This is a genomic window from Actinocrispum sp. NPDC049592 (assembly GCF_040675465.1).
Classification (GTDB): Bacteria; Actinomycetota; Actinomycetes; order Mycobacteriales; family Pseudonocardiaceae; genus Kibdelosporangium.
Window position 1 is genome coordinate 54,903 of record NZ_JBFAPA010000005.1, and the last position, 113,983, is coordinate 168,885.

Genomic DNA, 113,983 nt, shown 5'->3' on the forward strand with positions numbered 1-113,983 from the left:
CCCAGCGCAGGACGACCGTGGTCCCGGTGTCGTCGTGGTGGACGTCGAGCACGTCGGCCAGTCCGTCCATCATCCGCAGCCCCCGGCCGTGCCTGACGGAGTCGTCCGTCGGGGTTCGCCAGGGACCGCCGTCCTTGACGATCACATGCACTGCGCGGGCCAGGTTGTCGCGGGCGGCGAACAACGCCACCGCGCCGGGTTCGGCGTGCTTGATGGTGTTGCTGACGGCTTCCTCGACCGCCATCACGAGGTCCTCGCGCTCCTCGGGAGGCACACCGAGGTCATCGGCCCACCGGGACAGCAATGACCGCACCGTGGCCAACCGGGATGGCTCCGCCCTGACCGCGACGTACAGGTGGGGCGCGGTCAGATCCGCGTCCGTGACCACATCGGCGGCGAACGTGGGCAAGGCACCGGCCCACTCCGGCAGCGGCGGGAGACTCTCCTCGTCTTCTTCGGTTTCCATGGCGCACACCCCGACAGTCGTGAACCTACTGTTAAGTCGGTTACCCCGAACGCGCCGACGCGATTCGGCCGGGGTGCGCGGTGTCCGGTTGATCGATCAGGAAGGTTTCAACGGATCGTGGCCGAGTGACATCAGCCGGTGGCGCCAGTTCTGCTGTCCGCTGGTGGGTTCGAGGTCGTCCCGGCGCTGGGCGTGGACCCGGTTCACGACCGACTGCATGACCTGCGCGTCGCGCTCGTCCAGGTCGGTCCGGCGTTTGCGGAGGATGCCCAGGACCTGTTGGCCGGTGGGTGTTCCGGCCTCGTCGGGCAGCGCTTCGGTGTCCTGGTGGGCGGAGCGGGTGCGCAGCCAGTCGCTCAGCTCGCGTGAGGTCATGTTCACCACTCGGTGGAACTCGTTCCACAGGTCGTCGTCGACGCGCGTCTCGGCCAACGTCGTCACCTCCTTGGCGTTGGGTAAGCGAGTACCCACCTGGACGTGAACAAACCGACGGGCGGGTTTCGCCGCGGCGGCTGGTGGTAGCCGGTGAAGCAGACCCGTCCTCGCGCTGGGAGATGGTGCGATGCCCGCTGTCCGGCGGCCCGATCCGCTGCACTGGTTGTGGTTCGCTTTCGGCGGCAGACTGCCCGACCGGTACCGGGACTGGGTCATGCACGACGCCACCGCCCGGCACTGGCGGCTGAGGTATGCGATCCGCCTGGTGGTTCGCACGCTGCCGTTCCTCATCGCCGGTTATGTGGTGCTGGACCTGCTGCCGGTGGGCCAATGGCCGATCTTCGTGGCGTTGGGCGGGGCGCTGCTGTTCGTGCTGTTCACCCTGGTCGGCTCGGCCGAGGAGATGACCGAGGCCCGGCTGGCGCAGCACGGTTTTTCGACCGAGAGCCTCGAGCGGGTCGTCCGCAAGCACCGACGGCAGTGACGGCTACCGGCTCGGTTCCAGCAGCACGGCCTGTTCTGCGCCGAGACGGCCGGTGAACGGCTCGCCTTCCCCGTCGGGCTCACTGGCGATGGTCACCTGCCACCGTCCGTCCACTTCGAACTGTTGCGGGTGGTCGGCGAAGTTGATCGCCACGATCCTGGTGTCGTCGCCCGCTCGCCGCCGGTAGGCCAGTACTTCCGGTGGTGAGGGCAGTTCGGTCCAGTCGCCGACCCGCAACGCTTCGCTGCGGCGGCGCTCGCTGATCAACCGGCGGTACAGCTGGAGAATGGACCCTGGTTCGTCGTTGGCGCGTTGCGCCGAAAGGGTTTCCGCGTCCGGCGGGAACGGCAGCCAGGGCGTTTTCCCATCCCAGCCGTGCGGTGGTGCCGCCAGCCACGGCAACGGTGCCCGTGCCCCGTCCCGTCCGCCGGGGTCCACTTGGGACTCCGGGGTGATTACCGCGTTCGCGAGCCCGAGTTCCTCGCCCTGGTACAGAAACGGGGTTCCGCGCAGCGTCAGCAGCATGACCGCGGCCGCCCGTGTCCGGCGCATCGACCCGCCGTAACGGGTCCGGTGACGTTCGTTGTCGTGGTTGGACAGCACCCAGGTCGGCCAGGCCGCCACCGTGCCGAGCTCCTTCTCCACCTCACGAACGCACATCCGGAACACCACCGGGTCCCAAGGCGCGTCCAACGGCGGGAAGTTGAACGACATGTGCAGCTCGTCGTTCGCGCCGTAGTACTTCGCGACCCGCCGGGTCGACCGGATGTTGACCTCGCCGACCAGAACCCGGTCCCCCGGATAGGAGTCCACCAGCTTGCGGATCCCGCGGAGCACTTCGTGGCTGTAGGGCTGGTCGTTGAAGTCCGACAGCGGCTCCCCCGCGGCGCACCGCTGGTCGTCGGCGAACTCCGGGTCCTTGCCCACGCAGTGCGCCACGTCGATGCGGAAGCCGTCCACGCCCCGGTCCAGCCAGAACCTCAGCACGTCGTGCATGGCCTCGACGACGTCCGGGTTGCGCCAGTTCAGGTCCGGCTGCTGCGGCAGGAACAGGTGCAGGTAGTACTGCTCGGTCTGCTCGTCCCAGGTCCAGGCGCTGCCCGCGTTGAGCGCGGCACGCCAGTTGTTGGGTTCGTCGCGCCAGATGTACCAGTCCCGCTTCGGGTTGTCCCGGGACGACCGCGACTCGCGGAACCAGGCGTGCTGGTCGGAGGTGTGGTTGGGCACGAAGTCCATCAGCACGCGCAGGCCCAGCCGATGCGCCTCGGCCAGCAACGCGTCCATGTCCTCCAGACTGCCGAAGGTCGGGTCGATGTCCTGGTAGTCGCTGATGTCGTAGCCGGCGTCCGCCATGGGCGAGCGGTACACCGGCGACAACCACACAGCGTCCACGCCCAGATCCCGGATGTGACCGAGATGCTGCCTGACGCCTGTCAGGTCACCTACGCCGTCCCCGTCGGAGTCGGCGAACGAACGCGGATACACCTGGTAGACGACCGCTTGACGCCACCACGGGTGCTCGGTCACCAGCACAGCTCCTCTCCCAGGGGGAACCCGGCCTTCGGGGAAGAGTGACCACACACGTCCGCCGGTAAACCGATCCGGGTCAGACACCGAATCCGTTCACGTCCAGGGACTTCAGGTCGACGGCCAGTTCCAGCCGCCTGCGGTCGCCGCCGAGCATGGTGAGCAGCCGCCGGCGGATCCCCGGTGGTAGATCTGCATGTCCGGCTCCGGCCCCAACTCGCGGAACACGTCCTCGCGCTCCTCGGGCGTGAGGTCACCCAGGTCGACCTCGTCGTGGTTGCGCACGAACGTCGCCCACTGCGCGTCCCGCGGCAGGTCCGGCAGCTCGGCCAGGGCCTGGCGCACCGGTCCGGCGTCGTGGCGGGCCAGCGCGAGCATCAGGGCCTGGTCGAGCATGATCCGGATGCCGGACTCGTCGGCCTGGTTCAGCAGTTCCGCGAAGTCGCCGGGCCAGGTGGCTCAGCCTGCTGGCCAGTCCCAGGAAATCGCCCACACCGTCGCCATTGGAGTCCTGGAACATGCAGACCTCGGCGGAGTAGATCACTCCATTGCGGTGCCAGCGTTCGGCCATGGATTCGAAGTTCCCCGAAAACCCGCTGGTTACCCGCATTTCGTGCGGTGGCCGGGCCGATACCCGAAGTGAGCGCACCTCCTCGCCGCCGCGGATTCCCGCAAAACCCGTCCGCGGACGGGTTCGGCCCGGCGGTTGCCGGGTACATGTAGGACCGTGTGGATCGCGCTGCTCACCCCGCCGCTGATCATCATCTTCGCGCTGGCGATGGAACGCCTCGAAGCCACCGCCACGCGCCCGGAACCGCGCACCGCCGGACCGTCACCGGCCGCGCGCCGGCTTCGCATCCGTGCGCCACGCTGGGTGCTGCGCCTGCGGATCAAACGCCCGGCACCCGCCCCCGCCGCCGCCCAGGTACTCCGGGTGCCTGCCGCGTAGCTGCGTTCTGCACGCTCCGCCCCGGGCTTTCGGCACTGGTCCGCGGCCGGACGATCTGGTTGCGTTGGCGGATGGCCGAGGGTGGGATCGGCGCGACGATACCGGCGCCGGAGTCGTGGATGGTCGTGACGAGCGGCGTGTTCGCCGTGCTGGTCACGGCGTCGTCGGTCGTTGTGCTGTCCGACCGGTCCAGACCCGCGCTGTTGTGGGGGTTCACCGCCCTCAGCACGATCGTCCACGAGGCCGGCCACGCGTTGACGGCCATCGCGACCGGCGCGGGCGTCAAACGGTTCAAGATCACCGGTCCCGGTGAGGGCGCCGTGCTCCCGGGCACGTTCTGGCCCTCCAACGTGCTCGCCGCGGCCGCCGGGTACGCGATGCCGCCGCTCGCCGGAGTCGGCGCGGCCTGGCTGGTCAACCGGGGGCACGCACCCGCGGTCCTGGCCATCACCACCGGCCTGATGGTGGTCCTCCTGCTGCTCGGCAGCGACATCGCCACCACGTTGTTCGTGCTGACGGTCGGCCTGCTTCCGTTCGTGGCGCTGGTCTGGGGCTCGCCGGCGATGCAGAACTACATCGCCTGCACCGAAACCTGGCTGCTGCTGACCAACGAGGCCGGCGGCCTGCTGCACCTGATCGCCATCCGCAAGGACAAGCCCGAGCACAACGACGCCGACCTGTTGGCGCGCAAGACCTTGGTCCCTGGTTCGGTGTGGATCCTCGGCTGGTCGGTCGTGATCATCTGGGCCCTGCTGACCGGCGTCCCGTTGCTGTTCAACGCGCGGTGAAAACCTGCCCTCTGCAATAGTCCACTGTGGATGGTGTTGTCCTTGAACCCGGCTCGGGAATACCTGCCGCGCTGAATGTGTTCAGGGTGGACATGTCTGATGAGACCATTGAGCTCAGCCCGACCGACTGGGTGCAGAACCAGACCAAGAAGATCTTGGAAACTGGGACCACCGAGGGGATCCTGGTTCTCGGCAAGCCGATCGTGCTGCTCACCCTGCGTGGCGCGAAGTCCGGCAAGCTGCGCTACATCCCGGTCATGCGGGTGGAGCACGAGGGCAGGTACGCGATCGTCGCGTCCAAGGGTGGCGCCCCCGAGCACCCGACCTGGTATCACAACATCAAGGCACACCCCGAGTTCCCGTTGCAGGACGGGACCGTGACCAAGCAGTACGTCGCGCGGGAGGCCGAGGGCGCCGAGCGCGCCGAGTGGTGGGAGCGCGCGGTGGCGGCCTACCCGGCCTACGCCGAGTACCAGACCAAGACCGACCGGCAGATCCCGGTGTTCGTGCTCGAGCCCAAGTAACCGCAGCTCAGCCTCGTGGGTGGTGGTGCGGGCACGGCCACCCACGAGGGTCCGAACAGGACGGGCGCCCCTCGGTTGCCCTGGACCGTGACGCGTCATAGAGTCGCTGTTCTGGCTGAACGGGCAGCGAAGGGAACGGGCGCGTGTTCTTCGATCTGAGTGTCCGGGACTTCCTCGACCGCGCGGAGACCGTGTACCCCGACCGTGTCGGGGTGGTCGACGAGCCGGACCAGCCCGCGCCGAGCTGGGGTTCGCTCACCTACCGCGAGATCGCGCGCCGGGCCCGCGCGCAGGCCGCGAATCTCGACGCCCTCGGTGTACCGGCCGGTGGCCGTGTCGCGATCGTGTCGCACAACGCCGCCCGCCTGCTCGTGTCGTTCTTCGGCGTCTCCGGCTGGGGCCGGGTGCTGGTGCCGGTGAACTTCCGCCTCGCCGCGCCCGAGGTTCGTTACATCGTCGAGCATTCCGGCGCCGAGGTGTTGTTGCTCGACCCCGAACTGGAACACCTGCGCGACACCGTCACCGCGAAGCACGTGTTCGTCCTCGGCCGCGACGACGAGGCGATCTGGGGCGGGGACGGCGAACCGCAGCCGTGGGCGGGCGACGAGTCGGCCACCGCGACCATCAACTACACCTCGGGCACCACCGCCCGGCCCAAGGGCGTGCAGCTCACCCACCGCAACATCTGGCTCAACGCCGCGGTCTTCGGCCTGCACACGACGTTGAACGACAACGACGTCCTGCTGCACACGTTGCCGATGTTCCACTGCAACGGCTGGGGCATGCCCTACGCGGTCACCGGTCTCGGCGGCCGGCACATCGTGCTGCGCAAGGTCGACGGCACCGAGATCCTGCGCCGCATCGAGCAGCACGGCGTCACCATTCTCTGCGCCGCGCCCGCGGTCGTCACCGCCGCCCTCGACGGCGCCGCCACCTGGGACGGCGAGATCCCCGGCCGCGACCGCGTCCGGATCGTCGTGGCCGGTGCGCCGCCGCCCACGCGCACGATCGAACGCGTCCGGGCCGAGCTGGGCTGGGAGTTCATCCAGATCTACGGCCTCACCGAGACCGCGCCGCTGCTGACGGTCAACCGGATGCGCACCGAATGGGCCGAGCTCGATCCGCACGAGCAGGCCAAACTGCTCGGCCGCGCCGGTACGCCCGCGCTGGGCGTGCGGATCTCCGTGGACACCGACGGCGAGGTGCTCGCCCAGTCCAACCACAACCTCGACGGCTACTGGGAGAACCCCGGCGAGACCGCCCGCGTGCAGGAAGGCAACTGGTTCCACACCGGCGACGGCGGTTCGTTCGAGGACGGCTACCTCACCATCGCCGACCGCAAGAAGGACGTCATCATCTCCGGCGGCGAGAACGTCTCGTCGATCGAGGTCGAGGACGCGCTGAACTCGCACCCCGCCGTGCGCGAGGCCGCGGTGATCGGCATCCCCGACGAGAAGTGGGGCGAGCTGGTGACCGCGCTGGTGGTCACCGACGGCACCGAGGTGACCGGCGAGGAGCTGATCAAGCACTGCCGCGAGTTCCTCGCCGGCTACAAATGCCCCAAGCGCGTGGAGTTCCTCGACGAGCTGCCACGCACCGCCACCGGCAAGATCCAGAAGTTCAAGCTGCGCGAACCGTTCTGGAAAGGCCATTCCCGCCAGGTGCACTGAATGTCACTGGGTCCGTTCTGTGGCGATTGCGGCCGAACCCCGCAGCAGGTCGGCCAGGTCGTGGGGTCGCGCACGCTCGGTGGTGGGCGCCGCCGCGGTGATCCGGTCCAGCCGGAAGCCGCGACCGGCCTGCCGGGTGCGGCACCAGGCGATGAGGTACCACCGGCCCTCGGCGGTGAGCAGCCCGGCCGGCTCGACCACCCGGTCGCTTTCCCGCCCAGATGCGTCCACATAGGACAGTCGCAGCACCAGGTTGCCGGTAAGGGCCCGTTCCACCGCTGCCCGGACAGCCGCGTCGGTCCGCGACGGGAGCGCGACGATCCGCCCGACGAGTTGCGGCCCGGTCATCGAGGCGGCGATCTTCAGGGAGGCGGTGCGGACCGCACTGGCGTACGGGCCGGAAGCTTCAGCCGCCGCCAGCGCAGCCGACAACGCCTCGGCTTCCTCGGCGGTGAACCGGATCGGCGGCAGGGTCATCGCCGGGTCGATCGACCAGCCACCGCCGCGACCCGCGGTGGAGCGGACCGGGGAACCGGCCGCCATCAACGCCTGCAGGTCGCGCTGCACGGTGCGCTCGCTGACTTCGAACCGCGCCGCGAGCGCCGAGACCGTTCGCGGCCGCGGCGCCGCACGCAACTCCTCCACCAACGCGTACAGCCGGGCGGTGCGGTTCATCAGGCCGACGCCAGGAAGTCCTGTTGCCGCTGTAACTCCCGTTCGGTGATGGTCAGCGGGAACAAGGTGAAGCCATGCATCGCACCGGCGACGATGCCGAACCGGACCGGTGCCGGCCACCGTTGGGCCAGGAACCGGGAGTCGTCCAGCAGCGGATCCTCGGTCCCGACCACCATCCGAGCAGGCGGTAACCCGGAAAGGTCGGCGAACAGCGGCGAGACCTCCGAGTCGCGGCGCTGCTCAGCGGTCATCCCGGGGGTGAACATCTCGTAGCTGCCGCGCAGCGAGTCGGTGTTGCTCAGCAACGGCCGCGAGCCGAACAACCGCTGGCTGGGCGTCATCGACAGGTCGTACGCGCCGAACAGCAGGTGAGCCGCCCGGAACGCGCCCGCGATACCGTGCCGGTCGCGCAGCCGCAGCAACGTCACGACGCACAGGTGCGCGCCCGCCGATTCGCCGCCGATCAGCAGCCGGTCGGTGCCGAACTCCGCCGCCGCGTGGTCCACCAGCCACCGTGCGGCCACTTCGCAGTCGTCCGGCCCGGCTGGGAACGGGTGCTCCGGCGCCAGCCGGTACTCGACGCTCACCACAGCCAGCCGCGCCGCCACGGCGAGCCGCCACAACCGTTCGTCCTGCCCGTCCGCCGAGCCGAATGCCCAACCACCGCCGTGGATGTGCAGGTACACACCCTCGACGTGCTCCGGCACGAACACCCTGACCCGCACCCCATGGCCGACCGCGCGATCCTGTCCCTGCGGCAGCATCACCGGTGGTGAGTCGCCGCCGAGCCGGTTCCGCCGCAGAAACGCCAGCAGGCTCGCGTCCGGCTTCTCCGGACGTTTCGCGGCAGTGGCCATGAACTGGTCGTTGAACGCCAGGGTCTCGTCGAGGCAGTCCTCGTCGGTGATCGTCATGCCGTTAAGGTTCCCCGCCGCACGCGACAACACCCTGTCACCGTTTGCCAGTGACCTGCGTCATAGCGAGACGACCGCTATACGATCAGCTCTCATCCGGACACCATCCTGCTCGGCCCCCACTCACCCCGCTGTCCGGGGACTTCAGCGGTTTCGGTGACGCCACAGACGTGGGGACTGCACGAGGCGGGGATGACCTGGTGGATGGAGTCGCTGATCCACTTCGATCCGCTCGAGCTGTCCATGCACGTGGTCGACGCGGGCCCGCCGCGGATCTGACCGTTCCGTCCGGCGGTGACGCGCGTTCGCCGGTAGTGTCCGGTTCGTGGCAGGAAAACCGGGACAGCGTCCGAAGTGGTTGCCTGGCCTGGTCTGGCTGCTCGTCCTCGCCGTACCGGTGGCGACGTGGGGCCTGCTGCCCGCCGACGGTTCACTGCCGAGGATCCTGCTGGGAATCGCGTGTGCGGCGGTGGCCCTCGCGGTGCTGGTGGCCACGATCTCGGCGATCAGCAAGGACCGAGCCGACCGACGGTGGGGCTGGGGTGTGGCCCTGCCGCTGGTGATCGCGGGAGTCCTGGCCGCCGTGACCTACTGGATCTTCACCGCCCCGGCCATCGGCGCGAACATCGGCGCCGGGCTGGCGATGTTCTTCCTACTCCCGCCCGCGGCGGCCGCGTTCATCGTGGCCCTCTGCTACACGGTCACCCTCGAAGCGAAGAACTCCGCCTGAGCCGGTTGCTGTCAATGGACTGTCCACCGTGGCAGCATGTCGCCGCTTCCGGCGGACACATCTGCTGACGCGGGCACCACCCTTATGGTACATAACTCGCACAGTTCAGTTCTCGAACTGTATGGTCCAAGTCATGAACAGTTCAGCGCTCGACCGGATCGCCAGGAGCAGCAACGTCAGCCTGACCACGTTCCGCAAGGACGGCACCAAGGTCGCCACACCGGTGGGCGGGGTGGTCAGCGACGGCACGCTGTACGTGCTGAGCTACGCCAACACCGGGAAACTCAAGCGGCTGCGCAACAACTCGCGGGTGATCGTCGCGCCGTGCGACTCGGCGGGCACCATCCCGCCCGACGCGCAGGGCATCGAAGGCACCGGGCGGATTCTGGACACCGAGGAGACCCATCACGCCTACAAACTGATGGCCCGCAAGACACCGCTGGCCCGGCTGGCGCGGGCGTGGTACGTGATCCGCCGCAAGCCCGACCCGTGGGTGGGTATCGAAGTCACGTTCCAGCGATGACGCATACCCAGAATCGCCCGAATCTCGCCTGCGCGCACAGGGAATGCCCAGCCCGCACCCCGATCAAGATCGAAGCGATCCCACGGCCATCGCGGCGGAGAACGGCCAACTGCGGACTTCCGGTGAATGGAAGAGGTGTTTCCCAGGTGTCGTCGGGGTGTTGTGATCCTCTGCACCCGGTGCGAGCTGGAAACCGAGTGGCCGCAACGGGTACAGAGTCACAGAGGAGTGCCGATGTCCGGTGGTTTCAGTCCGCTGCTGTTCGTTCACGGTTTCTGGCATGGGTCGTGGTGCTGGAGCGAGGTGATGATGCACACGGCCACTGCCGGACGCCCTTCGGTGGCGGTGGACATGGCCGGGCATGGGCTGCGGTCCCGTTTGCCTGAGCACCCGTTGCGTGGTGACGCGGTGGCCGCCGAACCCTCGCGGGTGGCCGATGTGAACCTCGATCAGGCCGGGGAGCTGCTGGTCTCGCAGATCAAGGAGGTCGGGCGCGGCGGGCCCGTCACGGTGGTCGCGCACAGCATGGGCGGCACCGTGCTGACGCGCGCGGCCCAGCTCGCGCCGGATCTGGTGGCGCACGCGGTGTACCTGGCCGCGTTCATGCCGGCCTCGGACATCCCGGCCGCCGCGTACATCGCCATGCCCGAGAACGAAGGCGAACTGGTCGTACCCTCGCTGCGGGCCGACCCGGCGGTGATCGGCGCCCTGCGGCTCGACGTCACCTCGGAAGACCCGGTCTACCACCAGCAACTCCGTGACGCCTTCCTCGGGGATGTGGACCCCGCGGTCGCCGACGCGGCGATCCGGCTGATGACGCCGGACGCGCCGGCCGGCATCGCGGGCGGCGCCACCACGTTGACCAGCGACGGATGGGGTTCGGTGCCACGCACGTACGTCATCTGCACCCAGGACATGGCGATCCGGCCGCCCACGCAACGGAGGTTCATCGCCGACGCGGACGCCGCCTTCCCCGAGAACCCGACCTCGGTGGTAACGCTGGACAGCTCGCACTCGCCGTTCCTGTCGATGCCTCGCCAGGTGGCCGACATCGTCCTCACCCTGGGCTGATGGCCACCCACGGCGGCCCGATGGCCGGCCCCGACGACCGCCTGATCGGTTCGGCTCGCCGATGACTCAGGCGCGGACCCGGCCCAGGGCCTGCTGTATCGTTCACGTCAGCGGTGGTGGGGCTCGCCGCTCCGGACGGTCCGGACAACCGCAGCACGGCTGCCAACAGTCCCTACTCGAAAGCGGCAACGCCTGCTGAGTAGGAGTACGTCTGTGAGTGAAGCCCGGCCCTCGGTCGAAGTGCCCGTCGATCCGGATGTCGATCTCCGGATGCCCCGGCAACGCCGAGAACTGGTCCGCCGGCACGGTCCCGTCCTGGGGGTGATCGCCCTCGGCGGCGGGCTCGGCGCGCTGGCCCGCTACGGCCTGGCGCAACTCTGGCCCACAGCGCCCGGCCACTTCCCGTGGGCGACGTTCATCACCAACGTCGCCGGCTGCTTGCTCATCGGTGTGCTCATGGCCCTGATCACCGAGGTGTGGACCGCGCACCGGTTGGTCCGCCCGCTGCTCGGCACCGGTGTCCTCGGCGGGTTCACCACGTTCTCCACCTATGCCGTGGAGTTCCACAACCTGTTGCGGCCCAACACCATCGGCCTTGCCTTCGGCTACCTCGCGGGCACGCTCGTGGCTGCGCTGCCGGCCACCATGGCGGGCATCTGGATCGTCCGGAAGGTGGCCGTGTGACCGCCCTGCTGGTGTTCCTCGGCGCCACGGTCGGCGCGCCCCTGCGGTACCTCACCGATCGACTCGTGCAGGCCCGTCACGACAGTCTGTTCCCGTGGGGAACCTTCAGCGTCAACATCCTCGGCTGCCTCGTGCTGGGCGCCCTCGCGGGTGCGGGCACCGCCCTGCCGGACCCGGTCCTGGCCCTGGTGGGCACCGGTTTCTGCGGAGCCCTCACCACCTACAGCACGTTCAGCTACGAGACCGTGCGCCTGCTGCAGGAGAAGGCCCGCTTCTACGCGGCGATGAACGTGATCATCAGCCTCGTCGCGGGCCTCGGCGTGGCCGCCATCGCATACACCACCACCGCCGCACTCGTCGGCTGACCTGCGCCCTTTCGGGTGCCAACAAGCGGACCAGGCTTCGGTGCGCGGTCAGGGGAGGTGGCGCCACCAGGTGATGCCTTCGCCGATCTGGGTGAAGCCGCGGGTGCGGTAGAGGTGTTTTCCGTCTGGGGTTGCGTTGAGGACGGCGTGGTGGGCACCGGCTTTGTGGGCAGCGGCGCAGATCGCGGACAGGAGGGCAGTGCCGAGGCCGCGGCGCTGGAAGGGCGGCCAGACGTTCATGTCGAACACGCCGGCCAGGTCGCCGTCCAGAAAGGACCATGCGCGGCCCGCGAAAGCACCGTCGGGTAGGTGCGCGGCGGCGTACCAGGCGCGTGTGGGTTGCTCGCGGGCCAAGGCGAGTTGGTCGCGGTAGTCGGCGAACTCGCCTGTGTAGTCAGTGGTATCGGTCTCCAGGCGGACCCGGGGGTCGTGGGTCTCGGGGATGTCGGCGAGGTCGGCGGTCATCCACCACGGCGACCAACCGCGCTCGAACCCGGCCGCGGCCAACGGTCCGGGGTCGACCGCCAGCCCCAGCCAGGCGCCGACGGGACTGCGCCCGAGATCCTGGGCGCGCTGCACGCCACGGTGCAACGCCTGCAGGTCGAGCCGGGACGGGAACAGGACGTTCACACCGTCCGGCCCGTCGGTCCACAGCATCCCGCCGTCCGTCCACACCGAACCACCACACGCCCGGGCCCGCGCGACGAACCAGTTCGCCTGCACGCGCTCACACTCCGCCACACCGACCATCGGGCTAGTGTCCCGCGCCGGAGGTCCGCCACCGCCGCGACGGCCCGGCTTCGCAGTCACCTCTGAACAGCAGGACCGCACCGCCGGAAGGCCTGGGCGACCACCACGATTGACCGACGCTGAACTGCTCACTCTGGCCGTGGCCCAAGCCCTGCTCGGCATTCCATCCGAAACCCGCTGGCTGCGCTTCGTACCCGCCACCTGCCCGGCGCCTTTCCCTACCTGCCCGGCCAATCCGGCGACAACAAACGCCTGCGCGCCGCGGTACCACTGCTTAAACGGGTGATCCGCATGCTGGCCATGGACACCGACCTATGGAGCGACACCACCTGGATCACCGCCCCCACCCCGGTGGAATGTGCTCGATCCCCCGCGACACCGTCCGACGCTCCGAGCTAGCCGGATGGGTCGGATACGGCTACTGCGCCAGTCATTCCCGGTTCCTCTGGGGCCTGCGCCTGCATCTGATCTGCACCCCGGCGGGGCTGCCGATCACCTGGGCACTGGCCAGCCCGAAGATCGACGAACGCCAGATCCTCAGGGCGACGCTGGAGCACGACCCATCGATTCTGCCCGACCGGCCAGGGTCTGCTGGTCACCGCCGACAAGGGGCTACACCTCCGCAGAACTCGACCAGGTCCTCGCCGAACGCGCAGTCCGGCTGCTGCGTCCGTCCTACCGCAACCGCACTCCGCATCCGGCCCAACACCTGCTCAAGCCCGTCCGGCAGTTGATCGAGTCAGTCAACGACACGCTCAAAGGCCAGCTCGACCTCGAACGCCACGGCGGCCGCACCATCGACGGTGTCACTGCCCGCGTCGCTCAACGTATCCTCGCGCTGACCGCAGCCATCTGGCACAACCGGGCCACCGGCCAGTCCCTCACTCGGTCCTTGATCGCCTACGACTCTCAATAGGATTGTCAAGAGGGGAGGTCGTGTCAGGCCGCTTTGGCTTGGGGTGGCTCAGGTTCGTAGCAGCGTTCTTCGCGCAGCAGGGTCCATAAGACGTTCACCCGACGTCGTGCGAGGGCGAGCACGGCTTGGGTATGGCGTTTGCCTTCGGCGCGCTTGCGGTCGTAGAACTGGCGGGACTGCGGGCTGCACCGGATGCTGATCAGCGCTGACGTGTAGAAGACACGTTGCAAGCCACGGTGGTATCTCTTCGGCCGGTGCAGGTTGCCAGACAGCCGACCGGAGTCGCGCGGCACCGGACAGACGCCCGCGAGGCTGGCCAGGCGACCTGCTGACCCGAAGGTCGTCATGTCTCCGCCGGTGGCGGCCAGGAACTCGGCGCCCAGCAGCACGCCCACGCCAGGCATGCTGGCGATCACTTCAGCGGACCGGTCGCGGTGAAACCGGTCTTCGATGAGCTGGTCGACGTCCTTTATCTGGGCATCAAGGGCCATCACCGCCCCGGCGAGCCTGGCGATCAGCTGGCCGGCCAGCTGTTCACCGGGCAAGCTCGTACTCTGCTGATACGCAGCGTCCACAGCTGCTGCGGCCAGCGCCGCAGCCGAGCGGACCTTGCGACCGTGTAGCCACGCGGCCACTTGCCCGACGCCGGCCGTCCGCAACCCCGCCAGGGTCTGGAAGCCGGTCAGCAAGACCAGCGGTCCCTGGTTGCGAAGGTCCAGTGCGCGCTCGAGCGCTGGGCTGACGGCCGGCAGCTGGCCATGCAGCCGGTTGGCCGCGCGTGTGCGGTCAGAGACCAGATCTTGACGGTGGGCGGTGAGCATGCGCAGCTCGACGACCAACTCCTCGTCCACCCGCACTTCAGTCAGGCCACGGCGCATGCGAGCTTGGTCGGCGATAACGTAGGCGTCCTTGGCATCGGTCTTGCCCGCGCCCCGGTAGGTTCTCGTGGCCTGATTCACTGCCATGCCGGGCAGATAGACGACCCGATGACCCATGGGCCAGCAGCAAAGCGGACTCGCTGCTATGCAGGTCAATGGCCCATACCAGCTCCCTGGTCAGGGAGCTGACTTCTCCGATGAGCTCCAGCAGCGCGGGCTCGTCGTTGGCCACACGCCGCGAGAACGTCTTGTCGCCGTGGGCGTTCACCACCACCGCGTGGTGACGCTGCTCGCCGATGTCCACTCCAGCCCATGCCCGGCCCAACCAGATCTCTCATGCCGGTGTCCAGTCCCGAGACGATCTCGCTGGCAGGTCCCTATTCAGCCACAGCAGTGCTGCTCTCAATCAGCAGCCGAGTCGTCGGAAGGGAAGGGCCAGGCGGCCAGTCACAGGGAGCCACTCGCGCAGACCACTGAAAGCCACACCTGGCCCTCCTGGGACGTCCAGGTCGCTCACCGACCGGACAACAGGACCACTGACCGAGTTAGGACTTACTCGTCTAGGCGATCCCGGCCGCGATCAGCTGCTGCCAGATCTCGCCCTGGTCGACGACCTGGACGCCGAGCTTCTCGGCCTTGGTGAGCTTGCTGGCCCCGACCTCTGCGCCGGTGATCAGCATGTCGGTGTTCGCCGAGACGGAGGAGGCGGCGGTGGCGCCCGCCTTTTCGCACAGCCGCTGGAATGTCGGCCGGGGAACCTTCTCACCGGACCGCGGATCGCTGATCGCGCCGGTGATCACCACGGTCTTGCCCGCCAAAGGCGCATCCGACGCGACGACCGGGGGCAGGTCCTCGTCGCGCACGTCCAGCGAGACACCGACCGCACGCAGCTGCTCGATCTCCGGCCGCAGCCGGGCCAGGTGCGTGGTCAGCGACGCCGCGACCTTCGCCCCGATGTCCTCCACGGCGACGAGCCGCTCCTCGCCCGCGTCGGCGACCTCTTCCAGGGAGCCGAACCCCGCGCGGCACAGCCGGGCGGCGGTGCCCTCGGAGGCCATCGGGATCGCCAGCCCGATCAGCGCCCGGCGCAGGCCGACCTGGCGGCTGGCGTCGATCGACTCGATCATGCGCGCGGCCGAGACCTCGCCGATCCGGTCGAACTCCAGCAGCCGCTCCTCGGTCAGCCGGTAGAAGTCCGACGGGTTCTCCAGGATCCCGGCCTCGGCCAGGCGCTCGATCCACACCTTGCCGACGGCCTCGATGTCGGCCGCGTCCCGCGAGGCCCAGTGCACCAGCCGCCGCACGGTCTGCCCGGGACAGGACACGTTGGTGCAGAACAGTTCCCGGCTGTTGCCCTGCTCGGTCAGCGGCTGCTCGCAGGACGGGCAGGTCGCGGGCGGCACGATCTCCCGCTCCGCGCCGGTCCGCTTCGACGCGTCGAGCACACCCGCGACGAACGGGATCACGTCGCCCGCGCGGCGCACCAGGACCGTGTCGCCGATCTTGATGTCGCGGGCGCGGATCACCTCCTGGTTGGCCAGGGTCGCGCGGACGACCGTGGTCCCGCCGACGAACACCGGTTCCAGCCGGGCCACCGGGGCGATCTTGCCGGTCTTGCCGACATCCCAGACCACGTCCACCAGTACCGTGGTCTTCTCCTCGGCGGCGAACTTGTACGCCAGCGCGCCCCGCGGCGAGCTCGACCGGGTCCCAGCGGCCGCGAACGCGTCCCGGTTGGCCAGCCGGAGCACCGCTCCGTCCAGGTCGTAGTCGAGCTCGTTGCGCTGCTGCTCGATCCGCTCGATCACCACCTGCGCGGCCTCGGCGTCCGCGCAGTGCTGCATCTCGGCCGCGTCGAACCCGAGCGCACGCAGCCCGTCGTGCAGGTCGGCCCCGGCGTCGCCCGGGTCGGTCTCGGTGTCCAGGTCGAACGCGAAGAACCGCAACCGTCTCCCGGCCACCGTGGCCGGGTCCTTGGCCCGCAGGGTGCCCGCCGCGGCCCCGCGCGGGTTGATCAACGGCCGGTCCGGATGGTCCGCGTTGTAGGCGGCGAACGTGGAGCGCAGCATCACCGCCTCGCCGCGCACCTCGACCCGGCCGGGAGCGGGGATCCGGTCGGGGATGCCGTCGGTCAGCGCCTTGACCAGGAAGGTCACGTCCTCACCAGTGGTGCCGTCGCCCCGGGTGACCGCCCGCGCCAGCCGCCCATCCTGGTACACGAGCGACAGCGACAGCCCGTCCAGCTTGGGCATGACCACCACCGGCTGGCCGGGGAAACGGCCGAAGAACGCGACGACCTGCTCGGGCCGGTTCGCCTTCTCCAGCGACAGCATCGGCCGCGCATGCCGGACCGGAGCGTGCAGCACCGCGGGCGCGCCCACCTGCTCCAGCGGGTTCGGGTCCGGAGCCAGCTCCGGGTGCGCCCCGATCAGCGTCCGCAGCTCGTCCTCGACGGCGTCGTACTCGGCATCCGCCACCAGCGGCTCGCCCTGGTAGTACGCGTCGCGCAGCCGCACCACCTGGCCGGCCAGTTCCCGGATCCGTTCCCCAGCATTCATGTCGCACAAGCTACCGGTGCCCACCGACAATTCCAGGTTTCCGCAGGTCAGTCATGGGACATGACCGGCTCGGTGAGCTTCGAGCCGTCCGCCTTGCCGACGAAGCAGTAGGTCAGCCGGTCGGACCTGCGGTACCCGTTGACGGTCTTGATCCGCCAGGCCTCCGCGGTCGGCACGAACACCCAGTACCTCAGGATGTCCTCCTTGTTCGGCGGCGTGACCTTGGGCGACAGGAAGATGCCCGTGCAGAACGCCGCGGTCTCGGCGGCGAGCTGGTCGAACGGCGGGTAGGGCACGTCCTTCTCCAGCTCCCGGTTCGCCCAGCTCTGTTCCAGGACCTCCACGTCGTGCGGGCCGTAGCAGCCGACGGTCGGGAAGGTGTCCGGCGGCGGCCCGCCCTTCTTGGGCATCCAGGTCATGCAGTCGCCCGCGATCATCGGACCGTCCAGGCCGACGACGTCGCCGCCGGGGCCGTACGTCATGACCGGCACCATCGCCTTGGACGTCGTGCGGGCTTTGGTGGTCGTCGTGGCCGGGATCGAGTACCGCAGCGAGGTTCCCGGTGTCGTGCGGCTGGTGGCCGGCGTGTTGGCGGACGCGTTGTTGTTGGGAGTCTGGGAGTTCACCACGACGATGACCACGACCGCGACAAGCGCGACGACGACCGCCGAGATCGCGGCGGCGTAGATGTGCTTGCGGGGCTTCGCCGGGTAGGGCCCCGGAACCTGCACCGGAACCTGCACCGGCATCGCGACCGGAGCCGACCTGATCGTCGGCACGTCCGGCGCCTGGGCGTGGCCGAGCGCGTGCTCGATCAGCCGCCGGGCCCCCTGCGCGCCGAGCCGCCGGTTCGGGTCGGGTTCGAGCAGGCCGTTGATCAGCTGCGCCAGCGGTCCCTGGCACAACCGGGGTTCCGGCCGCTCGGTCATCACCGCGAGCATGGTCGCCGACGTGGTCTGCCGTTGATAGGCCGAATAGCCCTCGACGGCGAAGAACAGCGTGGCGCCCAACGCCCACAGGTCCCAGGCCGGGGACACCTCGCCGCCTTCGAGCCGTTCCGGCGACATGTACGCGGGTGACCCGATCAGCGACCCGGTCGAGGTGAGCCGCGGGTCCTCGAAGGACTGCGCGATGCCGAAGTCGGTCAGCTTGGCCGACCCGGCCGGCGGCACCATCACGTTGCCCGGCTTGACGTCCCGGTGCACGATCCCCGCCGCGTGCGCGGCCTCCAACGCGGACAACAGCTCCGCGGCCAGCCGCGCCGCCCGGACCGGATGCATCGGGCCGTCGCGCTCGACCAGCTCGGTCAGCGTCGGCGCCTGGACGAACTCCATGACGATGAACGTCTCGTCGTTGTCCTTGATCAGGTCATAGACGGTGACCACGCCCGGGTTGGCCAGGCGGCCGGCGATGCGCGCCTCCCGGATGACCCGTTCCTGGAAGATGCTCCGCTCCTCGGCGGGCACCCCGGGCGGCATGATCAGTTCCTTGACGGCGGCCTGCCGGTCCAGCACGGTGTCCTGCGCCAGCCACACCACACCCATCCCACCGCGCCCGAGCTCGCGGACAAGCGAGTACCGCCCATTGCCGACCTGCCGCATGACGGCCGAGTGTTCCATCGCGGTCCCCCTGCCGGGGGTGTCCGATGGGGCAGCCAGACGGACATCCCTTTGGGGCCGTGCAGGGCTCCCCGGCCGCAACGCGGACGTGGCACTATGGGCGGCCACGAACGAAAGGCCTGGGGCACAATGAATCCAGCGTTACAGCAGGTGTTGACCATGGTCGGCGTGCTGCTCGGGTCGGGGGCGACCTTCCTGGCCACCAGCCTGGTCGAACGCTCCCGCTGGCGGCGAACCCAGACCTCCCGCTGGGACGACCGCCGCCTGACTGCTTACGCCGACTACGCGAACTCGGTCAAGGCCGCCGCCCGGATGTGCCAGCGGATCATGGTCGGCAAGGGCATCCTCACCGGCGGCCAGGGCATCCCGCTGGCGGAAGGCCTGGAGGCGCTGACCGAGATCGGCAACGAACGGGCGGTCAACTGGGAACCGGTGCTGCTGCTCGGCGAACCGGAGACGGTGCGGACCGCCCAGGGGTGGGCCGCCTCGGTCTGGGAGCTGGAACGCCTGGTGCACGACACCGACATCGACCAGACCGGGTTCATCACCGCCTACAAGGAGTCCGTCCGGCTGCGCAACCTGTTCTACACCTGCGCCCGGCGCGACCTCGGAGTCCACCTCGGCGAGCTGCCGCAGCCCGAATTCCCGCAGTTCACCCGGCAGCAGATTGCGGGCCAAAATAATTCGGTGAACGGTTCATCCGACAAATAACCGCGCGGATATTCGCCCAGATGATCCACTCGATTCGGCTACCTAGCGCAACCGAACGACGAACAGAAACAGTGGTTACGCTGCAGGTCCCTGTTGATCAAGTGACATAGGTCACGCACGGTGAGTTGTTTTGGCGCGCCGCCAATGGTCATTCGAAGGAGGTAAGAATTCCCCGGAAGGAGCGCAGAGTGAGATTTTCCGCTATTCGCAGACCGGCCATCATCGGTCTGCTGGTCACCGCACTGATCGCCCTTTTCGCCGGTACCGGCGCGGCCGCCCCGGCGGCTCCGGCCGCGGCCCCGGTCAGCACGCCGATCGCGGGCACGTTCACCGACGCCCTTGGCGGCACGGGCACCGCGACCGGCACGTTCACCCCGACGCAGTTCATCGCCCAGGGCGACCAGATCCTGTCCCAGGGCGTGGCCGACCTGACCCTGGTCGACTCGGCGGGTCAGCCGGTGGGCACCGCCTCCCCCACCGTCACGCTGCCCACGGCGATCGCGCCCGGCGCCGGCACGCAGGCCACCTGCCAGATCCTCGACCTGGTCCTCGGGCCGCTCGACCTGAACCTGCTCGGCCTGGTCGTGCACCTCAACCAGGTGCACCTCAACATCACCGCCGAGTCCGGCCCGGGCAACCTGCTCGGCAACCTGCTGTGCGCGATCGCGGGACTGCTCAACCCCGGCCCGCCCGCCGATCTGCAGGCCCTGGTCAACCTGCTCAACGCCATCCTCGCCATCCTGAACGCCTGACCCACCCGCGACACCCGGTCCCGCAACGGCTTTGTCGTTGCGGGACCTTTCGTCACGTCTCCAGGCACGCGCGCAGCCGGTCGAGGTCCCCGGCGATGCTCCGGCGGACCTGTCGCGTCATCAACGGGGTGGCCCAGCGGAAGAACCTGCCGGGGTTCCCGCGCGCGTGGATCGCGACGACCGTGCCTGCGGCGCGTCCTTCATCTCCACGAGTGAACCCGGCTGGTGCTCGGTGACGACGTAGCCGTAGGCGAAGGTCCGGCCAAGCAACCTCGCCCCGCGCACCAGCGGGCCGGGCTGCGCGGGCTTGCTAGCGGTGATCCCGCCGGTCCACTTCAGGTCGTTGGCCGGGTCGAACATGAACGCGGCGACCTCGGCGCGTGGCCGCCGGACCAGTACCGAGGGCCGGACGTCGACAGCCATGCCTGGAAGTATGGCCGAGGAGTGCCCGAGGCGACGTACTCCGCCAGGCGATCACCCGGGTGCCGCTGCGGCACCGAAGTTCTGACCGTCCCGTTCGGACAGCGCTACAGCCAGCCTGCCTCGGTGGCGATCCGGATCGCGTCCACGCGGTTGCGGGCGTCGAGTTTCACCATCGCCGAGGCGAGGTAGTTGCGGACCGTCCCGTAGGACAGGAACAGCTCCGCGGCGATGTCGCGGGGGTCGGTGCCGGTCGCGTAGTGGCGCAGGACATCGGTTTCCCGCGGCGACAACGGCGATTTGGGTTGCTGCAAGGCGTTCGCGGCCATCGTGGCGTCGATGACCCGTTCACCCGCGGCGACCCGGCGGATGGCGGTCACGAGGTCGGCCGCGCTGGTGTCCTTGAGCAGAAAGCCGGTGGCGCCCGCGGCCAGGGCGGCGGGCAGGTTCCCGGGGCGGGCCAGGCCGGTCAGGATCAGTACCCGGCAGCCGGGCACGTTCTTCCGCAGCTCGGCGGTCGCCGTGATGCCGTCGACCTGGGGCAGGTCGATGTCCACGACGGCGACGTCGGGCTGGTGCCGCAGCGCGAACGGGACGATGGCGTCGCCGGCGGCGATCTCCGCGACGACGTCCAGATCGTCTTGCAGGGCAAGCAAAGCCGACAGGGTCTCGCGGAGGATGCCGGTGTCCTCCGCGATCATCACGCGCACCGCGGCGTCAGGCATGGGGAACCTCCGCGACCACAACGAAAGTGCCACGGTCGTGTCGAGTGGTGAGGGTGCCGCCGAGGGCTTCGACGCGGGCACGCATGTTGTCCAGGCCGCGTCCGCGCGTGTCGGCCGGTGGCGAAGCGGCGCCGTCGTTGGTGATCCGGAGCGTCACGGTGTCCCGCCCGTCGGCGAGGGTGACCGCGCACCGCTGGGCCGCGCTGTGCCGCAGGATGTTGGTGACCGCCTCGCGCAGGACGATCGCCAGCACGGTGTCCAGTTCGCCGGTCAGCTGCACGGGTTCGTGTTCGGTGAACACGTCGATCCCGGACGACTCGAGGACATCCGTGGCCGTCGACACCTCGGACACCAGCGACAGCTCCGGGCGTTCGCCCACGATCCGGCCCGCGTCCGCGCCCACGGTCGCGCACAGGCTGACCACCTCGCCCAGCTCACGGGCGGCCCGTTGGTCGTCACGGCCGATCAGCGCCGCCACAAGGTCGGTTTTGAGCGCCAACGTGGACATGCCCAGGCCGAGCAGGTCGTGGGTGTCACGCGCCAGCCGGAGGCGTTCGGAGATGGTGGCCAGCTGCGCGAACTGGTCCCGGCGGGCCGCGAGCCGGCCGGCCAGGCCGGTCAACCGGGACAGCCCATAGGTCATCAACCCGAAAGCCGCCATGGTCGCCGTCAGGTAGCCGGCCCAGAACGCCCAGGCCATGATGGCCGTCGTGGTGGGGTCGGCCTGCCATGCGAGGGCCGGCGCGCTCAGCACCGCCGCGGCGAACAGGACCCACCGCCACGGTCCGGTGACCAGCAGCAGCAGTGACCCGCCCAGGAACGACACGAAGATCAGCCCCAGCGACCCCACCATCACGAACTGCAGGTAACACAGCACCGCCAGGACAGTGAGACTGAGGGGCCAGAGCCGTGGCCGGACGGGCCCGGAGTGCCGCCAGTGCAGCACTGGGATGAGCACGGACGCCAGCACCACGACGACGAAGGTCAACGTCCGGTCGTACCCGCGGGGCGCGACGTCGGTCGGCGCCGCGAAGTTGAGCAGGTTCTGGACCGAGAACAACGCCAGCACGATCGCGAGAACCGCTCGCGCCACCCTGGGTGTCGGCATCGGGCGCTCCGGCAGCGCGGGCTCGTCGAACCGGTCCTCCTCCGCGTAGATCCGCCGGCCCTCGCTGATGGCCTCCCGGGCGATCCGGCCCGCCGCCGCGACCTCGGCGCGGGCGTCCTCCGGCGTACTCGACAACCAGCGAAGCGCCGCCCTGGCGTGCCGCGCCACCAGCCGCACCCGTTCCTCCACCGCGCCGACCAGGCGCTCCCCCACGGCCAGCCGCTCCCGCAGGACCGCCGCCGTGGCCAGGTCGTGCTGGGCGCCCCGCAGCTCACCGACCACCTGGGCCAGGCGGATCAGCCCGAACAGTCCCAACGCGCCGTCCGCGGCGGCCACCAGCACCCAGATACCCGAGTTGACCTGCGGCAGGTAGGGCACCCCGACGACCACGTTCCACAGCACACCCTCGACGGCCATCAGCAGCGCGGCGAGCGGCCACGGCCGGGGCACGAGCAGCAGGACGAGGCCGACGAGCAGGCCGGACACGCCGCCCACCCAGTGACTGCCGAACAGCGCGAACGGCAGGTAGGTCAGCACGGCCTGGACCGCGAGCAGAGCCCATGGAGCCGTCTGCCACGGCCGTCGCGCGAACCCGCTCGCGTACCACAGCGGCAGCACGAACACGGCGAGGATGAACGGCAGGTGGCCGTACTCCTGGCGAGCGAGCCCGTCCGAGCACCTGGCCAGCAGCAGCGCCCCGAGGAACGCGACCGGCAGCACCCGGGCGGCCACATACGGACCACGAGCTCGCACGAGCGCACGCGGCTGCGCGGACGTCGAGGGTTGCGTGGCCACCACGATCATCGACTCTATGCGGTGCCGTGGCCCGCACCAGTGCGGATTGCACCTTCTCCCGTGCGTGGCGCATCTCGAAGAAATTCCGGGCGCACTGTCGAGAACGGCCTGCCGGCTTCGACGCTTGGGCAAACGAGAAGGGAACGCTCAGCATGACCACATCTCCGACGGCCAGGCGTCAGCTCGTCCGCGTGCACAACTTCGGAGTCTCGCTCGACGGTTTCGCGACCGGCCACGGCCAGGCACTGGACACCCCGTTCGGGCACGCCCGGTTCCGTCTGGTCGACTGGTTCTTCGACACGGCGATGGGCCGTGAGCTGCAGGGGCGGGGTCCCGGGGGCAGCCGGGGCATCGACAACGCGCTGACCGAGTCGGGCTTCCGCGGGATCGGCGCGGAGATCATGGGCCGCAACAAGTTCGGGCCGCAGCGTGGCCCGTGGCCGGACGAGTCGTGGCAGGGCTGGTGGGGCGAGGAACCGCCGTTCCACACGCCGGTGTACGTGCTCACCCACCACCCGCGGCCGTCGCTGAAGATGGCGGGCGGAACGGTGTTCCACTTCCGCGACGCGTCGCCCGCGGACGTGCTCGCGGAGGCGAAGCAGGCCGCGGACGGCCTGGACGTGCGCATCGGCGGCGGGCCGACCGTGGTCCGCGAGTTCCTCGCCGCCGACCTCGTCGACCACCTGCACATCGTCGTCGTGCCGATCGTGCTCGGCCGCGGCGTGTGGCTGTGGGACGGGCTCGAAGGCCTCGAACAGCGCTTCGAGGTGGAGACCATCGCCTCACCCAAGGGCGTCGTGCACCTGACCTACACCCGGAGGACGTCATGACCCTCATCTCGGACGCCCCGTCCGTCATCCGCAATCCTCGGCTGGCGCTGGCCCTGCTCGCGTTGCCGTCGCTGCTCATCGCCATCGACATCAGCGTGCTGAACGTGGCCCTGCCCAGGATGACCGCGGACCTGCACCCGACACCGACAGAGCTGTTGTGGATGAACGACATCTACGGGTTCATGGTCGGCGGGACGATGGTCACCATGGGCACGGTCGGCGACCGGATCGGCCGACGCAGGCTCATCGTGCTGTGTGCCGCGGTGTTCGCGTTGGCCTCGGCCGTCGCCGCGTTCGCCACCGCGCCGTGGATGATCATCGTGACCCGCGCGGTGATGGGGGTCGCCGGGGCGGCGATCATGCCCGCGTCGATGGCCCTGATCGGCGTGATCTACCCGGATCCGCGCAAGTCCGTGTCCGCGATGGGCGCGTACATGACGTGCTTCCTGGCCGGGATGGCGGTGGCGCCGCTGATCGGCGGCGTGCTGGTGGAGCACTGGTGGTGGGGTTCGGTGTTCCTGATGGGCGTGCCGGTGATGCTGCTGACCGTGCTCACCGGGCCGCGCGTGCTGCCGGAGTTCCGCGCCGAGCACCCCGGCCGGCCGGATCTGCGCAGCGCCGTGCTGTGCCTCGCGTCGATCCTGCTGGTGGTCTACGCGCTCAAGTCGATCGTCAACAACGGCTGGACTTGGACGCCGATCGCCGCGGCGGTGGCCGGGATCGCGTTGGCGGTTGTGTTCGTCGGTCGGCAGAACAGGCTCGATCACCCGCTGGTCGACCTCGGCCTGCTGCGCCGGCCTGGGGTGGCGCGGACGATGTGGGTGCTGTTGCTGACCGCGTTGGTGATGGGCGGGACGTCGTTGTTCGTCTCGTTCTACCTGCAGTCGGTGCTGGGCCTGTCGCCGCTCGGTTCGGCGATGTGGTTGCTGCCGCAGATGATCGCGATGATCGTGGCGGCCAACCTCGGCCCGTGGCTGGGCCGCACAGTGCCACCGGCCAGGATCGTCGCCACGTGCATGGCCCTGATGATGGCCGGGTTCACGTTGTTCGCGTTGACCCCCGAAGGCCCCGCCGGTCTGTACGTCCTGGCCGCGGGCAGCGTGCTGACCACCGGCGGCGTCGGCGCGGCATTCCCGTTCCTGATGAACGACATCATCTCGCACGCACCACAGGAGCGGGCCGGCTCGGCCGCCTCGTTCGCCCAGACCGCCAACGAGATCGGCATCGCGCTGGGCCTGGTCGTGATGGGCAGCATCGGGACAGTGGTCTACCGCTCCCAGCTGACCTCCGACGTCGGCCACGCGGACGGCTCCTGGGTCGATGGCCTCAACCAAGCCGCCGCCAACCACGACAACGCACTACTCGACCACGTCCGCCACGCCTTCACCTCGGGCTTCCACACCGCCGCACTCACCGCGGTGGCCGTGATGGCCCTCGTCACCGCGCTGACCGTCAGAACTCTCAGGCGCGCCAAGGGGTGACCCGATCCTGGCGGGGCGGTCCTACTGGGGGTCCGCCCCGCCAGACCCGTCGCGCATACTTCTCGGCGACGATGGCGCCGGGCGGACGCAGGGGGCACGGGTGGACGGGGAGATCCGGATCAGCGGCGGCGCACGGGTTGCTGGAGCCGATCCTGCGGGCAGGCGATGACGAGTCCTGACTCCCGGGCGATCATCATCGGGGTCTCCAGCTACCAGGATTCCGCGTTCCCGCAGATTCCCGCGGCCGCCAACAGCCTCGCCGGCATGCGGGACATCCTGACCGACCCCCAGTTGTGCGGCTGGCCTGAGGACCGCGTCGAGGTCATCGCCAACCCGGTGAACCCCGGCCGGCTGGCCCAGCGGCTGCGCCGCATCGCCCGCGACACCCGCGGCGTCCTGCTGCTGTACTTCGTCGGGCACGGAACCCTCACGCCGGACGGCGAGCTGTGCCTGGCCCTGTCCGACACCGACGCCGGCGACGCCGACCTCACCGGCCTGGAGTACGCGAAGATCAAAGGCGTGTTCCGGGACAGCCCGGCCGGCACGAAGATGGCCATCCTGGACTGCTGCTACTCCGGCCGGGCGATCGAGGCCCTCGCCGCGACCGACGACGCCCAGCTCGCCGACAGCACCGCCGTCCAAGGCGTGTACACGCTCACCGCGGCCGACCGCACCGCCCACGTGGTCCCGATCGAGCGCCAGGCCACCGCCTGCACGTCGTTCACCGCCGAGCTGCTCGACCTGGTCCGCACCGGTATCCCCGGCGGCGCCGAGAGACTCACCTTGCGAGACCTCTACGGGCACCTCGTCACCCGCCTGCGGGCCCGCGACCTGCCCCGGCCCAACCAGCGCGGCACCGACACCGCCGACCGGTACCCCTTCACCCGCAACGCCGCGCCGGTGGAGGGCGGACTGACGTTCGCGGTGGACGTCGAGGTGTCCCAGAACAAGTACCAAGGACCGAACGACACCGACGTCCACGCGATCGTGACCGTCACCGCCAACGAGGTCACCGCACCCGTGATGCGAGCGATCGTGTTCCTGATCGGGGTGTCCGACCCGGAGGTGCCGGCACCGGCGATCGCCGAGACGATCAACGCCCTGCCCGACGGCACCTGGTTCGCCCTCGTCGAGGGCGGCCGGTACACGCGCATGCTCTACCCCACAACGATCACACTGGCCCAAGCCGGCCCGGGCACAAAGGCAGCGGCCACCGCTGCGCTCGGCGGCCTCCAGCCGACGGCGAGCCCCGCCTTCGGGCGCTGGCTGCGGCGCGCGGACCAGCTGTTCACCGGGCGCGACCTCAACATCCGGCACGCGGTGCTGATCACCGACACCGCCGGCAGCGGCGAGACACCCGCCGAACTCGCCCACGCACTCGAACGGCACACCGGCCGTTTCACCTGTGACACCCGCGGGATCGGAACGGACTGGCAGGTCGCCGAGCTGCGGTCCATCGCGGAGGCGTTGAGCGGAACGGTCGACATCGTGCCGGCACCCGACGGCCTCACCAACGCCCTGAACGACATCGTGGCCGAGTCGCTGGGCCAGACGGTCAGCGGCCCGGTCCTGCAGGTACAGACGACCGGCGATGCGTCCGTGCTGTTCGTCAAGCAGATCGCGCCGACGATCGTGGACCTCACCGCAAGAGGACACGAGGCCGCGCCCCAGGTCACCGAATACCCTTGCGGTGTATGGCGTGCAGGTACTCGTGACTTCCATGTCGCGCTCCGCACGCCGCCCCAGCCCGAGAACCGGCAACTGGACATCGCGTACGTCCGGATCGTCGCGATGCCCCCGGCCGGCGCCGGGGAAACCTTGGCCAGCGGCCAGATCCACGCCATCTGGACCGCGGACCTCTGACCCCGCAACGCCTTAGTGGCCGACGTCCTGCCAGATGGCTCGGGAGGCGGCGAGGGGGTCGGTGGCGACCGACGGTTCGGTGTCCCAGATGCGGGTTTGGTGGTGGTCGGTGAACTGAGGCCAGCCGGGGTCGCCGGTGGTGGCGAAGGTGGTCCAGGCGCGACGGATTTCCTCGGACAACGGCCCGAACGACACGGGTGGGGGTGTGCCGAGGAAGCGGGTTGCGAAGCGGGTGGTGGGGTTGCCGAAGGTGAAGGGGATGTCGATGCCGTGGGCGGCGCCCACTGTGGGGCCGCGCCAGGTGAAGTCGTACAGCCAGGTGCGGCCGCCCGCGTGGGCTTCGGCGACCCAGGTGGTGGGCATGCGGATGAGGGCGTCGGACAGCATCGCGACGATGGGGTCACCGGTGAAGGCCCGGTAGGCGGTGGCGGCGTCGGGTGGGAGGCCGATGGCCGCGGCGACGGCGGACAGGTCGGCGTTCGGGACGGGCCCGTGGCCGAGGTATTCGTCGTGGGTGAACCCGCAGATCAAGTCGACATCCGGGTCGAGCCGCGCCGACCACGGCGGGCCGGTGACCAGGTCGCCGTCGATGACCGGGCTGAACGAGCTGACACCCTCGGTCACGTCCTGCACGGCGAGGATGGCCTCGGGCGCCAGCGCGGCAAAACCGTCGCGAGTGGCCGGAACCCCCGCAGCCGCAGCGATTGCGGCGGTGACAGCCTCGGCTTCGGCGGTGCTGCGGTAACCGGACGGGATGCTCTGCGCGATCGCCCGGCGGAACAAGCCCTTCGCGGCGGCGGTGCCCAGCAGCAGAGCGATCGAAGCCGCGCCCGCGGACTGACCGAACACGGTCACGTTGCCCGGCGCGCCACCGAACGCGGCGATGTTGCGCTGTACCCATTCCAGCGCGGCGATCTGGTCACGCACGCCCCGGTTGTCCGCGACGCCGGGGAGATGCCCGAATCCCTCGAAGCCGACCCGGTAGTTGACGGTGACCACGACGACACCGGACGCCGCGAGGGTCGCCGCGTCGTACTGAGGCATCCGGGTCGCGCCGTACTTCCATTGCCCGCCATAGATCCACACCATCACCGGCAAACCCGCCGCGCCGAGATCCGGCGTCCACACGTTCAACGTCAAGCAGTCCAAGCCATCGCCGGGTCGCCACGCCGGAGGAGCGCCGGGCGCCGGTGCCAATTGTGGTGGTGCGGAGCCAAAAGAGGTGCAGTCGCGCACCCCGTCCCAGCTCTCCGGCGGCGCGGGCGGCGCGAACCGCAACGGCCCTTCCGGCGGCGCCGCGAACGGAATGCCGCGGAAAACGCCTTCGGAGTCGCCCCGAACCTGCCCTGAGTCAGTCCGCACCAGCACGGCGCGATCCTAACGGCGAACATCCAGGGCGGCGCGGATGATGCTGTCGGTGTCGAGGTTGTGGTGCCGGTAGACGTCCTCCAGCGAACCGGACTGGCCGAAGTTGGTCACGCCCAACGCGGTCGTCGCGACCCGGTTGATCGTGGCCAGGAACGTCAGGGTGTGCGGGTGCCCGTCGAGGACCGTGACCAGCGGCGCGGCGCGATCGGCCGGGAACAGCTGCTCGAGGATCCACGACGGGTCCGAAGAGTGCCCCTGGCGGGCGCGGACCGCGCGGTACAGCAGGTCAGGGCTGGTCACGCAGATGACGTCCGCGGGGATGCCGACCTGATGCAGCCGGGCGGCAGCGGCCAACGCCTCGGTCACAACGGCGCCCATCGCGGCGATCGTCACCGCTGGCGTATCAACGCGACGCAGCACGTAACCGCCCGCGACGACCTGGCGGCGACGGCGTTCCCGCGCCGCCGGGTCGGTGGGCACGGCGGCGAGCGTCTGGTCGACCGGACGGGTGGACAGCCGCAGGTAGGCGGACGTGCCGCCGGGCTTGCCGAGCCGGCCCAGCGACGCCAGCAGGGTCCACTCGGTGTCGATGGCGAACGCGGGCTCGTAGCTGACGCAACCGGGCTGTTCCAGGCCGATGGACGGCGTCTTGATCGACTGGTGCGCGCCGCCCTCGGGCGCCAGCGACACCCCGGACGGCGTGCCGGCGAGGATCGACTGGCCACCCGCGTAGATCCCGTACGACCAGGGTTCGAGGGCGCGTTCGACGAACGGGTCGTAGAGCACCCCGATCGGCAGCAGCGGCTGGCCCCAGCGGCTCCAGGTCGCGCCCAGCTCGCCGAGCAGGCTGACCAGGTTGACCTCGGCGATGCCCAGCTCGATGTGCTGCCCGGTGGGTTTCTCCCGCCAGTGCAGGATGGTCTCGGCGTCGTCGGCGAACCAGTCCGGCCGCTCCCCCGCCGACCACACGCCGACCTTGTTCACCCAGCCGCCCAGGTTCGTCGACGACGACACGTCCGGGCTGACGGTCACCACCCGCCGCGCCGCCGCAGGCGCAGCGCGGGTCAGGTCCAGCAACGCCCGGCCGAGCGCGGCTTGCGTTGTGGCGACACCGGTTGGTGTGCGACCGAAGTCCGATGGCACCTCTGGCGGAGATTGCCGCGCGATGGTGGGACGCCGCAACCGAAGCGCGGTGTCCGCGCACAACGCGTGGGCGGTACTGCCCTCGGGAAAAGGCTGCCAGGGATCGTCCACATCGGCACCGACCCGCAACGCTAGATCCCGCAGTTGTTCCGCCGACAGCAGCGCGGAGTGGTTCTGCGGATGTCCTTTGGTGGCAAGGCCATAGCCCTTGATCGTGTACGCGAAGATCACCGTGGGGCGAGTGTCGCCGATCGACGTGAACGCTTGGTCCAGCGCATCGAGATCGTGCCCGCCGAGGTTCGCGATCGCGTCCACCAGAACGGAGTCCTCGACCCCGGCGATCAGCGCCGCGATCTCCCCGGAGTCGCCGGGAAGCCTGTGCCGGAGCTCCTCGGCCGAGCAGCGCAGCAGGCGCTGGTACTCGGGGTTGGGCATCTCGTCGATCCGCTGCCGCAGGGCCACACCACCGGGCCGGGTGAACAGTTCCGACAGCAAGTGCCCGTATTTCAACGTGATCACCTGCCAGCCCGCGGCGGCGAACATGCCCTGCAGCTTGCCCGCGGCGATGTTCGGCACCACCCGGTCGAGCGACTGCCGGTTCAGGTCGACGATCCACACGACCTCACCGAGCTCGCCCACGGCCGAGTCGAGGACCGCCTCCCAGACCGCGCCCTCGTCCAGTTCCGCGTCCCCGACCAGCGAGTACTGGCGTCCCCGCGACGAGCCGGAGTCGAGGCTCTCGATGTACCGGCGGGACAGCGCGCCCCAGATGGGCGCGGTCGCCCCGATGCCCACCGATCCGGTCGAATAGTCCACCGGATCGGGGTCCTTGGCCCGGCTCGGATAACTCTGCAAGCCGCCGAACTCACGCAACCGGGTGAGATAGGACGCGTCCAGCTCACCCAACAGGTAGTTGATCGCGTGCAACACCGGCGAAGCGTGCGGCTTGACCGACACGCGGTCCTCGGGCCGCAGGTGCCGGAACCACAGCGCGGTCATGATCGACACCAGCGACGCCGACGACGCCTGGTGCCCGCCGACCTTCAGCCCGGCCGGGTTGGGCCGGACCCGGTTGGCGTGGTCGATGATCGCCGCAGACAGCCACAGAACCCGGTTCTCGACCTCGCGCAGCGACTGCCCGGTAACGACACTCATGGCCACCATGAAGCAACGCACTGGTCGTCTGCACAAGACAGCGCCAAGAAATTGAACAGAATGCGCTATTCTGACCGCCCGACCACGACGAAGGGTGGGCACCGTGCCCAACCGCGCCCGCATCGACGGGACCGACGCGAAAATCATCCTCGAGCTGGCCAAGCACCCCCGCGCCACCACGATCGCGGTGGCCGAGGAGGTCGGGATCGCCCGCAACACCGCGCACACCCGGCTGACCAGGCTGGAGGACAGCGGCGCGCTGGGCTCGGTCGAGCTGCGGGTCGATCCGGCCGCGCTGGGCTACCCGCTGACCGCGTTCGTCACCGCCCAGGTCACCCAGCGCATGCTCGACGACGTCGCCGCCGCGCTGGCCGCCGTCCCGGAGGTGCTCCAGGTGCAGGGCATCTCCGGCGACACCGACCTGTTCATCCACGTCGTGGCGACCGACGCCGACGACCTCTACCGGATCGCCGGGCAGATCCTCGCCATCCCGGGCATCGAACGCACCAGCACGGCTCTGGTCATGCGTCAGCTCGTCGGCTACCGCGTCACGCCGCTGCTGCGCCGGGCGGTCCCCGACTAGACGCCCACGGTGGCGCGCTTGCGGTTCATCACGATCAGCGCGATGCCGCCGATGATGCACACCGCCTCAGTGATCACGCCCCAGTACTCGGGCTGGCTGTTGAACCCGTCGTGCACGCCCATGAACCCGACCGTCGCCGACAGGGTGTACGCGCCCAGGGTCAGCACGCCGAACCCGAACGCGGCCAGCCCGGGCAGCCAGTGCCGCCAGGCCAGCACCGCGATCGCGATCACCAGGCCACCGATCGCGTTCAGCAGGAACAGCGCGCCCAGGGTGCCCGCGGTGCCGTTCCACAGCCACAAGTGGATCCCGGCCGAGCCCAGCAGCGCGGCCGCGACCACGATCCGCAGCAGCCATCCGCCCATGACGGTCCTCCTATCCAGACTCTTGCCGTGCCCAGTACAACGCGGCTCATGTCCAGACGGTTCACCTAGTGGCGGATTCAAGCAAGTCGGGCTCGAGAACGTAGGTCGCGTACGCCTTCTTGATGACCGGCTGGGCCACGTTCCGTACTCGCACGCCACCCGGAGTAACCCCTTGCTCGGAACCGAAATGCGCGTGGCCGTGCAGCGCCAGGCTGGTGCCGGTCGCGTCGATCGCCTCACCGAGCAGATAGGACCCGAGGAACGGGTAGATCTCCGGCGGTTCACCGTGCAAAGTGTCCTTGACCGGCGCATAATGCGTCAGGGCGACGACGACATCGGTGTCCAAACCGGACAAGGCCGTGCGCAGAGCGTCGGCGGCCGCCATGGTGTGCTCGACGAAGCTCTTCATCTCCCGCTCGCCGAACCGGCTGGCGCACTTGCCCGCGAAGCCGCCGCCGAACCCCTTCACCCCGGCCACGCCGAGCGTGCCGCCGGGCAGCTCCAGCGTCACGGACGAACCTTCGAGCACGGTGATCCCGGTGTCCTGCAACAACTTCGTGATGCCGTCGCCGCAATCGCTGTGGTGGTCGTGGTTGCCCAGCACGGCGACGACCGGGACAGGCAGGTTCGCGAACTCCTCGGCCATGACAGTGGCTTCGGCCATCGTGCCGTGCCGAGTAAGATCACCCGCCAGCAACAGCACGTCTGCGTGGTCCGCCAAGTGCTCAAGGGCGGGGCGCAGCAGGCCGCCGGAGTCCTCGCCCACATGGACATCGCCGACCGCGGCGATCCTCATCAGCTGATCTCCTCCGCTCGAACGGGTTCCCGCAGGTCCGCGACCAGGACGTCGTTGTGCACGAGCTCACGGGCGACGTGCTCGCAGACGACCTGCTCGAGTTCGGCTTTCCTCGCCTCGCAAGTGACTTCACCGGTCAGGTGGACGTGGTCGCCACGGATCGTGACGTGCACGCCCTGTTCGGCGGTTCTCGGGTCCTCGGCCAGCGCGCGGCTCAGGCGCGCCGCGAGATACTGTGGTGTGTCAGGCATTGCCGCCTCCACGAGTTGAATATCGGCAGTGTCGATAATGGACAGTCCCGCCAGCAGGCCGAGGAACGCCCGCGCGTACGGCGAGGCGCACGTGTTCACGGTGACCTGCGCCCAGTCGACCTGTTCCCGCAGGTCGCGGGCGATCTGCAGGAGCGGCGCGAAGTCGCAGCGATGCGGGTCCAGCACGAGCAGCTTGTCGGTCAGCAGGTCCGTGCCGGACAGCACCAGTGCCGTCGTCGGCCCGACCCGCATCAGCTCCGCGCGGTCGAGCATCTCGTCGGTGACCGGCCGGTAGTTGGGCTGGAAGATCAGGTCCACCAGGCAGTCGCCGTCGTAGACCTTGGTGAGCCAGTCCTCCGGCGGCTCCACCGCCCGCATCCCGGCGGCCGTCAGCGCGTCCACCGCCTTCCGGACAGATGACGACGGCAGGAAGATGTCGACATCATGGTCCGACGGCGGGCCGCCGCGCGCGTACACCGCGAGTCCGCCGCCCACCGCGAACCGGACCCCGGCCGCGTCCAGCGTGGTCACCACACGGGTCACGCTCTGTAACAATGCGTCAATGTCCACGTCTGTCGTGTACCCCCTTTAGACGCTCTTGAAAGACCCGGTTCGAGGCCGCCCTCAGCCACCCAGACCCGTCGTGGCCTTGACCACGAAGCGCAGGGCGTCACCGACCTTCTCCTTGGGAACGTCGCGACGCAGCCAGCGCCGGGCCCGGAGGTAGGGATTTTCTTCTGCGGTATGCCACTCCATCGCGCTCGGCGATGGCCAGGATCTGATCTTGGTGCTGGTCGGGATCGAGCGTGAACAAGATCCGTTCCGGTTCCTGTGCCATGACACCTCGCACTTTCTTAGGACCACTTATAACACCAGTGCACCCCGGCCGGATGGGGCCGGGGTGCACTGGTGTCGGGGGTCAGCCGAAGTAGGTCAGGACCCGGTGCATCAGGTCCGCCTTCTGGGCCGCCGATCCATAGGCCTCGAACGGGAAGGCCAGGAAGACGACCTTGTAGCTGCCGGCGGTGACGGTCTGGCCGTCGATGGCGCCGGTGTCATCGGTGAACGCGGACTGTGCCGGGGCGATGGGGGTGACCTGGTCCTCGAAGGTCGCGCCCAGCACGCTGTGGTCGATCGGGACAGCGCCGATGCCGTCGCTGACGGCGCTGCCCGCCACGCCATGCACCGCGGCGGTCGGCTTGTCGTTCTGGCGTTCCGTGCCGTCCCAGGAGATGTGCAGGTAGTCACGCACGAACGCGGTCGTGCCCGCCGCCTGGTCCAGGATGTCCTGGCCCGACATGAACAGTCGTCCGCCGCCGTCGAGGAACGCCTTGAGCACGCCCTCGTACGGGGTGATCGGTCCCGGATAGGTGTTACCCGTCAACCAGACCACGTTGCGGTGCGCTGTCACGTACGACCGCGGCAACACCGGATCGGCGGACAGGTCCCAGTAGCCGGTCGCGGTTCCGTTGGCAGCCAAAGCATCCAGGTAGAACTGCTGGACGTTCGGTGCGCCGAGATCCTCATCGACCACCAAGGTGTCCGTCGACACCGCGATGGTGGTCAGCGTGACCGACCCGGTGACCGTGTTGTCCCCGTTGGACTTCGCGGTCAACGTGGTGTCACTGGTCGAATCGTTCGCCGCGTTGGCGGGCACACTGACCTTCACACAGACGTCAACGCTGCTCCCCGGCGCCACAGTCGGTGTCGTGGGGCTGGGTGTGGTGCAGGTGGCGTCGAAGGTGTTGGCCGTCCAGGCTCCCGTGGTGGACAACGCGTAGCTGTCCGGCTGGAAGCCCTTGTTGGTGACGTGCACGGTGAAGCTCGCGTCAGAGCCGACCCGAGCGCCGCCCTTCTGCTCATCCGCCGACACGACCACGCTGTGCGCGGGCGCGATCGGCACGGTGTGCGGGCTGCTGGAGGCGTCGACACCCTGGTCGGACTTCACCGTGATGCCGTCGTTGACGATCGAGGTGACCGTCGAGGGCAGCCGGTTGCTGATCCGCACGGTGAAGGACACCGAAGTGCTGCCACCGGCCGGAACCGACAGGCCCCGCCACCTGATCGTGTTGTCCCGGAACGTGCCACCGTTGGCCGCGGACACGAAACTGGTCCGGTCGGGCAACGGCACGTCCAGCCGGACCCCGGTGGCCGCCGCGTTCCCGATGTTCGACACGGTGACCTTGTAGTTGACCAGACTCCCCGGGCCGACCGGCAGGCCACTGTCCGAAGTGGACACAACCAGGGCCGGAGTGGACACTCCGGTGTCCAATGTGTACGCGGCACGGCCGTGCGTGCCCGCGGCCAGGACGGCGTGGCTCGGGTCGTAGTCGAGCTGCCAGGTGGACACCTTCGGCATCCCGTTGCCCAGCCGCTTCCACGTCTGGCCACCGTTGCGGGTGCTGAACGGGCCGACGTCCGTTCCAATGTAGAGCGTGTTGTCGTCGGATGGGTCCAGGATGATCGAGTTCACCGGGACGTCCGGCAGCCGGCCGCTGATGTCCTGCCAATGCCGCCCGCCGTCGGTGGTCTTGAACACGTGACCGCGGTTGCGCGGGGTGGCGGCACCGAAACCGGCGTAGGAGGCATACGCGACCCGCCAGTTCGAGCGGTCCACGGCGAACTGGGTGATCGGCCGGTTCGGCAGCACGTTCTGCCCGACCCGCGTCCAGCTCGGGGTGTTCGACGTGACCGCGTTCGGGCTGACCGACACGACACCGTCATCGGTGCCGACGTACACACCGTCGCCGCCCTCGGCGAGCCCGATGGCGCTGATGAAGCAGCCACGGGCACCGTTGGGCGCCGCGCCCGGGCAGCCGGTGGACAGGTCCGGGCTGATGGTGTCGAAGTGCACGTCACCCGCGGACGGCGCCTCGGCGTTGTTGGTGCGGTACAACCGGTAGGTGCCCAGGAAGATCTGGTTGGGGTTGCTGCGGTTCTGCACCCACGGCACGTAGAACTCGGCACGGTCCTGCAGGTTGATGCCGCCGTCGATCGGCTCGTTGCCGAAGAACGTGCCCACCTCGGACGGGTCGTACCGGTACGGCGAGATGCCGAAGAACGTGCCGAACACGTACGCGGGCAGGTTCGGGTTGAGCGGGTTGGTGGTGGTCTGGTCCACCAGCACCTGGCCGCCGTCGCCGCCCGCCTGGTCGAACCACCGGGTGTTGGCCAGCGACTTGCGCAAGGTCCCGTTGTCCTGCGTGCCGCCCCAGTACTGGCCGGGCACCTGCGGAACCGTTGCCATGCTGGTGAACTGGGTGATCCGCAGGCCGCTCGAGTGCACCAGCGCGCCGGTGGCCGCGTCGACCGTGCCGTTCAGGTTCTCCCACTGGGCGGCGGAAAGCGGGTCGGCGGCGCCCTTTCGCCCGCCGCCGGTGGCCGACTGCCAGATACCGCCGTCGTTGCCGATCGCGATGTGCTGGGTGTTGTTGGGCTGGAACGCGAACGCGTGGAAGTCCGGGTGCAGGTCGTAGCCCAGGCTCTTCCAGGTCGCCCCGCCGTCGGTGCTGCGGTAGACGCCGCCGGACTGCGGGGAGTTGTTGTAGCCGTAGCTGCCGCCGACGTACACGGTGTTCGGGTCGGTCGGGTCCGGCCTGACGAAGTTGTCGTAGAAGCATTGCGTGCCACAGGAACCGGCTACCGCATCGGCTCCGGTGCCCGCACCGGTGAGAGTCCACGTGGTGCCGCCGTCGGTGGTTTTCCACACACGCGAGGCGTGGTACGCGTCGGTCAGGTCGAAGTAGTCGTAGTTGGTGTAGATGGTCGGGCTCGCCGCACCGTTCGGATGCGACAGTCCTAACGCGAACCTCGTGCCGCCCTCGAGGAAGTTGCCGGGTGGCAGGTTGCCCAGGGCGTTGGTCCACGTCGCACCACCGTCGGTGGACCGGTAAATGGCGTCACCCCAGAAGGATGCCCACAGGTTGCGCGGGTTGCGCGGGTCCATCACCAGGTCGGTGGCGCCGTGCAGCTCGTCGGTCGTGCCCTTGTCCAGCTTCCAGTTCCGGCCGCCGTCACGGGACTCCCACACACCGAACTGGGCCGTCGCCGGATGGGTCGTGCGCCGCGCGCCACCTCGCCCACGCACCGTGGCGAGGTAGACGTGGTCGGGGTTGGCCGGGTCGACCTCGATGGCCGCACTGGCCTGCCCGTTGAACAGGTCACCGGAGACGCGCGCCCAGGTCACGCCGCCGTCGGTGGACTTGTAGACGCCGTCGCCGTAGTAGCTGTCGCCGGACAACGCGCCCTCGCCGGACCCGGCGTAGATGATCTTGTCGTTGCTCGGGGCGATGGCCAGCGCGCCGACGGACTGCGTCGAAGTGTCGGCGGTACGGGACGTCCACGTTCCGCTCGCGCTGTCATAGGTCCAGATGCCGCCCTGCGCCGCGCCGAGCACGATCGTGCCGTCGTTGCGGATGGCCAGTGCGCCGATGCGGCCGGAGACCGCCTGGAAGGTGTTGCTGGTCCGGCCGACCTGAACGATCGGGTCCGGCCCGGTGTTGACCCAGGTCCCGCCCCGGGCCACGCCGCGCTGGGTCTCGGCCTCCAGGGTGTTGGCGTCGCCCGACGCCTTGGATCTCAGGCCCGCGGCCTGTTCCAGGGTCAGTTCGTCGTCACCCGCGAGCAGGCGGCTCCAGTAGTACGCGTCGCGCAGCTTGTCGAAGCTGCCGTTCTCGTCGGAACCGTCCTCGCGCTCCCCCTTCGGGTGGAGCAGAACCGGTGTGTCATCTCCAACCGGCGCGGCCACGACCGGCGGCGCCACGGAAAACGCGGGTAGCACAAGGACAGTTGCCGCTATCGCCGATAAACGCGCACGGGAAAATAAGCGCACCATGAGGACTCCCATGTCGCCGGAGGGGACCGCGCGAGAGTCTCTCTCCGTGACCGGGATCACACAAGGGCCATTCGTGGCAAAACTCGGTGCCGGTACACAGTGTCACCGGACGGGCGCCGTGAGCATCCACAATGGACACGCCCGATATGCGAACTTCTTCTCAGTTCAAGCCGTTCGCCACCACGGTGACTCGCAGCTCCCACTTGAACGAGGCTTCTTTGGTGGCACTGACCGTGACCGTTCCCGGTACATGCGGCGAGCAGAGCACATCCTTGCCCGCATCCGCGGCGCAGCTGAGGATCTTGGCATCCGAGCTGGCCAGCGGCACGGACTCGTCCATGGTCAGCCGCAGCGACCCATTCACCGGCAGGCACAAGGGCTGCGGGGCGACGCCCTCACTCACCCGCCGCGACACGATGGCCGCACAGTTGCCGTTCAGCCCGGCGTCGCTGGTCGGCGGCGCGGCCGGCTGGACGGGCACCAGCGGCGCACCACCCGGCGACCCGGAGCCCTCCGTTCGCGCCCCGCACCCCGCGAGGCATAACGACAGAACGACCATCGCCCAGTACTGACGGCTCATCACCGGTCCCTCCAGGCGGCAAGGCACCGGCGCCCACCGTCCACCCCGGAATTCTCCTCATCGGACGGCGCCTTTCAAGGAGGCACGACGATCAAGGTGTAACCGACGTCACCAGTGCCACCGAAATACCTGACATGTCAGATTCTGTTCAGTCAGACATGAGCACTCTTGACTACCACGTGCTGGACCTCGACTTCCCGGCCGGCAGCAAGAACAAGACGGCCACCCTGATCACCGGTGAGCACGACGCACTGCTGGTGGATGCCGGTTTCACCCGCGCCGACGGGCACCGGCTGGTCGCCCGGATCCTCGACTCCGGCAAGCGGCTGACCACCGTCCTGATCAGCCACGGCGATCCGGACTTCTACTTCGGGGCGGAGGTCGTGGCCGACGCGTTTGCCGATGCGGTGTTCCTCGCGACGCCGCAAGTCATCGAGCACATAAAGCACTCCTACGAGGGCAAGTTGACGGCGTGGGCACACCTCGGGGCGAACCTGCCGGCCCGGTTGGTGGAGATCACCCCGCTCTCGGGGGACATCGCGTTGGAAGGCAACAGTTTCCAGCTGCGCGGCGGTTCGCCCGAACTGCCGGACCGGCACTACCTGTGGCAGCCGGAGGACCGCGCGATCGTCGGCGGCGTCCTGGTGTTCCAGCAGGAGCATGTGTGGGTCGCCGACACGCCTCAACCGGAGCAGCGTTCCGCCTGGATCCGGCTGCTGGACGAGATGGCCGCGCTCGACCCGGTGCTGGTCGTGCCCGGGCACCGCCTTCCTGGCACACCAGCGGACAGCACGGCCATCGCCGCCACGCGCGAGTACCTGGTCACGTTCGAGAAGGAACTCGCCGCGGCCGCGGACGGCGCCGCCCTCACCGAGACCCTGACCTCCCGTTACCCCGGCCACGGCATGCTGATCGCGGCACAGATCGGCGCCAAGGTGGCCAAGGGCGAACTGACTTGGGGCTGATCACCATGGCAGACAACGACTTCACCCCCGCGGCCGTCGTGCGCCGCCAGTACCTCGCGTCCGCCGCGGGCGACCTCGAAGCACTCCGCGACACGCTCGCGCCCGACGTCGAGTGGACCGAGATGGCCGGTTTCCCGTTGGCCGGCACATATCGCACGCCGACCGGTGTCACGAGCAACGTGATGGAAAAGCTGGCCGCCGATTGGGACGGCTGGACCGCCCACGACGACACCTACGTCGTCGACGGCGAGAACGTGGTGGTCCTCGCGCGGTACACGGCGACGAACAAGGCCACCGGCAAGGACATCGCCGTCCGCGTCGCCCATCACTTCGTGGTGCGCGGTGGCAGGATCGTCCGGTTCGAACAGTTCGTGGACACCGCTAAGGTCCGCGAAGCGATGGTCTGAGCACGAGGAGCGGTGAGGCGTGGGCAAGCGGGCGGAGATCTCCACGGCCAACGAGGCCGCCGGCCACGAGCTGGTCGTCGCGTTCGGACGGTTGCAGGGCGCGGCCAACCGGCTGGAGTACATTCTCGGCCGGGCCATCGAGGAGGAGTTCGGAATCACCCACCTGATGTACGAGGTCCTGCTCATCCTCGGCCGCGCCGGCGAGCCCGGCCTGCCAATGGGCAGCATCGCCCAGGCGCAGGTGCTGACCACCGGCGGCGTCACCCGCCTGATCGACCGGATGGTGGCGGCCGGGCTCGTCGAACGCACCGGCGACCCGGCCGACCGCCGGGCCCGCCTGGTCCGCCTCACCGCCAAGGGCGAGCAGACCACCGTCGCCGCTTCCCGTGTGCACCTGGAGAACATCAAGCGGTACTTCCTGGAGCCGCTGCCCGCCGACCATCGCGAGCGGTTCATGGCCGACCTCCGCACGCTGAGCCACGCCGCCCAGGAGGCCCTGCCCCGCCTGAAGTGACCGTCAGGTCATCCGTAGTCAGGGACGAAGTCCTGGTCGCCGGGAATCCGGTCGAGATTGGGCCGCATAGGCCAGTCTGGCACGGCGGCAGGCCGGTGGTTGCGGAGGCGTCCGCCGGGTACCCGGCGGGTGGGAGGTGCGCCGTGATCGAAGAGGTGAACAAGCAGCCGGCGTCGGAACGGTCGGTGGGGCAGCTGGTGGGTGATCTCGCCGATGAGCTCAAGCGCCTGGTGCGCGACGAGATCAAGCTGGCCGTCCTGGAGATGCGGACCAAGGGCAAGAAGATGGGTATCGGTGCCGGGGCGCTCGGCGTGGCCGGTGTGCTCGGTCTGCTCGGCGGCGGGACGCTGGTGGCCGCGGCGGTGCTGGCCATCGCGCTGGTGATGCCCGCGTGGCTGGCGGCGTTGCTGGTGGGCGGCGCACTGGTGATCCTCGCCGGTCTCACCGGGCTGGTCGGCAAGTCGCAGATCACCAAGGCGGTGCCGCCGGTGCCCGAGGAGGCGGTCGCCGGGGTGCGCGAGGACATTCAGGCGATCCAGCGCGGAGTGCGGAAGTGACCGACTTCCCTTCGACGCACGATCAGGTGCGGACCGACCGGCACGCCACCCGTGCGGAGATCACCGAGACCGTGGACGCGTTGGTCCACAAGGCCGCCGCGCGCGGGAAGGTCCTCCTGGCGGTGCTGGCGTCCCTGATTCTGCTCCGGCTACTGCTGAACATGCGGCGGCGGCACAAGAGTTAACCCGGTGGCACTGTCCAACTCGGCCAGTACGTGGTCGAGCGGCAGTGTGCCCGGCGCGGGACTTCCGACCTTGGGCAGGCGACGGAGTTCCGCGCCATAGCGGGTCAGCGCGGCGAAGTCCGCTGGGTACCTGTGAACGTCCACACCCAAGAAGTCCACGCCCGGCAACGCCTTCTGCCACAACGACGGCATGGCGATCCCTTTCGACTCGACGCCGTGCGGGAACAGGCCGACGTGGACCGAGCGGTACCGGCCGGGTGCCGACTGGACATGGTCGACGGTGGCCCGTACCGCGGACTCGACCGGGAACATCGTCCACAGTGCAACCAGCCCGGCCTCGAGGGTCCGGGTTGGGTCGATCAGCAGGAACGACTCGACCAGCAGCCGTGGATGCTCGGTGCCGAGCCAGGAGTGGTACAGGTTCGCGACCGGACCGGACAACGCGTGCGGCTCGGGGTAGCGAACAACATGCACCGGATGGCCCGTCTCAGCGGCGATCCGATGGACGTCATCGAGCAAGGCGCTGTCGAAGCCCCATTCGGCCTCGGGAGACTCGTCATCCGGGACGATGCCGTGCCGGTCGTAGTCCTCCGGCCCGATGCCACCCTGAGCGCCGACCTGGAAGACGTGCCGCTCGGCCACGTTGCTGACCGGCCAGGTCGATTCGTCGGCCAGGACGATGATCGGCGCGTCGGCGGCGAGGCGGTCACGGATGAACCGTTCGTAGGCGTCGCCGAGCCGTTGGCGTTTGACCCGGAAGTACGCCATCTGCCCGATCATCAGCCGGTCCTGGTTGGCGTCGTGCATGTGGTGCAGCGCGATGTCGTTGTTGCGCCGCAACAAAGCCGGTGCCACAGTCGCGCCGAAGTCCAGTGCCCGGTCGGGCCGGCCGGGGTCGTTGCCCCGCCAGCGGACCGGGATCAGCAGGGTCTGCGGCAGCCAGGGCATGCCCAGCGCGGTCGCGAGATGAACCGCGGCGCCGTTGGACGATCCCAGCAGCAGCCCGGGGTACCTGGCGGCCGGGTAGTGGCCGGTGACCCATTCGGCGACCGCGCCCATGTCGATCTCGCCCAGCTGTTCGGGCGTGACGCCTTCGGCGCCACCGGCGAAGGCGTACAGGCGTTGCCGGATCGGTCTGGGCAGCAGGTTGGCGGCCCGGAGGGTGGCTCCGAACAGTGGTCCCTTGCCGGCACGGTCGAACGGCTGCCCGGTGAGCCCGCGGCTGGTGGCCGCCAGCATCGCGCTCGCCGAGTCGAACGCGGCGATCGCCTTGTCAGGTTCGACAGTCACCGCGAACTCCCTTCACCCAGACATCCGGTGTCTCGTAGGGAAAGGCGTGCGGCCCGGGAACCTCGACGAAGTCGTCGGCCAGGTCACGCGCCCATTGCCTGGTGCACAACGGATCCTGGTCGCCCCGCAGGACGGTGACCGGGCAGGACACCTGCGCCAGCGTGGTCTCCAGGTCGTTGGTCATCATTGACCGGGCCAGCCGCATGAGCCGGAGCACCCCGGCCCGGCGCCATTCCGGCCGCTGGGTCCGCACCAGCGACGCTGGTTCCAGCCGCCCGTCACGCCGCCACCGGATCACCGCGCGCGGCCAGGACCGGTAGCGCGGATCGACCGTGGGGCTGCCCAGCACCAGCCGATCGACCAGATCGGGCGCCAGTACGGCCATCTGCGCGGCGACCTGGGTCCCGCAGGAGTGTCCGATCAGGACGACCGAGCGCAGCTCCCGCAACCGCAGCCAGTGTACGAGCGCGGCGGCGATGTCCGGAATCGTCAACGGGCGCGGCGGGTTCCCGCTGCCGCCGAACCCAGGCGGGTCCGGCAGCCACGCCCGGTACCCGGCGTTGGCGGCGCAGACCACGCTTTCCCGCAAGTACGCCGAGACACCGAGTCCCGGCACCACGACCAGCTCCCCCACGTCCGGCGAACCGGCGGTCAACGCGTGTACGCGACCCCACGCCGTCTCCGTCCACGTCGGACACAACTGGACATCGCCCATCAATGTCTCCGGATCGCGACCGCGGCGACCGCCGCCGCTGCCACCGCGCTGCCCGCGACTATGCCGCGGTGCTTGCTCATCCACTGCTGCGGGCTGTGGTCGTGCGCCACCTCGTCGAAATCGCCGTGGGCGCCTTGGTCGGTGCCGGAACGCTCGTCCGCCGGCTCCCACAGGTTCGCGGGCTGGTGCGGATCGCGCGGTTTGTCGGTCTGCTGCGACGAGAAACCGGTGCGGGCCAGGTAGTGGTCCAGCAGACCGGGAGCGACCTTGTCGCCGATCAAGGTGGCCACAGTGGACATTCCCACCCAGTACTCGCGCCGCCGTGGCCGGTCCGCGGCTCGCACGATCGCGCGCGCGGCCACCTCGGGCTGGTAGATCGGCGGCACCGGCTGGGCCCGCTTCGGCAGCCGCGACTTCACCCAGCCGAACTGGGGCGTGTTCACCGCCGGCAGCTGCACCATCGTCGCCCGCACCTTCGTCTTGGCGTGCAGCAACTCGCAGCGCAGCGAGTCGTGGAACCCCTGGATCGCGTGCTTGGCGCCGCAGTAGGCCGACTGCAACGGGATCCCGCGATAGGCCAGCGCCGAACCGACCTGCACGATCACCCCGGAGTTCCTGGGCAGCATCCGTTTGAGCGCGGCCTTGGTCCCGTAGACGTAACCGAGGTAGCTGACCTCGGTCACCCGCTGGAACTCCTCCGGCGCGATCTCGGTGACCGGGGCGAACACCCCGGTGAACGCGTCGTTCACCCACACGTCGATCGGCCCCAGCTCGTCCTCGACCCGTTGGGCCGCGGCCTCCACCGCGCGGTGGTCGGCCATGTCGACCGGCACCACGATCGGCTCGCCGCCCTCGGCCCGCACATCGGCGGCCGCACTGTCCAGACCGGACTGCCCACGCGCGAGCAACGCGACCTTGTCGCCCCGGCGCGCGAACTCGCGGGCCGTCGCCCGCCCGACTCCCCCACTCGCCCCTGTGATCACCACAACCCTGGACACAGCCGTCCCTTCCTCCGCACAGACTCCTGCTCTGGAGTACCCCGGCGCAGTCCCCGGAAACTAGTCGGCGAGCAGCTTCAGCACGGCTCGTTCGATGTCCTCGCGGCCGTCGACCTCGGTCAGGTCGATCGTCCTGCCCTCACCGAACGCGTCGACCACCCGCGGATCCACATAGGACCGCTTGGCCACCGCCCTGGTGTTGCCGAGCTGTTCGGCGACCCGGTCGAACGCGGCGACCTCGGCTCTTTTGCGAGCGGTCTTGGACTTCGGCAGGCCGGCCTCGGCGAACGACACGGCGGCCAGCACGGTGGCGTTCCAGGTGCGCAGGTCCTTGGCGGTGAACTGCTCGCCGGTCAGCTCCTTGAACCGGGTGTTGATCGTGTCCGCGTGCACTTCCCGCCAGGTGCGGCCGGCCCGGTAGACCAGCAGCCGGTCGGTGTCCGCCGCGGCCCGCCGCAGCGACCGCACGAGCTTGACCAGCAAGGGGTCCCTCATCCGCAGCCGCCGCTCCAGCCCGCCCTTGGCGATGAACCCGAACCGCAGCTCGCCTCGCACGATCGTGACGTCGTCCTTGACCAGGGTCGCGACCCCGCGGCTGTCGTCGGCGTACTCCTCGCCGCCGGTCCGGAACACCCCGCGATCCAGCATCCGCAGCGCCCCGCCGTGCACCCGTTCACAGGTCAGGCCCCGCCCGTTGAGATCGTCCTCGATCGCCTTGCGGAACTGGGGCAGGTGTTCGGCCAGCTCGAGCACGCGCTCGTGTTTCTGCTCGTCGCGCTGCCTGCGCCATTCCTCGTGGTAGATGTACTGCCGGCGGCCGGCGTCATCGGTGCCCACCGCCTGGATGTGACCGTTCGGGTACGGGCAGATCCACACGTCCCGCCACGCCGGTGGGATCACCAGCGAGCTGGCGCGCCCGCGCGCGTCCTCATCGGCGGGTTCGCCGGTGTGGGTCAGGTAGACCCATCCGCGTCCACGCCGCCGTCTGGTCAGTCCCGGCCCAGCCGGATCACTACGCCGCAACCGCATGCCGCAGGGCTACCCGGTCCACGTCAGATCGAACCTGCGTATCGGGCGTCCCGCGAGCCATTCTGTTTACCCCCGTACCGGGGCATCAAACATTGAGTTTACTTGCGTCTCGCAAGTTTCAGCTTGTCGTGGATTTGTTCGCCGCTCGTGCGAAATGACCGAATGCGGCCACGACCGATGCGCGCACCTCGGGCGGCAACCGGTCCAGGATGGCGGTCAGCGCGGCGCGCCGGTCCTGGTCGACACGATTCACCGTCTGCCGCCCCGCGGCGGTCGGCGCGAGCAGGATCTCCCGCCTGTTCAGCGGGTTGGGTGCTTTCTGCAGCAAACCGGCGGTGACCAGGCGTTCACACGCCCGGGTGACCGAGGACGGCGTGATGTCCAGTTCCTGGGCCACCCGGGTCATCGTGACCGGGGTGAGCGTCACAGTTGTCCGTAACGCCCGGAACTGGGTCAACGTCAGCTGCCCGGTCGCTTTTTCCACGGTCGAATCGGCGATTGCGACCATGGCCCGGAGGGTAGCCAAGGCGGTGGAGGCGTCATCTTCGGTCGTCGACGTTTGCGTCACGCAATTATGGTAGACACGGAGTGGAACTCAGATGGCAATGACCGACCTGCCGGACCCGGTGGTCCGGCCCGATCAGCGCCCGGCGGTCGACACCGCCCGGCTGGAGGCGGCACTGCGCGGTCGTGTGGACGGCGAGGTGCGGTTCGACGTGGGCAGCCGGGCCGCCTACTCGACTGACGCGTCGAACTTCCGCCAGGTGCCGATCGGGGTCGTCGTGCCGCGTTCACCGGAGGCCGCGGCGGAAGCGGTCGCCGTCGCACGCGAGTACGACGCCCCGTTGCTGTCGCGGGGCGGGGGGACCAGCCTCGCGGGCCAGTGCGCCAACGCGGCCGTGGTGATCGACTGGTCGAAGTACTGCAACCGCGTCGAGTCGGTCGACGAGGACGAGCGAACCTGTGTGGTGCAGCCGGGGATCGTGCTCGACGAGCTCAACCGGCAGCTCAAGGACACCGGGCTGCGGTTCGGCCCGGAACCGGCCACGCACATGAACTGCACGCTCGGCGGGATGATCGGCAACAACTCCTGCGGCGCCACGGCCCAGCGCACCGGCAAGGTGGTCGACAACATCGCCGCGCTGGAGGTGGTCTGCTACGACGGGACCCGGTTCTGGTGCGGGCCGACCAGCGACGACGAGTACGCCGAGATCGAACGCCACGGCAACAAGCGGTCCACGCTCTACCGCCGCCTGCGCGAGCTGCGCGATACCTATGCCGAGGAGATCCGGCGGCGTTTCCCGGACATCCCCCGCCGGGTGTCCGGCTACAACCTCGACTCCCTGCTGCCGGAGCACGGGTTCGACATCGCCGGCCTGCTGGTGGGCAGCGAGTCCACATTGGTCACCGTGCTGCGGGCGAAGCTGAAGCTGGTCCCGGTGGTCAAGAAGCGGACCCTGGTCGTGCTGGGGTACCCCAGCGTGGACAAGGCGGGCGACGCGGTGCCGAAGATCCTGCCGCACGAACCGATCGCGCTGGAAGGCCTGGACGCCAAGCTGATCCGGGACGAACGGATCAAGCACCTCAACCCGGGCGCCCTCGACCACATGCCCCGCGGCCGGGCGTTCCTGATGATCCAGTTCGGTGGCGAGACCACCGACGAGGCCGACAGCCGTGCCCAGAAGCTGCTCGACGACCTGAAGGACAGCGACCACCAGGCCGATGTGGCGGTGCTCGACGACCCCCGGCAGGAGCACGAGCTGTGGCAGGTGCGTGAGGCCGGGCTCGGCGCCACCGCGCACATCCCCGGCCGCCCGGACACCTTCGAGGGCTGGGAGGACTCGGCGGTGCCGCCCGAGCGGCTGGGCGACTACCTGCGCCGGCTTTCCGCGCTGTACGAGGAGTTCGGCTACGCCAGCGACACCGGGCCCAGCCTGTACGGGCACTTCGGGCAGGGCTGCGTGCACACCCGCATCCCGTTCGACCTGTACAGCGCCGACGGAGTGGCCACCTACCGGCATTTCCTGGACCGGGCGGCGGACATGGTCGTGGAGTTCGGTGGCTCGCTGTCCGGTGAACACGGCGACGGCCAGACGCGGGGGGCGCTGCTGCCCAAGATGTTCGGCGAGCAGATCACCGAGGCGTTCGGCCGGCTCAAGGCGATCTTCGACCCCCGCGACCGGATGAACCCCGGCAAGGTCGTCGCCCCCTACGACCCGGCGGAGAACCTGCGGCTCGGCCCCGCCTGGGCGCCCGCGACCCCACAGGACACGTACTTCCGGTACCCGCACGACGGCGGTTCGTTCGCCGAGGCGGCCAACCGGTGCGTCGGTGTCGGGCGCTGCCGCCAGCACACCAACTCCGGCCATGAGGTGATGTGCCCGTCCTACCAGGTCACTGGCGAGGAGGAGCACTCCACCCGCGGCCGGGCCCGGCTGTTGTTCGAGATGCTCAACGGCCACAGCGACGGTCCGGTCACCAATGGCTGGCGGTCTGAGGAGGTCCGCGATGCTCTCGATCTGTGCCTGGCGTGCAAGGGATGCAAGACCGACTGCCCCGCCAACGTGGACATGGCGACCTACAAGGCGGAGTTCCTGGCCCACCACTACCGGCACCGGCAGTGGCGCAGGCCGAGGGCGCACCTGTCCATGGGCTGGTTGCCGGCGGTGGCACGGCTGGTATCGAAGACGCGGCTAGCCTCCGTGGTGAACGCGGTCACCCACGCGCCGCTGCTGTCGCGCCTCGCCGTGGCGGCCGCGGGTGTGGAGGACCGCGAGATCCCGTTGTTCGCCGGGGAGACGTTCCAGCAGTGGTTCCAGCGCCATGAGCCGCGCGGGACCGGTTCGCGGGGCACGGTGCTGTTGTGGCCGGACACGTTCACCAACCACTTCCATCCCGGCATCGCGCGGGCGGCCGTGCAGCTGGTCGAGGACGCCGGGTGGCGGGTGGTCGTTCCGGAGCAACCGGTCTGTTGTGGACTGACCTGGATCTCCACCGGGCAGCTGGCCACCGGCAAGAAGATCCTGACCCGCACGGTCGAGACCCTGGCCCCGCACCTGCGGGCCGGCGGGCTGGTCCTGGGGCTGGAACCCAGCTGTACCGCGGTGTTCCGGTCCGATGCCATGGAGCTGTTCCCGGAGAACCTGGACGTGCGGCGGCTCCAGCGGCAGACGGTGACCCTGGCCGAGCTGCTCACCGAGCACTCCAACGGCTACGAGCCGAAGCCGCTGCCGGACGGCACCCGAGCGATCGCGCAGGTGCACTGCCACCAGCACGCGGTCCTCGGCTGGGACGCCGACGAGAAACTGTTGCAGCAGGCGGGTGTCCGGGTGGAGCACCTGGAGTCCGGCTGCTGCGGGCTGGCCGGCAACTTCGGCTTCGAGCCGGGTCACCGCGAGGTGAGCGAGGCCTGCGCGGAACGGGTTCTGCTCCCCCGGGTCCGGGATACCGAGGCGGACACGGTGATCCTGGCCGACGGGTTCAGTTGCCGCACCCAGATCCACGAGCTGAACAGCGGCGGGCGCGAAGGCGTCCACCTGGCCGAGCTGCTCGCCGCGCCCGAGCACATCGACGAACCGGTCGACACACCAGAGCACATCTACGCGCAGCGACCCCGTACGCCCGGACGCGCCGCCACCACTGCCGCGCTGGCCGGCGCCGCGGCCATCGCGGGCACCGGCCTGGCGGGTCTGCTGCGGTGGCTGCGCAAACGATGAGGAGGATTTCCCAATGACGCAGACAGTCGGCGACTACGTGGTCCAGCGACTGCGCGACTGGCAGGTGGAGCAGGTCTTCGCCTACCCCGGCGACGGGATCAACGGCATCGTCGCCGCCTTCGGCCGGTCGGACAACCAGCCGCGGTTCGTGCAGGCGCGGCACGAGGAGATGGCCGCGTTCTCCGCTGTGGGCTACGCGAAGTTCAGCGGCCGGGTCGGGATCTGCATGGCCACCTCGGGTCCTGGCGCGATCCACCTGCTGAACGGGCTGTACGACGCCAAACTCGACCACGTGCCGGTCGTGGCGATCGTCGGGCAGACCGCGCGCAGCGCCATGGGCGGCAGCTACCAGCAGGAGGTCGACCTGCAGTCGCTGTTCAAGGACGTCGCCTCGGAGTACCTCGTCGAGGTCAACGTGGCCGAGCAGCTGCCGAACGCGCTCGACCGGGCGATCCGGACCGCCGAGACGCAGCACGCGCCCACCGCTGTGATCATCCCGACCGACCTGCAGGAGGAGCCGTACACCCCGCCGCAGCACGCGTTCAAGCACGTCCCGTCCAGCCGGCCGAGCCACGCCCATCCGACGTTGTGGCCCAACGAGAACGACATCCAGGCCGCTGCGGAGGTGATCAACTCCGGCTCGAAGCTCGCGATCCTGGTCGGTCAGGGCGCTCGCGGTGCCGCGGCCGAGGTCCGGGAGCTGGCCGAGCTGACCGGCGCCGGGGTGGCCAAGGCGTTGCTGGGCAAGGACGTTCTGCCCGATGATCTGTCCTTTGTGACCGGTTCGATCGGGCTGCTGGGTACGCGGCCGAGCTACGAGCTGATGCGGGAGTGCGACACGCTGCTGATCGTGGGCTCGAACTTCCCGTACAGCCAGTTCCTGCCCGACTTCGGCCAGGCCCGCGCGGTGCAGATCGACATCGACGCGCGGATGATCGGCATGCGGTACCCCACCGAGGTCAACCTCGTCGCGGACGCCAGTGCCACGCTGAAGGCGTTGCTGCCGCACATCGAGCGCAAGCCGGACCGCTCCTGGCGGGAGAAGATCGAGAAGAACGTGGCGTCCTGGTGGGAGACCATGGACCGGCAGGCCGAGATCGACGCCAAACCGGTGAACCCCATGCGGATCGTCAGCGAGCTGTCCACCCGGGCCCCGGCGAACGCCATCTTCACCTCGGACTCCGGGTCGGCCGCGAACTGGTACGCGCGCAACCTCCGGATCAAGGAAGGCATGCGCGGGTCGCTGTCGGGCACGCTGGCCACGATGGGACCTGGTGTGCCGTATGCCATCGGCGCCAAGTTCGCGCATCCGGACCGGCCAGTCATCGCGTTGGTCGGCGATGGCGCCATGCAGATGAACGGCATGGCCGAGCTGATCACCATCGCGCGCTACTACGAGCTGTGGTCCGACCCGCGGTGCGTGGTGTGCGTGTTCCACAACAACGACCTCAACCAGGTCACCTGGGAGCTGCGGGCGATGGGCGGCGCGCCGAAGTTCGAGGAGTCCCAGTCACTGCCCGATGTGGACTATGCGGGATTCGCCCGCAGCCTCGGTCTCGACGCGGCCATTGTGGACAGTCCCGACCAGCTGGGCCCGGCCTGGGACCAGGCGTTGACCGCGTCCCGGCCGTTCGTGCTGGACGTGCACTGTGACCCCGAGGTGCCGCCGATTCCGCCGCACGCCACCGTCGAGCAGGTCAAGTCGGTGACCGAGGCGGTGCTCAAGGGCGACCCGGAGGCGTTCCACATGATCGTGCAGGGCATCAAGACCAAGGCCCAGGAAATGCTGCCCGGCAGGAAGTCATGACCGCGAGCGTGCCGGCGATCACCGCGGTGGAGGCCCGCGCCTACCTCGTGCCGACCCGCACGCCCGAAGCCGACGGCACGCTGGAGTGGGACAGTACAACGATTGTCGTCGTCCACGTCCAGGCCGGGCCGGTGACCGGCCTGGGCTGGACGTACGCCGATGTCAGCTGCGTCCCGCTGATCACCGGCACGCTCGGCCCGGTCATCCAGGGCAAGCCGCTGGACGTGCCCGCGCGCTGGTCGGACATGCAGCGGCGGATCCGCAACCTCGGGCGGCCGGGCATCGTCTCCTGTGCACTGTCCGCTGTGGACACCGCGTTGTGGGACGCCGCCGCCCGGTTGCTGGATCTGCCGTTGTGCCGGTTGCTGGGCAAAGCACGTGACGAGGTGGCGCTCTACGGCAGCGGGGGGTTCACCAACCTGACCATCCCGGAGCTGGAGAACCAGCTGGACGGGTGGGTGCACAAGTCCGGCATCCCCCGGGTGAAGATCAAGATCGGCCGGGACCTCGCCCTGGACGTACAGCGCGTGCAGGCAGCGCGAGCGGTGGTGGGCGACGACGTGGAGCTGTACGTCGACGCGAACGGCGCCTACTCCCCCGGCGAGGCCCGCCGGGTCGCCCGCGAACTGGAGGACTACCAGGTGCTGTGGTTCGAGGAACCGGTGACCAGCGACGACCTCGCCGGTCTCGCCGAGCTGCGCCGGACGACCACAGTGGACGTCGCCGCGGGCGAATACGGTTACGACCTAGTCTATTTCGCGCGCATGGTCGGCGCGCGGGCGGTGGACTGCCTGCAGATCGACGTCACCCGCTGCGGCGGGTACACCGAATGGGCCCGGGCCGCCGCGGTCGCGGCCGCAGCGGGCTTGGACGTCTCGGCGCACTGCGCACCGAACCTGTCCGCCCACGCCGGCGCGTCGACGCCGAACTTCCGGCACATCGAATGGTTCGCCGACCACGACCGCATCGAGACGCTGTTGTTCGACGGCGCACTGGATCCCACCGGAGGCCGGGTCCGGCCCGGGGACACGGCCGGCCACGGCCTGACCCTCAAGGACGCCGACGCGGCCGAGTACCTGATCGAGGCATGACCATGAAACCGGACCCGAACTATCACGACAACGCCGCGTTGCGCCTCTACGTGGAGGAAGTGGCCACCCAGCTCGGCGTCGAGGCGGCCGCCACCTGGTCGGAGTACGGTCCGCCGTCGATGGCCTACATCGCACTCGCCGACCGGTCACCGCGGTTCCCGGGCCGGTTCCTGATGCTCCAGTGGACCGACACCGAGGGCTGGAACCTCGCGCTGGAGCCGGCGGGCGGCGAGGATCCGGTCGTGCTGGCGGCCTGGCCGGACCGGGTCTACCCGATGCCGCTGTGGCTCGCCGAACAGGTCCGGCTGGCGATGGCCGAGGACCAGGCCCCGCACTGTGCACTGTGAGATCGGCACTGTGAGATCGGCACTGTGAAGATCGGGCGAGGCTGGATGACACCGAGGATCGAGGACTACGCACTCCTGGGCGACCTGCAGACGGCCGCCCTGCTCTCCCGCGACGGCCGGATCGACTGGCTCTGCCTGCCCCGGTTCGACTCGCCCGCGTGTTTCGCCGCGCTGCTGCACGACCCGCAGGCGGGCATGTGGGAACTGTCCTCTGTGGACGGACACGTGACTCGCCGGGCCTACGCGGGCGAGACGCTGGTCGTCGAGACCGAATGGGCGGCGTCCGGCGGCACCGTCCGGGTCATCGACTTCATGCCGCCGCGCGGGGAGTCGGCCGATGTCGTCCGGATCGTGGAGGGCGTGTCGGGCCGGGTGCCGATGCGGATGAGCCTGCGGATCCGGTTCGGCTACGGCCGCGTGACGCCCTGGGTGCACCACCAGGACGATCAGGTCGCCGCGGTGGCTGGGCCGGACGCGTTGTGGTTGCGGACACCCGTCCGCGTCGAGGGCGGCGATTCCGAGAGCCACGCGGAGTTCACCGTCGGGCCCGGCGACCGCGTGCCGTTCACCCTCACCTACACGCCATCCCACGCGCCCGAGCCGGAACCGGTCAACGCCGACACGGCTCTGGCCGAGACGCAGAAGTTCTGGAACGACTGGATCGCGCAGTGCCAGTACACCGGTCCGTGGCCGGACACGGTCCGGCGTGCGCTGGTGACGTTGAAGGCGTTGACCTACCAGCCGACCGGCGGAATCCTCGCCGCCGCAACGACATCGCTGCCCGAACAGCTCGGCGGCTCGCGCAACTGGGACTACCGCTACTGCTGGCTGCGGGACGCGACGTTCACGCTGCAAGCCTTGCTGGGCACCGGGTTCACCGAGGAAGCGCATGCCTGGCGGGAGTGGCTGGTGCGCGCGATCGCGGGTGACCCGGCCGAGCTCCAGACGATGTACGCGCTCGACGGCGGCCGGTACATCCCGGAGACCTCGCTGGACTGGTTGTCCGGGTACGAAGGTTCGACGCCGGTCCGCGCCGGGAACGACGCCGCCGGTCAGTTCCAGCTGGACGTGTGGGGTGAGGTGCTCAACGGCCTGCATCTGGCGCGCACGGCCGGGTTGCCCGCCTCACAGGCCGCCTGGGAACGGCAACGGGCGCTGCTGGACTTCCTGGAGGGCCACTGGGACCGGCCGGACAACGGGCTGTGGGAGGTCCGTGGCGACCGGCGCCATTTCGTTCATTCCAAGGTGATGGCGTGGACCGGGGTGGACCGCGCGATCCGGATGGCGTCCCGGTACCACCTCGACGCTCCGCTCTCGCAGTGGCGTGACCTGCGCGACCGTATCCACAAGGACGTGTGCGACCGTGGCTACGACACTGAACGTGGCACTTTCACGCAGTTCTACGGCTCTCGGGGCGTCGATGCCGCGCTGCTGCTCATTCCGCGCACTGGGTTCCTGCCGTGGACCGATCCCCGGTTCACCGGGACCCTCAAGGCCGTCCGGACTCACCTCGAGGAGGACGGTTTCGTGCGCCGCTACGACCCGGACGCCGACAAGGACGTGGACGGTTTGGCGGGCAGGCAGGGCAGCTTCATCGCATGCAGCTTCTGGCTCGCCGACGCCCTGCACAACACCGGCCAGACCGCCGAAGCCCGGGCGCTGTTCGAGAAGCTGCTCGACCTGCGCAACGACGTCGGCCTGCTCAGCGAGGAGTACGACACCCACCACAAACGTCAGATCGGCAACACCCCTCAGGGGTTCAGCATGGTCGGCCTGATCAACACCGCCCGGACCCTCACCGGCCAACCCGACGTCGGCACACCCCCACCCGAACACTGATCCCGCTCACCGCCGGATGGTCAGGTATCTCCGGACGGGCTGGTCAGGAGGATCCTTCCGGCTTGTGTGGGCTGTTGGCGGCCGCGTCGGGGTAGTGCATGTCGAAGGCGGGGCGTTCGGAGCGGATGCGTGGGAGTTCCAGGAAGTTGTGCCGCGGGGGTGGGCTGGTGGTGGCCCATTCCAGGGAGTTGCCGAAGCCCCACGGGTCGTCGACCTCCGCGGTGCGGCCGTAGCGGTAGCTCTTGAGCACGTTCCAGATGAACGGCAGCACCGAGGCGCCCAGCAGGAACGCGCCGATCGTGGAGATCAGCTGCAGGGTCGTGAACCCGTCGGTCGGCAGGTAGTCCGCGTACCGGCGGGGCATCCCCTCGTTGCCCAGCCAGTGCTGGACCAGGAAGGTGATGTGGAAGCCGAGGAACGTCGTCCAGAAGTGCAGCTTGCCCAGGCGTTCGTCGAGGAACCGGCCGGTGATCTTGGGGAACCAGAAGTAGATCCCGCCGAAGGTGGCGAACACGATCGTGCCGAACAGCACATAGTGGAAGTGCGCCACCACGAAGTAGGTGTCGTGCACGTGGAAGTCGATCGGTGGTGACGCCAGCAGCACGCCGGTCAGCCCGCCGAGCAGGAACGTGATCATGAACCCGAGGCTCCACAGCATCGGGGTGCTCATGGTGATCTTCCCGTGCCACATGGTCAGGATCCAGTTGAAGAACTTCACCCCGGTCGGCACCGCGATCAGGAAGGTCATGATCGAGAAGAACGGCAGCAGCACCGCGCCGGTGGCGAACATGTGGTGCGCCCACACCACGACGGACAGCGTGGTGATCGCCACCGTCGCCCAGATCAACGCTTTGTAGCCGAACAGGGGTTTCCGGCTGAACACCGGGATGATCTCGGTGACGATCCCGAAGTAGGGCAAGGCGACGATGTAGACCTCGGGATGTCCGAAGAACCAGAACATGTGCTGCCACAGGATCGCGCCGCCGTTGGCCGAGTCGAACACGTGCGCGCCGATGTGCCGGTCGGCCATCAGCCCGAACAGGGCGGCGGTGAGCACGGGGAAGGCGAGCAGCACGAGGATGCTGGTGAAGAAGATGTTCCAGGTGAAGATGGGCATCCGGAACATGGTCATGCCGGGCCCGCGCAGGCACACCACGGTCGTGATCATGTTGACCGCACCCAGGATCGTGGACAGACCGCTGATGATCAGCCCGGCGTTCCACAGGTCCCCGCCGATCCCCGGCGAGTAGAGGTCGTTGGACAGCGGGGTGTAGGCGGTCCAGCCGAACGCGGCCGCGCCCCCGGGCGACAGGAATCCGGACAGCACAATCAATCCGCCGAAAAGGTACAACCAGTAGGACATCGCGTTCAGCCGGGGGAACGCCACGTCCGGCGAGCCGATCTGCAGCGGCAGCACGAAGTTCGCGAACCCGAACACGTTCGGTGTGGCGTACAGCAGCAGCATGATGGTGCCGTGCATGGTGAACAGCTGGTTGTACTGCTCCGGCGACAGGAACTGCAGCCCCGGCACGGCCAGCTCGGCGCGCATCAGCAGCGCCATCACCCCGCCCGCCATGAAGAACGCGAACGAGGTGACCAGGTACATGACCCCGATCTGTTTGTGGTCCGTGGTGCGGAACAAGCGCAGCAGCGCATTGCCTTTGGCGACAGGTGCGCCAATTGTCCTGATCGTCACCGGCTCGGACGTCACCGCCATGCCCCTGGCTACCCGGGGCGGCATGGTTGAAACGTGTCCACTTGGGACTCGTGTGCACCGGCCGCGTACCGGGTACCCGCCCGGCATGACCAGTCCACCTGACCCGGACTTCACCACAACCGAACAACTGGACGAGGACGAGCTGGACACCGACCCGCTGGAGGGCGGCGCGGACCCGCCCGAGCGGTGGTCGGCCGCCGGCCAGTACGGCACGACCCCGCGGGAACAGCGGGAAGGCGAGTCCCTTGACGAGCGGCTCCGTGAGGAGGAACCGGAAATGCCACAGCCACTGCGTGGCCGCAAGATCGCGATCCTGGCCACCGACGGCGTTGAGCAGGTCGAACTGGAGGAACCACGCTCGGCCGTCACCGAAGCGGGCGGCGAGGCCGTGCTGGTGTCCCTGTCCGATGAACCGATCCAGGCGATGAACGCCGACGTCAACAAGGCGGACACGTTCGCGGTCGACCTCACCGTGGAGTCGGCCTCGGCCGAGGACTACGACGCGCTCATCCTGCCGGGCGGCACCACCAACCCGGACCGGCTCCGCCAGGACACCCAGGCGGTCAGCTTCGTGATGGACTTCTTCCAGTCCGGTAAGCCCATCGCGGCCATCTGCCACGGCCCATGGCTGCTGGTGGAGGCCGATGTCGTCCGCGGCCGCACGCTGACCTCGTACCCGAGCGTGCGCACCGACATCCGCAACGCCGGTGGCACGGTGGTCGACAAGGAGGTCGTCATCGACGGCGGCCTGATCACCAGCCGCAACCCGGACGACCTGCCCGCGTTCTGTGAGGCACTGGTTCGTGAGTTCGCCGCCGCGCAGTCGTAGCCGGGAGAACGGCCTGCTGCTGGTCGTCATGTGCGTGGGCATGTTCCTGGTGCAGCTGGACGTCACCGTGGTGAACGTTGCCCTGCCACAGATCGCCGACGACCTGCACACCGGTTTGCAGGGACAGCAGTGGGTGGTCGACGGGTACGCCGTCGTCCTCGCGAGCCTGCTGCTGGCCGGGGGCACGATCGGTGACCGGTACGGCCACAAACGGGTCGTGCTGACCGGTTTGGCCCTGTTCGGCGCCGCGTCGCTGGTCTGCGGCGTGGCGCCGAACGTCGGCCTGCTCATCGCCGGACGGGCCCTGCAGGGGCTGGGTGCTGCCCTGTTGCTGCCCGGCACGCTGGCCGTGATCACGCGGGCGTTCCCGGACGAGAAGGAGCAGGCGCACGCGGTCGGCATCTGGGCCGGCGTGTCCGCACTGGCGCTGCCCGCCGGGCCGCTGCTCGGCGGCGCGCTGGTGTCCGGGGTGAGCTGGCGGGCGGTGTTCCTGATCAACCTGCCGGTCATCGCGGTCGCGTTCCCCGCGGCGATCCGGCTGGTCCGCGAAACCGTCGACAAACACCCACGCCGCCTGGACATCCCCGGCATGGCCCTGGCGACGCTGACCTTGGCCGCAGTGGTCTACGCGGTCATCACCAGCGGACCCAACACCGCTGTGTGGGTCGCCGCCGCGGCCTCGCTGGCCGGGTTCCTGCTGTGGGAACGGCATACGCCAGATCCGTTGCTGCCGTTGCCTTTGCTGCGTCACCCGGCCTTCGCCGGACCGAACCTCGTGGCCGGGGCGATGAACCTCGTCGGGATCGGCACGATCTTCGTGGCGACGCTGTACCTGCAGACCGTTCAGCACCACAGCGCGATCGTCGCGGGCGCGATGCTGCTGCCGTTGTTCGTGCCGCTGGCCGCGCTGGCCCCAGTCACCGGACGGCTGACCGGCCGCTACGGTCCCCGGCTGCCGATGACCGGCGGGCTGGTCCTCGGCATCCTCGGGTCCCTGGCCCTGCTCGGGCTGTCCCCCACCAGTTCGTACGGCCGGCTACTCCCGGTGCTGCTCGGCCTCGGCGTCGGGATGGGCCTGCTCACCGCCGCCGTGGTCGCCGCCGCCGTCCGCTCGGTGCCTCCCGACCGGTCGGGTTTGGCCAGCGGCGTGAACAACACCGCCCGCCAGACCGCCGGAGCCATCGCCGTGGCCGCATACGGCGCCATCGCCGGGTCGCCCACCGACGGCGCCGGGTTCACCTCGGGTCTGCACACGATCGGCGTGATCGGCGCGGTCGCCTGGGCCGCGGCGCTGGCGTTGACCTGGTTGACGGTTCCCAGCAAGTAACTGGCCGTGTGTCACATCCCGCGGCGACACGCTGTCCTAGCTGCTGACGACTCGCGTTCCTAAGGAGGCAAAGTGTCTTTGGCAGCACAGGTACTCGAGACCCATCCAACCGCCCAGGGTGGACCGAACCGGGACGCGCTCGCCAAGTGCGTCGAAGAATGCTTCACCTGCGCCCAGGTTTGCACGTCGTGCGCGGACGCGTGCCTGAGCGAGCCGAACATCGCCGAGATGACCAAATGCGTCCGCTCGGCCCTCGACTGCGCTGATATCTGTGACACCACCGGCCGTGTGCTGTCCCGGCAGACCAGCACCGACACCAACGTCGTTCGCTCGGTCCTGGAAGCGTGCGCCGCGGCCTGCAAGGCATGCGGCGACGAGTGCGAGCGTCACGCGACCATGCATGAGCACTGCCGCATCTGCGCCGAGGCCTGCAGGCGGTGTGAGCAGGCTTGCCGCGACCTGCTCGCGTCGCTGGCCTGACCGGCCACTGTGGTTCCCCTCGGTTTGCGGGAACCACAGCTACACGTCGTGATCAAGACGAGTGCAGGGTGGGACGGGTGCCGACGGGCTGACTGCGCACCATTCTTCGCCCGCAGTGCGAGCACTGAAACCTCAGGTCGACCGATATGGCCGAGAGCTTATCCAGGCTCAGCGATGTCGTTGAGCGGGCCGGTACACGCGCTGGTGCGGGAGGATGCGTGTGTCGAGATTGGACAGTCGCGCCGCTTACGCCCGGCCCCGCTAGGACGCCGCGCGCACCACCGCTGTTTGTGGCACGATCGGATCAAGGCGGGCCTGTTCCTGACATGAGGGGATGCTCATGGACGACAAGACCACTGAAGTTCCACCCCGGTTCTGGGTCGGCAACCTGCACTCGTTGCTCTGCGCCTTCTACGCGGTCATCCTCGTGCTGCTGGCCTTCACCTGGAGCGACCAGACCAAGACCGACATGAACATCAGCAGCCCGTTCCTCCTCGTCGTCGCCGCCATCCTGCTGATCCTCAGCTTCGTGTTCGCCCAGCTGGCCGGTGCCGACCGCCGGGCCGCCGAGGAGCAGGCCGCTCAGCAGGCCGCCAGGTCCAACAACCGCTCCATCTGAGCCACCGGCAGATACCCGGACCCGGCCGCGGGGGCCTTCACCACCGGTTCCGCCTCGTCGTCCAGTAGCCGGACGAGAGCGGGCACCGGCAGGTTGCGATGCCCCGCCACCGCGATCCGCACCCGGCTGTCCGTGTCACCGGCCAGCGGCACGGCGAGCCCTGCAGGCAGGTCCGGATCACGCGGCGCGAGGCACCGCATCCTGGGGTCCGGGTCCCCGGCGAACCGCTGCAGGGTCTCCGCCGGGAAGACGAAGTCGTCCGCAGGCCGCCACCTGGTGCGCTTCACCGGCCGGTACTCCCGGTCCGATCCACCCGGCGGTGGCGAGATCCACCAGGTGCGGTGCGCTGCGGGCCATCGCCGTGCGCACCGTGCTGTCCTCATCCCGAAGCAGCCGCTGCACAACATCCGGCGGCAGGTCCCGGGACAACGCTGCCGACGCCCGGATACACGGGAACGGCGAGTCCACATGAGACAGTGGCTGATCGGCGGTCCACTTCACCCGAAGCATCTGTAACTCGATCCACCCCGCGAGGCCCCAAGGGTCGTCATCCCGCGCCGACGCGCCCTCCAGACTGGCGTAGATCGCCGCCCGCAACCCGTCGGGAGTGTCCGCCCGCGCGAAGACACCGGCCCGCACCAGGCCATTCGGGTCCGCGCCAAGCTCGTCCCGCAGGTCGGCGGGCCGCTGAGGATGCCTGGCGACCTCCGCCCGCACCTGCTCATCCGGATCCCGGGCCAGCCGCTCGGCGGTGGACGCGTTGCGCCAGCCATCCGCGAAGCACGCAACCACTGGCACGACTGGACCGACCTCGTCCACCCCGGCCAGACCACCTAGCCGGCCAGCGAAATCACGGGCACCCCAGGGAAAAGCTCATCTCCGGCTGAGGCCTCCGTCCACGAAGTACTGGCTGGCGGTCACATAGGAGGCTTCGTCGGAGAGCAGGAACAACGCGACCGCGGCTGCCTCGTTCGCCGTGCCGACGCGGCCGAGTGGGGTGCGGCCGGACACGTCGGCCTCGAAGTCCGCCCGGAACTCGTCGGGCATGAAGCCGCGGAAGTCGGTGTCGATGGCGCCGGGCACCAGGGTGTTGACCCGGATGCCACGGCCGGCGAACTCGGCGGCCCAGCCGCGGGCCACCGCGACCAGCGCACCCTTCGTCGCCGCGTAGACGGTCGCCATCGGACTGCCCTCGTAGGTCGACGTCGATGAGGTGACCACCACCGACGCGCCGTCGGCGAGGTGCCCGCCCAGCCGCGCGAGCTGGAGCACCGGGCCGCGGACGTTGGTGCGCATCATCCGGTCGAAGAACTCGGCGGTGATCTCGTCCACCGCGGCCACGTCCGCGTACCCGGCGTTCAACCACAGACCGTGCAGCGGCCCCACCTGGGCGACAGCGCTGGCCAGCTCGTCGGCCGCCTCCGGGTCACTCGCGTCGTTGCGCAGCACCGTCACACCGGGTAGCGCCTCCTGCACGGCTTTGAGCCGGTCCGGCCTGGTCCCGGTGAGAATCACCTCACCACCCTCCCGGACGATCCGTTCGGCACCCGCGAGCCCAATGCCGCTGGTACCCCCAGTGATCAGAACCCGTTTCCCAGTGAACCTCGACATACCACCTGTTTACCCATCTACCAAGAACCCAATCAAAGTCCACAGTAGACGCGAAATGTGACGGCGGTCTCCCCCGCATCCATTCTGTAGCACGCAAAGTAGCCGAATGCCAGTTCGCCGGGTTCCACGACCGGATGGTGGAACGATTTGGATCGGGGTTCTGGTGGCCGGATGGTGGCGGTCAGGATTCTTCAGGGGAAAGGCAGTCATGGCTGAGCAGAACATCTCCGGCGGCGCCACCGCGCTTCCGGAGCGGCCGAAGCGCAACCGCGGGCTTCTGATCGGAATCGCGGTGGTTGTTGTCGTCGCTGTGGCGGCGGTCATTGTGTTCGCGACTCGGGGGCAGGACGCGGCGGCCGGGAGGACGACGGTGCGGATCGGGACCACGGAGGCGGGTGCGGCGTACTGGGGTACGTTCCGGGATCTGGCCGCGCAGCAGGGGATCGACCTGGAGGTGGTCAGTTTCAGTGACTACACGCAGGCCAACCCGGCGCTGTCGCAGGGCCGGATCGATCTGAACCTCTTCCAGCACTTGCTGTTCCTGGCCAACTACAATGTGGCCAACAACGACACGCTCACGCCGATCGCGTCTACCTATGTGGTCCCGTTGTCGTTGTACTCGCGCAAACACAGTGCTGTCGCGGAGGTTCCGGCTGGTGGCACGGTCGCCATCCCGAACGACCCGACCAACCAGGCCCGCGCGCTGCTGGTGTTGCAGAAGGCCGGTTTGGTCACGCTCAAGGGCGGCGGCAACGTGCTGTCCACACCGGCCGAGATCGACAAGGAACGGTCCAAGATCGTTGTCACGCCGGTGGATGCCGCGCAGACCGTGGCCGCACTGCCCTCCGTGGACGGTGCCATCGTGAACAACAACTTCGCCCTCAACGGTGGTCTGGACCCCTCCAAGGCGTTGTTCGCCGACAACCCGGCGGACCCGGCCGCCGAGCCGTACATCAACGCGATCGTCGCCAGGGCCGCGGACAAGGACAACCCGGTGTACGCCGAGGTCGCCAAGATCTACAAGAACCCGCAGGTGGCCGACAAGGTCCGCGCCGAGGCCAAGAACACGTCGGTGCTCGTCGACCGCGCCCCGGCCGACCTGGCCGCGATCCTCGGCCGGTTGTCCACCACGATCCGCTCGACCCGGTCGTGACCGCGCCGCTGATCGAGTTCCGGGGTGTCGGCAAGACCTTCGGCGGCGTGACGGCGCTGGACCGCGTCGACCTGACCATCGACGCGGGCGAGATCTACGCGGTCATCGGTCACTCCGGCGCGGGCAAAAGCACGCTGGTGCGGCTGGTCAACGCCCTGGAACGGCCCACCTCCGGGACCGTCCTGGTGGACGGCGTGGACATCACCGATCTGCCGGAGCGGCGGCTGCGGCAGGTCCGGCTGGGTATCGGCATGGTGTTCCAGCAGTTCAACCTGCTGCGCTCGCGCACGGTGTTCGGCAACGTGGCCTACCCGCTCAAGGTCGCGGGCTGGAACAAGGCCGACCGGGAGAAGCGGGTGGCCGAGCTGCTGAACTTCGTCGGGATCGCCGACCGCGCCTGGCACTACCCCGACCAGCTGTCCGGCGGGCAGAAGCAGCGCGTCGGGATCGCCCGCGCGCTGGCCACGAACCCGAGGATCCTGCTGGCCGACGAGTCGACCAGCGCGCTCGACCCGGAGACCACCGGCGAGGTGCTTCGCCTGCTGCGCCGGGTGAACCGCGAGTTCGGCGTGACGATCGTGGTGATCACGCACGAGATGGAGGTCGTCCGGGAGATCGCCGACCGGGTGGCGGTGCTGCAGGACGGACGCGTGATCGAGCAGGGTCCTGTTAGGACAGTGTTCGCCGAGCCCCGCGAGCCGACCACGAAGAAGTTCGTCGAGACCGTGCTGCGCGCGCGGCCCGATCCCGGTGACCTGGAACGGATCCGGGAACGCCATCCGGGCCGGCTGGTGGTCGCGCGGGTCAGCGACGACCGCCGGGTGGGTGGCGTGCTGTCGGATGCCTTGGGGCGCTACGACGTGCGGTTCGAGATCGTGCACGGCGGTGTCAAGGAACTGGGCAGCACCTCGTTCGGCAGCCTCACGCTCGAACTGACCGGCGCCGACGTGGACAAGCTCATCGCCGACCTCCGCGCGGCCACCGATGTGGAGGAACTGACCTGATGGGCACCAACTGGGACACCCTGCGGCCGCTGCTGTTCGACTCCATTGGACAGACACTGTGGATGGTCGCCGCAACCCTTGTGGTGGGCGGGTTTCTGGGCCTGCTGCTGGGTATCGCGCTCTACAGCACGCGCCCGGGCGGAATCCTGGCCAACCGCCCGGTGCACACCGTGCTGAACGTGGCGGTGAACATCATCCGGCCGATCCCGTTCATCATCTTCATCACCGCCATCGGCCCGGTGACCATCGCCGTGGTGGGCACCCAGCTGGGCACCGCCGCGGCCACGTTCGCCCTGATCGCGGCCGCCACGTTCGGCATCTCCCGGATCGTCGAGCAGAACCTCGTCACCATCGACCCCGGCGTCATCGAGGCCGCCCGCGCGATGGGCGCGAGCCCGCTGAGGATCATCACCTCGCTGCTCGTTCCGGAGGCCCTCGGGCCGCTGATCCTGGGCTATACCTTCGTCTTCGTCGCGGTGGTGGACATGTCCGCGGTGGCGGGCGCGATCGGCGGCGGCGGGCTGGGCGACTTCGCCATCGTCTACGGCTACCAGCGGTTCAACTGGGCGGTCACCGGCGTGGCGGTCGCGATCATCATCGTCCTGGTGCAGCTGGCCCAGTTCACCGGAAACCGGCTGGCCCGCCGCGTCATGCGCCGCTGACCGGCGCCGGTTGTGGCAGCATCAGGACCACAGCCGGGCAGGAAGGAAGCGGCATGGCGCTGGGGCGAGTACTGGTGATCGGGCTGGATCCGGCCAAACTCGACGGCTGGGATCCCGAGCCGGTCCAGGCGGCGATCGCACGTGGTCACGCGCGGTTCGGTGAGTTGGGGATCGAGGCCGACATGTGCCTGGTGGACCCCGCGGACAACGCCGAGGCGGCGATCGTGGAAGCGTTGACCCGCAAGGACTACGCGTGCGTGGTGATCGGCGGCGGGATCCGCAAGCACGAGCCGCTGCTCGACCTGTTCGAGAAGGTCGTGAACCTGGTCCGCCTGCACGCACCCAACGCGGCGATCGCCTTCAACAACACCCCGGAGGACACCCCCGACGCCGCCCTCCGCTGGCTTGGCAGGTAACCGCCGAGCCACTTTCCGCTGGCAGCCCACTACCGAGGGACCTTCCTTCCGGGCCGCCACTCCACAGTGGCGAACGATCATTCGCCTGGGCCGCAGTCAACCCATGCCCCCGATCTGAACGGACCGGAGCGTGGGCTCCCATTGACAGGGGGGAGTCTCAGAATCCGTACCCGGCGAAGCGCGACCGGATGAAGCGCGACGAAAGGCTCATCGACCGTGCGAATCCCAAGGACATGGCGGAGATCGCCCGGGCGCTGACCCTCCGTGGCAGCTCGGGCTGTTGCGCCGCGAGCAAGTTCCGCCTGGCGCCGCCACCGGTGATGGACCGGATCACGGTTCATAGGCCCCGACGTTCACAACATGCAGGCCTGGGCCACTTTGGACCGGGTTTGAAGCGCCCGGAGACCATAGGATCGGGCGATGTCAGGCGAACTGCCGCCGGCCGGGACCGCTACCGGCCGGAAACCGCGTTATCGCACCTGGATCCGCAGGTCCCGGCTGGTGGTGTTCGCCGGGTTGAGCGTGGTCTGCCTGGTCGGGGCGGTGTTGGCGTTTCTGTCGCCGTGGTTCCTGTTGTTCCTGCTTCCGCTGGGCCTTTTCGGTTACATAACAACGATTCTGGCGCTCACCGTGTACCGGTTCGCGCCGTGGGGCGGGGATCTGCAGCGCCGGGTCCACGAGCTGATCGTGGCCAAGGCCGCGCTTCCGCCCGGCAGCAAGGCACTGGATGTGGGTTGTGGGAGTGGGAGCCTGGCCATCAAGCTCGCGAAGGCGGGCAGCGTCGTGACCGGCGTCGACTCGTGGGGCCAGGACTGGGAGTACTCCAAGGATCTCTGCGAGGACAACGCGCGGATCGAGCAGGTGGCCGACCGCACCGCCTTCGACAACCAGAGCGGCGCGGCGCTCCGGTTCGACGACGGCAGCTTCGACGCGGTCGTCAGTTGCCTGACGTTCCACGAGATCGCAGATGTGGAACGCAAGACCGACGGTGTGGCCGAGGCTTTGCGGGTGCTACGGCCGGGTGGGCGGTTCGTGTTCGTCGACCTGTTCGGCGATCCGGCGTTCTACCCCGACGGTGTGCTGGCGGCGATCGACCGGGCCGGGGCGTCGGTCGTGGAGTCCGGCAGCCTGGCCGAGTCCCTGCCGTTGCCGTTCCCGTTGCGGCACCCCAAAGTGCTCGGCCACGCGATGCTGGTCGCCGGCACGAAGGACTCATGACGTCCACGGTCGGAGTTTGTGCGGGTTGCGGACCGCCCAGATGCGCTTGATCCGGTCGCCCTCGATCTGGAACGCGTACACCGTCACGGTGACGCCGTCGAGCTGGGCGATCAGGCCCGGCTGCCCGTTGACGGTGGTCTCGTGCAGCGTCAGGCCGGGTGCGACGTTGGCGATGTGGACATACAGACCGGCCACTTGTTCACTGCCGTGGATCGGTTCGAGATGGGCGATGACCAGGCCGTCGCTGTCCGCCACCGTCGTGGCGCCGGGGTCGAGCAGGCCGACCAGGGCCTTGATGTCCTTGGCCTCCCAGGCGGCCTTGAAGTCCCGCACGAGCGCGGCCTGCCGGGCCTCCGGAACAGGCCGAACGGCCCGGACCCGGCGGCGGGCCGACGACGCCAGCTGACGGCAGGCCGCCTGCGACCGGCCCAGCACCCCGGCGACGTCGGCGAACGAGTACCGGAACACGTCGTGCAGGACGAACGCGACCCGCTCGGCCGGGGTCATCGAGTCGAGCACGACCAGGAACGCCATGGTGATCGACTCGTCCAGGGTGACCCGGTCGGCCGGATCGGCGTCCGGCCGGCCGCTGAACCACTCGGTGTGCCCCGGCAGCGGCTCGGGGACCCACTCCCCCACGTACGTCTCGCGCCGGGCCCGCGCCGAGCCGAGCTGCGTGAGGCAGATGCGGCTGGCGACCGTGGTCAGCCAGGCACCCGGCGACTCGATGGCCTCCTGCTGGTCGGCTGACATGGCGTACCAGCGGGCATAGGTCTCCTGGACGACGTCCTCGGCGTCGGCGATCGACCCCAGCAGCCGGTACGCCAGGCCGATCAGCTGACGCCGTTCGCTCATGATCGCGGTCATCGGGCTCCCCTTCTCATCGCGGCTCACCACTCCGACACCTGAGCGCCCGGAAACGTGACCTCACATTCGCGCGCGCCACCTGGTCGGACTCCTGGAGACCACACAGGAGGAACCATGACCACGCTTTTCACCGCTCCCGCGTCCGCCCGGAGCCTGGACCGGGCGGCCACCGCGCTGAAGGAACACGGCTTCGCGGCCGAGATCCTCCAAAACGCCGAAGCAGCCCGTGACCGTGTGAAAGAGCTGATCCCGGAGGGTGCGAGCGTGTTCACCGGGGCCAGCGAGACCCTGCGGCTGTCGGGCATCGAGCAGGACATCGCCACCAGCGGCCGCTATGAGGCCATCCGGCCCCGCGTGCTCGCCATGGACCGCGCCACCCAGTCCGACGAGATCCGGCGGCTGGTCTCCGCCCCGGACGTCTCGCTGGGCAGCGTCGCCGCGGTGACCGAAACCGGCTCGCTGCTGATCGCCTCGGCCAGCGGCAGCCAGGTCCCGGCGTTCTCCGGCGGCGCGGGCCACCGGATCTACCTCGCCGGGGCGCAGAAGGTCGTCCCCGACCTGCCCACCGCGCTGCGCCGCCTGGAGGAACACTCCCTCCCGCTGGAAAGCGAACGCGCGATGGCCGCCTACGGTGTGCCCAGTGTCGTCAACCGCCTGCTCGTCCTCAACGGCGAACCGTTCCCCGGACAGGCCACCGTGCTGCTGCTCCGCGAGGCCATCGGGTTCTGAACCGGTCAGCGGTGGTCCCGCACCCGTGCGCGGCAGGCGCGGGACCACCAGGCCGATCAGGGCGGATCAGCCGGCCTTGCCGGCACCTGCCCCGTTCTGCACGGCCGCCTTGACGCCACTGGCGGTGTCGAGCGTGTACGAGTACGGGATCGCCTTGACGCTCCCGCCCTGCTGCCCGCTGCCCGAGCCGGTGAGGAAGTTGTTCCGCGCCACCAGCGCACCGGCGGGCGAGCTGCCCTCACCGAGGTGGAACGGGTCCTTGACGTTCTCGAAGTAGTTGCCCTCGACCAGAACGCCGGCCTCCATTGTGGACGCCACGCCGTAGCTGGTCACACCGGCGTAGTAGTTGTTGTAGACGTGCACGGGATTGCCGAACCGGACTCGTGGGTGCCGTTGGGTCGTGGCGTCGAACCAGTTGTGGTGGTAGGACACCCGCAGGTGGCCGCGGTCCTGGCTGCCGTTGTCGTCGCTGTGCCCGAGCAGCATCGTCTTGTCGTGGTTGAGGAACTTGTTCCACGACACGGTGATGAAGTCGGATGCGCGCTTGATGTCGATCAGGCCGTCGTGCGCGTGGGACAACGTGTTGTGGTCGATCCAGACCTTCGTCGAGCCCTCCTGGACGTTGATGGCGTCGTCCGAGGAGTCCTTGAAGTTCAGGTTCTGGATGATCACGTTGGTGACGCCGGACAGGTTGAGCCCGCCACCGCTGATGCCGGACCCCGAGCCGACCCCCACGAGGGTCTTGTTGGACGCCACCTTCTGCATACCGCTCACCGTGATCATCCCGCTGACCCGGATGACCGCGGCCGGGCCGGCCTTCATCGCGGTGATCAGTGCGGACGCGGTGGTGACCGTCACCGGTGTGGCGCTGCCACCGCCGGTGGTTCCCGCGCCGAACCCGGTCGGCGATCCGGCCGCGGACGCCTGCCCCGCGGTGACGACGGTCAACGCCGCGGCCATGGTGGCCACGACACCGCCGGTGAACGCTCGGCGTGAAATGGACATGTCTCGTTCCCTTCCTTCCCTTGGTCGTCCGCCGAGCCGTTAGCGGTAGGTGACGTCAGAGGTCTTGTACAGGCAGTTCGTGCTGTCCGGACCGGACCCGATCTCGGTCGGCTCGCCGCTGGTGACGCCCTTGTACTTGTCGCACACCTTGATCTTCTTCTTGCTGTCGTTGACGATCGTGATGCGCGTCAGTTTGGCGGTGTCGCCGTAGTTGGTGTTGATGCCGACGATGGCTTTGCCGGGGGCGGTCGCGGTGATGTTGTCGACCACGACGTTGCGGCGGTACTGGGTCTTGCAGTTGCCGCAGGACCGGTAGAGCTTGCCGAAGTCGTCCACCTGGAAGTTGCGGATGATCATCGTGCCCGGACCGTTGTGCTGGAACACCTTGTCGGACGCCTTGCGGGCGCCGCCGCCGTCGATGGTCATGGTCTGCGACGATGAGGTGCCCTTGAGCGTGGCCGCGTCCTCGCCGACGTCCTCCCACCAGACGTTCAGCAGCGTGCACGTGCCGGCGCAGTGCACACCGTCGGCGGCCGGGCTGCCCAGGATGACGTTCTTCAGCGTGGAGCCCGCGGCCAGGTCGAAGATCGGGTCCTGATCCTCGTTCTGGCCGCCGCTGCCGAGCGCGCCGGTGCCGTAGAAGCGTTTCATGCCACCGTCGTAGACGCCGCTGACGGGAATGGTGGCGCTGACCGGTTGGGACGATGTCGGGGTGGGCCAGCTGGCAGCGGTTGCACCGGCCGGTACGGCGACCAAGGCAGCACCGACCATCATTACCACTGTGGACAGTTTCTTGAGTGCAGGGAACACCAAGAACCTCCCTTTCACAGAGTTAGTTTCGGCCGACCCCCGCTCTGTCGCGCACCAGGCGCGGCACCGCGATGGTGGGGTCGACATGGGTGACGAGCGTGGGCTGCCAGCCCACGTCCGTCGCGAGATCGGGGTCGAAGTCCCGGTTGTACGCGGCGACCAGGTCCACCGGCCGGCGGTTGACGATCGTGCCGGTCGCGTGGATGGCCGTTCCCTTCCAGTAGTGGACGATCGTGCTTGGGTTCACGTTCGCCGTCTCGAAGAAGTTGTTCTCCGCGTAGATCCTTGACTCGACCCCGACCCCCAGCGAGTACGAGTACTGCGCTGAGTCCGGGATGACATACAGGTTGTTGTAGACGTGCACCTGGCCGTAACGCACTCGCGGTGCCCGCTGGCCCAGGTTCTCGAACATGTTGTGGTGCAGGGTGATGCGCAGCTTGCCGACGTCATAGGTGGGCTTGTCGGTGTTGCCGAGCAGCATGGACTTGTCGTGGTCGTGCAGGTAGTTGTAGGTCGCGGTCACCAGGTCCGTGCCGTTGACCATGTCGAACAGTCCATCGTGGACCTCCCAGCGGTGCCCGAAGTACGTGGGCAGCTCGGTGGTGGCGCCGTCGCTGAACTCGCAGTGGTCCACCCACACGTGGGTCGCACCCATCAGGGTCAGGTTGTCGTACTCGGAGTTCCAGTTGCCGGTGGCACCATCGTTCGGATCCCATTGCGGGAAGCAGTCGTACGCGTCCTCGAACCGCAGGTTGCGGATGATCACGTTGTCCGAGCGCACCATCAGGTTGACGCCACGGAGGGTGGCGTCGTCGCCTAAGCCCACGATCGTCGTGTTCGCCCCGACCGGAATCACCACCCGCGCCTGTTGGTTGGCTTGCGACCGGGCACGCGCTTCCTCCAGCGGCCCGGTCACCGGCGCGGTTCCCCAGGTGGCCGGGTCGTACTGCTTGAGGTACGCGGCGAGGCTGTAGCCGGGGTCGGCGTACTGGTCACAGGTCATCGGCGAGTTGCCGTCGACCGTCCCGGCGACATACACGATCTTCGGGGTGTCGCCGGTCAACGCGGTCACCAGCTGGGATCTATTGTGGACGGTGTAAACGTGGTCCCTGGTGGCGGTCGAGCCGCCGGTCGTGCCCGCGCCCCACCCGTCCCTGGGGCCCAGCACCTGGCGGCCCAGGTTCTCGAAGTCGGCACTTGCCGGGACCGCCGTCGCGACAAGCAAGATCGCTGCCAGGAATAACTTCATAGCTTCTCCGCGAGGTAGTTCTCGATCCTTTCGGTGTCCCAGGCCCCGTCGGCGATCACGGCGTGGTGCGTGAAGGTGACCGGCTCTCCGGGTTCGAGCAGGAGCGGTTCGTGGAACGTGACGGCGAAGCTGACCACCGGGAAGGGCGCCGACCGGACGTACCACGGCGTGGGATATCGGACGTTCGACGGCCGGTCCACGAAGACCACAGTGGACTGTCGCAGCGTGATGTCGTGCCGCCCGACGAAAGCCAGCCAGGATGCCCGGTGCCCCATGGCGTCGTCCCCGCTGACGCCGTCCGAGGTGATCACCTGGCCGCCGACGAAGGATCGTGGCCCGCGCCAGAACAACCCGCCGTAGCCCGCGGTCGGCCTGCCCTCGGTGACCGGGCTGCCCCACCGCAGTTGCCGGTCGCTGGTGTTGCACAGGCGGCTGGTCCAGGTCAGCAGCCACGACCCGGCGGAGAAGTCCACATCGGACACCTCGATGAACCGGTCCTCCAGCAGCCACGGTTCGCCGGACCTCGTCTGCCAGATCAGCCGGTGGCCGAGTTCGGCGCGACCGTCGGCCGACCGGGTGTGGTGCCAGTGCACGTGCCTGATGGATCCGTTGTTGTCCAAGGGCGTGTACCCCTGGTCGCGGACGAAGGTGCGCCCGCCCCAGAAGTTCTCGCCGGAAAGGTTGGCGGCGGTGAACTGCAGGCCGTTGTGCCAGGTGTGGTCGTGCGGGCGGACCGCGCTGACCACCTCCCCAGCGGTGGTGCGCAAGGGATGCAGGTACGGCTTGGGCGAGTCGGACTGCGGCGCGCCTGGCATGACCACGTACTCGGCCAGCTCGACGTCACCCGCCTGGACCCGGATGCCGCCCTCGGTGGTGACCACCTGGAGCGTGTCGGTCAGCTCGCCCATGCCACCCCCAGTTCGGAGAACAACGCCATTTCCTCGGCCGCCGCCTCGACCAGCCGGTCCACGCCGTGCACCACGTACCGGCGCTCCAGGCCGTCGTCGATCGACTGCACCCACTGCGCCGGAATCCGGGTCGGCCCGGCCGAGTCCCGGACCGCCTGGACGAACGCCGTGAAAGCGCGCGTGTGACTCAACGGCGCCACCAGCGGGGTACGGTCGCGCACATGGCCGGCCAGGTTGCGCAGCAGGTCGATCGGCGGCCCCACCGGGATGCGGGTGTCGTTGATCTCCAGCCAGTCCGAGCGGTACCACCAGCGGGCCTTGCCGCGGGTGGTGTGCAGGACGACGTACGGCTCCTGTTGTCCTTCCGCGCACAGGGTTGCGGCGGCCACGACTTGGATGCCGTTGGGGAAGGTCAGCCTTGCACTGGCGGTGTCGTCGGCCTCGATCCGGCGGGCGTGGTGCAGCTCGACCTCGATCCGTGAGGGCAGCATGTCCGCCTGACCGGCTACGAGGATCGCCGAGGCGACCGCGTGCGCGAACGGGTTCGTCAAGGCCCCGTCGACCACGAACGCCTCCCCCAGCCTGCGCCTGCCTGCCCACGGGTTGCGGCCGTAGTACCGATCGCGCCGCACCCACGCCCCCGCAGCACCGACACCGGTCAGCTTTCCCAGCACCCCGGCGGCCAACGCAGCTCGCAACGCGGGCAACGCCATCGACCCGAAGCTCTGGAACCCCACCTGGACAGCGGTGCCCCGGGCGGCCGACGCCAGCTGTTCGAACTCGGCGAGCGACAGCACCGGCGGTTTCTCGACCAGGACATGGCATCCCGCGCCCACAGCGGCCAACGCGACCGACAGGTGGGTGTGCGGTGGCGTGGCGACCACGGCGATCTGTGGACGTGCGCCATCGAACACCTCGTCGGCATCGGCGCTGATCACGCCGCCGACGGGCAGCAACGCGGCCGCCTCGGGCGACACCGGCCGCACATCGCAGATCCCGGCGAACACGATCTCCCCGGCGTCGTGCAACTCCCGCGCCCGGCGCAGATGCGTCACGGCGTACCCGGACGACCCGAAGACGACAACCCTGGGAGCGCTCACCGAGTCGCTCCCACAGCCGCCAGCGCCAACGGACCGGCCACCAGGAACAGCATCAACGGCTGCATCCACACCAGTACGCCCGCGGTGACAACGGCCGCGACCAATAGCGCCGACGACCGCATACGCAGCCGCACCGCCGACCGCACCGCCGCGACCCACCCATCGCAAGTGGACACAACAGCGCACGTCCGGACCACCACGACGGCCAGGAAAGCGGCGATGAAAGCCAGGAACACCGGCATCACAGCACCTCCCGGCGCGCCCGCCCGCATGGCCGCGAAGTCCAGGACCACCACCAGACCGGCGACGAGAGCCAGCAGCGTGAACGGGACACCGCCACGCAGCTGACGCCGGAACTCGGCCCGGAACAAGGCAACCAACGGCGGGTAGTCCCCATCCCGCCACCGGCTCACCACCGCGCATCCGGCCGCGAACGCCGGGGCCGCGGTGACCACCGGCAGGGACGCCACGCAGACCAGCATCCCGACCTGCAGGCAGTCGCCGAACTCGGTCAGCCGTTCCCGCCACACCGCCATCACCCCTTCAGCCCGCTCGTGGTCACGCCCTGCACGAGCCGGCGCTGGAACACGAGGAAGAACAGCACGATCGGCACCAGCGCCAGCGCGGACATGGCGAACATCGCGCCGAAGTTGGACTGGCTGCTGGTGTCCACGAACAACCGCAGTCCCAAGGGGACGGTGAACTTGTCGGTGTCGTTGAGGTACACCATCTGCGTGAAGAAGTCGTTCCACGTCCAGATGAACGTGAAGATCGACGTGGTGACCAGCGCCGGTTTGGTCAGCGGCAGCACGACGTACCAGAACGTCCGGTACACCCCGCAGCCGTCGATGGTGGCCGCCTCGTCCAGCTCGCGCGGGATGCCCCGGATGAACTGGATGATCAGGAACACGAAGAACGCCTCGGTGGCCAGCAGTTTCGGCAGGATCAGCGGCAGGAAGGTGTTCACCAGCCCGGCCTGCTGGAAGATGATGTACTGCGGGATCAGCGTCACGTGGTGCGGCAGCATCAGGGTGGCGATCATGAACACGAACAGCGGGCCGGACAGTCGGAACCGCAGGCGCGCGAACGCATACGCGGCCAGCGTGCACGACATCACGTTGGCCAGCACCGATCCGCCCGCGACGATGAACGAGTTGAGGAAGAACCGGCCGAACCCGATGCCCGCCGCGCCCTCCCAGCCCTGCCGGTAGCCGTCGAGCACGAACCGGCTCGGCAGCAGGCGCAGGCTGGACAGGATCTCCGCAGGCGGCTTGACCGACGCGAACGCCAGCCACACCAACGGGTACAGCACGACCGCGACCCCGGCCAGACACAGGACGTGCCAGAGCACCCGGCGCGCGGTCATCGGTTGTCCCCGTAGAACACCCACAGCCGGGCGGTGCGGAAGATGACCGCGGTGACGATCCCGATCACGACCAGCAGCACCCACGCCATGGCCGACGCGTACCCCATCCGGAAGTCCTCGAAGCCGCGCTGGAACAGGTACAGCGTGTAGAACAGCGCCGAGTCCGCGGGCCCGCCCCGGCCACCGCCGATCACGAACGCCGGGGTGAACGCCTGGAACGCGTGGATGGCCTCGAGCACCAGGTTGAAGAAGATCACCGGGGACAGCATCGGCAACGTGATGTGCCAGAACCGGTGCAGCGGCCCGGCACCGTCCACTTCGGCAGCTTCGTACAGCTCACGCGGGATCTGCTTGAGCCCGGCCAGGAAGATCACCATCGGCGCGCCGAACTGCCACACCGCCAGCAAAACGATCGACCACAGGCTGTACGAGGGGTCGTCCACCCAGCTCGGGGTGTGCAGGCCGACCGAGTCGAGCAGCTCGTTCACCGGCCCGCCCTCGGTGAACATCGCCCGCCACACCAGGGCGGCAGCGACGCTCGCGCCGAGCAGCGACGGCGCGTAGAAAGCCGCGCGGTAGAAGCCGTTCGAGGCGGCCCGCGTGTTGAGCAGCATGGCCACCAGCAGCGACGCGATCAGCTTCAGCGGCACCGAGGCCAGCACGTAGATCAGCGTGACCTTGACCGACTGGAGGTAGCGGGCGTCGTCGGTGAACATCCGCACGAAGTTGTCGAAGCCGACCCAGTGCGGCTCGGTGAACAGGTCGTAGTCGGTGAACGACAGGTACAGCGACACGATCATCGGCCCGACCGTCAGCAGGACCGCACCGGCGATCCAGGGCGCGAGGAACACGTACGCCTGCGGCTGGTTTCCGGTTCGCCGCTTCGGTTTGGGCCCCGGTGCGACCGGGGCCGGGACCGAAGGGCTGGAGGTGTGCAGGAGGGTCATGGTCTACTGCAGGTCCTTCTTGGCCTCGGACATGAACCGCGCCACCGCGTCGTCCACGCTCAGCCGTTCGAACGCGACCTCTTCGTAGGTGCGCTGCAACAGTTTCTGGATCGCCCCCGCGCCCTTGGGCGGGACCGGCGGGGCCGCGCCGAGCTTGGGTTCGATGGCCGCCTCGTAGTCGAAGATCACCTTGTCGGTACCGGTGGCCGCGGCGGCGAGCTGCTGGCGGACCTTGAGGTTGGGCGGCAGGCCACGGTCGGCGCCGAGGATCTTGCCCGCGTCCGGGTCGTTGACCAGGAAGTCGACCAGCTTGGCGGCGGTGTCCTGCGCCTTGCCGCGAGCCGAGACGGACAGGAACATCGTCGGCCGCCGGTACTGGCCAGTGGTGCTGGGATCGTCGCTCGGGTAGGGCGCAACGCCCATGGTTCCGCCATTCGCCTTCTGGAAACTCGGGAACACGCTGTCGTAGGCGAACTCCGCCGCGGTCAGCTTCTTGCCCAGCGGCGACTGCTCGGGCGCGGTGTTGTAGGACGCGGAAACCTCAGCCGTAGTCCCGGCTTTGCTCGTGCGGAAGCCGGATGCCAGCTGCCAGAACGCTTTCAGGTCGGCGTCGGTGAACCCGAGACCGCCGTCCGGGGCGTAGAGCTGCTTGCCGCGCTGCCGCAGCCAGATCTCCAAGGCGCTGTCGAGCATGCCGAAGTCGGTGACACCGCGCTTGGTGAACCCACCGGCGGCGCTGACCTTCTCAGCGGCGGCGCGGAACTGCTCCCACGTCATCGGCTTCGACAGGTCGATTCCCTCGTAGGCCTTGGTGTCGTAGACGAGCGAGGACGCGTTCTGCGCCCACGGCACGGCGTAGCGCTTGTCGGCCAGCATGCCGGTCTTGGCCAGCTCGGGGCTGATGTCGGCCAGCGACACCTGTTTACCTGCACCCTCATTGAGGTCCAGCAAGACCTTACGGGAGCCGTACTCGGACAGGTACCGGGTGTCCATGGTGATCACGTCGGGCGCGTTGCCGCCCGCGGTCTGCGTGGCCAGCTTCTCCCAATAGGCCGCATAGGCGGAGAACGTGGTCTGCACCTTGACGCCGGGATTGCGCTGCTCGAAGAGGTCCACGGCCTTGCGCGTGATCGTCGCGCGGCTGTCACTACCCCACCAGGCGAAGGTAATGGTGACGTCCCCGCCGCCGCTGCTTCCCGTTCCCGTCGCGCACCCGGCCAGCAGGGCCGGCACCAGTAAAGCGGCGAACACGCGCCTGATCATCCGTCGCTCCGTCCGTTTGCAGAATTTCATGCAAAGCCGGACAGTAGGAGCGCTTCCGGAACCGTGTCAACGCCGGATTTCGTTGCGGTTATTGAGATCTGTGCGTTCGATGAGGTGGCGGACCGTTTTCAGAAAACTCACTGCCGGACGATCACCCGATGGACGCCGCGCCACCACCGGTTCGGCCCGGCCCACGGCACGCCGATCTCCGAGAACAACGCGAGCCGCTCGGCCGCCACCGCGACCTCCTCACCGATGCCGCGCACCACCGGATGACGTTCCGGGCCATGGCCGACGGTACGGATCCAGCCCTCCGGGATGGGCGCGGGCCCGGGCGCGTCCCGGACCGCTTGCACCACTGAGGCGAACGCCCGCGTCTTGCTCAACGGCGCCAGCAGCGGCACGCCGTGGGAACGGTGGTCCAGCAGGTTGCGCAGCAGATCCGTCGGCGGCCCAACGGGAACGTGCTCGTCGTTGATCTCCAGCCGGTGGGTCTTGTACCAGAACTTCGCCCGGCCCTCGGTGCCATGCACGAGCACGAACGGCTCGTGGTCCTGCTCCGCGCACAACGACGCAGCCACAACGATTTCCGGCCCCGCGTCGAACCGGAGCCGCAAACAAGCCGTGTCGTCGGCCTCCAAGTCACGCGTTCCGAACAGTTCGAGCGTGATGTCCGACGGATCGTTGCCCGCCATACCCGCGACCAGCAGCGCAGTCGCCACGGCGTGCGAGAACGGGTTTGTCAGCGCACCGTCCACGACGGCCTGACCGTCCAGCCAGCGGCGGCCCGCCCACGGGTTGCGCGCGTAGTAGGCGTCGGTGCGCACCCACGCTCCGGCCGCGCCGATCCCGGTGACCTCGCCGAGCCGTCCCTCGCCGATGGCCTGCAGCAACGGCGGCAGCGCGGCCGAGCCGAAGCTCTGGAACCCGGTCTGGCAGATCCGGCCGTGGGCGGCCAACTCGTTGTACCCGGCCAGATCCAGCACGGGCGGGGTCTCGATCAGCACGTCCGCGCCGGCGCGCAGGACCTCGCTGGCGATCGGGACGTGGGAGTGCGGCGGGGTGGCGACGACGACCACGTCCGGCGCGATGTCGTTCAGCATTCCGGTGAGGTCGTTGTGGATTCCCGCACCGGTCGGCATCAGGGCGAGCGCTCGTGGGGCGGGCGGCCGGATGTCGCAGGCACCGGCGAAGATCGCGCGGCCCTCGTCGTGCAGGGCCCGGGCCCGTCGCAGGTACGTGAACGCGTACCCGGACGTGCCCACCACGGCCAGACGAGCGGCACCCGCCATTGGGTCTCCGATCCTGTGAACACACGCGTTTCCGCAAATCACGCTATGGCCGGGCCGCACCCGTGTCAAGCCGCGAACATCCTGGTGCAGAAGGGTTTCCGGCGCGGCGAATTGACAAGCACCCCGCGGGCTTCACATGATGTTTGTGCAAGCCTGCGCGAGGGAGCCTGCGTGACCGTCACCATCCACGACGTGGCCCGCCGGGCCAAGGTGTCCATCTCGACGGTGTCCCGCGCCTTCACCGCCCCCGGCCTGGTGAAGCCGGACACCCGCAACCGGGTCCTCAGCGCGGCCAACGACCTCGGCTACCACCCCACCGGTGGCCCGCGCAAACCGGTACACCGCACCGGCCACATCGGCATCATCGTCTCCGACCTCGGCAACCCGTTCTTCACCGGCATTCTCAACGGAGTACAGGCTCGCGCCCGCCAGGACGACGTGGCCGTGTTGTTCGCCAACAGCGACGGCGACCCGGTGACCGAGGAGAACCTCGCGCGCGACATGGGCAAGCAGGTCGACGGATTGGTGTTGTGCAGCCCGTGCATGAGCGACGCCCAGCTGCGCGATCTCGCCCGCCAGACCAGCCTGGTGCTGCTGGACCGGCAGATCGACGATGTTCCGTCCGTGGTGATGGACAGCGCGGGCGGCATGCGCCAGGCCATCCAGCACCTGGCGGCGTTGGGGCACAAGCGATGCGCGTTCGTCGGCGGTCCGAGGGACGCGTGGGCCGACACGGCCAGGCGGGCCGGCCTGCATCCGGCGGCCGAGGAACACGGCGTGCAGGTCGTCGAGTTCGGGCCGTTCCCGCCGAGGTTCGAGGGCGGCCTGCAGGGCGCGGACCTGGCCCTCGCGGCCGGGGTGACCGCGATCATCGCGTTCAACGACCTGGTGGCGTTCGGGATCCTGGCGCGGCTCAACGCCCGCGGTGTGCCGGTGCCCGACGAGGTGAGCCTGGTCGGCTTCGACGACCTGGCCTTCGCGGCCATCTCGGCGCCACCGCTGACCACGGTCGCGATGCCCACCGAGGCGGCCGGGCGCGCCGCGGTGAACGTGCTGCTGGCGTTGCTGGACGACGACCACCGCACGGCGACGAACCGGTTGCTGGACACGTATCTCATCGTGCGTGCCACCACCGCCCCACCGCGATCATGACGCTGTCATGACACTGCGCGCTTCTTCGTCCAGATGTCGTAGGCCACCGCAGCGAGCAGCACCAGTCCCTTCACCAGCATGACCCGCTCACTCGGCGCGCCGAGCAGCGACATGCCGTTGTTGATCACGGCCATGATCAGGCCACCGGTGACCGCGCCGACGACCTTGCCGACCCCGCCCTGCACCGCGGCGCCACCGATGAACGCGGCGGCGATCGCGTCCAGCTCGAACGCGGTACCCGCGGTCGGCCCGGCCTGGTTGAGCCGGCCCGCGAAGATCACCCCGGCCAGCGCGGCCAGCACGCCCATGTTCACGAAGATCCAGAACGTGACCGACTTGACCTTCACGCCGGACAGCTCGGCCGCCTGCTTGTTGCCGCCGATCGCGTAGATGTGCCGGCCGAACACCGACCGGTTGGCGATCAGCGTGTAGCCCAGCACCAGAACGGTCAGCAGAACCAGCACCCACGGCAGGTTCTTGAACCGCGCCAGCTGGATCACCACCGCGAGCACCACCAAGCTCGCGCCGCCGACCTTGAGCACGAACACGCCGAACGGATCGACCTGCTGCAGGTACCCGAGCCGCGCTTTGCGTTGCCGCCACTGGACGAACACGATCGCGGCCACACCGGCCACGCCCGCCAGCAGGCTCACCAGGTCCGCGCCGCCGAGCGGTCCGAGACCGATGTTGCCCAGATAGCCGTCGGTGAAACCGTTGGACAACGTGCGGATCGCCTCCGGGAACGGCCCGATCCCCTGGTTGCCCAGCACGGTCAGGGTCAGCGCCCGGAACGCGAGCATCCCGGCGAGCGTCACGATGAACGCGGGGATCCCGAAGTACGCGACCCAATACCCCTGCCACGCCCCGATCACCGCGCCGGCCACCAGCGTGATCAGCAGCGCGGGCAGCCACGGCATGCCCATGTTCACCGTCAGCACCGCGCACAACGCCCCGCACACCGCCACCACCGAGCCGACCGACAGGTCGATGTGCCCGGCGATGATGATCAGCATCATGCCCATCGCCAGGATCAGAACGTACGAGTTCTGCACGATGATGTTGGAGATGTTCTGCGGTTCCAGCAGCACACCGTTGGTCAGCACGGTGAACAGCACGACGATCAACGCGAAGGCGACGTAGATCCCGCCCTCACGCGGGTTGAACGAGAACCGTCGAAGCTGCGGCGGCGCCGTGTCGGCCGCCTGCGCGGGTTGTTTGGTCACTGTCATGACGGTTCCGCCTCCCCGGAATTAACCCTTTTGGTCACGTTGGGTTGGCACCATCCAGTTCGGCACGTACCGGTGGTCAAGTCGCGTCCCGTTCCCCTTGGGTGCGGTCGGCAGCCACGTGAGTCTGACACAAGGTGTGTCATGTCTAGTCCCTTGTCATGTATTGCATTAGTCGTTCCTGGGTCGCCTCCGCCCGGGTCACTTCACCGGTGATCCGGCCACGGGACAGCGTGTAGATCCGGTCGCAGAGCCCGAGCAGCTCGGGCAGTTCCGACGAGATCACCAGGATCGCCTTGCCCTCCTCGGCGAGCCGGTTGATGATCGTGTAGATCTCGTACTTCGCGCCCACGTCGATGCCGCGGGTCGGCTCGTCCAGGATCAGCACGTCCGGGTCGGTGAGGATCCACTTGGACAGCACCACTTTCTGCTGGTTGCCGCCGCTGAGCTTGCCGGTGACCGCGCGCACATCCGGCGCCTTGATGTTCATCCGGACCCGGTAGTCCGAGGCCGCCCGGTGTTCCTCGTGCTCGTTCACCCAGCCGCGGCGGGCGAACTGGTCGAGGCCGGCCGCGGAGATGTTGCGTTTGATGTCCTCGATCAGGTTGAGGCCGTAGCGTTTGCGGTCCTCGGTGACGTACGCGATGCCGTGCTGGATGGCGTCACGTACCGAGCGGAGATGGATCTCCTTGCCGTCCTTGACGATCCGGCCGGTGATGTCCTTGCCGTAGCTGCGGCCGAACACGCTCATCGCCAGTTCGGTCCGCCCGGCGCCCATCAGCCCGGCCAGCCCGACGATCTCCCCGCGCCGCAACGAGAGGCTCGCGTCGTCCACCACCACGCGACCGGCCTGGGTCGGGCTGTGCACGGTCCAGCCGGTGATCCGCAGCACCTCCTCGCCCGGCGAGGAGGTGTGCGGCGGGAACCGTTCGGACAACGCCCGGCCCACCATCGCGGCGATGATCCGGTCCTCGGTGGCCTCGGCGGCGGGGAACGAGGTCACCGTGTGACCGTCGCGCAGCACCGTGATCGAGTCCGCGATGGACATGATCTCGTTGAGCTTGTGCGAGATGATCACACAGGTGACGCCCTGGTCGCGCAGCTGGCGCAGCAGCCCGAGCAGGTGCTCGGAGTCGCTGTCGTTCAACGCCGCGGTCGGCTCGTCCAGGATCAGCAGCCGGACCTTTTTGGACAGTGCCTTGGCGATCTCGACCAGCTGCTGCTTGCCCACGCCGAGGTCGTTGACCGGGGTGACCGGGTGCTCAGCCAGGCCCACCCGGCGCAGCAGCGCGCCGGCCTCGTGGTTGGTGCGGTTCCAGTCGATCAGCCCGCCCGAGGCGATCTCGTTGCCCAGGAAGATGTTCTCCGCGATGGACAGCTGCGGGCAGAGCGCCAGCTCCTGGTGGATGATCACGATGCCGAGCCGTTCGCTGTCCCGGATGGACGAGAACTCCACCGGCTCGCCGTCGTACTCGATCGTGCCCGAGTACGAGCCGTGCGGGTGGACGCCGGAAAGCACCTTCATCAGGGTGGACTTCCCGGCGCCGTTCTCCCCGCAGATCGCGTGGATCTCACCCCGGCGGACATCCAGGTTGACATCCTCGAGCGCGGTCACGCCCGGGAACGTCTTGGTGATGTCCCGCATCCGGAGAATGGTCATTTGAGCTGGCCCGCGGTGTAGTAGCCGGAGTCGATGAGGACCTTCTGGTAGTTGGTCTTGTCCACGATCACCGGCTGCAGCAGCTGGCTGGGCACGACCTTGTTGCCGTTGTCGTAGTCCTTGGTGTTGTTGACCTGCGGCTTGTTGCCCTTCAGCACCGCGTCGGCCATGTCCACAGTAGACTTCGCCAGGTCGCGGGTGTCCTTGAAGATGGTGGAGTACTGCTCACCGGCGATGATCGACTTGACCGACGCGACCTCCGCGTCCTGCCCGGTCACCACCGGGTAGGCCTGCGAACCGGTGCCGTAGCCGTTGCTCTTGAGGGCGGACAGAATGCCGATCGACAGGCCGTCGTACGGCGAGAGCACACCCTGGACGGTCTGGCCACCGCGGTAGGTCTTGGTCAGCAGGTCCTCCATCCGGCGCTGTGCGGTCGCCGGTTCCCACCGCAGGATGGCCACGGTGTTGAAGTCGGTCTGCCCACTCGCGACCTTGATCACGCCCTTGTCCAGGAACGGCTTGAGCACGGACATCGCGCCGTTGAAGAAGAACGTGGCGTTGTTGTCGTCCGGCGAGCCCGCGAACAGCTCGATGTTGAACGGCCCGGTGACGCTCGCGTCGTCCGTCCCGTCCGCCTTCTTGACCTTCAGCCCGATCAGCAGCGAGGTGGCCTGCTGCACGCCGACCTTGAAGTTGTCGAACGTGGCGTAGTAGTCCACGTTGGGGCTGTTGCGGATCAGCCGGTCGTAGGCGATGACCGGGATCTTCTTGTCCGCGGCCTCCTGCAGCTGGGTGGTGATCGCGGTGCCGTCGATCGAGGCGATCACCAGCAGCTTGGCGCCCTTGGTGATCTGGTTCTCGATCTGGTTGACCTGCGTCGGGATGTCGTTCTCGGCGTACTGCAGGTCCACCTGGTAGCCCAGCTTCTCCAGCTGCGCCTTGATGTTGTCGCCGTCGTGGATCCAGCGCTCGGAGGACTTGGTGGGCATGGTCACGCCCACCAGCCCGCCCGCGGCGGCGCCCGGCTGCGCGGCTTGGTCGGCGGTCTTGACGCTCGATCCACACGCGGCCAGCGTCAGGGTGAGCGCCAGAAGTCCGGCGGTAGCGGCGATTCTCATCAGATACCTCCTCGCAGGCGGTAGTACGCCTGGTTCCAGCGCACCCGGTCGACGAACGCGGCGGGTGTGGTTTCCTTGTCGATCAACAACAACTCGGTGTTCACCATGTCGGTGAAGTCCCGCAGGGTCTCCGCGCCGACGGCCTGGGTCAGCACGGTGTGGTGCGGTCCGCCCGCGATCAGCCAGGACTCGGCGGAGGTCGACAGCGACGGGCTCGGCTTCCAGACGGCCCGGGCGACCGGCAGCCGCTCCAGGTCCTCGTCCGGCGGGACGACCTCGATCTCGTTGGCCACGAACCGGAACCGGTCGCCCAGGTCGGCCAGGCCGATCACCACCGCGGGACCGGGGGCGGCGTCGAACACCAGCCGGACCGGGTCCTCCCGGCCGCCGATGCCCAGCGGGTGGATCTCGCAGGACGGCTGCTGCCCGGCGATGCTCGGGCACACCTCGAGCATGTGCGCGCCGAGGATCTTCGGCTCGCCCGGCCCGAAGTGATAGGTGTAGTCCTCCATGAACGACGTGCCCCGGCCGGTGCCGTGGCCCATCGCCTTCACGGCCGCCAGCACCGCGGAGGTCTTCCAGTCCCCCTCGCCGCCGAAGCCGTAGCCGTCGGCCATCAGCCGCTGCACGGCCAGGCCCGGCAGCTGGCGCAGGCCGCCGAGGTCCTCGAAGTTCGTGGTGAACGCGCCGAACCCGCCGTCGGTGAGGAACCCGCGCAGCCCGGCCTCGATCCGGGCGGCGTACCTCAGCGAGTCGTGCCGGTCCCCGCCGGCCCGCAGCTCCGCCACCAGCGCGTAGACGTCGGCGTATTCGGCGACCAGCGCGTCGATGGCCGTCTCGGTCACCGCGTCGACCCGTTCGACCAGGTCGTTCACGCCGTAGGTGTTCACCGAGACGCCGAACCGAAGCTCCGCCTCGACCTTGTCGCCCTCGGTCACCGCGACGTCCCGCATGTTGTCGCCGAACCTGGCCAGCCGCAACGACCTCAGGTGCGCCAGGCCGGTGGCCGCGCGCGCCCAGCCGTCGATGCGTTCGACCACCCGGGCGTCGCTCGCGTGGCCCACCACGGTCTTGCGGGCGACACCGAGCCGGGTCTGGATGTACCCGAACTCGCGGTCGCCGTGCGCGGCCTGGTTGAGGTTCATGAAGTCCATGTCGATGGTGCGCCACGGCAGCGTCTCGTTGAGCTGCGTGTGCAGGTGCAGCAACGGTTTGCGCAGCATGTCCAGCCCGGTGATCCACATCTTCGCGGGCGAGAAGGTGTGCATCCAGGCGATCACGCCGACACAGGCCGGGTCGGCGTTCGCGGCGAGCATGACCTGGCGGATGTCGGCCGACTCGGTGAGCACCGGGTAGCCGACGATGTCCGCCGAGATCGCGCCGGACTCGGTGAGCATCCGCTGGATCCGCTGCGACTGGCCGGCGACCTGGTCGAGCGTCTCCTGGCCGTAGAGGGCCTGGCTCCCGGTCAGGAACCACACCCTGGGCTTGGTCTCTAGTGCAGACATCAGTGCTCCTGGCCGTAGACGTTCTGGTAGCGGTCGTGCAGGCGGTCGATGTCCTCCTGGCGCAACGGCAACGGGCTGCCGAGCTGCCGGGCGATGTGCACGGTCCGGGCGACGTCCTCGACCATCACGGCCGCCTTCACCGCCGCCCTGGCGTCCCGGCCGACGGTGAACGGCCCGTGGTTGCGCATCAGCACAGCGGGCGACCGGCTGCCGCGCAGGGTCTCGACGATCCCGCGGCCGATCGAGTCGTCGCCGATCATGGCGAACGGGCCGACCGGGATCTCCCCGCCGAACTCGTCGGCGATCATCGTGAGCACACACGGGATCGGTTCCCCGCGCGCGGCCCACGCGGTGGCGTAGGTCGAATGGGTGTGCACGACCCCGCCGATCTCCGGCATGTTGCGGTAGACGTACGCGTGCGCGGCGGTGTCCGACGAGGGCGCCAGGTTGCCGTGCACCAGGTCGCCATAGAGGTCCGTGACGACCATGGTGTCCGCGGCGAGGTCCTCATAGGACACTCCGGACGGCTTGATCACCATCAGGTCCTCGCCGGGCACGCGCGCGGACACGTTGCCGGCGGTCCAGATCACCAGGTCGTTGCGGGTCAGCTCCTGGTGCAGGTCGGCCACGGTCTGGCACAGCTCGCCGAGCGTGTCGAGCACTGCGGTGGTCAGCGGCATCTACTTGCGTCCCTTCTGGACGTTGCGACGGGCCCGCAGCCGGTGCATGACATCGTTGACACCACGGCCGAAATAGTCGTGCAGGGTCAGGTACTCCTCGTACATCTCCTGGTAGACCTCGACGTTCGCCTCGATCGGCAGGTAGACGTCCCTGGCCACCGACCCCATGGCCGCCGCTGCCGCGCGGATGTCCGGGTAGGCCCCGGCCGCGACCGCCGCGTGGATCGCCGACCCGAGCGCCGGTCCCTGGGCCGAGCCGATGATCGACAACGGCAGGTTGGTGACGTCCGCGTAGATCTGCATCAGCAGGTCGTTCTTCACCAGCCCGCCCGCGATCACCAGCTCCCGCACCGGAACCCCGGCGTCGATGAACGTGTCGATGATCGTGCGCGTGCCGAACGCCGTGGCCTCCAGCAACGCCCGGTACATGTCCTCGGGCTTGGTCGCCAGGGTCTGCCCGACGATCACCCCGGACAGGTCGTGGTCCACCAGCACCGAACGGTTGCCGTTGTGCCAGTCCAGCGCGATCAGCCCGTGCTCGCCGGGCCGTTGGTCGCGGGCCAGCTCGGTCAGCTGCTCATGGACATCGTTGCCACGGTAGGGAACACAGTTGTCGACGAACCAGGCGAAGATGTCGCCGACCCCGCTCTGCCCGGCCTCGTAACCCCACAGCCCGGCCACGATGCCGCCGTCCACCACCCCGCACATGCCCGGCACTTCACGCAGTTCGGTGCCGTTCATGACGTGACAGGTGGACGTTCCCATGATCGCGACCATCTGCCCGGGCTGCACGGCGTTGGCGGCTGGCGCGGTGACGTGGGCGTCCACATTGCCCACCGCGACCGAGATCCCCTCGCGCAGACCGGTCCAGACCGCGGCCTGCGCGCTGAGCCGCCCCGCCCGGTCGCCGAGGGTCCCCAGCGGATGCGCGAGCTTGTCCACGACGAAGTCGGCGAAGGCGGGGTTCAGCTCGGCCAGGAAGTCCCGGGACGGGTACTCGCCGTCCTGGTAGATCCCCTTGTACCCGGCGGTGCAGGCGTTGCGGACATAGGTTCCGGTGAGCTGCCAGACGATCCAGTCCGCGGCCTCCACGAAGTGCCGCATCTCCCGGTAGACCTGCGGGGCCTCCTCGAGAAGCTCCAGCGCCTTGGCGAACTCCCACTCCGAGGAGATCAGACCGCCGTAGCGGGGCAGCCATTTCTCCGACCGGGCGCGGGCCAGGGCGTTGATCCGGTCGGCCTGCGGCTGGGCGGCGTGGTGCTTCCAGAGCTTCACGTACGCGTGCGGCTCGCACTCGAACTCCGGGAGCTCACACAGCGGCGTCCCGTCCTCGGTAACGGGAACCATGGTGCACGCGGTGAAGTCCGTGCCGACACCGATGACCTGGCTCGGGTCGACGCCGGCTTGCCTGATAGCGCCCGGAACCGCCGTGCGCAGGACCTCGATGTAGTCGCTCGGCACCTGCAGCGCCCAGTCCGGCGGAAGCGGCCGCCCGTCGGGCATGGTGCGGTCGAGCACACCGTGGCGGTAGTCGTAGACCGCGGAGCCGAGCTCGGCGCCGTCCCGGACGCGGACCACGACGGCCCGGCCGGACAACGTACCGAAGTCGACACCGACAACAAGAGGTTCCATCACTCACCGACCCGTGATCACGAGAACCGACACCGAGTTCGCGGGCAACGTCAGCTTTGTCGTCGCCGCCAAGCCATTCACCTGCTTCTTCTGCGGCACCACTGCAGACGGTGCCGAGAGTGTGTTGCGTGCCGCCGGATCCCCGGCCAGCACGGTCAGCGTTCCGGTTCCGTCCACACTGGACACACCGGTCAGCGCGAGCCGCGTGTTCTGCACCTGGCTGGTGGGGTTGACCAGCTTGACGTAGAACGTCTTGCGCCCGCCGCTGGTCGTCATCGTGACCGCTTGGCGCAACGGGCTGCGCTCGTTCAGCCGTGCGGTCAGCACCTGCTTGCCCAGGTTGTTCGCGAACATCTGCTGCACCCAGTACGAGGGTGAGCCGTAGCTGGTCGCCGCGTCGAACCCGATCAGGTTGACCGGCCAGTTCGGCTGGTTCTCGTTGACCAGCACCGGCGCGTACATCGAGCCGATCACGATGTCGCTGTTGCGTTCCAGGCCGGTCAGGAACGCCGCCTCGCCGACGGCCGCCGCGAGTGTCCCGGTTGGCCGGCCGTCCTGGGCGCCGTACTCACCGACCAGCACCTCGGGACCGCCCCGGTCGGCCCGGTCGTAGCGGGTCGAGTTGTCCACGAACCATTGCGGCGACTGGTAGTAGTGGTCGTCCACGGCGTCCGGCCGGATCCCGGTCGGGGTCGTCGAGGCCGAACCGCCCTGGTAGCCGCCGGTCGTGGCGATCACCGTCAGCTGCGGGTACTTGGCCTTGACGGCGTTGGCCATGTCCGCGAACCGCCACGCGTAGCTGCCGGACCCGTCGAACCAGTCCTCGTTGCCGACCTCGACGTACCGCAGCTTGAACGGCGCCGGATGCCCGTCGGCCGCTCGTTTCGCGCCCCACGTGGTCGATGTGCCGCCGATGGCGTACTCGATCTCGTCAAGCGCTTCCTGAACGTACTGCCCGTAGTCCGCGCGCTCCACGTGCTGGCCGTTGAGCGTGTACCCGGCGAACAACGCCAGCAACGGCTCGGCACCGACGTCCTCGGCCAGTTGCAGGTACTCCAGAATCCCGAACCCATCGGTGGACCAGTAGCCCCACGCGGTGTTCTGGTGGCCCGGGCGCTGCGACACCGGGCCGATGGTGTTCTTCCAGGCGAACCTGGTGGCCAGCGTGTTGCCCTCCAGGTAGTTGCCGCCCGGGACCCGGAACAGGCCCAGCTTCAACGCCGCCAGCTTCTGCCCGAGATCCTCTCTAACACCGTTAGGGCGATTCTTGAACGTCGGCGGGAACAGCGAGACCTGGGTCATCCAGACGTCACCGCTGAGCGCCGCGCACTTGGCGCAGGGGTTGACCAGCGAGACCACGACCCGGTTGTCGGTGGACGCCGCGATCGTCGACGGCGTGGTGAACGTGAAGGTCTTCTGCGCCCACGCCGTGCCGATGTCCTTGATGTCCTTGCTCGCCAGCACCGTGCCGTCCGGCTTCTCCAGGCTCACCCGGATGGCCGGCGACGGCGACGCGGACTTCACGAACAGGCTGCCGGTGTACTTTGTGGACGGACGAGCCGCCACCCCGAAGAAGCCGGCGTTCGCCGCGCCCACCCGGCCGCCGGGCGGCACCTGGTCGGCGTGCACCTTCAGCGACCGGTCCAGGGCGGTGTTCAGCGGGGTGGTCGTGTCGACGGCGAACGAACCGGTGGCGCCGCCGCCGGTGACCAGCTGCCAGTTCGACGTGCCCTCCTTGAACGCCCGGTTGCGCACGAGTTCGGCGTACAGGCCGCCTTCGACGGAGTGGCTGATGTCCTCGAGGATCGAGCCGTAGGTGGTCGGCCGGGTGTTGGCACGCGGCACGTTCGCGTCCACCGCGAGCTGGTTGGCGCCCGCCAGGGTCGCGATCTGGTCGGCCGGCAGGGCGAACCGCCGGAACTCGACCTCGTCGACCGCGCCCGTCACCCCCGCGCCCACCACGAACGGGTCCGGGCTGTTTCCGCTGGCAGCACAGGACGCCACATCCAGGCCCAGCGTGACCACGGTTCCGCAGCCGGTGGACGTCAGCGAAGCGGCGTCGCCGTCCACGAACAGGCTCAGCCGTTGCGCGGCCCGGTCCAGCACCAGGGCGGCGTGGTGCCAGTTGCCGTCCGCGAGGCCGCCGCCAGTGGACGTGACGGCCACCGTGCCGCCGAGCCGTGCGGTCAGCTTCCCGTTGGCGATCCCGAGGCCGTAACCCTGGCCGTGCGAAACGATCTGGCCGTTGGTGGTCGTGCGGAACCAAGCGGTGACCGAGAACGAGCCTGTGCCGGTGTCGAACACGGGCGACGGGCCCATGGTGACGTCGCCGTTCCCGGTGAACTGGACCGCGTTGCCCGCGGCACCCGGCCCGAACGTTCCATTGTGGACGACGCCGTCGGCACCGTTCGCCGATGAGTCACCGGGTCCTTGGTCGAAATGCCACGACCCGCTGGAGGCCAGGGCGCCGATCGCGTCCGCGCTCATCGGCGCCGGGTAGGCGCGGACGTCGTCGATCCCCCCCGAGAAGTAGTCCACCGGCTGGCCGAAGAACTTGCCCCGGCCGATGACGAAGTGCCCGCCCGCGGTCCACGGCGTCGTGTACGGCACGCTCTGCTGCAGGATACCGTTGACGTACAAGGAAAGCGTTCCGTTGCCGTAGACCCCGGCGATGTGCTGCCACTGGTCGGTCACCGCCGGTGCGTTCGACACCGCCGAGGATCCTGCCGTGTCGCCGTCGCCGGCCCGGCGGGTGAACGCGAACCGCCCATCCGCGGCCTTCTGCAGGAAGAACCCGCTGATGTTGGCGCCGTCCACGCTCACCGCGGTCCGGAACCCGGTGGCGGCCGTGGGTCTCACCCAGGCGGCGACCGTGAAGCCCTGACCGGTGTCGATGACCGGCTTCGGCACGTCGACCACGCCGTCGGTCCCGTTGAAGGTCACGCCATGTGCGCCAACGACACCGTCCGCCCAGGTCGCGCCGCCGGTCAGGGTCGCGGTGGTGGCGTCTGGCGAGTCGTCGGCGGTGGTCGTCCCGGCGCCTTCGTCCAGCCGCCAGTGGCCCGCCGTGACGAGCCGGGCGACGTCGGCGGCGGTGAGAACGCCTTGGGAGACACGGACATCGTCGATGGTGCCGGCGACGAAGTCGACCGGGTTGCCGCCGTACTTGCCGCGGCCGATCACCAGGTGCCCGGTCGCCTGCCAGGCCGGCGGCGCGGTCACGGTCTGCTGCTTGATCCCGTTGACATACAAGGAAAGCGTCTTCGCGGTGGCGTCGTACACGCCGGTCAGCTGGTACCACTGGCCGGCGACCGGGTCGAAGTTCGAGGAGGCGTAGACGCCGTCCGTGGGGCTGTCGGCCGACAGCCGGGTGAAGGCGAACCGGCGGGAGTCGTCCCGCAACTGCAGGAAGAAGTTGCTGACCTGGTTGCCGTCGACGCTGACCACGGTCTGGTAGCCGGAGGTCCTGTCCAGCTTCACCCAGCCGCTCACCGAGAAGCTCTGCGTCGTGTCCACGACACCGGCGCCCGCGTCGGCGTACCCGGAGGTGCCGTCGACGCTCATCGCACCGCCACGGACGCCCTGGGCCCAGGTCGCGCCGCCGGTCAGGGCGGCCGGGTGGTTTCCGGCCGTGTCGCCTGCCTGCGTGCCGGTGCCTTCGTCGAACGTCCAGTGCGCGGCATCGGGCACCGCCGCGTTCGCGAGCACCGGCGACACGCCCAACAGGGCGATCGTCATCAGAGCCGCCAGTGGTCTGCGGTGACGCATGGCCCTCCTTCTCGATGTGTTAGCGCTAACATTCATCGCGCGTGGACGTGGCTTGGCGGGGTTCAGCGAGTTCGGCGGGTGACGAGCCGCTGCAGGACGATGAACAGCAACAGCAGGGCGCCGATCACGATCCTGGTCCACCAGGAGCTGAGCGTGCCGTCGAACGTGATCAGGGTCTGGATCATGCCCAGCACGGTCACGCCGAGCACGGTGCCGAGCAGGTAACCCGAACCGCCGGTGAGGATCGTGCCGCCGATGACGACCGCGGCGATGGCGTCCAGCTCCATGCCGATGGCGTGCAACGGGTTGCCGGACAACGTGTACAACGCGAGCAGCAAGCCGCCGAGCGCCGAGCAGAACCCGCTGACCGTGTAGACCATGATCTTGGTCCGGGCCACCGGCAGACCCATCAGCATGGCCGACTGCTCACTGCCGCCGACCGCGTAGACCGTGCGCCCGAAGCGCGTGTAGTGCAACACATACACGCCCACGGCGACCACGACCAAAGCGATCACCACACCGATGGACACATGCATCCCACCGGGCAACAGGATCGGCGTCTGGGCCACGTCGGTGAAGAACGGGTCCGTGATCGAGATGGCCGATGTGCTGATCGTGTAACACAGTCCGCGCGCCAGGAACATGCCCGCGAGGGTCACCACGAACGGCTGCAGCTCGAAGAAGTGGATGACCGCGCCCATCCCGAGCCCGAGACCGGCGCCGATCACCAGCACGACCAGGATCACCGCCGGAGCGGACCAGCCGTGCCCGAGGAGCTTCGCGGAGACCAAAGTGGACAGCGCGACGACCGACCCGACCGACAGGTCGATCCCGCCGCTGAGGATCACGAACGTCATCCCGGCTGCCACGACCAGCAGGAACGCGTTGTCGATCAGGATGTTCAGCACGACCTGCGGGTCGGCGAAGCTGTCGTAGCTCGCGGCGCCGTACCCGTACGCGCCGATCAGCAGCGCCAGCGTGGCCAGGATCGGCAGGTAGCGCCTGCCGGACACGGTCAGCGTGGTCATACCGGCACCTCCACCTTCTCGTCCTTGACCGCCTTGACCGCCGGGCGTGAGCGCCGGCGCCGGAAGCGTTGCCGGAACTTCGGCGACTGCACCAGGCACACGGCCATCACGACCACGGCCTTGAACAGCAACGTCGTCTCGGGCGGGATGCCCAAGGTGTAGACGGTGGTCGACAGCGTCTGGATCAGCAACGCGCCGATGACCGTGCCACCGAAGGAGAACCGGCCACCAGTGAGCCTCGTGCCGCCGATGACCACCGCGAGGATGGCGTCCAGCTCGATCCACAGGCCCGCGTTGTTGCCGTCCGCGCTGGACACGTTCGAGCTGATCATCAGCCCGGCGATGCCCGCGCACAGTCCACAGAAGACATACGTCAGCCAGATCAGCCGCCGCGAGGCCACCCCGGCCAGGCGGCTGGCCTCCGGGTTGCCGCCGACGGCCTCGATCAGCATGCCCAGCGCGGACTTGCGGACCACCAGCGCCGAGATGCCGAACGCCGCCAGCGCGATCAGGATCGACAACGGGACCGTGGCCACGAACCCGCCGCCGATCGCCTTGTACGCGTCACCGGTGATGGTGATGATCTGACCGTCGGTGATCAGCTGGGCCAGGCCGCGGCCGGCCACCATCAGGATCAGCGTGCCCACGATCGGCTGCACGCCCAGCACGCTGACCAGGAACCCGTTGCACGCGCCCAGAACCAGGCTCAGTGCGACCGCGATCCCCACCGCCGCCAGGGTTCCGCCGATGGCGTTCTGGTCGTCGAGCCTGCTCACCCACAGGCACGCGATGGCGCCGCTGATGGCGACCACGGAGCCCACGGACAGGTCGATCCCGCCGGTCGCGATGACCAGCGTCATGCCCAGCGCGACCAGGATCAGCGGCGCGCCGAACCGGAGGATGTCGATCAGGCTGCCGTAGAGGTGCCCTTCCCGCAGCTGCACCGAGAAGAACGCCGGCGAGGCGATGAAGTTGCCCAGCAGCAACAGGATCAGCGCGGCCGTGGGCCAGAAGAGCCGGTGCCCGGCCAAGGTCTTCACTGCTGTCCCCCCTCCGCGATGGTGGCCATGATGTCGTCCGGGGTGAGCGACTCGTTGGTCAGCTGCGCCACCACGTGCCGGTCGCGCAGCACCGCCACCCGGTCGCTCAGCCGGAGCACCTCTTCCAGCTCCGCCGAGATGAACACCACGGCCATCCCGTCGTTGGCCAGCTCGGACACCAGCCGCTGGATCTCCGCCTTGGCGCCGACATCGATCCCGCGGGTCGGCTCGTCCAGGATGAGCAGCCGCGGTTCCATGATCAGCCACCTGGCCAGCAGTACCTTCTGCTGGTTGCCGCCGGAGAGGTCGCCGACGCGGGCCTCCGGGTCGGCCGGGCGGATGTCGAGCATCTCGATGCTGCGCCGGACGATCTCGTCCTGACGCCGCTTGGACAACGGCTTCGTCCAGCCCCGGGAGGCCTGCACCGCCAGGATGATGTTCTCCCGGACGGTCAGGTCCTCCACCAGGCCTTCGGACTTGCGGTTCTCCGAGCAGAACGCGATCTGCTTGTCCACCGCGGCCCGCGGCGTCCGCAACGCCACCACGGTGTCGTCGACCTGGACCTCGCCGGAGTCCGCGTGGTCCGCGCCGAACAGCAGCCGGGCCAGCTCGGTGCGGCCGGAACCCAGCAGCCCGGCCAGTCCCAGCACCGAACCGCGCCGGATCTCCAGCGAGAACGGCTCGACGCCGCCCTTGCGGCCCAGATCCGTCGCCCGCACGAGGACTCCGGAACCGGACCGCACGCCTTCCTCGCGGATCTCCTCGAGGACCGCGATGTCCTTGCCGATCATCTTGCCGACGAGCTCCCGCGGCGTGATGTCCGTGTACTCCCCGACCAGCTTGCCGTTGCGCAGCACCGTCATCCGGTCGGCGATGGCGAAGACCTGGTCGATGAAGTGGGACACGAACAGGATCGCCATCCCCTGGTCGCGCAGGGTCCGCATCACGTCCAGCAGCCGGGCGACCTCGCCCGGGTCCAGGCTGGAGGTCGGCTCGTCCAGGATCAGCACCCGGGCGTCCACGTCCAGCGCCCGGGCGATGGCCACCAGCTGCTGCACCGCGATCGACTGCTCGCCCAGCGGTGCCGCCACGTCCAGCGACACCTCCAGCCGGGCGAGCAGCTCGGCGGCGCGGCGGCGCAGGGCGGACCAGTGGATCCGGCCCAACCGCCGGGGTTCGCGGCCCAGCAGGATGTTCTCCGCCACCGACAGGTTCGGGCAGAGGTTCACCTCCTGGTAGACCGTGCTCACCCCGGCCCGCTGGGCGGCCGCCGGGCCGGTGAACGACACCGCCTGGCCGCCCAGCGTGATCTCACCGGCGTCGACGCCGTGCACGCCGGTGAGGACCTTGATCAGGGTGGACTTCCCGGCCCCGTTCTCGCCCATCAGCGCGTGCACCTCGCCCGGGAACAGGCGGAAGTCCACATCGTCGAGGGCGAGAACGGCGGGGAACTCCTTGCGGATCCCCGCCATCCGCAGAATCTCGTCAGGCATGATCACCCAGCAGGGTCAGTACTGCCGCTGTGGCAGCGCGGTCTTGGCCTTGGCCTGGTCGAACTCGGTCTCCTCGGTCTCGATGCGCGCGGGCACCTCCTGGCCGGCGGCGACCTTCTTGACCAGGTCCATCAGCTGCGGGCCGAGCAGCGGGTTGCACTCGACGATGTAGTTGATCTTGCCGTCGGCCAGTGCCTGCATCCCGTCGTGCACGGCGTCGATCGAGACGATCTTGATGTCCTTGCCGGGCACCTTGCCCGCGCCCTCGATGGCCTCGATCGCGCCGAGCGCCATGTCGTCGTTGTGCGCGTAGAGCACGTCGATCTTGCTCTGCGACTTGAGGAAGGCCTCCATGACCTCCTTGCCCTTGGCGCGGGTGAAGTCACCGGTCTGCGAGGCGACGACCTTGAACTTGGGGTCGGCCGCGATCACGTCGCCGAAGCCCTTCTTGCGGTCGTTGGCCGGCGCGGAGCCGGTGGTGCCCTGCAGCTCGACGATGTTCACGTCGCCGGTCGCGGAGGCGAACTCCTTGGTCAGCCACTGGCCGGCCTTCTGGCCCTCCTTGACGAAGTCCGAGCCGAGGAAGGACTTGTAGAGGGTCTTGTCCGGCGAGTCGATGGCCCGGTCGGTCAGGATCACCGGGATGTTCGCGGTCTTGGCCTCCTTGAGCACGGTCTCCCAGCCGGACTCGACGACCGGCGAGAACGCGATCACCTTGACCTTCTGCTGGATGTAGGAGCGGATCGCCTTGATCTGGTTCTCCTGCTTCTGCTGCGCGTCGGAGAACTTCAGGTCGATCCCGGCGGTCTTGGCCGACTCCTGGATGGACTTGGTGTTCGCCGTGCGCCACCCGCTCTCGGCGCCGACCTGGGCGAAGCCCAGCGTGATCGCACCCCCGCCGCTTGCGCCCCCGTTCGTGCTGCCCGATCCACCGCTGCTGCTGGTTCCGCATGAGGACAACAACAACGCTCCAACAACAGCTGCCGTGGCGGCGGCCCACTTCTTCGTGAACATTGGCGGCTCCATTGTTAACGCTAACAATCTAGTCGTGCTGGTTACAGATGCGGGAAGGCCATGGCGGGGTCACCGCGGGCCGGTACTCTCCCGGACGATCAGCTCGGCTGCTACCAGGTCGCGCAGCCGCCCGTGTTCCAGCTCACCGGAGATGCGCTGGGCCAGAACCCGGAACGTGCGGCGGCCGACCTCGATGAAGTCCTGGCGGACCGTGGTCAGCGGCGGGTTCATGTACGCCGCTTCGGGCACGTCGTCGAAACCCGCGACGTGCACGTCGTTCGGCACCCGGATGCCGGCCTCGGTGAAGGCCCGCAGCACCCCGAGCGCCATCTGGTCGTTGGCCACGAACACCGCGGTCAACTCCTTGGCGTCGGCCAGTTCCCGGCCCGCCTCGTAGCCCGAGCGGGGACTCCAGTCCCCGCGGACCACCCTGGGCGTCTTGGCGTCGTACCGCTTGAGCGTGTCGCGCCAGGCCCGTTCGCGTTCCCGTGCCTCCAGCCAGTCGGCGGGACCGCCGACGTGCCAGACGGTCTTGTGCCCCAGGGCAAGCAGGTGTTCGGTCACCCGCCGGGCGCCGTCGTACTGGTCGACCGACACCACGGGCAGCGCCGCGTCTCCCCCGCCGACGGCCACCAGCGGCGTGTCCTTCGGCACCGCGTCAAGCGCTTCGGCGGCGGCCAGGTGCGGCGCGATCACCACGATGCCCTCGACCGCCTGCCTGCGCAGGATCTCCACCGCGTCCGAAATGGACGAACGCTGCGGCGCCCGGACACTGGAGATGGTCACCGAGTAACCGGCCTCGCGGGCGGCGTTCTCGATGCCGTACAGCGTGCTCGCCGGACCGTACAGAGTGGAGTCGAGGGCGACCACGCCCAGGACCCCGGTCCGGCCGGTGACCAGCGCGCGGGCCGCCGAGTTGGGCCGGTAGTCCAGCTTGGTGATGGCGGCCATCACCTTGGCCCTGGTCTCCGCGCGGACCGGCCCGGTGCCGTTGACGACCCGGGAGACGGTCATGTGCGAGACCCCGGCCAGCTCGGCCACATCGGTCAGGCTCGCCTGCCGGTCGGACGAGGCGCCACTGGTCATCCCGGCCTACCTCCATCCGCTTCGTTGCCCTGGTGAGCGCCTAGTGTTAGCGATAACACTGCGCGCGTCAAGCACCGTGACAACAGCGTGACCACCCTACCGGTCCGGCGGGCCGGGTCAACGGGATCCGACACGCCATGCCTGCCTTCTGGGTGAATCGATCCGACCTAGAATTCCTCGGTGGTCACCATCGCGGATGTGGCGAGAGCGGCAGGCGTGTCGCCGAGCACGGTGTCGTACGTGTTGTCCGGGAAACGCTCGATCTCCGAGGACACCAGGCGGCGGGTCCAGCGCAGCATCCGCAAGCTCGGCTACCACCCGAACGCCGGGGCCCGCGCGCTGGCCAGCAGCAGGACGAACCTGCTCGCGCTCGTCGTGCCGCTGCGCACCGACCTCAACGTGCCGGTGGCCATGCAGTTCGTGGCCGCGACCGTGAGCGAGGCACGTGCGTATGACTACGACGTCCTCGTGCTCACCAAGGACGAAGGCCCCGACGGCCTGCGGCGGGTGACCGGGTCGTCGATCGCCGACGCGCTGATCGTGATGGACGTGGAGTCCGCGGACCCGCGCGTGCCGGTGCTCCAGTCGCTGGACCGCCCGGTGGTGCTGATCGGGGTCCCCGACGAACCCGGCGACCTGACCTGCGTGGACCTGGACTTCGAGGCCGCGGGCGCACAGTGCGTGCGGCACCTGGCCGGGCTCGGGCACCGCACGATCGCCCTGCTCGGCCCGTCGCCCGTGGTGTACGAGCGGGGCACGAGCTACGCGGGCCGTTTCCTCAAGGGCTTCAAGCAGACCGCCACCGCGGCCAAGATCCGCGAGACCTCCATGCCGTGCGCCCCGACCTACGAGGCCTTGCGTATCTGCCTGGACAACCTGCTGGCGCGCCGGCGGGCGATCACCGGGCTGGTCGTGCACAACGAGGCCATCCTCGGGCCGCTGCTGTCGGAACTGGCCAGACGCGGCAAGAAAGTCCCGCAGGACATCTCGGTTCTGGCCGTGTGCCCGGACGACATGGCTGTCTCGCAGGCGATCCCGCTGACCTCCGTGTCGATTCCCTCGATCGCAGTGGGAGAACTGGCCGTGGAGATGGTCATGAAGCGCCTCGACGGGGTGACCGCGGCGGAGGTGCGGCTGCTCTCGCCCGTCCTGACCGACCGAGGCAGCACCGGGCGCCCGTAGCAGCCACACCGTCCGTCCACATCGGACTCTTTCGGCGTTGCGCCACACAGGAAATGCTGCTAGCGGCGGAGCCCGGCCAGCAGGAGGGTGATGACGCCATCGGCCTCGGCCCGCCAGTTGGGGCGGTCGTGGGCCGCGCCGATGCCGTGCAGCGCCATCATGACAGCACCGGCGTCCACGTCGTCGCGGATGGTGCCGTCCTTCGCCGCGGCGGTCACCAGATCGGTAACGGCCTGTTCAAGGGCCTGGCTGCCCTCGGCGAGCGCGCCCGCGCGGGTGGCCATGAGCGTCGCCAGCGTGCGCGCGAGGCCTTGGTGGGCGTCCAGGTAGTCGACCATGTCACGCAGGAAGGCCGCCAACGCCTCTGCCGCGGGCAGCGTGGCTCGCAGCCGGTGGGCGCGGTCGCACAGTGCGGCGACCTCCTCGTGGTAGACCGCCTCGGCCAGCGCCTCCCGGGTGGGAAAGTGGCGGTACAGCGTGCCGGTTCCCACGCCGGCGAGGCGGGCGAAGTCGTCGAAGCGCAGGTCGAAGAAGTCGCCGGCGTCGAAGAGCTCCCGGGCCTTGGCGATCACGGCGTCGCGGTTGCGCTGGGCGTCGGCGCGCAGCGGCTTGGTCATGCGGCACCTCTCGTTGACAAATGGAGATGACCTCCATATTTTGGAAGTGGAGATGATCTCCAGTTCAATCGTACCCCTTGAGGTGCACCTTGAAGATCCTGATGTTCGGCCGTGGCGTGATCGCCACGGTGTACGGCTGGGCCCTGCAACGGGCCGGGCATGACGTCGAGTTCTACGTCCGGCCGGGCCGCGCGGCGGCGTACGGGGAGGCGACGGTGCTCGACCTGCTCGATACGCGGCGGCGGGTGTGGGGGCAGCGCGTCGTCGAGAACTGGCCGGTGTCCTACCTCGAGGAACTGGAGCCGGACCACGACTTCGACCTGATCGTGCTGAGCGTGCCGCACCACCGGCTCACAGAGGCGGCGGCCTTCCTGGCACCCCGCGTCGGCAACGCCACGGTGCTCGTCTTCGGCAACATCTGGTCCGAGCCGCGGGCCGCGATCAGCCCGCTCCCCCTCGACCAGGTCGCGTGGGGCTTTCCCCAAGCCGGCGGCTGCTTCGGCGACGACGGCGTGCTCCGTGCGGGGATGCTGCCGTCGGTCATCTTCGGCACCCTCGGCCGGCCCCCCACCGACCGCGAGCGGGCCGTGCGCCGGGTGTTCCGCGAGGCCGGGTTCCGGTTGCGAGAGCAACCCGACTTCCGCGGCTGGCTGTGGGTTCATTTCGTGTCGGATGCCGGCCTGTTCTCGCAGGGCCTGCGGCTGGGTTCGCTGTCCGAGCTGGCCGGGTCGGCGAGCGACTTCCGCGAGGCGCTGCTGACCGGCCGCGAGCTGCTGCCGCTCCTCCAGGCGCGCGGCATCGACCTGCGACGTCACCGAGGCGGGGCGCTGCTGTTCCGGGCGCCCACCCGGCTGATGGCCCCCGTACTCGCCTGGCTGACTGCTCATGTCACGCCGCTGCGCGTGAATTTCGAGGCGCACTCCAATCCGGACGCCCAGGAGCCGCGCGAGATCTGCCGAGACACCCTGGCGGAGGCACGACGACTGGGCGTCGCGGTACCGCGGCTGGAAGCAGCGGAACCGAGCTTCGCCCTGCCGAACAGAGTTGACTGAACCATGTTGTTGGTGGCGCTCCGGATCGCCACTGGCGGGTGTCGATGGGGACGGGGGATGAGTCAGCGGGTCCGGGTGGCCCGATGGGGTCGCCCGGCGATCTGCCGACGCACACTGGCACCTGCGGCCGCTAAACGCGAGCATTACTCACGTTATCGTGGTGTTAGCGCTCACATCATGATTGGTTCACCTGCTCGTCGAACGGGTCATGCAGGCTCGCGGTCCGCTGAACGCGTTATGGGACATCAGGAGTTGGGTATGTCGAGTCCGATCGTGGTGCACCGCCGGACGATGCTGCGCGGCTCGGTGATCCTCTCGGCCGGCCTGGTCGCCGGCCCTGGGGCACTGAGCCGGCCGGCGGCGGCCGGCGCCGGGGCCTTGCCGTCCTTTGTGGACTGGTATCGGACGAATGTCGGCGGCAACCTGACTCCGGACACCAATGCCGCGGTGCACATCCTGTCCGGGATGCGGCAGCTGTGGCGGACCGGCTCCACCTGGGACACCGGTGTGGTGCTGGATCCGGAGGTGCTGCACGCCAGCATGCGCCACGTCATCCGGGTCACCACCACACGCACCGACGCGCAGGCCAAGCGCGCGTTCATCTTCGACCGCCAGCACCAGAGCTACGCGGCGATCGGCGGGCTCGGCCCGCTGGCCGAGCTCTACAAGGCCGGCGCCAGGGCGGTCACCGGCATCACGTCGGCACCGGACGGGACACCACCGGCCGCCATCAACGAGGCGCTGCCGCCCGGCGCGCCCGCCGGATCCGCGCTCGGCGCGGGTTCGCCCGACTCGGATCTGGGCCAGGTCGTCCGTCTGGTCGACACACTGCGCGGCCCTTATGCCTCCGGCAATCCGTCCAAGTACGCCCACCAGTACCCCAGGCCGTGGCGGATGACCGAGGACAGCCGGGTGGTCGCCACCGGCGCGACGGACGCGTTCGGCTATCCGGTCTACCGGTCCAAGGTGGTCGTCGCGCCCCAGCTGCTGCGCCAGCGCAGCACCAGTCCGGTCGACGATGCCGGTTTCCCCAGCGGGCACACCAACGCGTTCCACCTCGCCTGCCTCGCGCTCGCCTACGCGATCCCCAGCCGGTTCCAGGAACTCATGGTGCGGGCGCTGGACCTGAGCGACACCCGGATCGTGTCCGGGATGCACTCCCCCGTGGACGTTATCGGCGGCCGGATCCTGGCCACCGCGCTCGCGGCGGCCACGTTGTCCGACCTGCAGAACGCCGCGCTGAAGGCGGCCGCACTCGCCCAAGCCACCCAGTACTTCGGCCAGAACCCGCCACCCGCCGGAGCGAACACCGATCCCTACGCCGATCGCCGGGCCAACTCGGCAGCGGTCACCTCGTGGCTGACCTATGGGCTGCCCAGGCGCGACAAGCACGTGCCGATGACGGTGCCCAAGGGAGCGGAAGTCCTGCTGGAGACCCGGCTGCCCTACCTGGACGCGTCGCAGCGCCGGGAAGTGTTGCGCACCACCGCCTTGCCGTCCGGATATGCGCTGCTCGACGGCCCGGAACAGTGGGGGCGGCTGAACCTGTTCGCCGCGGCCGACGGCTACGGCGCCTTCGACGACCGCGTCCGGGTCACAATGGATGCCCGCAAGGGCGGCTTCCACGCGGCCGACACGTGGCGCAACGCGATCACCGGCACCGGCGGCTTGGTCAAGACCGGCACGGGCGAGCTCACCCTGGCCGGTGCCAACCGGTTCCGCGGCGGAACCCGGGTGGATGACGGAACGCTGATCGCGGACTCGACGACCGCCCTCGGTGACGGCGACGTCGATCTGCGCGGCGGAACACTCCGTCTGGCCGCCACGGGCTGCGTGCAGGTGCGCGGCGCGTACCGTCAGGCCTACGGAGCCACCCTCGCGGTCACGCTCCGGCCCGGACACCAGCCCGCGCTCACCGTCGCCCGGCCGGTCACCTTGGCACCGGGCGCCATCCTGACGGTCACCCTCGACCCGTCCCGCGACTACCGCGGTGCTGTGCTGCCAGTCCTGACCACACCGGCCCTCTGCGGTCGATTCGCCAGGATCACCCTCGCCGGCGGTGGATTCCGCGTGATTGCGAGCTACCAGCCGACAGGACTGTCCATCCGGCTCGTCTGAGACGCCCGGGGCGGCGAGAGCCGCGAACGTGAGTGTCCGTCGCGGAGTTCACCGCCCGGTCAGGCCTCTCTCCCGCAGCGCCAGCCACAGCGCGTGCAGGCCGTAGTGCAGCCGCGACCGGATGGTGCCCTGCGGTACGTCCAGCGCGGCGGCGAGTTCGGCGACCGAGTGCCCCAGGTAGTAGGCACGGACGATCACCGCCCGGTGATCCGGTGCCAGCGCACTGAGGGCGTCGGCGACCAGCCACGAGTCCGGGGCCGGGCCGCTGACGCCGCGGCGGTCGTCGATGGCGCACCTCCTCGGGCCGGTTCCGCACGACCAGAACCGTCCACAGTAGACCTCTTCAGGCAGTGGGAGGTCTACTGTGGACGGTCCGACCCGCGGCGAGGGAGGCTCGCCCCGGGTCATGGCCGCGTGGCCGGGCGCCGCTCCAGGCCGCGCGGAGTGCCGCTCACGCGCTGGTGATGGTCCAGTGGTTGTTGGTGCTGTTGTTCGGCGCCCACATGCCCGCGTCGGCACCGGCGGTGGCGTTGCCCATGCCGTCGAGCGCGGTGCCGGTGCCGCGGTTGATGATCTGGTACCGGCCGTTGCCCACGGCGTTGAGGCGCCACTGCTGGTTGTTGCCGCCATTCCAGGCTGTTTGCACGGCGGTCGCGCCGTTGGCGGCGTTGCCCCCGCTGTCGGCGACCATGCCGTTGGTGCGGTTGACGATCCGGTAGTAGCCACCGCCGACGTCGACCAGTTGCCACTGCAGGTTGTTGCTGCCGTCCCAGTTCCACTGCTTGAGCCGGGATCCGGCGGCGACGTTGCCGCCGCTGTCGAGCACGAGCCCGGTGGTGGCATTGGCGATCCTGGCCCAGCTCGTGGGCAGCGGACCCGAACCCGGCGCGGGGATCTGCCCGGCGAACGTCAGCTTGACCACGTACGCGGCGGCGGTGAACGGCGGGTTGGCCGACGGCATCGTGATGTGCAGGCCCGATCCGTCCTGGCTCCGGTTCGGCAGTGCGATGTACGACCCCGCGGTGGAGTCCAGCAGTTGCACCGAACTCAGGGTCCTGAGATCCATCTGGCTGGAGTTGAGGGTGGTGATGTTCAGTGTGCCGCCCGGCCAGCCCAGCACGGTGGCGTACAGCACGGTGTTGTCCTTGCTGCGGGTGAACCGGATGTCCCGGTTGGTCGCCTCCTTGGGCCCGCCGCCGCCACCCTGCGTCGGCCCCTCCCCGTAGACGGCCCAGGCGCGGGTGGCGTAGATGGACTCGCCGAACCGCTTGAGGTAGTCGCCGATGCCCAGCAGGATCGTCTTCTGGCTGTCCGGGATCGTGCCGTCGGCCATCGGCGCGATGTTCAGCAACAGGTTGCCGTTCTTGCAGACCCGGTCGATCAACGAGTGCACGATCGCCTTGGTCGTGTAGTAACCGATGCCGACCGTGTAGCACCAGCTGGTGGCGGAGATGCTGTCGTCGGTCAGCCAGAACGGGACCTGGATGCCGGTCGGCCCGCCGCGCTCGAAGTCGAAGACCTCGCCGCGGTTGTTGAAGCCGTCCTTGTAGGTGGCGACCACGTCCTTGTTCCAGGCGACCGCGCGGTTGTAGTAGTCGGCGAGGAACTGCAGCCGCCTCGACTCGTTGACCGCGCCCAGGTTGAAGTCCTGCCAGAGGATGTCCGGCTGGTAGCCGTCGAGAACCTCCTTGAGCTTGTCGTACCACAGCTGGTTCTCCGCGGCCGTGCCGTTCTGGCCGTAGAGCCTGCGCAACGACTCAGTAGGTTGCGCAGGCACCGCGTCGTAGTAGCCGGTGAAGTGGAACGCATGGTGCAGGGCCGCCAGCACCTTCAGGCCCTTGGCCCGGATGGCGTCCGCGTGCAACCGCAACAGGTCCAGCTTGGGCCCGGTCTTGACCGAGTTCCACTCGTTCGCGGCGCTGTTCCACATCGAGTAGCCGTCATGGTGCTCGGCGACCGGGCCGGCGAACTTCGCACCGGCGTCGAGGAACAGCTGCGCCCACTCGGCGGGGTCGAAGTTGCCGCCCGCGGACCTCAGCTTGGGAGCGAACTGCACCCAGTTGCCCGCCTTGTCGCGGGCACCGTTGATGAAGTTGTGGTACGGCCACGCCGAAGGGTCACCGTAGACGGCTTTGTGGTGGTTGTTCTCGCTGGAACCGTTGTGGTACATGTTCCGCGGGTACCACTCGTTGGCGAAGGCCGGGACGCTGAACACGCCCCAGTGGTAGTAGATGCCGAACTTGGCGTCCTGGAACCACTCCGGGGCCGGTGGATGCTGGTCCACGGAGGACCAGCTCGGCGTGTAGCTGCTCGGTCCCTCGGTGGCCCAGACGGCACCGGCCCGCAGCGCGCCGGTGGCGGCGGCGACCCCGGTGAACCCGGCGGCGGCGAGCAGCCCGCGCCGGGTGAACCTGTTGTCTGACAAGGACATGACGAAAAACCCTTTCGTACGGGTGGCATTTGGCGGCGGACACCGTCATCAGCAGGGTGAGCAGGCTCCACGTCCGCGAAGCGCTCCCAGTCGGGTGCGGCGCCCGCCCGCGGGCGGCCCGGGGCCTACCGGCCCCAGAGCCGCCAGGTCTGGTTGAGCTGGCTGCCTTGACCGACGGCCTTGCACGTCCACTGGATGACCTGTGCACGTGCGGCGGTGGAGACTCCGTTGACGTCGACGCACTTGCCACTGTGCCGGGCCACGAGCTGGTAGTCGTGCGGGTCGTTGCCGGAGTAGGTGACCCGCCGCAGGGTGAACTGCTGGCTCGGGGTCCCGTCCAGACAACTCCGCTGCTGCACGGCGGCACCGTCCGCGGTGGACGATCCGTTGACGTCAAGGCACTTGCCCGACTGCTGGCTGACGACCGTGTAGGTGTCGGCGATCCCGGCCACCGGGCGGAAGTTCCACAGCTGCTGGTCACCGCCCTCGCAGTAGAACTGCTGCTGCTGGTTGCCGTCGGCCGTGCTCAGGTTCGTGTTGTCCAGGCACTGCTGCGAATGCTGGGCCACCGCGACGGACTGGAAACCACTGTCCGAAGGGGACAGAAGGGTGATGGTGAAGCTGTCGTCGGCGTTGGTGTGCGGGAGGTTCACGGTTGTGGCGTTGCCCGGAGCGGACACCACCGAGTTCTGGACGGTGACCGGGCCCGCTACCGCGGCTCCGCCGTTGGCGGGAACGCGCTGGACGAGCACCCGCACCTGGTTGTTCTGCACGACACCGGTGGTGCTGTCCAGGTGCTGCAGGTTCACGGCGATATTGCCGGTCGTACCACGGCCGCCGACCAGGATCTTCGCGTTGCCGGTCGTCTTGGTGGCGAAGGCGTCGTAGGACCGGCTGGGCGTCACCGACACGATCTGCCCGGTTTGCGAGCCGTAGAACCGATAGGCCCACCACTCGCCCTTGGGCTGGTGCTGCCCGGCGGAGTTGCGCACGAGCAGGCTGGCCAGATCGTTGTGCAGGTTGGCCCCGCCGGCCCAGTTCGCCCGCAGGCCGTCGGCGCCACTGCGCTCCAGCCGGGCGATGTACCAGGCGCCACCACCGGGGTTCTGCTCGTTGGCCGCCCCGTACTCGTTGATCTGGTAGGGACGCGGGTGCGGGATGCCGCGGGAGTCCAAAGAGGAGTTCGCCGCCGCGACGTTCGCCACCGGGTCACCCGGCAGGGAGTGCCAGCTGACGATGTCGGGGACAACGTTGTTGGCACGGACGAAGTCCAGGTACTGGGTCCACCAGCTGCCCGAGGTCGTCGGCACACCCGCGAGGCTCGGGCCGACGATCGGCTGCGCCGGGAAAGCGGCCCGGACGCGCTGGTAGGTGCGCCGCCACAGTTCGAAGTACTGCGCCTGCGGCCGGTTCCAGAACAACGTGATGTTGGGCTCGTTCCACAGGTCCCACTGCACCGGGGCGCCCGTTGCCCGGACGTCGTCGATCAGGCGGGTGAGGAAGTTGTCGTAGTCGGTCCAGTTGCCGTTGTCACCGGGAAAACGGGAGATCGGGTAGCCGTCCGCGCCCCACAGGTCGTGCACCAGCAGGACGAACTCCCCGCCCAGCGACCGGGTGCGCAGCAGCTGGGCACGGGTCGCGTTCCACCGGCGGTCATACCGGCCGGACACCCAGCCACCGGGGCTGTCGAGCTGGGCACCACCGGCACGCATGGCCCGGAACCGCACGTCGCGGTAGAAGTGGTCCGCGGGCGCCGATGCGTCCTCCGTCATGCCGTAGATCCAGCCGGAGGCCCGGTAGGACGGCGCGCCACCCGCGACCGCGAAGTCGACCGTGACGGATTCGTCCGCGGCCGTGGCCGGCGCGGTGAAAGTTACAACGGATGCACCGAGAGCGAGGAGCGCGACTGTTGCGCGAAAACGCCCGCGCCACCTCCTGGGCCTGGTGTCCATCTGTCTCCTTGAGCTGCAGGGATGGAGTACTGAAGATGGTGTCGAACCGATTCGACCAACTCGGTACCGTACGCGCCCATCCACGCAGGCTGCAATGCTTCATACTCTTCGAAGCGATTCACCAAGCTGCGCTAGGACAGGTTCGCTCCGGTGCTGGACCGCAGCGAGATGACCGGTTGCAGCAAGGCGTGCCGGGGCGTCGCGGACGGGTCGGTGATCCGCTCGATGAGCAGCTCCACGGCGATCCGGGCCATCTGCGCGGCCGGCACGTCGGCCGCGGTCAGCGGTGGGTGGAACTCCTCGGCCAACCGGTCGGCGATCACCCCGGTGATGGAGAAGTCCCTGGGCACGACCAGTCCGGCGTTGTGCAGTGCTCGCTGCAACCCGGGCAGCGCCGCTTCGTTGATCGTCACCGCCGCGGTCACCCCAGGCCACCGGGTGCGGATCTCCTCGAAACACGACAGGCCCGCCGCGGGCTCGTCGGCGCAGCAGACCGTCCGCGCGGTCATCCCCCGCTGGGCCGCCGCCTCCTGAAAACCGGCCGTGGCACGCAAAGCGGGCCCGTAACCGGCGGCCACCAGCTCGGTCGACCTGTTGATCAGCACCACCTGCCGGTGCCCGAGGTCGGCCAGGTGGTGCACGCACCGCCGGACCAGCCCCGCGTAGTCCACGTCCACCCACCATGACCGGCCGGGATGCTCGACGTGCCCGATGCTCACGAACGGCAGCGCGCCGCGCTCGAGCCGGGCCACCCGCGGGTCGTCCAGCAGGATCTCCATCAGGATCACGCCGTCCACCCGCCTGCCGGTGACGATCCGCTCGAACGACCGGTCGTGGTCCGCGCCGCTGGGCGACAGCAGCACATCGAGGTCGTTCGCGGCGGCCTCCTCCACCACGGTGGCGACGAAACCGAGCTGGACATCGGTCAGCCGCCTGCTGGCCGGCGGGATGACGAGCCCCAGCGTGCGCGTGCGCCCCTCCGCCAGTGCCCGCGCGCTGGCGTTGGGCCGGTAGCCCAGTTCGGCGATCACCTCGTTGATCCGCCGTGCGGTCGCCGCCGCCACCGGGCGCTTGCCGGACAACGCGTAGGACACCGTGCTGCGCGACACCCCGGCCCGCTTGGCGATCTCGCCGATGTTCACCCGCTCACCATCCAACCGATTCGACTGCCCGTCAATCATAGGACGTTCCAAGCCTTGCATCCTGCCCTCTTTCATGGCTATCTTGGCGCCACTCGTGAGTCGAACCGGTTCGACTCGCTTGCCGGAAGGACACGCGATGCGGCGTTCACCGACCACCCGGCGGTTCACCACGGCCATTACGGCGATCACGGCACTGACGGCACTGCTCGCGGCGGCGTGTTCGGCCGATCCGGCCGGTCAGCCAGGCCCGCGCGGCGGCTCGTTCTCGCTGTGGGATCCGTATCCCCAGTTCGACAACGGTTCCGAGTGGACCAAGGTGATCGACAAGTGCGGCACGGCGGCGGGCGTCACGATCCAGCGGCAGGCCTACGACACGACCGACCTGACCAACAAGGTGCTGCTGGCCGCGCAACAGGGCACCGCGCCCAACGTGCTGGTCGTGGACAATCCGGTGGTGTCCACGCTGGCCGAGGCCGGCGTGCTGAAGTCCACTCAGGACACCGGCATGGACGCGACCGCGGCGGCGCCGAACCTGCTGGCCGCCGGGCAGACCGGCGGGCGCGTCTACGGGGTGCCGATCGGCGCGAACACGTTGGCCTTGTACTACAACAAAGCGGTGCTGACGGCGGCGGGCGTCGACCCGGCGTCGATCACGGACTGGACGTCGCTGGAGGCGGCGCTGACCAAGGTCGCCGCGGCGGGCAAGAAGGGCATCACGTTCTCGGCCATCGGCACCGAGGAAGGCACTTTCCAGTTCCTGCCGTGGTTCTGGGGCGCCGGTGCACAGCTGACCGACCTGTCCTCGCCCGGGGCCGTGGCCGCGCTGACTCAGTGGAAATCCTGGCTGGACAAGAAGTACGCGCCGAACTCGGTGATCGGCAACACCCAGACCACCAGCTGGCAGGAGTTCGCGACCGGCGAGTACGCGTTCGCCGAGAACGGCACCTGGCAGCTGCAGAACGCCAAGAAGGCGGGCTTCGACTACGGCGTCATCCCGATCCCGTCCCGCACCGGCGGTGTCGCCCCCGCACCGACCGGCGGCGAGTTCGTCACCGTTCCCTCCCAGGGCGACAAGGACGCCGAGGCCACCGCCGCGAAGATCGCGGCCTGCCTCACCAGCGCGGACACCGTGCTGGCCACCGACACCGCGCTCACGTACGTCTCGGCTGTGCCGTCGGTCCAGCAACAGCAGATCGCCGCGCAACCAGACCTGAAAGTCTGGGTCGACGCGGTGAAATCGGCCAAGAGCCGCACCGGCGACGATCTCGGCACTCGCTATCCCCGGATCTCCCAGCCGCTGTGGACCGCCGTGCAGGCGGCGCTGACCGGGTCGAAGTCGCCGCAGGACGCGCTGACGGCCGCCCAGGCCGCCGCGGCCTCGGCGACGAAGTAGGACAGTGCCGCGGCTGCGCGGGCGGCTCGCCGGCTGGGCGTTCCTGCTCCCGATCGTCGCGTACCTGTTGCTGTGCTACGTCTACCCGTTGCTGACCAACATCGACCTGAGCATCCGCGGCTACACCGTCCGCACCTTCGTGCAGGGCGGTGCGCCGCTGGTCGGGTTCGACAACTACGCCAAGGTGTTCGCCGATCCCGGTTTCGGCTCGACACTGCTGCACACCGCCGTGTTCACCGTGGCATCGTTGGTGTTCCAGTACGGCATCGGCCTGGCGATGGCGGTGTTCTTCGCCCGCGACTTCCGGCTGTCCGCGACGCTCCGGGCGCTGATGCTGGTGCCGTGGCTGCTGCCGCTGATCGTGTCCGCGTCCACCTGGGCGTGGATGCTCAACAGCGAGGCCGGGGTGGTCAACGCCGTGCTGGGGTTGTTCGGCCTGGACCGGGTGAACTGGCTGACCTCGCCGGACTGGTCGCTGGTGTCGGTGACCATCGCCAACATCTGGATCGGCATTCCGTTCAACCTGGTCGTGCTGCACAGCGGCCTGCGCACCATCCCGGCCGAGGTGTACGAAGCATCCTCTTTGGACGGTGCCGGGCGGTGGCAGACCTTCCGGCACATCACCTTCCCCATGCTGCGCCCGGTGTCCGGGGTGACGCTGCTGCTCGGCCTGGTCTACACGCTCAAGGTGTTCGACATCATCTGGATCATGACCCGCGGCGGGCCCGGCGGCTCGTCCGGCACGCTGGCCACCTGGTCCTACGAGCTCGGCTTCGGCAGCATGCTGCCCCGCTTCGGGCCGAGTGCCGCGGTGGGCAACGTGCTGATCCTGCTGGCGGTCGTCGCCGGTCTGCTCTACATCCGGGTGCAGCGCCGCCTGGAGGCGACATGACCCGGCGCGGGTTGCGCACCGCCGTGGGCGTGCTGCTGACCGCCGTCATGCTCTTCCCGGTGTACTGGATGATCAACGTCTCGCTGACCCCGCCGGGGCTGATGCGCAAGTCGCCGCCGGACTTCTGGCCCAGCACACCGACATTCGAGGGGTACGCCCGTGTGCTGCGCGAGCAGCTGCCCTACTTCGGCACGAGCCTGCTGGTCGCGTCCGGCACCGTTGTGCTGACCCTGGCGCTGGCCGCGCCCGCCGCGTACGCACTGGCGAAGCTGCGCCCGCCCGGCCGCCGGGTGCTGGGCTTCCTGCTGCTCGTCGCGCAGATGATCCCGGGCATCATCATGGCGCTGGGGCTCTACGGCGTCTACGTCCGCCTCGGCATCACCAACACGGTGTGGGGCCTGATCTTCGCCGACTCCACCATCGCGGTCCCGTTCGCCGCGCTGATCCTCACCTCGTTCATCGCCTCGGTGCCCGACGAGCTGGTCCAGGCCGCCCGGATCGACGGCGCCGGCCCGGTCCGCACGTTCTGGTCGATCGTGCTTCCGCTGAGCCGCAACGGGATCATCGTCGCGGCGCTGTTCTCCTTCCTGTGGGCGTGGTCCGACTTCGTGTTCGCCACGACCCTCGACAGCGGCGGCGCGCTCAAGCCGCTGACCCTCGGCATCTACCGCTACATCGGCAACAACAACCAGGAGTGGAACGCGATCATGGCGACCGCCGTGATCGCGTCCGTGCCCGCCACCGTCCTGCTCGTGCTGGCGCAGCGGTTCGTCGCCGCGGGCATCACCGCCGGGGCGGTCAAGGACTGACGAAGGGACGCCAGTGGACGACTTCTCGGTGCAGGAAATACCGTTCAGCCATCGGGGAGCCTGGTTCGGCCTGTCTCCCGTGGTCGCGCCGGCCACCTACGCCGAGGACGTCCACCTCGTGTCGCACCGAAACGGCATGCACGCGGTACTCCAGCTCGTCCCCATCCATGGGGGTGTGCGCGTGCCAGCCGACGTGACCGCCGATCCGGCCGTGCTGACCTGGTCGGCCGGCCGGGGACGGGTGGCGGCGGCCTTCGAGTCGCCGTCCACCCTCAGGATCACCGGATCCGGCCTCGGCCTGCGCGTCGCCGCCGCCGAAGCCACCCTCACGCCGTTCACCGGAACCTACTTCTTCCGCGATCCGGTCACGTCGTCGTACGTATTCACCTCCTACGAGACCGGCCACCGCTATCGGCTGACCGTCCTTTCCGGACACGCCGACGGGCACGGCGCCGGTGCGCTGGGCACGGCGGACCGAGCGGTCGTGATCGGTGCGGACGGCGGTGAATGGGAACTGGCGCTGGAAGAACTGACCACGACACGGCAGCGCTTCGCCGCTCGGGCGACATTCCCGGAGGTCGTGGCGGCATCGCGGCGGGCCGTGGCCGAGTTCACCGACACCGTCGCGCCGTGGCGCAGCGACCGCACGCCGGCCGCGGGGCTGGCCTGCTACCTGCTGTGGTCGTCCACTGTGGACCCATCCGGGTTCGTCGGCCGCCCGGCGGTGCTGATGTCCAAGCACTGGATGGACAAGGTATGGAGCTGGGACCACTGTTTCAACGCCCTCGCACTGGCCCCCGGCGCACCGGAGCTGGCCTGGGACCAGTTCCAGGTGGTGTTCGACCACCAGACCGAGCAGGGCGCGCTGCCCGACTCGATCACGCATGCCGAGATCCTGTACAACTTCGTCAAACCACCCATTCACGGCTGGGCGGCGAGCAGGCTCCGCGAACGTCTGCCCGGCGGGGTGCCGGACGGCGAGATCCCGCGGCTCTACCGGCAACTCGCGGAGTGGACCACCTTCTGGCTCGACCACCGCCGGGCACCGGGCCAGGTGTTCCCGCACTACGAGCACGGCAACGACAGCGGCTGGGACAACGCCACGGTCTTCGCCGAGCGGCTCCTGGTGCAGTCCCCCGATCTCGCGGCTTTCCTGGTACTGCAGATGCACGAGCTGGCGGACCTGGCGCGCCGGGCCGGCGACCCGGCCGCCGCGACACGGTGGGCCTGGGAAGCCGAGACGATGCTCGCCGCGCTGCTCCGCGAGCGGTGGAACGGTTCCGCGTTCACCAGCCACACGATCGACGGCACAGCAAGCACAACGGCGAGCCTGCTCGAGCTGATGCCCATCGTTCTGGGCCACCAGCTTCCCGTCGATGTGCACGCCAAGGTGGCGACGGCCATCTCCGGACACCTGACCCAAGTCGGCCTGGCCACCGAACGGCCCGATTCCCCGCTCTACGAGGCCGACGGCTACTGGCGCGGTCCGGTGTGGGCTCCGGCGACGGTGCTGGTCGAGGACGGCCTGCGCCGGGGCGGCGCGGTCGAGCTGGCGGACCGGGTCAGCGCCCGTTTCCTCGCGGTGTGCGAGAAGTCCGGCTTCGCCGAGAACTTCGACGCACTGGCCGGGGAAGGCCTGCGCGACCGCGCCTACACCTGGACCGCGAGCGCCTACCTGATCCTCGCCGGTGACGCCGAGAACAGGCTCGCCACCGGCTGATCGCCGCCTACCCCGGCAGGGCGCTGCCCGGCCTGCCCGGGGTGGCACCGATCGTGAGCAGCAGGTTGGCGTAGTGCCGGTCATCACCGGAAGCGACACAGATGGCCAGGCCGGGCTGGAGGCACGTTTCGTAGAACTCGTGCCGCCCGGAGCTGATGAAGGGCACATCGGGCCCCAGAGCCTCCTGGTAGCGGGCCCAGAACGCCGGTGTGGAGCCGTCGTCGGGGCGCATCGTGGTCGCCGACTCGACCGGCACCGCGGTGATCAGCGTCGCCAGGATCTCGTCCACCATGATCAGACCGGGCCGGAGGTTGAGGTAGATCCGTTCGGCGCCGGGGTGGACGTTGGTCGTGTGCGCGTAGTTGGCGTCGGCGATCAGCACGTGCGAACCATGGCCGGTCGCGGCCAGGGCGCCGATCAACGGCGGATGCAGCAACGGGTAGCGCAGCACAGTCGGGGTCCTTTCGTTGGTGTCAGCCCAGGCGGAAGTCGGCGACGCGGATCGGTGAGGGGGTGGTCGCGGTCGAACGTTGCTGGTAGAACATGGACAGCACGCCTTCGGTTGCCAGTCTTGAGGTATCCACCGTCACCTCGCCGAAGACGTTCATTCCCGGCTGGTCGAACACCAGCGTCCAGTCGGTCCACCCACTGGCCTTGGACGCCGAGACGATCCGGCCGAAGGGCATCACGAGGTAGGCGTTGTCCTTGCGGTCGAACACGATCCGGGTACGGCCGGTCGAGTTCGGCGCGACCGGGACCTCCCGTTTGGTCCAGGACCCGTCGGCGGCACGGACCAGGTGGAAGGCCCGGGCCCAGCGCGTTCGGTCGGCCGCGTAGCTGGTGACGCACTGGGTGAACCGGCCGGGCACGTAGCTGATGGCCACGTGCATCAAGCCGGCGCCGTCGACAGCCTGGCTTTCCTGGTTCATCAGGCCGTGGTTGGGGTCGAGCGGGTCGACGATCAACCGCGGCGAGACACCGACCTCGGCGCCGACGACGGACCCGGTGGTGTCCCGCCAGGTCCGGCCGCGGTCGTCGCTGTAGACGTACCCGGTGTCGTGGTTGGTCAGCCCGCCTTGGTCGCACAGCACGCCGGTGTTGCCCTCGCGCCAGGTGAACGCCGCGTGCAGCCTGCCGGCGCGGTCGTAGGTGAGGCCGTGCAGGTACATGTTGCGGGTCGTGCTGGTGACACCGTTGGGCGCGGTCCACGATCCCGTTGCGAGCGACCATTTGCCGAGCTTGCGCCACGAGGTGCCGTCGTACTCGGCGAGTTCGTTGGTGCCGTTGCCCGACCCGCCGGTCCGGTAGCTCAACTGCAGCTTGCGTTCCGGAGTGACCAAGAACTGCGGATAGGTGATGCCGCCGAGATCCACGCCATCCAATGTGCTTTGCACGGCCCCGAACCTCGCGGCGGACCAGCTCCGGGTCGCCGGGCTGGACACCAAGCCCGCCTCGGACTTGACGTAGAACACCGGTGTGTTGTGCGTGTCCATCGCGACGTGCAGGCGCCCGTCGGACGGCGAGATCCCCAGGGAGATCACGTTGTGCGAGTCGTCAGTGCTCAGTTTGTGCGGCAGCACCACTTTCCGCCACGGGCCGCTCGGAAGTTCGCGTCTGCCCACGACCACCGAGCGGTCCGCGGAGTACCAGGTCGCGTACTGGTACCCCGCGTAGCTCACGATCGCGTTCTGCTGGAACGACTCGTTGTTCACCAGCCCGTCGTAGGACACGAAGTACAACGCGGACGGATCCAGCTGGGTGTCGCCGAGCAACGCGACCGGCGGGGCGGCCGCGGCGCTCTGTTCACTGTGGACGACCGGAGCGCCGGTCAGGACGAGACATACAGCGAGCAGGATCGCTGATTTCATCTCACTCTCCCCGTGCGGGCTGTCAGATGGCGTTCATCCCCCACCGGCCGCACGACAAGGCAGGGAACGTCACGGACTTCGTCAGGGTGGACCCGCCCTCGGCAGTCGCCGTCACGGTCGCCGTACCGGCGGAGTAGGCCCACTTGAGCGGCGTGAACACCGCCCGATAGGTCTGCCCCGGGTCGATCCGGCGCGACCGGCGTTCCCCGAACGGGCTGGTGACGACGGCTTCTATCGGGGTGTCACCGGTGTTGCGCACCGACACAGTCAGTTCCGGCCGCTGGCAACGGCATACCGAGGATGTCTCGACCGCCAGCTGCAGCAGCGCGGGAACGCTCGTCAGCGTGGGCACGACCGGGGTGATGGTCCCGTCGGGGCCGAAGGTCAGCTTGTCGATGGTGGTTTCGCGGTGGGTGCCATCACCGCCCGGGATGGCGAACCGGTGGTAGGCGATGTACCAGTCGCCGGTGTCCAGGACCTGGACGATCGAGTGGTGGCCGGTGCCGAGGATGCCCTGCTTGGGGTCCTTCGACAGGATGACGCCCTTGTTCTGCACGGTCGTCGCGAGCGGGTCGGACACCACGGCGTAGCCGACGCGGTAGTCCTCCGAGCGGGTGTCGTCGATCGACCAGCTCAGGTGGTACATGCCGTTGCGCTTCACCATGAACAGGCCCTCGCGGAAGTCCTGCAGGCCGGTGATCTGCCGGATCTTGGCCGGGTCGTAGGACACCATGTCCGGGTTCAGCGGCACCACATAGGGCGTGGAGTTGCCCCAGTACAAATAGGACTGTCCATTGTCGTCAGTGAACACCGCGGGGTCGATCTGCTGCCGGCCCTGGTAGTTCGCCTTGTCCACCAACGGGTGCCCGATGTCCTTGAACGGCCCCAGCGGGCTGTCCGCGACCGCGACACCGATGCTTTGCTGTGCCGAGAAGTAGAAGTAGTACTTGCCGTTCCTGTCCGCCGCCGTCGGCGCCCACGCGTTCGTGTCCGCCCACGTCACATCCGGTCCGAGGTCGAGGATCGTCGGGTGCGCGGTCCAGTCCCGCAGGTTGCGCGAGGACCACACCATGAACTTCGAGCTCGACCAGCCAGGCAACCCGTCGGTCGTCGCGTAGATGTAGTAGGTGTCGCCGAACCGCACGATGTTCGGGTCGGCGTTGAACCCGGGCAGGACGGGCGATCCCATCTCGACCGCGCTCACCGTCCACTCACGCGAACTGCCGTCGGGCGCAGTCACCGTGTACGTGCGGGGCTTGCTGAAGTCACGAACCTGGCCGTTGGCCGGGTTGATCCGGCTGCCGTCCGCGATCGCGAACTTCGGTGCGAGCCTGCGCAGGTCGGTCCCCGGCCGGACCGGCAACACGATCGTGCCGTCGCCGATGATCGCGGGGACTTTCAGCGAATCCAGCGTGACCCCGGCGACCCGGGTCGAGTTGCCCGGCAGCTTGCCGATGTCCGACGGTGTCAGCCCACGGTTCCACACCGAGACGTTACGCATCTTGCCCTTGAAGTAACGGTCGGCGGTGTAGAGCGACCGGCCCAGGTAGTTCGCCGTGGTCCGGCCGCCGCCGATCGCCTTGGGCTTGACGGTGACGTCCGATCGAGTGGCCACGCGTGCGCCGTCCAGCCACAGTTCCGCCGTACTCCCGGTCAACGTGTAGGTGAGCTGGTGCCAGGCCCCGCGGCTCAGCGCCCGGCCCTGCGTGACGGTCTGCTCGCCCGACCAGTTCCCGGTGGTGATCGACGCGCGATAGTCGTTGCCAGTGGCGAACAAGTAGCCGTCACCCGCACCATCCGCGCCGGTGTTCCCCATGCCCCACAGGAAGTACGGCGTGGGCTGCGCCGGGTCGATCCACACCTCGGCCGCCACGCTGATCGAGTCGAGACCGGCCATGAGGTTGTCGGGCAGCTTCACGTGGTCGTCGGTGCCGTCGAACGACAGCGCCCCGTCCGCCTTCGCGGTGCCGTTGACGAGCGTGGCGTTGTGACCGTTGCCGGAGGTGTCGGTCAGCCGCGTGCCGTCCACAGTCCCGGGATAGGACGCGATCAGACCGGTGGGTGTGGCCGACAGCGGCGGCGGG

The 113,983-nt window shown here is 69.0% G+C and carries 106 protein-coding genes and 1 pseudogene (2 of these 107 only partly in view); 46 read left to right on the forward strand and 61 right to left on the reverse strand.

What is annotated here, in order from left to right:
• Window positions 1-466, reverse strand: the 5' portion of a protein-coding gene (locus AB0J95_RS14985) for an ATP-binding protein (RefSeq protein WP_364757321.1). The gene continues 20 nt to the left of window position 1, outside the view; only the first 466 of its 486 coding nucleotides appear in the window; its start codon is at window positions 464-466; its stop codon lies off the left edge, out of view.
• Between the two features lie 96 nt (window positions 467-562).
• Window positions 563-898 carry a DUF3140 domain-containing protein gene (locus AB0J95_RS14990; protein ID WP_364757323.1) on the reverse strand — a complete coding sequence of 112 codons (336 nt, stop codon included), beginning with the start codon at window positions 896-898 and terminating at the stop codon, window positions 563-565.
• 130 nt (window positions 899-1,028) lie between these two features.
• Here AB0J95_RS14990 and AB0J95_RS14995 point away from each other — a divergent pair, with 130 nt between their 5' ends.
• Window positions 1,029-1,385, forward strand: coding sequence for a DUF5313 family protein (locus AB0J95_RS14995; protein WP_364757325.1), 357 nt, complete (start codon window positions 1,029-1,031; stop codon window positions 1,383-1,385).
• Between the two features lie 3 nt (window positions 1,386-1,388).
• Here AB0J95_RS14995 and AB0J95_RS15000 read toward each other — a convergent pair whose 3' ends face one another.
• Window positions 1,389-2,912: an alpha-amylase family glycosyl hydrolase gene (locus tag AB0J95_RS15000; RefSeq protein ID WP_364757327.1), complete on the reverse strand. Its 1,524-nt coding sequence runs from the start codon at window positions 2,910-2,912 to the stop codon at window positions 1,389-1,391.
• A 111-nt stretch (window positions 2,913-3,023) separates the two neighbouring features.
• Window positions 3,024-3,308 (reverse strand): hypothetical protein, encoded by a 285-nt coding sequence (locus AB0J95_RS15005; protein WP_364757329.1) that lies wholly within the window; start codon window positions 3,306-3,308, stop codon window positions 3,024-3,026.
• 331 nt (window positions 3,309-3,639) lie between these two features.
• Between AB0J95_RS15005 and AB0J95_RS15010 the strand changes: the two genes are divergently transcribed.
• The 4 genes from AB0J95_RS15010 to AB0J95_RS15025 all read left to right on the forward strand — a co-directional run bounded on the left by AB0J95_RS15010 (window position 3,640) and on the right by AB0J95_RS15025 (window position 6,843).
• Window positions 3,640-3,861, forward strand: coding sequence for a hypothetical protein (locus AB0J95_RS15010; protein ID WP_364757330.1), 222 nt, complete (start codon window positions 3,640-3,642; stop codon window positions 3,859-3,861).
• A 71-nt stretch (window positions 3,862-3,932) separates the two neighbouring features.
• Window positions 3,933-4,649, forward strand: coding sequence for a M50 family metallopeptidase (locus tag AB0J95_RS15015; protein WP_364757331.1), 717 nt, complete (start codon window positions 3,933-3,935; stop codon window positions 4,647-4,649).
• A gap of 92 nt (window positions 4,650-4,741) precedes the next feature.
• Complete coding sequence (locus AB0J95_RS15020; protein WP_364757969.1) at window positions 4,742-5,173, forward strand: nitroreductase family deazaflavin-dependent oxidoreductase; 432 nt, start codon at window positions 4,742-4,744, stop codon at window positions 5,171-5,173.
• A 143-nt stretch (window positions 5,174-5,316) separates the two neighbouring features.
• Entirely contained in the window at window positions 5,317-6,843 is a 1,527-nt protein-coding gene (locus AB0J95_RS15025) for an AMP-binding protein (RefSeq protein ID WP_364757332.1), read from the forward strand.
• A gap of 3 nt (window positions 6,844-6,846) precedes the next feature.
• Here AB0J95_RS15025 and AB0J95_RS15030 read toward each other — a convergent pair whose 3' ends face one another.
• Window positions 6,847-7,518, reverse strand: a complete 672-nt coding sequence (locus AB0J95_RS15030) for a WYL domain-containing protein (protein ID WP_364757333.1) — start codon at window positions 7,516-7,518, stop codon at window positions 6,847-6,849.
• Entirely contained in the window at window positions 7,518-8,432 is a 915-nt protein-coding gene (locus AB0J95_RS15035; RefSeq protein ID WP_364757334.1) for an alpha/beta hydrolase, read from the reverse strand. Before AB0J95_RS15035 ends, AB0J95_RS15030 begins: the two co-directional genes overlap by 1 nt.
• A gap of 156 nt (window positions 8,433-8,588) precedes the next feature.
• Between AB0J95_RS15035 and AB0J95_RS15040 the strand changes: the two genes are divergently transcribed.
• From AB0J95_RS15040 to crcB, 6 genes are all read left to right on the forward strand, one after another.
• Window positions 8,589-8,711, forward strand: coding sequence for a hypothetical protein (locus tag AB0J95_RS15040; protein WP_364757335.1), 123 nt, complete (start codon window positions 8,589-8,591; stop codon window positions 8,709-8,711).
• Window positions 8,712-8,757: 46 nt separating this feature from the next.
• Entirely contained in the window at window positions 8,758-9,162 is a 405-nt protein-coding gene (locus AB0J95_RS15045) for a hypothetical protein (protein ID WP_364757337.1), read from the forward strand.
• Window positions 9,163-9,295: 133 nt separating this feature from the next.
• Window positions 9,296-9,685, forward strand: coding sequence for a PPOX class F420-dependent oxidoreductase (locus AB0J95_RS15050; protein ID WP_364757339.1), 390 nt, complete (start codon window positions 9,296-9,298; stop codon window positions 9,683-9,685).
• Between the two features lie 234 nt (window positions 9,686-9,919).
• Window positions 9,920-10,756: an alpha/beta fold hydrolase gene (locus AB0J95_RS15055; protein ID WP_364757341.1), complete on the forward strand. Its 837-nt coding sequence runs from the start codon at window positions 9,920-9,922 to the stop codon at window positions 10,754-10,756.
• Between the two features lie 213 nt (window positions 10,757-10,969).
• Window positions 10,970-11,440 carry a CrcB family protein gene (locus AB0J95_RS15060; protein ID WP_364757343.1) on the forward strand — a complete coding sequence of 157 codons (471 nt, stop codon included), beginning with the start codon at window positions 10,970-10,972 and terminating at the stop codon, window positions 11,438-11,440.
• Entirely contained in the window at window positions 11,437-11,805 is a 369-nt protein-coding gene (gene crcB, locus AB0J95_RS15065; protein WP_364757344.1) for a fluoride efflux transporter CrcB, read from the forward strand. The genes AB0J95_RS15060 and crcB overlap by 4 nt, the downstream gene beginning before the upstream one ends.
• Window positions 11,806-11,853: 48 nt before the next feature.
• On the opposite strand, the gene AB0J95_RS15070 is transcribed toward crcB, so the two are convergent.
• Window positions 11,854-12,555, reverse strand: coding sequence for a GNAT family N-acetyltransferase (locus AB0J95_RS15070; protein ID WP_364757346.1), 702 nt, complete (start codon window positions 12,553-12,555; stop codon window positions 11,854-11,856).
• 730 nt (window positions 12,556-13,285) lie between these two features.
• Between AB0J95_RS15070 and AB0J95_RS15075 the strand changes: the two genes are divergently transcribed.
• On the forward strand, window positions 13,286-13,471 hold the full coding sequence (locus AB0J95_RS15075) for a hypothetical protein (protein ID WP_364757348.1): 186 nt from the start codon (window positions 13,286-13,288) through the stop codon (window positions 13,469-13,471).
• Window positions 13,472-13,494: 23 nt separating this feature from the next.
• Here the strand turns inward: AB0J95_RS15075 and AB0J95_RS15080 are convergent.
• From AB0J95_RS15080 to AB0J95_RS15090, 3 genes and pseudogenes are all read right to left on the reverse strand, one after another.
• A pseudogene (locus AB0J95_RS15080) lies at window positions 13,495-14,680 on the reverse strand (IS110 family transposase).
• Between the two features lie 229 nt (window positions 14,681-14,909).
• Complete coding sequence (gene ligA, locus AB0J95_RS15085; RefSeq protein ID WP_364757350.1) at window positions 14,910-16,907, reverse strand: NAD-dependent DNA ligase LigA; 1,998 nt, start codon at window positions 16,905-16,907, stop codon at window positions 14,910-14,912.
• A gap of 47 nt (window positions 16,908-16,954) precedes the next feature.
• Window positions 16,955-18,526: a protein kinase gene (locus tag AB0J95_RS15090; RefSeq protein ID WP_364757352.1), complete on the reverse strand. Its 1,572-nt coding sequence runs from the start codon at window positions 18,524-18,526 to the stop codon at window positions 16,955-16,957.
• A 159-nt stretch (window positions 18,527-18,685) separates the two neighbouring features.
• Between AB0J95_RS15090 and AB0J95_RS15095 the strand changes: the two genes are divergently transcribed.
• Window positions 18,686-19,237, forward strand: a complete 552-nt coding sequence (locus AB0J95_RS15095; protein WP_364757970.1) for a hypothetical protein — start codon at window positions 18,686-18,688, stop codon at window positions 19,235-19,237.
• Window positions 19,238-19,425: 188 nt separating this feature from the next.
• A complete protein-coding gene (locus tag AB0J95_RS15100) occupies window positions 19,426-19,989 on the forward strand; it encodes a hypothetical protein (RefSeq protein WP_364757353.1) in 564 nt (187 codons plus the stop codon).
• A gap of 120 nt (window positions 19,990-20,109) precedes the next feature.
• Here the strand turns inward: AB0J95_RS15100 and AB0J95_RS15105 are convergent, their stop codons facing one another.
• The 3 genes from AB0J95_RS15105 to AB0J95_RS15115 all read right to left on the reverse strand — a co-directional run bounded on the left by AB0J95_RS15105 (window position 20,110) and on the right by AB0J95_RS15115 (window position 23,040).
• Window positions 20,110-20,412 (reverse strand): hypothetical protein, encoded by a 303-nt coding sequence (locus tag AB0J95_RS15105; protein WP_364757355.1) that lies wholly within the window; start codon window positions 20,410-20,412, stop codon window positions 20,110-20,112.
• Between the two features lie 104 nt (window positions 20,413-20,516).
• Window positions 20,517-21,134: a response regulator transcription factor gene (locus tag AB0J95_RS15110; RefSeq protein ID WP_364757357.1), complete on the reverse strand. Its 618-nt coding sequence runs from the start codon at window positions 21,132-21,134 to the stop codon at window positions 20,517-20,519.
• The gene (locus AB0J95_RS15115) at window positions 21,127-23,040 is read right to left on the reverse strand and encodes a histidine kinase (RefSeq protein WP_364757358.1); all 1,914 of its coding nucleotides are present in this window, start codon (window positions 23,038-23,040) and stop codon (window positions 21,127-21,129) included. The genes AB0J95_RS15110 and AB0J95_RS15115 overlap by 8 nt, the downstream gene beginning before the upstream one ends.
• Before the next feature lie 149 nt (window positions 23,041-23,189).
• Here AB0J95_RS15115 and AB0J95_RS15120 point away from each other — a divergent pair, with 149 nt between their 5' ends.
• The 3 genes from AB0J95_RS15120 (at window position 23,190) to AB0J95_RS15130 (ending at window position 27,211) form a co-directional block, all read left to right on the forward strand.
• Window positions 23,190-23,867 carry a dihydrofolate reductase family protein gene (locus tag AB0J95_RS15120; RefSeq protein ID WP_364757360.1) on the forward strand — a complete coding sequence of 226 codons (678 nt, stop codon included), beginning with the start codon at window positions 23,190-23,192 and terminating at the stop codon, window positions 23,865-23,867.
• The gene (locus AB0J95_RS15125) at window positions 23,864-25,348 is read left to right on the forward strand and encodes an MFS transporter (RefSeq protein ID WP_364757362.1); all 1,485 of its coding nucleotides are present in this window, start codon (window positions 23,864-23,866) and stop codon (window positions 25,346-25,348) included. The genes AB0J95_RS15120 and AB0J95_RS15125 overlap by 4 nt, the downstream gene beginning before the upstream one ends.
• 165 nt (window positions 25,349-25,513) lie before the next feature.
• Window positions 25,514-27,211: a caspase family protein gene (locus tag AB0J95_RS15130; RefSeq protein WP_364757364.1), complete on the forward strand. Its 1,698-nt coding sequence runs from the start codon at window positions 25,514-25,516 to the stop codon at window positions 27,209-27,211.
• Window positions 27,212-27,223: 12 nt separating this feature from the next.
• Here the strand turns inward: AB0J95_RS15130 and AB0J95_RS15135 are convergent, their stop codons facing one another.
• Both AB0J95_RS15135 and AB0J95_RS15140 read right to left on the reverse strand, forming a co-directional pair.
• Window positions 27,224-28,579 carry a carboxylesterase family protein gene (locus AB0J95_RS15135; RefSeq protein ID WP_364757366.1) on the reverse strand — a complete coding sequence of 452 codons (1,356 nt, stop codon included), beginning with the start codon at window positions 28,577-28,579 and terminating at the stop codon, window positions 27,224-27,226.
• A 9-nt stretch (window positions 28,580-28,588) separates the two neighbouring features.
• Window positions 28,589-30,877, reverse strand: coding sequence for a pyruvate dehydrogenase (locus AB0J95_RS15140; protein WP_364757368.1), 2,289 nt, complete (start codon window positions 30,875-30,877; stop codon window positions 28,589-28,591).
• A gap of 103 nt (window positions 30,878-30,980) precedes the next feature.
• Here AB0J95_RS15140 and AB0J95_RS15145 point away from each other — a divergent pair, with 103 nt between their 5' ends.
• Window positions 30,981-31,460 (forward strand): Lrp/AsnC family transcriptional regulator, encoded by a 480-nt coding sequence (locus AB0J95_RS15145; protein ID WP_364757370.1) that lies wholly within the window; start codon window positions 30,981-30,983, stop codon window positions 31,458-31,460.
• On the opposite strand, the gene AB0J95_RS15150 is transcribed toward AB0J95_RS15145, so the two are convergent.
• The 6 genes from AB0J95_RS15150 to AB0J95_RS15175 all read right to left on the reverse strand — a co-directional run bounded on the left by AB0J95_RS15150 (window position 31,457) and on the right by AB0J95_RS15175 (window position 38,286).
• Entirely contained in the window at window positions 31,457-31,825 is a 369-nt protein-coding gene (locus tag AB0J95_RS15150) for a hypothetical protein (protein WP_364757371.1), read from the reverse strand. The two genes, AB0J95_RS15145 and AB0J95_RS15150, sit on opposite strands and share 4 nt — an antisense overlap.
• A gap of 61 nt (window positions 31,826-31,886) precedes the next feature.
• Window positions 31,887-32,621 (reverse strand): metallophosphoesterase, encoded by a 735-nt coding sequence (locus tag AB0J95_RS15155; protein ID WP_364757373.1) that lies wholly within the window; start codon window positions 32,619-32,621, stop codon window positions 31,887-31,889.
• Window positions 32,621-33,415 carry a hypothetical protein gene (locus AB0J95_RS15160; protein WP_364757375.1) on the reverse strand — a complete coding sequence of 265 codons (795 nt, stop codon included), beginning with the start codon at window positions 33,413-33,415 and terminating at the stop codon, window positions 32,621-32,623. Before AB0J95_RS15160 ends, AB0J95_RS15155 begins: the two co-directional genes overlap by 1 nt.
• 81 nt (window positions 33,416-33,496) lie before the next feature.
• On the reverse strand, window positions 33,497-33,628 hold the full coding sequence (locus AB0J95_RS15165; protein WP_364757377.1) for a hypothetical protein: 132 nt from the start codon (window positions 33,626-33,628) through the stop codon (window positions 33,497-33,499).
• A gap of 163 nt (window positions 33,629-33,791) precedes the next feature.
• Complete coding sequence (locus tag AB0J95_RS15170) at window positions 33,792-37,634, reverse strand: FixG Ig-like domain-containing protein (RefSeq protein ID WP_364757379.1); 3,843 nt, start codon at window positions 37,632-37,634, stop codon at window positions 33,792-33,794.
• 232 nt (window positions 37,635-37,866) lie between these two features.
• The gene (locus AB0J95_RS15175) at window positions 37,867-38,286 is read right to left on the reverse strand and encodes a hypothetical protein (RefSeq protein ID WP_364757381.1); all 420 of its coding nucleotides are present in this window, start codon (window positions 38,284-38,286) and stop codon (window positions 37,867-37,869) included.
• Window positions 38,287-38,444: 158 nt separating this feature from the next.
• Here AB0J95_RS15175 and AB0J95_RS15180 point away from each other — a divergent pair, with 158 nt between their 5' ends.
• The 5 genes from AB0J95_RS15180 to AB0J95_RS15200 all read left to right on the forward strand — a co-directional run bounded on the left by AB0J95_RS15180 (window position 38,445) and on the right by AB0J95_RS15200 (window position 40,914).
• Window positions 38,445-39,251 carry an MBL fold metallo-hydrolase gene (locus AB0J95_RS15180; protein ID WP_364757383.1) on the forward strand — a complete coding sequence of 269 codons (807 nt, stop codon included), beginning with the start codon at window positions 38,445-38,447 and terminating at the stop codon, window positions 39,249-39,251.
• A 5-nt stretch (window positions 39,252-39,256) separates the two neighbouring features.
• The gene (locus AB0J95_RS15185; protein ID WP_364757385.1) at window positions 39,257-39,658 is read left to right on the forward strand and encodes a nuclear transport factor 2 family protein; all 402 of its coding nucleotides are present in this window, start codon (window positions 39,257-39,259) and stop codon (window positions 39,656-39,658) included.
• Window positions 39,659-39,677: 19 nt separating this feature from the next.
• Complete coding sequence (locus tag AB0J95_RS15190) at window positions 39,678-40,172, forward strand: MarR family transcriptional regulator (RefSeq protein WP_364757387.1); 495 nt, start codon at window positions 39,678-39,680, stop codon at window positions 40,170-40,172.
• 143 nt (window positions 40,173-40,315) lie between these two features.
• A complete protein-coding gene (locus AB0J95_RS15195) occupies window positions 40,316-40,729 on the forward strand; it encodes a phage holin family protein (RefSeq protein WP_364757389.1) in 414 nt (137 codons plus the stop codon).
• The gene (locus tag AB0J95_RS15200; protein WP_364757391.1) at window positions 40,726-40,914 is read left to right on the forward strand and encodes a hypothetical protein; all 189 of its coding nucleotides are present in this window, start codon (window positions 40,726-40,728) and stop codon (window positions 40,912-40,914) included. Before AB0J95_RS15195 ends, AB0J95_RS15200 begins: the two co-directional genes overlap by 4 nt.
• Here the strand turns inward: AB0J95_RS15200 and AB0J95_RS15205 are convergent.
• From AB0J95_RS15205 to AB0J95_RS15225, 5 genes are all read right to left on the reverse strand, one after another.
• The gene (locus AB0J95_RS15205) at window positions 40,879-42,204 is read right to left on the reverse strand and encodes a hypothetical protein (protein ID WP_364757393.1); all 1,326 of its coding nucleotides are present in this window, start codon (window positions 42,202-42,204) and stop codon (window positions 40,879-40,881) included. The two genes, AB0J95_RS15200 and AB0J95_RS15205, sit on opposite strands and share 36 nt — an antisense overlap.
• Window positions 42,188-42,919 (reverse strand): alpha/beta hydrolase, encoded by a 732-nt coding sequence (locus AB0J95_RS15210; protein ID WP_364757395.1) that lies wholly within the window; start codon window positions 42,917-42,919, stop codon window positions 42,188-42,190. The genes AB0J95_RS15205 and AB0J95_RS15210 overlap by 17 nt, the downstream gene beginning before the upstream one ends.
• Window positions 42,919-43,917 (reverse strand): SDR family oxidoreductase, encoded by a 999-nt coding sequence (locus AB0J95_RS15215; protein WP_364757397.1) that lies wholly within the window; start codon window positions 43,915-43,917, stop codon window positions 42,919-42,921. The genes AB0J95_RS15210 and AB0J95_RS15215 overlap by 1 nt, the downstream gene beginning before the upstream one ends.
• 60 nt (window positions 43,918-43,977) lie before the next feature.
• A complete protein-coding gene (locus AB0J95_RS15220; RefSeq protein ID WP_364757399.1) occupies window positions 43,978-44,946 on the reverse strand; it encodes a DNA topoisomerase IB in 969 nt (322 codons plus the stop codon).
• 118 nt (window positions 44,947-45,064) lie between these two features.
• Window positions 45,065-45,454: a MarR family transcriptional regulator gene (locus AB0J95_RS15225; protein ID WP_364757401.1), complete on the reverse strand. Its 390-nt coding sequence runs from the start codon at window positions 45,452-45,454 to the stop codon at window positions 45,065-45,067.
• A 91-nt stretch (window positions 45,455-45,545) separates the two neighbouring features.
• On the opposite strand from AB0J95_RS15225, the gene AB0J95_RS15230 reads away from it, so the two are divergent.
• Genes AB0J95_RS15230 through AB0J95_RS15250 form a run of 5 tightly spaced genes read left to right on the forward strand, consistent with a single transcriptional unit; the run spans window position 45,546 to window position 53,746 of the window.
• Window positions 45,546-48,662: an FAD-binding and (Fe-S)-binding domain-containing protein gene (locus tag AB0J95_RS15230; RefSeq protein WP_364757403.1), complete on the forward strand. Its 3,117-nt coding sequence runs from the start codon at window positions 45,546-45,548 to the stop codon at window positions 48,660-48,662.
• 13 nt (window positions 48,663-48,675) lie between these two features.
• Entirely contained in the window at window positions 48,676-50,469 is a 1,794-nt protein-coding gene (locus tag AB0J95_RS15235) for a thiamine pyrophosphate-requiring protein (RefSeq protein ID WP_364757405.1), read from the forward strand.
• Window positions 50,466-51,560: an enolase C-terminal domain-like protein gene (locus tag AB0J95_RS15240; protein ID WP_364757407.1), complete on the forward strand. Its 1,095-nt coding sequence runs from the start codon at window positions 50,466-50,468 to the stop codon at window positions 51,558-51,560. The genes AB0J95_RS15235 and AB0J95_RS15240 overlap by 4 nt, the downstream gene beginning before the upstream one ends.
• Complete coding sequence (locus AB0J95_RS15245) at window positions 51,557-51,907, forward strand: DUF6292 family protein (RefSeq protein WP_364757409.1); 351 nt, start codon at window positions 51,557-51,559, stop codon at window positions 51,905-51,907. The genes AB0J95_RS15240 and AB0J95_RS15245 overlap by 4 nt, the downstream gene beginning before the upstream one ends.
• 45 nt (window positions 51,908-51,952) lie before the next feature.
• Window positions 51,953-53,746, forward strand: a complete 1,794-nt coding sequence (locus AB0J95_RS15250) for a glycoside hydrolase family 15 protein (protein ID WP_364757411.1) — start codon at window positions 51,953-51,955, stop codon at window positions 53,744-53,746.
• A 43-nt stretch (window positions 53,747-53,789) separates the two neighbouring features.
• Here the strand turns inward: AB0J95_RS15250 and ctaD are convergent, their stop codons facing one another.
• Window positions 53,790-55,463: a cytochrome c oxidase subunit I gene (gene ctaD / locus AB0J95_RS15255; RefSeq protein ID WP_364757972.1), complete on the reverse strand. Its 1,674-nt coding sequence runs from the start codon at window positions 55,461-55,463 to the stop codon at window positions 53,790-53,792.
• Window positions 55,464-55,740: 277 nt separating this feature from the next.
• On the opposite strand from ctaD, the gene AB0J95_RS15260 reads away from it, so the two are divergent.
• The 4 genes from AB0J95_RS15260 to AB0J95_RS15275 all read left to right on the forward strand — a co-directional run bounded on the left by AB0J95_RS15260 (window position 55,741) and on the right by AB0J95_RS15275 (window position 58,718).
• Window positions 55,741-56,292 (forward strand): type 1 glutamine amidotransferase domain-containing protein, encoded by a 552-nt coding sequence (locus tag AB0J95_RS15260; RefSeq protein WP_364757974.1) that lies wholly within the window; start codon window positions 55,741-55,743, stop codon window positions 56,290-56,292.
• Window positions 56,267-57,619, forward strand: coding sequence for an MFS transporter (locus AB0J95_RS15265; RefSeq protein WP_364757413.1), 1,353 nt, complete (start codon window positions 56,267-56,269; stop codon window positions 57,617-57,619). The genes AB0J95_RS15260 and AB0J95_RS15265 overlap by 26 nt, the downstream gene beginning before the upstream one ends.
• A 72-nt stretch (window positions 57,620-57,691) precedes the next feature.
• Entirely contained in the window at window positions 57,692-58,099 is a 408-nt protein-coding gene (locus tag AB0J95_RS15270; protein ID WP_364757414.1) for a four-helix bundle copper-binding protein, read from the forward strand.
• Window positions 58,100-58,439: 340 nt separating this feature from the next.
• Window positions 58,440-58,718 (forward strand): hypothetical protein, encoded by a 279-nt coding sequence (locus AB0J95_RS15275; protein ID WP_364757416.1) that lies wholly within the window; start codon window positions 58,440-58,442, stop codon window positions 58,716-58,718.
• On the opposite strand, the gene AB0J95_RS15280 is transcribed toward AB0J95_RS15275, so the two are convergent.
• From AB0J95_RS15280 to AB0J95_RS15290, 3 genes are all read right to left on the reverse strand, one after another.
• Window positions 58,682-58,918 (reverse strand): hypothetical protein, encoded by a 237-nt coding sequence (locus AB0J95_RS15280; protein ID WP_364757417.1) that lies wholly within the window; start codon window positions 58,916-58,918, stop codon window positions 58,682-58,684. The genes AB0J95_RS15275 and AB0J95_RS15280 overlap by 37 nt on opposite strands.
• Window positions 58,896-59,516, reverse strand: a complete 621-nt coding sequence (locus tag AB0J95_RS15285; RefSeq protein ID WP_364757419.1) for a hypothetical protein — start codon at window positions 59,514-59,516, stop codon at window positions 58,896-58,898. Before AB0J95_RS15285 ends, AB0J95_RS15280 begins: the two co-directional genes overlap by 23 nt.
• A gap of 75 nt (window positions 59,517-59,591) precedes the next feature.
• A complete protein-coding gene (locus AB0J95_RS15290) occupies window positions 59,592-60,329 on the reverse strand; it encodes an SDR family oxidoreductase (protein ID WP_364757421.1) in 738 nt (245 codons plus the stop codon).
• Window positions 60,330-60,537: 208 nt separating this feature from the next.
• Here AB0J95_RS15290 and AB0J95_RS15295 point away from each other — a divergent pair, with 208 nt between their 5' ends.
• The 5 genes from AB0J95_RS15295 to AB0J95_RS15315 all read left to right on the forward strand — a co-directional run bounded on the left by AB0J95_RS15295 (window position 60,538) and on the right by AB0J95_RS15315 (window position 64,782).
• Window positions 60,538-61,482, forward strand: coding sequence for a MetQ/NlpA family ABC transporter substrate-binding protein (locus tag AB0J95_RS15295; RefSeq protein WP_364757423.1), 945 nt, complete (start codon window positions 60,538-60,540; stop codon window positions 61,480-61,482).
• Window positions 61,479-62,486 (forward strand): methionine ABC transporter ATP-binding protein, encoded by a 1,008-nt coding sequence (locus tag AB0J95_RS15300; protein WP_364757425.1) that lies wholly within the window; start codon window positions 61,479-61,481, stop codon window positions 62,484-62,486. Before AB0J95_RS15295 ends, AB0J95_RS15300 begins: the two co-directional genes overlap by 4 nt.
• Complete coding sequence (locus AB0J95_RS15305; RefSeq protein ID WP_364757427.1) at window positions 62,486-63,148, forward strand: ABC transporter permease subunit; 663 nt, start codon at window positions 62,486-62,488, stop codon at window positions 63,146-63,148. The genes AB0J95_RS15300 and AB0J95_RS15305 overlap by 1 nt, the downstream gene beginning before the upstream one ends.
• A gap of 53 nt (window positions 63,149-63,201) precedes the next feature.
• Window positions 63,202-63,564 carry a hypothetical protein gene (locus AB0J95_RS15310; RefSeq protein WP_364757429.1) on the forward strand — a complete coding sequence of 121 codons (363 nt, stop codon included), beginning with the start codon at window positions 63,202-63,204 and terminating at the stop codon, window positions 63,562-63,564.
• A 420-nt stretch (window positions 63,565-63,984) separates the two neighbouring features.
• Complete coding sequence (locus AB0J95_RS15315; protein ID WP_364757431.1) at window positions 63,985-64,782, forward strand: class I SAM-dependent methyltransferase; 798 nt, start codon at window positions 63,985-63,987, stop codon at window positions 64,780-64,782.
• On the opposite strand, the gene sigJ is transcribed toward AB0J95_RS15315, so the two are convergent.
• Complete coding sequence (sigJ, locus tag AB0J95_RS15320; protein WP_364757433.1) at window positions 64,777-65,649, reverse strand: RNA polymerase sigma factor SigJ; 873 nt, start codon at window positions 65,647-65,649, stop codon at window positions 64,777-64,779. The two genes, AB0J95_RS15315 and sigJ, sit on opposite strands and share 6 nt — an antisense overlap.
• Before the next feature lie 114 nt (window positions 65,650-65,763).
• Between sigJ and AB0J95_RS15325 the strand changes: the two genes are divergently transcribed.
• A complete protein-coding gene (locus AB0J95_RS15325; protein ID WP_364757435.1) occupies window positions 65,764-66,378 on the forward strand; it encodes an LUD domain-containing protein in 615 nt (204 codons plus the stop codon).
• A 66-nt stretch (window positions 66,379-66,444) separates the two neighbouring features.
• Here the strand turns inward: AB0J95_RS15325 and AB0J95_RS15330 are convergent, their stop codons facing one another.
• The 10 genes from AB0J95_RS15330 to AB0J95_RS15375 form a co-directional block, all read right to left on the reverse strand.
• The gene (locus tag AB0J95_RS15330; RefSeq protein ID WP_364757436.1) at window positions 66,445-67,383 is read right to left on the reverse strand and encodes a right-handed parallel beta-helix repeat-containing protein; all 939 of its coding nucleotides are present in this window, start codon (window positions 67,381-67,383) and stop codon (window positions 66,445-66,447) included.
• A 39-nt stretch (window positions 67,384-67,422) separates the two neighbouring features.
• Window positions 67,423-68,157, reverse strand: coding sequence for a pectate lyase (locus AB0J95_RS15335; protein ID WP_364757976.1), 735 nt, complete (start codon window positions 68,155-68,157; stop codon window positions 67,423-67,425).
• 58 nt (window positions 68,158-68,215) lie between these two features.
• Window positions 68,216-69,442 carry a pectate lyase gene (locus AB0J95_RS15340; RefSeq protein ID WP_364757438.1) on the reverse strand — a complete coding sequence of 409 codons (1,227 nt, stop codon included), beginning with the start codon at window positions 69,440-69,442 and terminating at the stop codon, window positions 68,216-68,218.
• On the reverse strand, window positions 69,439-70,350 hold the full coding sequence (locus AB0J95_RS15345) for a PmoA family protein (protein ID WP_364757440.1): 912 nt from the start codon (window positions 70,348-70,350) through the stop codon (window positions 69,439-69,441). The genes AB0J95_RS15340 and AB0J95_RS15345 overlap by 4 nt, the downstream gene beginning before the upstream one ends.
• Window positions 70,338-71,450, reverse strand: coding sequence for a Gfo/Idh/MocA family oxidoreductase (locus tag AB0J95_RS15350; protein WP_364757441.1), 1,113 nt, complete (start codon window positions 71,448-71,450; stop codon window positions 70,338-70,340). The genes AB0J95_RS15345 and AB0J95_RS15350 overlap by 13 nt, the downstream gene beginning before the upstream one ends.
• Entirely contained in the window at window positions 71,447-71,986 is a 540-nt protein-coding gene (locus AB0J95_RS15355) for a DUF624 domain-containing protein (RefSeq protein WP_364757443.1), read from the reverse strand. The genes AB0J95_RS15350 and AB0J95_RS15355 overlap by 4 nt, the downstream gene beginning before the upstream one ends.
• Window positions 71,986-72,816, reverse strand: coding sequence for a carbohydrate ABC transporter permease (locus tag AB0J95_RS15360; protein WP_364757445.1), 831 nt, complete (start codon window positions 72,814-72,816; stop codon window positions 71,986-71,988). The genes AB0J95_RS15355 and AB0J95_RS15360 overlap by 1 nt, the downstream gene beginning before the upstream one ends.
• Window positions 72,813-73,763, reverse strand: coding sequence for a sugar ABC transporter permease (locus AB0J95_RS15365; RefSeq protein WP_364757447.1), 951 nt, complete (start codon window positions 73,761-73,763; stop codon window positions 72,813-72,815). Before AB0J95_RS15365 ends, AB0J95_RS15360 begins: the two co-directional genes overlap by 4 nt.
• Window positions 73,764-73,766: 3 nt before the next feature.
• On the reverse strand, window positions 73,767-75,026 hold the full coding sequence (locus tag AB0J95_RS15370) for an extracellular solute-binding protein (protein WP_364757449.1): 1,260 nt from the start codon (window positions 75,024-75,026) through the stop codon (window positions 73,767-73,769).
• A gap of 137 nt (window positions 75,027-75,163) precedes the next feature.
• Complete coding sequence (locus AB0J95_RS15375; RefSeq protein ID WP_364757451.1) at window positions 75,164-76,318, reverse strand: Gfo/Idh/MocA family oxidoreductase; 1,155 nt, start codon at window positions 76,316-76,318, stop codon at window positions 75,164-75,166.
• Window positions 76,319-76,489: 171 nt separating this feature from the next.
• Here AB0J95_RS15375 and AB0J95_RS15380 point away from each other — a divergent pair, with 171 nt between their 5' ends.
• Window positions 76,490-77,470: a LacI family DNA-binding transcriptional regulator gene (locus AB0J95_RS15380; RefSeq protein WP_364757453.1), complete on the forward strand. Its 981-nt coding sequence runs from the start codon at window positions 76,490-76,492 to the stop codon at window positions 77,468-77,470.
• Between the two features lie 5 nt (window positions 77,471-77,475).
• On the opposite strand, the gene mmsB is transcribed toward AB0J95_RS15380, so the two are convergent.
• The 12 genes from mmsB to AB0J95_RS15440 form a co-directional block, all read right to left on the reverse strand.
• Window positions 77,476-78,699, reverse strand: a complete 1,224-nt coding sequence (mmsB, locus tag AB0J95_RS15385; protein ID WP_364757455.1) for a multiple monosaccharide ABC transporter permease — start codon at window positions 78,697-78,699, stop codon at window positions 77,476-77,478.
• Between the two features lie 145 nt (window positions 78,700-78,844).
• Window positions 78,845-80,356 carry a multiple monosaccharide ABC transporter ATP-binding protein gene (gene mmsA / locus AB0J95_RS15390; protein WP_364757457.1) on the reverse strand — a complete coding sequence of 504 codons (1,512 nt, stop codon included), beginning with the start codon at window positions 80,354-80,356 and terminating at the stop codon, window positions 78,845-78,847.
• Window positions 80,353-81,474 carry a multiple monosaccharide ABC transporter substrate-binding protein gene (chvE, locus tag AB0J95_RS15395; RefSeq protein WP_364757458.1) on the reverse strand — a complete coding sequence of 374 codons (1,122 nt, stop codon included), beginning with the start codon at window positions 81,472-81,474 and terminating at the stop codon, window positions 80,353-80,355. The genes mmsA and chvE overlap by 4 nt, the downstream gene beginning before the upstream one ends.
• Window positions 81,474-82,982, reverse strand: a complete 1,509-nt coding sequence (gene araA, locus AB0J95_RS15400) for an L-arabinose isomerase (RefSeq protein ID WP_364757460.1) — start codon at window positions 82,980-82,982, stop codon at window positions 81,474-81,476. Before araA ends, chvE begins: the two co-directional genes overlap by 1 nt.
• Window positions 82,982-83,662 carry an L-ribulose-5-phosphate 4-epimerase gene (locus tag AB0J95_RS15405; protein ID WP_364757462.1) on the reverse strand — a complete coding sequence of 227 codons (681 nt, stop codon included), beginning with the start codon at window positions 83,660-83,662 and terminating at the stop codon, window positions 82,982-82,984. Before AB0J95_RS15405 ends, araA begins: the two co-directional genes overlap by 1 nt.
• The gene (araB, locus tag AB0J95_RS15410) at window positions 83,663-85,294 is read right to left on the reverse strand and encodes a ribulokinase (RefSeq protein WP_364757464.1); all 1,632 of its coding nucleotides are present in this window, start codon (window positions 85,292-85,294) and stop codon (window positions 83,663-83,665) included.
• Window positions 85,295-85,297: 3 nt separating this feature from the next.
• Window positions 85,298-89,062, reverse strand: a complete 3,765-nt coding sequence (locus AB0J95_RS15415) for a LamG-like jellyroll fold domain-containing protein (RefSeq protein ID WP_364757466.1) — start codon at window positions 89,060-89,062, stop codon at window positions 85,298-85,300.
• Window positions 89,063-89,124: 62 nt separating this feature from the next.
• Window positions 89,125-90,090: a galactofuranose ABC transporter, permease protein YjfF gene (gene yjfF / locus AB0J95_RS15420; protein WP_364757468.1), complete on the reverse strand. Its 966-nt coding sequence runs from the start codon at window positions 90,088-90,090 to the stop codon at window positions 89,125-89,127.
• Entirely contained in the window at window positions 90,087-91,121 is a 1,035-nt protein-coding gene (locus AB0J95_RS15425) for an ABC transporter permease (RefSeq protein WP_364757977.1), read from the reverse strand. The genes yjfF and AB0J95_RS15425 overlap by 4 nt, the downstream gene beginning before the upstream one ends.
• A gap of 5 nt (window positions 91,122-91,126) precedes the next feature.
• Window positions 91,127-92,623 (reverse strand): sugar ABC transporter ATP-binding protein, encoded by a 1,497-nt coding sequence (locus AB0J95_RS15430; RefSeq protein WP_364757470.1) that lies wholly within the window; start codon window positions 92,621-92,623, stop codon window positions 91,127-91,129.
• Window positions 92,624-92,638: 15 nt separating this feature from the next.
• Window positions 92,639-93,637, reverse strand: a complete 999-nt coding sequence (locus AB0J95_RS15435; RefSeq protein WP_364757471.1) for an ABC transporter substrate-binding protein — start codon at window positions 93,635-93,637, stop codon at window positions 92,639-92,641.
• Between the two features lie 69 nt (window positions 93,638-93,706).
• Window positions 93,707-94,723, reverse strand: coding sequence for a LacI family DNA-binding transcriptional regulator (locus AB0J95_RS15440; RefSeq protein WP_364757473.1), 1,017 nt, complete (start codon window positions 94,721-94,723; stop codon window positions 93,707-93,709).
• A gap of 180 nt (window positions 94,724-94,903) precedes the next feature.
• On the opposite strand from AB0J95_RS15440, the gene AB0J95_RS15445 reads away from it, so the two are divergent.
• Window positions 94,904-95,905, forward strand: a complete 1,002-nt coding sequence (locus tag AB0J95_RS15445; RefSeq protein ID WP_364757475.1) for a LacI family DNA-binding transcriptional regulator — start codon at window positions 94,904-94,906, stop codon at window positions 95,903-95,905.
• Between the two features lie 59 nt (window positions 95,906-95,964).
• On the opposite strand, the gene AB0J95_RS15450 is transcribed toward AB0J95_RS15445, so the two are convergent.
• On the reverse strand, window positions 95,965-96,522 hold the full coding sequence (locus tag AB0J95_RS15450) for a TetR/AcrR family transcriptional regulator (protein ID WP_364757477.1): 558 nt from the start codon (window positions 96,520-96,522) through the stop codon (window positions 95,965-95,967).
• Between the two features lie 89 nt (window positions 96,523-96,611).
• On the opposite strand from AB0J95_RS15450, the gene AB0J95_RS15455 reads away from it, so the two are divergent.
• On the forward strand, window positions 96,612-97,574 hold the full coding sequence (locus tag AB0J95_RS15455) for a 2-dehydropantoate 2-reductase N-terminal domain-containing protein (protein ID WP_364757479.1): 963 nt from the start codon (window positions 96,612-96,614) through the stop codon (window positions 97,572-97,574).
• A gap of 258 nt (window positions 97,575-97,832) precedes the next feature.
• Window positions 97,833-99,692, forward strand: coding sequence for a phosphatase PAP2 family protein (locus AB0J95_RS15460; RefSeq protein ID WP_364757481.1), 1,860 nt, complete (start codon window positions 97,833-97,835; stop codon window positions 99,690-99,692).
• A 48-nt stretch (window positions 99,693-99,740) separates the two neighbouring features.
• Here AB0J95_RS15460 and AB0J95_RS15465 read toward each other — a convergent pair whose 3' ends face one another.
• The 4 genes from AB0J95_RS15465 to AB0J95_RS15480 all read right to left on the reverse strand — a co-directional run bounded on the left by AB0J95_RS15465 (window position 99,741) and on the right by AB0J95_RS15480 (window position 105,217).
• A complete protein-coding gene (locus tag AB0J95_RS15465) occupies window positions 99,741-100,100 on the reverse strand; it encodes a sigma factor-like helix-turn-helix DNA-binding protein (protein ID WP_364757483.1) in 360 nt (119 codons plus the stop codon).
• Between the two features lie 43 nt (window positions 100,101-100,143).
• Window positions 100,144-102,123, reverse strand: a complete 1,980-nt coding sequence (locus AB0J95_RS15470; protein ID WP_364757485.1) for an alpha-L-fucosidase — start codon at window positions 102,121-102,123, stop codon at window positions 100,144-100,146.
• A 125-nt stretch (window positions 102,124-102,248) separates the two neighbouring features.
• Entirely contained in the window at window positions 102,249-104,075 is a 1,827-nt protein-coding gene (locus AB0J95_RS15475) for an RICIN domain-containing protein (RefSeq protein WP_364757486.1), read from the reverse strand.
• Between the two features lie 131 nt (window positions 104,076-104,206).
• Window positions 104,207-105,217, reverse strand: a complete 1,011-nt coding sequence (locus AB0J95_RS15480; RefSeq protein WP_364757488.1) for a LacI family DNA-binding transcriptional regulator — start codon at window positions 105,215-105,217, stop codon at window positions 104,207-104,209.
• 136 nt (window positions 105,218-105,353) lie between these two features.
• Here AB0J95_RS15480 and AB0J95_RS15485 point away from each other — a divergent pair, with 136 nt between their 5' ends.
• From AB0J95_RS15485 to AB0J95_RS15500, 4 genes are read left to right on the forward strand one after another with little or no spacing between them, the layout of a single operon-like run.
• Window positions 105,354-106,610 (forward strand): extracellular solute-binding protein, encoded by a 1,257-nt coding sequence (locus tag AB0J95_RS15485; protein WP_364757489.1) that lies wholly within the window; start codon window positions 105,354-105,356, stop codon window positions 106,608-106,610.
• A gap of 4 nt (window positions 106,611-106,614) precedes the next feature.
• Window positions 106,615-107,502, forward strand: a complete 888-nt coding sequence (locus tag AB0J95_RS15490) for a sugar ABC transporter permease (protein ID WP_364757491.1) — start codon at window positions 106,615-106,617, stop codon at window positions 107,500-107,502.
• Window positions 107,499-108,311 carry a carbohydrate ABC transporter permease gene (locus AB0J95_RS15495; protein WP_364757493.1) on the forward strand — a complete coding sequence of 271 codons (813 nt, stop codon included), beginning with the start codon at window positions 107,499-107,501 and terminating at the stop codon, window positions 108,309-108,311. The genes AB0J95_RS15490 and AB0J95_RS15495 overlap by 4 nt, the downstream gene beginning before the upstream one ends.
• 13 nt (window positions 108,312-108,324) lie before the next feature.
• Window positions 108,325-110,031, forward strand: coding sequence for a trehalase family glycosidase (locus AB0J95_RS15500; RefSeq protein WP_364757495.1), 1,707 nt, complete (start codon window positions 108,325-108,327; stop codon window positions 110,029-110,031).
• Between the two features lie 7 nt (window positions 110,032-110,038).
• On the opposite strand, the gene AB0J95_RS15505 is transcribed toward AB0J95_RS15500, so the two are convergent.
• The 3 genes in view from AB0J95_RS15505 to AB0J95_RS15515 are tightly spaced (at most 22 nt apart) and all read right to left on the reverse strand, a layout consistent with a single transcriptional unit that may run on beyond the window.
• Window positions 110,039-110,482, reverse strand: a complete 444-nt coding sequence (locus AB0J95_RS15505; protein ID WP_364757496.1) for an RbsD/FucU domain-containing protein — start codon at window positions 110,480-110,482, stop codon at window positions 110,039-110,041.
• Between the two features lie 22 nt (window positions 110,483-110,504).
• Window positions 110,505-111,899, reverse strand: coding sequence for a BNR repeat-containing protein (locus AB0J95_RS15510; protein ID WP_364757498.1), 1,395 nt, complete (start codon window positions 111,897-111,899; stop codon window positions 110,505-110,507).
• A gap of 22 nt (window positions 111,900-111,921) precedes the next feature.
• Window positions 111,922-113,983: the end of a family 43 glycosylhydrolase gene (locus AB0J95_RS15515; RefSeq protein WP_364757500.1), read on the reverse strand. The gene runs 2,255 nt beyond the window's last position; only the last 2,062 of its 4,317 coding nucleotides appear in the window; the start codon falls outside the window, past its right edge; it ends in the stop codon at window positions 111,922-111,924.

Excerpts from the sequence above, each read along its gene's own strand:
- AB0J95_RS14995 (WP_364757325.1), top strand. The coding sequence starts at position 1,029 with ATGCCCGCTGTCCGGCGGCCCGATCCGCTGCACTGGTTGTGGTTCGCT.
- AB0J95_RS15005 (WP_364757329.1), bottom strand. The coding sequence starts at position 3,308 with ATGCTCGACCAGGCCCTGATGCTCGCGCTGGCCCGCCACGACGCCGGA.
- AB0J95_RS15015 (WP_364757331.1), top strand. The coding sequence starts at position 3,933 with ATGGCCGAGGGTGGGATCGGCGCGACGATACCGGCGCCGGAGTCGTGG.
- AB0J95_RS15020 (WP_364757969.1), top strand. The coding sequence starts at position 4,742 with ATGTCTGATGAGACCATTGAGCTCAGCCCGACCGACTGGGTGCAGAAC.
- AB0J95_RS15030 (WP_364757333.1), bottom strand. The coding sequence starts at position 7,518 with ATGAACCGCACCGCCCGGCTGTACGCGTTGGTGGAGGAGTTGCGTGCG.
- AB0J95_RS15035 (WP_364757334.1), bottom strand. The coding sequence starts at position 8,432 with ATGACGATCACCGACGAGGACTGCCTCGACGAGACCCTGGCGTTCAAC.
- AB0J95_RS15050 (WP_364757339.1), top strand. The coding sequence starts at position 9,296 with ATGAACAGTTCAGCGCTCGACCGGATCGCCAGGAGCAGCAACGTCAGC.
- AB0J95_RS15055 (WP_364757341.1), top strand. The coding sequence starts at position 9,920 with ATGTCCGGTGGTTTCAGTCCGCTGCTGTTCGTTCACGGTTTCTGGCAT.
- AB0J95_RS15070 (WP_364757346.1), bottom strand. The coding sequence starts at position 12,555 with ATGGTCGGTGTGGCGGAGTGTGAGCGCGTGCAGGCGAACTGGTTCGTC.
- ligA (WP_364757350.1), bottom strand. The coding sequence starts at position 16,907 with ATGAATGCTGGGGAACGGATCCGGGAACTGGCCGGCCAGGTGGTGCGG.
- AB0J95_RS15090 (WP_364757352.1), bottom strand. The coding sequence starts at position 18,526 with ATGGAACACTCGGCCGTCATGCGGCAGGTCGGCAATGGGCGGTACTCG.
- AB0J95_RS15095 (WP_364757970.1), top strand. The coding sequence starts at position 18,686 with ATGGTCGGCGTGCTGCTCGGGTCGGGGGCGACCTTCCTGGCCACCAGC.
- AB0J95_RS15105 (WP_364757355.1), bottom strand. The coding sequence starts at position 20,412 with ATGGCTGTCGACGTCCGGCCCTCGGTACTGGTCCGGCGGCCACGCGCC.
- AB0J95_RS15110 (WP_364757357.1), bottom strand. The coding sequence starts at position 21,134 with ATGCCTGACGCCGCGGTGCGCGTGATGATCGCGGAGGACACCGGCATC.
- AB0J95_RS15120 (WP_364757360.1), top strand. The coding sequence starts at position 23,190 with ATGACCACATCTCCGACGGCCAGGCGTCAGCTCGTCCGCGTGCACAAC.
- AB0J95_RS15125 (WP_364757362.1), top strand. The coding sequence starts at position 23,864 with ATGACCCTCATCTCGGACGCCCCGTCCGTCATCCGCAATCCTCGGCTG.
- AB0J95_RS15130 (WP_364757364.1), top strand. The coding sequence starts at position 25,514 with ATGACGAGTCCTGACTCCCGGGCGATCATCATCGGGGTCTCCAGCTAC.
- AB0J95_RS15140 (WP_364757368.1), bottom strand. The coding sequence starts at position 30,877 with ATGAGTGTCGTTACCGGGCAGTCGCTGCGCGAGGTCGAGAACCGGGTT.
- AB0J95_RS15150 (WP_364757371.1), bottom strand. The coding sequence starts at position 31,825 with ATGGGCGGATGGCTGCTGCGGATCGTGGTCGCGGCCGCGCTGCTGGGC.
- AB0J95_RS15155 (WP_364757373.1), bottom strand. The coding sequence starts at position 32,621 with ATGAGGATCGCCGCGGTCGGCGATGTCCATGTGGGCGAGGACTCCGGC.
- AB0J95_RS15165 (WP_364757377.1), bottom strand. The coding sequence starts at position 33,628 with ATGGAGTGGCATACCGCAGAAGAAAATCCCTACCTCCGGGCCCGGCGC.
- AB0J95_RS15175 (WP_364757381.1), bottom strand. The coding sequence starts at position 38,286 with ATGAGCCGTCAGTACTGGGCGATGGTCGTTCTGTCGTTATGCCTCGCG.
- AB0J95_RS15180 (WP_364757383.1), top strand. The coding sequence starts at position 38,445 with ATGAGCACTCTTGACTACCACGTGCTGGACCTCGACTTCCCGGCCGGC.
- AB0J95_RS15185 (WP_364757385.1), top strand. The coding sequence starts at position 39,257 with ATGGCAGACAACGACTTCACCCCCGCGGCCGTCGTGCGCCGCCAGTAC.
- AB0J95_RS15210 (WP_364757395.1), bottom strand. The coding sequence starts at position 42,919 with ATGGGCGATGTCCAGTTGTGTCCGACGTGGACGGAGACGGCGTGGGGT.
- AB0J95_RS15220 (WP_364757399.1), bottom strand. The coding sequence starts at position 44,946 with ATGCGGTTGCGGCGTAGTGATCCGGCTGGGCCGGGACTGACCAGACGG.
- AB0J95_RS15225 (WP_364757401.1), bottom strand. The coding sequence starts at position 45,454 with ATGGTCGCAATCGCCGATTCGACCGTGGAAAAAGCGACCGGGCAGCTG.
- AB0J95_RS15230 (WP_364757403.1), top strand. The coding sequence starts at position 45,546 with ATGGCAATGACCGACCTGCCGGACCCGGTGGTCCGGCCCGATCAGCGC.
- AB0J95_RS15235 (WP_364757405.1), top strand. The coding sequence starts at position 48,676 with ATGACGCAGACAGTCGGCGACTACGTGGTCCAGCGACTGCGCGACTGG.
- AB0J95_RS15240 (WP_364757407.1), top strand. The coding sequence starts at position 50,466 with ATGACCGCGAGCGTGCCGGCGATCACCGCGGTGGAGGCCCGCGCCTAC.
- AB0J95_RS15245 (WP_364757409.1), top strand. The coding sequence starts at position 51,557 with ATGACCATGAAACCGGACCCGAACTATCACGACAACGCCGCGTTGCGC.
- AB0J95_RS15250 (WP_364757411.1), top strand. The coding sequence starts at position 51,953 with ATGACACCGAGGATCGAGGACTACGCACTCCTGGGCGACCTGCAGACG.
- ctaD (WP_364757972.1), bottom strand. The coding sequence starts at position 55,463 with ATGGCGGTGACGTCCGAGCCGGTGACGATCAGGACAATTGGCGCACCT.
- AB0J95_RS15260 (WP_364757974.1), top strand. The coding sequence starts at position 55,741 with ATGCCACAGCCACTGCGTGGCCGCAAGATCGCGATCCTGGCCACCGAC.
- AB0J95_RS15275 (WP_364757416.1), top strand. The coding sequence starts at position 58,440 with ATGGACGACAAGACCACTGAAGTTCCACCCCGGTTCTGGGTCGGCAAC.
- AB0J95_RS15280 (WP_364757417.1), bottom strand. The coding sequence starts at position 58,918 with ATGCGGTGCCTCGCGCCGCGTGATCCGGACCTGCCTGCAGGGCTCGCC.
- AB0J95_RS15290 (WP_364757421.1), bottom strand. The coding sequence starts at position 60,329 with ATGTCGAGGTTCACTGGGAAACGGGTTCTGATCACTGGGGGTACCAGC.
- AB0J95_RS15295 (WP_364757423.1), top strand. The coding sequence starts at position 60,538 with ATGGCTGAGCAGAACATCTCCGGCGGCGCCACCGCGCTTCCGGAGCGG.
- AB0J95_RS15305 (WP_364757427.1), top strand. The coding sequence starts at position 62,486 with ATGGGCACCAACTGGGACACCCTGCGGCCGCTGCTGTTCGACTCCATT.
- AB0J95_RS15310 (WP_364757429.1), top strand. The coding sequence starts at position 63,202 with ATGGCGCTGGGGCGAGTACTGGTGATCGGGCTGGATCCGGCCAAACTC.
- AB0J95_RS15315 (WP_364757431.1), top strand. The coding sequence starts at position 63,985 with ATGTCAGGCGAACTGCCGCCGGCCGGGACCGCTACCGGCCGGAAACCG.
- sigJ (WP_364757433.1), bottom strand. The coding sequence starts at position 65,649 with ATGACCGCGATCATGAGCGAACGGCGTCAGCTGATCGGCCTGGCGTAC.
- AB0J95_RS15325 (WP_364757435.1), top strand. The coding sequence starts at position 65,764 with ATGACCACGCTTTTCACCGCTCCCGCGTCCGCCCGGAGCCTGGACCGG.
- AB0J95_RS15330 (WP_364757436.1), bottom strand. The coding sequence starts at position 67,383 with ATGTCCATTTCACGCCGAGCGTTCACCGGCGGTGTCGTGGCCACCATG.
- AB0J95_RS15335 (WP_364757976.1), bottom strand. The coding sequence starts at position 68,157 with ATGATGGTCGGTGCTGCCTTGGTCGCCGTACCGGCCGGTGCAACCGCT.
- AB0J95_RS15340 (WP_364757438.1), bottom strand. The coding sequence starts at position 69,442 with ATGAAGTTATTCCTGGCAGCGATCTTGCTTGTCGCGACGGCGGTCCCG.
- AB0J95_RS15345 (WP_364757440.1), bottom strand. The coding sequence starts at position 70,350 with ATGGGCGAGCTGACCGACACGCTCCAGGTGGTCACCACCGAGGGCGGC.
- AB0J95_RS15355 (WP_364757443.1), bottom strand. The coding sequence starts at position 71,986 with ATGGCGGTGTGGCGGGAACGGCTGACCGAGTTCGGCGACTGCCTGCAG.
- AB0J95_RS15360 (WP_364757445.1), bottom strand. The coding sequence starts at position 72,816 with ATGACCGCGCGCCGGGTGCTCTGGCACGTCCTGTGTCTGGCCGGGGTC.
- AB0J95_RS15365 (WP_364757447.1), bottom strand. The coding sequence starts at position 73,763 with ATGACCCTCCTGCACACCTCCAGCCCTTCGGTCCCGGCCCCGGTCGCA.
- AB0J95_RS15370 (WP_364757449.1), bottom strand. The coding sequence starts at position 75,026 with ATGATCAGGCGCGTGTTCGCCGCTTTACTGGTGCCGGCCCTGCTGGCC.
- AB0J95_RS15375 (WP_364757451.1), bottom strand. The coding sequence starts at position 76,318 with ATGGCGGGTGCCGCTCGTCTGGCCGTGGTGGGCACGTCCGGGTACGCG.
- mmsB (WP_364757455.1), bottom strand. The coding sequence starts at position 78,699 with ATGACAGTGACCAAACAACCCGCGCAGGCGGCCGACACGGCGCCGCCG.
- mmsA (WP_364757457.1), bottom strand. The coding sequence starts at position 80,356 with ATGACCATTCTCCGGATGCGGGACATCACCAAGACGTTCCCGGGCGTG.
- chvE (WP_364757458.1), bottom strand. The coding sequence starts at position 81,474 with ATGAGAATCGCCGCTACCGCCGGACTTCTGGCGCTCACCCTGACGCTG.
- araA (WP_364757460.1), bottom strand. The coding sequence starts at position 82,982 with ATGTCTGCACTAGAGACCAAGCCCAGGGTGTGGTTCCTGACCGGGAGC.
- AB0J95_RS15405 (WP_364757462.1), bottom strand. The coding sequence starts at position 83,662 with ATGCCGCTGACCACCGCAGTGCTCGACACGCTCGGCGAGCTGTGCCAG.
- araB (WP_364757464.1), bottom strand. The coding sequence starts at position 85,294 with ATGGAACCTCTTGTTGTCGGTGTCGACTTCGGTACGTTGTCCGGCCGG.
- AB0J95_RS15415 (WP_364757466.1), bottom strand. The coding sequence starts at position 89,062 with ATGCGTCACCGCAGACCACTGGCGGCTCTGATGACGATCGCCCTGTTG.
- yjfF (WP_364757468.1), bottom strand. The coding sequence starts at position 90,090 with ATGACCACGCTGACCGTGTCCGGCAGGCGCTACCTGCCGATCCTGGCC.
- AB0J95_RS15430 (WP_364757470.1), bottom strand. The coding sequence starts at position 92,623 with ATGCCTGACGAGATTCTGCGGATGGCGGGGATCCGCAAGGAGTTCCCC.
- AB0J95_RS15435 (WP_364757471.1), bottom strand. The coding sequence starts at position 93,637 with ATGTTCACGAAGAAGTGGGCCGCCGCCACGGCAGCTGTTGTTGGAGCG.
- AB0J95_RS15440 (WP_364757473.1), bottom strand. The coding sequence starts at position 94,723 with ATGACCAGTGGCGCCTCGTCCGACCGGCAGGCGAGCCTGACCGATGTG.
- AB0J95_RS15450 (WP_364757477.1), bottom strand. The coding sequence starts at position 96,522 with ATGACCAAGCCGCTGCGCGCCGACGCCCAGCGCAACCGCGACGCCGTG.
- AB0J95_RS15460 (WP_364757481.1), top strand. The coding sequence starts at position 97,833 with ATGTCGAGTCCGATCGTGGTGCACCGCCGGACGATGCTGCGCGGCTCG.
- AB0J95_RS15465 (WP_364757483.1), bottom strand. The coding sequence starts at position 100,100 with ATGACCCGGGGCGAGCCTCCCTCGCCGCGGGTCGGACCGTCCACAGTA.
- AB0J95_RS15470 (WP_364757485.1), bottom strand. The coding sequence starts at position 102,123 with ATGTCCTTGTCAGACAACAGGTTCACCCGGCGCGGGCTGCTCGCCGCC.
- AB0J95_RS15475 (WP_364757486.1), bottom strand. The coding sequence starts at position 104,075 with ATGGACACCAGGCCCAGGAGGTGGCGCGGGCGTTTTCGCGCAACAGTC.
- AB0J95_RS15485 (WP_364757489.1), top strand. The coding sequence starts at position 105,354 with ATGCGGCGTTCACCGACCACCCGGCGGTTCACCACGGCCATTACGGCG.
- AB0J95_RS15495 (WP_364757493.1), top strand. The coding sequence starts at position 107,499 with ATGACCCGGCGCGGGTTGCGCACCGCCGTGGGCGTGCTGCTGACCGCC.
- AB0J95_RS15510 (WP_364757498.1), bottom strand. The coding sequence starts at position 111,899 with ATGAAATCAGCGATCCTGCTCGCTGTATGTCTCGTCCTGACCGGCGCT.